The 115343-nt window shown below is 37.2% G+C and carries 95 protein-coding genes; 50 read left to right on the top strand and 45 right to left on the bottom strand.

Features of this window, described 5'->3' with window-relative positions:
• Nucleotides 1-128: 128 nt before the first annotated feature.
• The 3 genes from EV142_RS10275 to EV142_RS10265 are packed head-to-tail and all read right to left on the bottom strand — an operon-like array spanning nucleotide 129 to nucleotide 3618.
• Nucleotides 129-1466 (bottom strand): (Fe-S)-binding protein, encoded by a 1338-nt coding sequence (locus EV142_RS10275; protein ID WP_132035207.1) that lies wholly within the window; start codon nucleotides 1464-1466, stop codon nucleotides 129-131.
• Between the two features lie 5 nt (nucleotides 1467-1471).
• Nucleotides 1472-2440 (bottom strand): MlaD family protein, encoded by a 969-nt coding sequence (locus EV142_RS10270; RefSeq protein ID WP_132035204.1) that lies wholly within the window; start codon nucleotides 2438-2440, stop codon nucleotides 1472-1474.
• Between the two features lie 50 nt (nucleotides 2441-2490).
• Nucleotides 2491-3618 (bottom strand): N-acetylmuramoyl-L-alanine amidase family protein, encoded by a 1128-nt coding sequence (locus tag EV142_RS10265; protein WP_132035201.1) that lies wholly within the window; start codon nucleotides 3616-3618, stop codon nucleotides 2491-2493.
• A gap of 81 nt (nucleotides 3619-3699) precedes the next feature.
• Here EV142_RS10265 and EV142_RS10260 point away from each other — a divergent pair, with 81 nt between their 5' ends.
• Nucleotides 3700-6408, top strand: coding sequence for a putative LPS assembly protein LptD (locus EV142_RS10260; RefSeq protein ID WP_164502526.1), 2709 nt, complete (start codon nucleotides 3700-3702; stop codon nucleotides 6406-6408).
• Nucleotides 6409-6497: 89 nt separating this feature from the next.
• On the top strand, nucleotides 6498-6878 hold the full coding sequence (locus EV142_RS10255; protein ID WP_132035196.1) for a RidA family protein: 381 nt from the start codon (nucleotides 6498-6500) through the stop codon (nucleotides 6876-6878).
• A gap of 78 nt (nucleotides 6879-6956) precedes the next feature.
• On the opposite strand, the gene EV142_RS10250 is transcribed toward EV142_RS10255, so the two are convergent.
• From EV142_RS10250 to EV142_RS10230, 5 genes are all read right to left on the bottom strand, one after another.
• Complete coding sequence (locus EV142_RS10250) at nucleotides 6957-7331, bottom strand: methylglyoxal synthase (protein ID WP_132035193.1); 375 nt, start codon at nucleotides 7329-7331, stop codon at nucleotides 6957-6959.
• 9 nt (nucleotides 7332-7340) lie between these two features.
• Complete coding sequence (locus EV142_RS10245; RefSeq protein WP_132035190.1) at nucleotides 7341-8192, bottom strand: N-acetylglucosamine kinase; 852 nt, start codon at nucleotides 8190-8192, stop codon at nucleotides 7341-7343.
• Nucleotides 8193-8322: 130 nt separating this feature from the next.
• Nucleotides 8323-9327 (bottom strand): type I glyceraldehyde-3-phosphate dehydrogenase, encoded by a 1005-nt coding sequence (gene gap, locus EV142_RS10240; RefSeq protein ID WP_132035187.1) that lies wholly within the window; start codon nucleotides 9325-9327, stop codon nucleotides 8323-8325.
• Between the two features lie 87 nt (nucleotides 9328-9414).
• Entirely contained in the window at nucleotides 9415-10401 is a 987-nt protein-coding gene (gene pfkA, locus EV142_RS10235) for a 6-phosphofructokinase (RefSeq protein WP_132035184.1), read from the bottom strand.
• Between the two features lie 304 nt (nucleotides 10402-10705).
• Nucleotides 10706-15193, bottom strand: a complete 4488-nt coding sequence (locus EV142_RS10230) for a translocation/assembly module TamB domain-containing protein (protein WP_238698689.1) — start codon at nucleotides 15191-15193, stop codon at nucleotides 10706-10708.
• 206 nt (nucleotides 15194-15399) lie between these two features.
• Here EV142_RS10230 and tsaD point away from each other — a divergent pair, with 206 nt between their 5' ends.
• The 8 genes from tsaD to EV142_RS10190 all read left to right on the top strand — a co-directional run bounded on the left by tsaD (nucleotide 15400) and on the right by EV142_RS10190 (nucleotide 22432).
• Complete coding sequence (tsaD, locus tag EV142_RS10225) at nucleotides 15400-16422, top strand: tRNA (adenosine(37)-N6)-threonylcarbamoyltransferase complex transferase subunit TsaD (RefSeq protein ID WP_132035181.1); 1023 nt, start codon at nucleotides 15400-15402, stop codon at nucleotides 16420-16422.
• A 2-nt stretch (nucleotides 16423-16424) separates the two neighbouring features.
• The gene (locus EV142_RS10220) at nucleotides 16425-17141 is read left to right on the top strand and encodes a 16S rRNA (uracil(1498)-N(3))-methyltransferase (protein WP_132035178.1); all 717 of its coding nucleotides are present in this window, start codon (nucleotides 16425-16427) and stop codon (nucleotides 17139-17141) included.
• A 70-nt stretch (nucleotides 17142-17211) separates the two neighbouring features.
• Nucleotides 17212-17850, top strand: coding sequence for a DUF4159 domain-containing protein (locus tag EV142_RS10215; RefSeq protein WP_132035176.1), 639 nt, complete (start codon nucleotides 17212-17214; stop codon nucleotides 17848-17850).
• A 10-nt stretch (nucleotides 17851-17860) separates the two neighbouring features.
• Nucleotides 17861-18355 (top strand): TrmH family RNA methyltransferase, encoded by a 495-nt coding sequence (locus EV142_RS10210; protein WP_132035174.1) that lies wholly within the window; start codon nucleotides 17861-17863, stop codon nucleotides 18353-18355.
• A 160-nt stretch (nucleotides 18356-18515) separates the two neighbouring features.
• A complete protein-coding gene (locus EV142_RS10205; protein ID WP_132035172.1) occupies nucleotides 18516-19475 on the top strand; it encodes a zinc metalloprotease in 960 nt (319 codons plus the stop codon).
• Nucleotides 19476-19587: 112 nt separating this feature from the next.
• Nucleotides 19588-20679 (top strand): AI-2E family transporter, encoded by a 1092-nt coding sequence (locus EV142_RS10200; protein ID WP_132035170.1) that lies wholly within the window; start codon nucleotides 19588-19590, stop codon nucleotides 20677-20679.
• A 2-nt stretch (nucleotides 20680-20681) separates the two neighbouring features.
• A complete protein-coding gene (locus tag EV142_RS10195; protein WP_132035168.1) occupies nucleotides 20682-21863 on the top strand; it encodes a class I SAM-dependent methyltransferase in 1182 nt (393 codons plus the stop codon).
• A gap of 2 nt (nucleotides 21864-21865) precedes the next feature.
• The gene (locus EV142_RS10190; RefSeq protein ID WP_132035166.1) at nucleotides 21866-22432 is read left to right on the top strand and encodes a hypothetical protein; all 567 of its coding nucleotides are present in this window, start codon (nucleotides 21866-21868) and stop codon (nucleotides 22430-22432) included.
• A gap of 6 nt (nucleotides 22433-22438) precedes the next feature.
• Here the strand turns inward: EV142_RS10190 and EV142_RS10185 are convergent, their stop codons facing one another.
• Nucleotides 22439-23086 carry a M15 family metallopeptidase gene (locus EV142_RS10185; protein ID WP_132035164.1) on the bottom strand — a complete coding sequence of 216 codons (648 nt, stop codon included), beginning with the start codon at nucleotides 23084-23086 and terminating at the stop codon, nucleotides 22439-22441.
• A gap of 346 nt (nucleotides 23087-23432) precedes the next feature.
• On the opposite strand from EV142_RS10185, the gene EV142_RS10180 reads away from it, so the two are divergent.
• The gene (locus tag EV142_RS10180; RefSeq protein ID WP_132035162.1) at nucleotides 23433-24119 is read left to right on the top strand and encodes a DUF4386 domain-containing protein; all 687 of its coding nucleotides are present in this window, start codon (nucleotides 23433-23435) and stop codon (nucleotides 24117-24119) included.
• Nucleotides 24120-24301: 182 nt separating this feature from the next.
• Complete coding sequence (locus EV142_RS10175; RefSeq protein WP_132035160.1) at nucleotides 24302-25201, top strand: PhzF family phenazine biosynthesis protein; 900 nt, start codon at nucleotides 24302-24304, stop codon at nucleotides 25199-25201.
• Nucleotides 25202-25244: 43 nt separating this feature from the next.
• On the opposite strand, the gene EV142_RS10170 is transcribed toward EV142_RS10175, so the two are convergent.
• Complete coding sequence (locus EV142_RS10170; protein ID WP_132035157.1) at nucleotides 25245-25565, bottom strand: helix-turn-helix domain-containing protein; 321 nt, start codon at nucleotides 25563-25565, stop codon at nucleotides 25245-25247.
• A 125-nt stretch (nucleotides 25566-25690) separates the two neighbouring features.
• Between EV142_RS10170 and EV142_RS10165 the strand changes: the two genes are divergently transcribed.
• Nucleotides 25691-25972: a hypothetical protein gene (locus EV142_RS10165; protein ID WP_132035154.1), complete on the top strand. Its 282-nt coding sequence runs from the start codon at nucleotides 25691-25693 to the stop codon at nucleotides 25970-25972.
• Between the two features lie 314 nt (nucleotides 25973-26286).
• Here EV142_RS10165 and EV142_RS10160 read toward each other — a convergent pair whose 3' ends face one another.
• From EV142_RS10160 to EV142_RS10110, 11 genes are all read right to left on the bottom strand, one after another.
• Entirely contained in the window at nucleotides 26287-27108 is an 822-nt protein-coding gene (locus EV142_RS10160; protein ID WP_132035151.1) for a phospholipase A, read from the bottom strand.
• A gap of 132 nt (nucleotides 27109-27240) precedes the next feature.
• Complete coding sequence (locus tag EV142_RS10155) at nucleotides 27241-27885, bottom strand: NAD(P)H-binding protein (protein WP_132035148.1); 645 nt, start codon at nucleotides 27883-27885, stop codon at nucleotides 27241-27243.
• 339 nt (nucleotides 27886-28224) lie between these two features.
• Nucleotides 28225-29334, bottom strand: coding sequence for an alkene reductase (locus tag EV142_RS10150; protein WP_132035145.1), 1110 nt, complete (start codon nucleotides 29332-29334; stop codon nucleotides 28225-28227).
• Nucleotides 29335-29424: 90 nt separating this feature from the next.
• Nucleotides 29425-30258, bottom strand: a complete 834-nt coding sequence (locus EV142_RS10145) for a DJ-1/PfpI/YhbO family deglycase/protease (RefSeq protein WP_202978497.1) — start codon at nucleotides 30256-30258, stop codon at nucleotides 29425-29427.
• Between the two features lie 52 nt (nucleotides 30259-30310).
• Complete coding sequence (locus EV142_RS10140; protein WP_132035142.1) at nucleotides 30311-31099, bottom strand: putative quinol monooxygenase; 789 nt, start codon at nucleotides 31097-31099, stop codon at nucleotides 30311-30313.
• 9 nt (nucleotides 31100-31108) lie between these two features.
• Entirely contained in the window at nucleotides 31109-31333 is a 225-nt protein-coding gene (locus tag EV142_RS10135; RefSeq protein WP_132035139.1) for a 2TM domain-containing protein, read from the bottom strand.
• 29 nt (nucleotides 31334-31362) lie between these two features.
• Nucleotides 31363-31950 carry an NAD(P)H-dependent oxidoreductase gene (locus EV142_RS10130; RefSeq protein ID WP_132035136.1) on the bottom strand — a complete coding sequence of 196 codons (588 nt, stop codon included), beginning with the start codon at nucleotides 31948-31950 and terminating at the stop codon, nucleotides 31363-31365.
• A 75-nt stretch (nucleotides 31951-32025) separates the two neighbouring features.
• Nucleotides 32026-32616 carry a Crp/Fnr family transcriptional regulator gene (locus EV142_RS10125; protein ID WP_132035133.1) on the bottom strand — a complete coding sequence of 197 codons (591 nt, stop codon included), beginning with the start codon at nucleotides 32614-32616 and terminating at the stop codon, nucleotides 32026-32028.
• Nucleotides 32617-32878: 262 nt separating this feature from the next.
• Nucleotides 32879-33400: a hypothetical protein gene (locus tag EV142_RS10120; protein WP_132035130.1), complete on the bottom strand. Its 522-nt coding sequence runs from the start codon at nucleotides 33398-33400 to the stop codon at nucleotides 32879-32881.
• A 425-nt stretch (nucleotides 33401-33825) separates the two neighbouring features.
• Nucleotides 33826-35082: a type III secretion system effector protein gene (locus tag EV142_RS10115; RefSeq protein ID WP_158286318.1), complete on the bottom strand. Its 1257-nt coding sequence runs from the start codon at nucleotides 35080-35082 to the stop codon at nucleotides 33826-33828.
• Nucleotides 35083-35531: 449 nt separating this feature from the next.
• Entirely contained in the window at nucleotides 35532-36917 is a 1386-nt protein-coding gene (locus EV142_RS10110) for a hypothetical protein (protein ID WP_132035124.1), read from the bottom strand.
• A gap of 610 nt (nucleotides 36918-37527) precedes the next feature.
• Here EV142_RS10110 and EV142_RS10105 point away from each other — a divergent pair.
• Complete coding sequence (locus EV142_RS10105) at nucleotides 37528-38547, top strand: DUF535 family protein (RefSeq protein WP_132035121.1); 1020 nt, start codon at nucleotides 37528-37530, stop codon at nucleotides 38545-38547.
• Between the two features lie 599 nt (nucleotides 38548-39146).
• On the opposite strand, the gene EV142_RS10100 is transcribed toward EV142_RS10105, so the two are convergent.
• The 6 genes from EV142_RS10100 to EV142_RS10075 form a co-directional block, all read right to left on the bottom strand.
• Entirely contained in the window at nucleotides 39147-41585 is a 2439-nt protein-coding gene (locus tag EV142_RS10100; RefSeq protein ID WP_132035118.1) for a DUF4982 domain-containing protein, read from the bottom strand.
• 114 nt (nucleotides 41586-41699) lie between these two features.
• Complete coding sequence (locus tag EV142_RS10095; RefSeq protein WP_244606814.1) at nucleotides 41700-42731, bottom strand: glycoside hydrolase family 53 protein; 1032 nt, start codon at nucleotides 42729-42731, stop codon at nucleotides 41700-41702.
• A gap of 3 nt (nucleotides 42732-42734) precedes the next feature.
• Nucleotides 42735-43832: a glycoside hydrolase family 53 protein gene (locus EV142_RS10090; RefSeq protein ID WP_132035112.1), complete on the bottom strand. Its 1098-nt coding sequence runs from the start codon at nucleotides 43830-43832 to the stop codon at nucleotides 42735-42737.
• Nucleotides 43833-43932: 100 nt separating this feature from the next.
• Nucleotides 43933-45000, bottom strand: coding sequence for a SusE domain-containing protein (locus EV142_RS10085; RefSeq protein ID WP_132035109.1), 1068 nt, complete (start codon nucleotides 44998-45000; stop codon nucleotides 43933-43935).
• Nucleotides 45001-45031: 31 nt separating this feature from the next.
• Nucleotides 45032-46639: a RagB/SusD family nutrient uptake outer membrane protein gene (locus tag EV142_RS10080; protein WP_194100214.1), complete on the bottom strand. Its 1608-nt coding sequence runs from the start codon at nucleotides 46637-46639 to the stop codon at nucleotides 45032-45034.
• A 5-nt stretch (nucleotides 46640-46644) separates the two neighbouring features.
• The gene (locus tag EV142_RS10075) at nucleotides 46645-49587 is read right to left on the bottom strand and encodes a SusC/RagA family TonB-linked outer membrane protein (RefSeq protein WP_132035105.1); all 2943 of its coding nucleotides are present in this window, start codon (nucleotides 49585-49587) and stop codon (nucleotides 46645-46647) included.
• Nucleotides 49588-50582: 995 nt separating this feature from the next.
• Between EV142_RS10075 and EV142_RS10070 the strand changes: the two genes are divergently transcribed.
• Nucleotides 50583-54653 carry a hybrid sensor histidine kinase/response regulator transcription factor gene (locus EV142_RS10070; protein WP_132035102.1) on the top strand — a complete coding sequence of 1357 codons (4071 nt, stop codon included), beginning with the start codon at nucleotides 50583-50585 and terminating at the stop codon, nucleotides 54651-54653.
• A gap of 237 nt (nucleotides 54654-54890) precedes the next feature.
• Nucleotides 54891-55298 carry a helix-turn-helix domain-containing protein gene (locus EV142_RS10065; RefSeq protein WP_132035099.1) on the top strand — a complete coding sequence of 136 codons (408 nt, stop codon included), beginning with the start codon at nucleotides 54891-54893 and terminating at the stop codon, nucleotides 55296-55298.
• Nucleotides 55299-55942: 644 nt separating this feature from the next.
• Here EV142_RS10065 and EV142_RS10060 read toward each other — a convergent pair.
• Both EV142_RS10060 and EV142_RS10055 read right to left on the bottom strand, forming a co-directional pair.
• Nucleotides 55943-56899: a hypothetical protein gene (locus tag EV142_RS10060; protein ID WP_132035096.1), complete on the bottom strand. Its 957-nt coding sequence runs from the start codon at nucleotides 56897-56899 to the stop codon at nucleotides 55943-55945.
• 205 nt (nucleotides 56900-57104) lie between these two features.
• The gene (locus EV142_RS10055) at nucleotides 57105-57629 is read right to left on the bottom strand and encodes a hypothetical protein (RefSeq protein WP_132035093.1); all 525 of its coding nucleotides are present in this window, start codon (nucleotides 57627-57629) and stop codon (nucleotides 57105-57107) included.
• Nucleotides 57630-57935: 306 nt separating this feature from the next.
• Here EV142_RS10055 and EV142_RS10050 point away from each other — a divergent pair, with 306 nt between their 5' ends.
• Nucleotides 57936-59729, top strand: coding sequence for a glycoside hydrolase family 2 protein (locus EV142_RS10050; protein WP_132035090.1), 1794 nt, complete (start codon nucleotides 57936-57938; stop codon nucleotides 59727-59729).
• A 120-nt stretch (nucleotides 59730-59849) separates the two neighbouring features.
• Here EV142_RS10050 and EV142_RS10045 read toward each other — a convergent pair whose 3' ends face one another.
• The 6 genes from EV142_RS10045 to icd form a co-directional block, all read right to left on the bottom strand.
• Nucleotides 59850-60668, bottom strand: coding sequence for a lysophospholipid acyltransferase family protein (locus tag EV142_RS10045; RefSeq protein WP_132035087.1), 819 nt, complete (start codon nucleotides 60666-60668; stop codon nucleotides 59850-59852).
• A gap of 473 nt (nucleotides 60669-61141) precedes the next feature.
• Nucleotides 61142-61360, bottom strand: a complete 219-nt coding sequence (locus EV142_RS10040; RefSeq protein ID WP_132035084.1) for a hypothetical protein — start codon at nucleotides 61358-61360, stop codon at nucleotides 61142-61144.
• A gap of 78 nt (nucleotides 61361-61438) precedes the next feature.
• Entirely contained in the window at nucleotides 61439-68974 is a 7536-nt protein-coding gene (locus tag EV142_RS10035; RefSeq protein WP_158286317.1) for a T9SS sorting signal type C domain-containing protein, read from the bottom strand.
• Between the two features lie 280 nt (nucleotides 68975-69254).
• Entirely contained in the window at nucleotides 69255-71588 is a 2334-nt protein-coding gene (locus tag EV142_RS10030; RefSeq protein ID WP_132035079.1) for a copper-transporting P-type ATPase, read from the bottom strand.
• Nucleotides 71589-71700: 112 nt separating this feature from the next.
• Entirely contained in the window at nucleotides 71701-72087 is a 387-nt protein-coding gene (locus EV142_RS10025; protein WP_132035076.1) for a DUF983 domain-containing protein, read from the bottom strand.
• A 73-nt stretch (nucleotides 72088-72160) separates the two neighbouring features.
• Nucleotides 72161-73432 (bottom strand): NADP-dependent isocitrate dehydrogenase, encoded by a 1272-nt coding sequence (gene icd, locus EV142_RS10020; RefSeq protein WP_262710762.1) that lies wholly within the window; start codon nucleotides 73430-73432, stop codon nucleotides 72161-72163.
• Between the two features lie 123 nt (nucleotides 73433-73555).
• Here icd and EV142_RS10015 point away from each other — a divergent pair, with 123 nt between their 5' ends.
• The 15 genes from EV142_RS10015 (at nucleotide 73556) to EV142_RS09950 (ending at nucleotide 87747) form a co-directional block, all read left to right on the top strand.
• A complete protein-coding gene (locus EV142_RS10015) occupies nucleotides 73556-74248 on the top strand; it encodes a Crp/Fnr family transcriptional regulator (RefSeq protein WP_132035070.1) in 693 nt (230 codons plus the stop codon).
• A 183-nt stretch (nucleotides 74249-74431) separates the two neighbouring features.
• Complete coding sequence (locus EV142_RS10010) at nucleotides 74432-74989, top strand: PIG-L family deacetylase (protein WP_244606813.1); 558 nt, start codon at nucleotides 74432-74434, stop codon at nucleotides 74987-74989.
• 4 nt (nucleotides 74990-74993) lie between these two features.
• Nucleotides 74994-76136 (top strand): glycosyltransferase family 4 protein, encoded by a 1143-nt coding sequence (locus EV142_RS10005; protein ID WP_132035064.1) that lies wholly within the window; start codon nucleotides 74994-74996, stop codon nucleotides 76134-76136.
• A 12-nt stretch (nucleotides 76137-76148) separates the two neighbouring features.
• Nucleotides 76149-77306 carry a glycoside hydrolase 100 family protein gene (locus EV142_RS10000; RefSeq protein ID WP_202978496.1) on the top strand — a complete coding sequence of 386 codons (1158 nt, stop codon included), beginning with the start codon at nucleotides 76149-76151 and terminating at the stop codon, nucleotides 77304-77306.
• A 730-nt stretch (nucleotides 77307-78036) separates the two neighbouring features.
• The gene (locus EV142_RS09995) at nucleotides 78037-78501 is read left to right on the top strand and encodes a hypothetical protein (protein ID WP_132035058.1); all 465 of its coding nucleotides are present in this window, start codon (nucleotides 78037-78039) and stop codon (nucleotides 78499-78501) included.
• Between the two features lie 15 nt (nucleotides 78502-78516).
• Complete coding sequence (locus tag EV142_RS09990) at nucleotides 78517-79899, top strand: NAD-dependent succinate-semialdehyde dehydrogenase (RefSeq protein WP_132035055.1); 1383 nt, start codon at nucleotides 78517-78519, stop codon at nucleotides 79897-79899.
• A gap of 49 nt (nucleotides 79900-79948) precedes the next feature.
• Complete coding sequence (locus tag EV142_RS09985; protein ID WP_132035052.1) at nucleotides 79949-80620, top strand: BON domain-containing protein; 672 nt, start codon at nucleotides 79949-79951, stop codon at nucleotides 80618-80620.
• A gap of 108 nt (nucleotides 80621-80728) precedes the next feature.
• A complete protein-coding gene (locus EV142_RS24035; protein ID WP_158286316.1) occupies nucleotides 80729-80869 on the top strand; it encodes a hypothetical protein in 141 nt (46 codons plus the stop codon).
• A 117-nt stretch (nucleotides 80870-80986) separates the two neighbouring features.
• Entirely contained in the window at nucleotides 80987-81745 is a 759-nt protein-coding gene (locus EV142_RS09980) for an MlaE family ABC transporter permease (protein WP_132035049.1), read from the top strand.
• Between the two features lie 3 nt (nucleotides 81746-81748).
• Nucleotides 81749-82522 carry an ABC transporter ATP-binding protein gene (locus tag EV142_RS09975; protein ID WP_132035046.1) on the top strand — a complete coding sequence of 258 codons (774 nt, stop codon included), beginning with the start codon at nucleotides 81749-81751 and terminating at the stop codon, nucleotides 82520-82522.
• Nucleotides 82523-82533: 11 nt separating this feature from the next.
• Entirely contained in the window at nucleotides 82534-83499 is a 966-nt protein-coding gene (locus EV142_RS09970; RefSeq protein ID WP_132035043.1) for an MlaD family protein, read from the top strand.
• 204 nt (nucleotides 83500-83703) lie between these two features.
• A complete protein-coding gene (locus tag EV142_RS09965) occupies nucleotides 83704-84174 on the top strand; it encodes a Dps family protein (RefSeq protein WP_158286315.1) in 471 nt (156 codons plus the stop codon).
• Nucleotides 84175-84253: 79 nt separating this feature from the next.
• Entirely contained in the window at nucleotides 84254-84799 is a 546-nt protein-coding gene (locus EV142_RS09960) for a YceI family protein (protein WP_209443527.1), read from the top strand.
• Between the two features lie 16 nt (nucleotides 84800-84815).
• Nucleotides 84816-86126 carry a hypothetical protein gene (locus EV142_RS09955; RefSeq protein WP_132035034.1) on the top strand — a complete coding sequence of 437 codons (1311 nt, stop codon included), beginning with the start codon at nucleotides 84816-84818 and terminating at the stop codon, nucleotides 86124-86126.
• A 67-nt stretch (nucleotides 86127-86193) separates the two neighbouring features.
• Entirely contained in the window at nucleotides 86194-87747 is a 1554-nt protein-coding gene (locus tag EV142_RS09950) for a L,D-transpeptidase family protein (RefSeq protein ID WP_132035031.1), read from the top strand.
• Between the two features lie 62 nt (nucleotides 87748-87809).
• Here the strand turns inward: EV142_RS09950 and EV142_RS09945 are convergent, their stop codons facing one another.
• Together EV142_RS09945 and EV142_RS09940 are read right to left on the bottom strand one after the other, a co-directional pair.
• A complete protein-coding gene (locus EV142_RS09945) occupies nucleotides 87810-88862 on the bottom strand; it encodes a response regulator (protein WP_132035014.1) in 1053 nt (350 codons plus the stop codon).
• On the bottom strand, nucleotides 88859-90046 hold the full coding sequence (locus EV142_RS09940; RefSeq protein ID WP_132035012.1) for a PAS domain-containing sensor histidine kinase: 1188 nt from the start codon (nucleotides 90044-90046) through the stop codon (nucleotides 88859-88861). The genes EV142_RS09945 and EV142_RS09940 overlap by 4 nt, the downstream gene beginning before the upstream one ends.
• Before the next feature lie 218 nt (nucleotides 90047-90264).
• Here EV142_RS09940 and EV142_RS09935 point away from each other — a divergent pair, with 218 nt between their 5' ends.
• From EV142_RS09935 to EV142_RS09895, 9 genes are all read left to right on the top strand, one after another.
• Nucleotides 90265-90801 carry a hypothetical protein gene (locus EV142_RS09935; protein WP_194100212.1) on the top strand — a complete coding sequence of 179 codons (537 nt, stop codon included), beginning with the start codon at nucleotides 90265-90267 and terminating at the stop codon, nucleotides 90799-90801.
• 144 nt (nucleotides 90802-90945) lie between these two features.
• The gene (locus EV142_RS09930; protein ID WP_132035008.1) at nucleotides 90946-91149 is read left to right on the top strand and encodes a BON domain-containing protein; all 204 of its coding nucleotides are present in this window, start codon (nucleotides 90946-90948) and stop codon (nucleotides 91147-91149) included.
• Nucleotides 91128-91409: a BON domain-containing protein gene (locus EV142_RS24665; protein ID WP_132035560.1), complete on the top strand. Its 282-nt coding sequence runs from the start codon at nucleotides 91128-91130 to the stop codon at nucleotides 91407-91409. Before EV142_RS09930 ends, EV142_RS24665 begins: the two co-directional genes overlap by 22 nt.
• Nucleotides 91410-91652, top strand: coding sequence for a BON domain-containing protein (locus tag EV142_RS24660; RefSeq protein WP_132035557.1), 243 nt, complete (start codon nucleotides 91410-91412; stop codon nucleotides 91650-91652). It begins immediately after the preceding gene.
• Between the two features lies 1 nt (nucleotide 91653).
• Nucleotides 91654-92211 (top strand): general stress protein, encoded by a 558-nt coding sequence (locus EV142_RS09915; RefSeq protein WP_132035006.1) that lies wholly within the window; start codon nucleotides 91654-91656, stop codon nucleotides 92209-92211.
• 28 nt (nucleotides 92212-92239) lie between these two features.
• The gene (locus EV142_RS09910) at nucleotides 92240-92638 is read left to right on the top strand and encodes a hypothetical protein (RefSeq protein ID WP_132035004.1); all 399 of its coding nucleotides are present in this window, start codon (nucleotides 92240-92242) and stop codon (nucleotides 92636-92638) included.
• A 197-nt stretch (nucleotides 92639-92835) separates the two neighbouring features.
• A complete protein-coding gene (locus tag EV142_RS09905; protein ID WP_132035002.1) occupies nucleotides 92836-93504 on the top strand; it encodes a BON domain-containing protein in 669 nt (222 codons plus the stop codon).
• A 124-nt stretch (nucleotides 93505-93628) separates the two neighbouring features.
• Complete coding sequence (locus EV142_RS09900; protein ID WP_132035000.1) at nucleotides 93629-94675, top strand: glycoside hydrolase family 130 protein; 1047 nt, start codon at nucleotides 93629-93631, stop codon at nucleotides 94673-94675.
• Nucleotides 94665-97013, top strand: coding sequence for a glycosyltransferase (locus EV142_RS09895; protein ID WP_132034998.1), 2349 nt, complete (start codon nucleotides 94665-94667; stop codon nucleotides 97011-97013). The genes EV142_RS09900 and EV142_RS09895 overlap by 11 nt, the downstream gene beginning before the upstream one ends.
• A 122-nt stretch (nucleotides 97014-97135) precedes the next feature.
• Here EV142_RS09895 and EV142_RS09890 read toward each other — a convergent pair whose 3' ends face one another.
• Complete coding sequence (locus EV142_RS09890) at nucleotides 97136-97738, bottom strand: 2,3-bisphosphoglycerate-dependent phosphoglycerate mutase (RefSeq protein WP_132034996.1); 603 nt, start codon at nucleotides 97736-97738, stop codon at nucleotides 97136-97138.
• 285 nt (nucleotides 97739-98023) lie between these two features.
• On the opposite strand from EV142_RS09890, the gene EV142_RS09885 reads away from it, so the two are divergent.
• The 8 genes from EV142_RS09885 (at nucleotide 98024) to EV142_RS09850 (ending at nucleotide 105220) form a co-directional block, all read left to right on the top strand.
• On the top strand, nucleotides 98024-98707 hold the full coding sequence (locus EV142_RS09885) for a DUF6629 family protein (RefSeq protein ID WP_132034994.1): 684 nt from the start codon (nucleotides 98024-98026) through the stop codon (nucleotides 98705-98707).
• Between the two features lie 170 nt (nucleotides 98708-98877).
• On the top strand, nucleotides 98878-99537 hold the full coding sequence (locus EV142_RS09880) for a BON domain-containing protein (RefSeq protein ID WP_132034992.1): 660 nt from the start codon (nucleotides 98878-98880) through the stop codon (nucleotides 99535-99537).
• A 26-nt stretch (nucleotides 99538-99563) separates the two neighbouring features.
• On the top strand, nucleotides 99564-99875 hold the full coding sequence (locus EV142_RS09875; RefSeq protein WP_132034990.1) for a hypothetical protein: 312 nt from the start codon (nucleotides 99564-99566) through the stop codon (nucleotides 99873-99875).
• 6 nt (nucleotides 99876-99881) lie between these two features.
• A complete protein-coding gene (locus tag EV142_RS09870) occupies nucleotides 99882-100373 on the top strand; it encodes a hypothetical protein (protein WP_132034988.1) in 492 nt (163 codons plus the stop codon).
• A 39-nt stretch (nucleotides 100374-100412) separates the two neighbouring features.
• The gene (locus EV142_RS09865; RefSeq protein WP_132034986.1) at nucleotides 100413-100778 is read left to right on the top strand and encodes a DnaJ C-terminal domain-containing protein; all 366 of its coding nucleotides are present in this window, start codon (nucleotides 100413-100415) and stop codon (nucleotides 100776-100778) included.
• A gap of 38 nt (nucleotides 100779-100816) precedes the next feature.
• Nucleotides 100817-101638, top strand: coding sequence for a universal stress protein (locus EV142_RS09860; protein ID WP_158286314.1), 822 nt, complete (start codon nucleotides 100817-100819; stop codon nucleotides 101636-101638).
• Between the two features lie 34 nt (nucleotides 101639-101672).
• Complete coding sequence (locus EV142_RS09855; RefSeq protein WP_132034982.1) at nucleotides 101673-104183, top strand: cation-translocating P-type ATPase; 2511 nt, start codon at nucleotides 101673-101675, stop codon at nucleotides 104181-104183.
• Entirely contained in the window at nucleotides 104180-105220 is a 1041-nt protein-coding gene (locus EV142_RS09850; protein ID WP_132034980.1) for an AI-2E family transporter, read from the top strand. The genes EV142_RS09855 and EV142_RS09850 overlap by 4 nt, the downstream gene beginning before the upstream one ends.
• On the opposite strand, the gene EV142_RS09845 is transcribed toward EV142_RS09850, so the two are convergent.
• Complete coding sequence (locus tag EV142_RS09845; RefSeq protein WP_132034978.1) at nucleotides 105217-105966, bottom strand: YoaK family protein; 750 nt, start codon at nucleotides 105964-105966, stop codon at nucleotides 105217-105219. The two genes, EV142_RS09850 and EV142_RS09845, sit on opposite strands and share 4 nt — an antisense overlap.
• Before the next feature lie 30 nt (nucleotides 105967-105996).
• A complete protein-coding gene (locus EV142_RS09840; protein WP_132034975.1) occupies nucleotides 105997-106803 on the bottom strand; it encodes a DUF6920 family protein in 807 nt (268 codons plus the stop codon).
• 174 nt (nucleotides 106804-106977) lie between these two features.
• Between EV142_RS09840 and EV142_RS09835 the strand changes: the two genes are divergently transcribed.
• Entirely contained in the window at nucleotides 106978-108918 is a 1941-nt protein-coding gene (locus tag EV142_RS09835; protein WP_132034973.1) for an oleate hydratase, read from the top strand.
• A 247-nt stretch (nucleotides 108919-109165) separates the two neighbouring features.
• On the opposite strand, the gene EV142_RS09830 is transcribed toward EV142_RS09835, so the two are convergent.
• From EV142_RS09830 to EV142_RS09810, 5 genes are all read right to left on the bottom strand, one after another.
• Complete coding sequence (locus tag EV142_RS09830) at nucleotides 109166-109681, bottom strand: hypothetical protein (RefSeq protein WP_132034971.1); 516 nt, start codon at nucleotides 109679-109681, stop codon at nucleotides 109166-109168.
• 51 nt (nucleotides 109682-109732) lie between these two features.
• On the bottom strand, nucleotides 109733-113095 hold the full coding sequence (locus EV142_RS09825) for a CheR family methyltransferase (protein ID WP_132034969.1): 3363 nt from the start codon (nucleotides 113093-113095) through the stop codon (nucleotides 109733-109735).
• A 72-nt stretch (nucleotides 113096-113167) separates the two neighbouring features.
• The gene (locus EV142_RS09820) at nucleotides 113168-113620 is read right to left on the bottom strand and encodes a response regulator (protein WP_238698687.1); all 453 of its coding nucleotides are present in this window, start codon (nucleotides 113618-113620) and stop codon (nucleotides 113168-113170) included.
• A 155-nt stretch (nucleotides 113621-113775) separates the two neighbouring features.
• Entirely contained in the window at nucleotides 113776-114435 is a 660-nt protein-coding gene (locus EV142_RS09815) for a BON domain-containing protein (protein WP_132034967.1), read from the bottom strand.
• Nucleotides 114436-114734: 299 nt separating this feature from the next.
• Nucleotides 114735-115175, bottom strand: coding sequence for a hypothetical protein (locus EV142_RS09810; RefSeq protein ID WP_132034965.1), 441 nt, complete (start codon nucleotides 115173-115175; stop codon nucleotides 114735-114737).
• Nucleotides 115176-115343: the final 168 nt, after the last annotated feature.

Here is a 115343-nt window from a genome sequence, read left to right as displayed (position 1 = left end):
ATTTTGTTAAATCGGTTCATCGTCAATTTGGTTAATCGGTAAAACTCTTTCTTTATGATTACCCAGTAAAAAACCTAAAATATTTTATAATCGGTTAAACGGTTAAACAAATAACCAATTAAACAATTTTAATTTTCATTTTTCCAATTCAGCCTGTCCTGCTGATTGTATTGCCATGGCGCTCCATTATTCTCAATATTGGTCATCATTGCATTTAATGACATTGGGGCAGCACTTTGTTCCATTACTAAATAACGGCGCATATCCATAATAATAGACAACGGACTGATATTTACCGGACATTCTTCTACACAGGCGTTACATGAGGTACAAGCCCACAATTCTTCCGGTGTTATATAATCGTTGAGTAATGTTTTGTTATCGGGAACAAAAACACCTTTATTGGCATCAATATTTTTTCCTACTTCCTGCAGACGATCTCTTGTATCCATCATGATTTTGCGGGGAGACAATTTCTTACCCGTCTGATTCGCAGGACATGACGATGTACAACGTCCACATTCCGTACAAGTATAAGCATTTAACAGCTGAACCCAGTTTAAATCCTGAACATCACTTGCTCCAAATTTCGCCGGTGCTGCATTTTCATCCACCGGAGCGGCGGCAAAAGGATCTGCATTTGGATCCATCATTAACTTAACTTCTTTGGTAACGGACTCTAAATTATCAAATTGACCTTCGGGCTTCAGGTTTGCAAAATAAGTGTTTGGAAATGCTAAAAGGATATGCAGGTGTTTTGAAAAATACAGATAATTCATAAAAATCAAAATACCAGTAATGTGCAGCCACCAGAATATTTCGGATAATAACATCACCAGTTCATTCGACATTCCGTTAAATAGTGGAGCAATGAATTGACTTACCGGAAAACTTCCGGCTTTATGAAAATGCGAAAACCCTCCCGGAACATTTTGCAAGTGCAGGTCAGAAGCATTCATCAATAAAAACAACGTCATCAAAACCATCTCAAAGTACAAGATGTAATTGGCATCACTTTTAGGAAATCCGTTTAAATCCGGATTTATAAAACGTTTCAGTCTGATAATGTTTCTTCTGATCCAGAAAGTAATGACGGCCACTAAAACTAAAAGCGCCAAAATTTCAAACGAAGCAATTAAAACATCATACACGACTCCTAAATAAGGCGCAAAAATTCTATGGGTTCCGAATAAACCATCAATGATGATTTCGAGTAACTCTATATTAATAATTATAAAACCTACATATACAAAAATATGAAGTATACCGGCAACAGGGCGTCTCACCATTTTTGACTGCCCAAGAGCAATCAAAGCCATATTTTTCCAGCGTGCTTTAGAATTATCTTTTCGATTTACATCTACTCCGAGGTTAATGTTTCGGATGATTTTTTTTACGCTCGTTGCAAAAAAACCGAAACCAACTATCAAAAGTATGGCGAACAAAATATTATCTAAATAACTCATATTTATTATTTTTTACTATTTGAATTTGCGTCTTCAGCCGGTGGTGCCACATAAGGTTTGTTTTTCTTTCCAAAAAGAGAAACATTCACATAACGTGTTGGGTAAAGACGGACATCCTGTAGTAATAACTCTAACTCTTTTGAAGTTTTAGCCAGATTATTATACAATGCATCATCATTTAATAATTTTCCTGCTGTACCTTTTCCTGAATTTAGGTTACTCATTATACCATCTACTTTGGCTAAAGTCTGATTTAAATTTCTAACTGTTTTTCCTAAGTCAGCTTTGTTTAAAGAATCTGATATTTTAGAAAAATTATTTGACATTTTATTAAAGTTGGTGACAACTCCGTTAATCTGACCTTTATTGGTATCTAAAATAGAATTAAGAGTTCCTGAAGCCTTGTGGAATTGTTCCATAGTCTGACTCAATTCTGCTAAACTCTTTTTGATATCTTCCTGTCCTTTTTTGTCCAGCACATTATTCAGTCCTGATACCAGAACGTCAATGCTTACCAGCATTTTTTCCAGTTTTTGCTGAATGGGTTCAATCTTGCCTCCTAAAGACTCTGTTAATCCCAGCTCAACAGCGGCAGGCAGTATTTGCCCGTCTTCCGCTAATTCTTTATCTGCGAGATTAGGTACAATTTTAATTTGTTTTCCACCAATTAAACTTGGGGAATATAAAGCCGCCTGACTGGTTTTAGATATAGGAAAATCTGTTTTTATCTGAAGTTCAACCAATAATTTACCCGTTGTTTCATTGATTGTAATTTTAATTACTTTTCCAATTACAAGTCCGTTTAAAGTTACAGGTGCTGAAGCTGATAATTCCTCAACATTATCGTATTCTACATATAATGTCTTGTAATCCGTAAAAAGGTCTTTACCTTTTAAAAAACTATAGCCCCAAATAAATAGTAATATTGACCCGATGACTAAAATAGCCGTTTTAATTTCTCTTGTTAGTTTCAAAATTCTAAGTGTTTCTACAAAATTAATATAAATATCCGAACTTGTGACTATTATTTAATGGCGTCCTGAATACTGATTTTTTCTCCGTCTTTATATGCAATTAAGAAAGCGGCTCCATAGCCTTTACCTTTAGCTTCTTGCAAATATTTTTGTGCCATATCGTAACTTGAAGTTTCCTGATAGAAATACTTATATATATTGTTTTCAAATAACACAGTCACATTCTTCAGTCCTTTGAAGTTTTTCGGCTCCAATGGTGTTTTTTTAATGCTCGCGATAAGCTGTACTTTAAAGAAAGTCCCTTTTGGTGCATTTTTTACGGCAACAGGAGCTTCAACTACTTTTTGTTTTGCGGGTGTTGAAGTATCTCTGGCTGGTCGCTGGTCCGATATTTCCGGTACTCCCGAACCAAAATATTCTCTTTTATAACTAATAATAGCTTCAGCGATTGCTTTTGCAATGTCATTTTGGCCTTCTTCAGAGTTTAAAATATTCCCTTCTGTCGGATTGGAAACAAATCCGGTTTCTACTAAAACCCTTGGCATATATGCTTTATGAAGTACCATAAAAGGAGCCTGTTTTACACCTCCCTGGCGCAGTTTTTTTCCAAGCCTGTCAAAATTTGCCTCAATTTTATCGGCTAATGAAATACTGTTATCCATGTATTCTTCCTGCATCAGTGTCATTCCGATCATTGATTCCGGAGAATTAGGATCGTAACCTTCGTATTTACGCTTATAATCTTTTTCTAAAGTAATAACCGAGTTCTCTTTTTTCGCAGCCTCAAGATTGGATGCTACTTTACTCAAACCCATTACATAGGTTTCGGTTCCATCGGCTGCCGTATTTTTGTTGGCATTGCAATGTATAGAAACAAAAATATTGGAATTGGCTCTGTTTGCAATATTGGCTCTTTCGACAAGATCAATAAAAACATCTGTCTTACGAGTATAGATAACATCAACATTTGGGCTTGCTTCTAATATTTTTCCAATTTTTAACACAATCGCAAGCGCAATATTTTTTTCTATCCTGCCACTGTAAACTGCTCCAAAATCGTGATCTCCATGTCCTGCATCCAATGTCACTTTAAAGACATTCGATTGACTGTAAGAACAAAAAGTCGTTATCATTAGAAGAAAACTAAATATTAGTCTAGTTTTGTTAAGTATATTCATAAATCTAAAAGTTAATTTTAATAAAGGCAACTGCTATAATTTTTATAATTGATTATTTTTGACAAAAAATTATATGTAAGTTTGACGTGTCAAAAAACAAGCCATACTTTTACAAAAATAGCATTTAAACCTTTGCATACAAACTTATTTAATATCGTTTTAATATCATTTTTCCTAACATTAGGATGTGGTAATCTATATTCGCAAGAGATAAAAACAAAAAAAACTACTTTACCAGCTGTAAAACAAACAGATAAGCCAGTAAAACCTGAAATAACTGTCACTGATACTATAAAACTCGATACCGTCAGGCCAAAAAAGACATTTCTGGATGGTAAAGTGAGATATGTGGCTAAAGATTATGCGAAGATAGATCAGAAAAAGAAAACAATCACACTTTATAACGAAGCAGAGCTTTATTATAAAGATGTTGAGCTGAAATCCGGTATTATCGTACTGGATTACGATAAAGATGAAGTTTATGCCGGAAGAATAAGAGATTCAGCGGGAGTTTTAACCCAGTATCCCAACTTTAAGCAGGGAGCGAGTGAAGTTCAGCCGGACTCTATTCGATTTAATTTTAAGACGAAAAAAGCTTTAATCTACAATTCAAGAACAGAACAAGGTGAATTTAAGATCAAAGCCGCCGTTACCAAAAAAGAAAATGATTCGGTTTATTTTTTAAAAGGCGCACGTTTTACCACTTCTAAAGATATTGACAATCCCGAATATTATTTCCAAACCAACAAAGTAAAGTTCATTCCGGGAAAAAAAGTAATCACGGGCTTAACCAATATGGTTATTGCCGATGTCCCTACTCCTATCGCCTTACCGTTTGCATATTTCCCGATGAGCCAGGAAAAAAGTGTTTCAGGAATTATTATACCAAGTTATAACGACTCGAATACCCGTGGATTTTCACTCCAGAATATGGGGTATTATTTTGCGTTAAGCGATAATTATGATTTAACTGTCCTCGGGGATTATTATACCAACGGGAGTTATGCCATGCGTTTTGAATCGGCTTACGCTACCAGATACAAATACAGGGGTAATATAAATGTGCGTTTTGAGAATTTAATCAATAGCGAAAGAGGCTATCCTGACTATTCGAAACAAAACATTTACAACATTCAGTGGTCGCATTCCAAAGACACCAAATCCAATCCAAATTCAACGTTTTCTGCTTCTGTAAATATGGGAAGCAGTAAATACTTCAAGCAATCGATCAATCAGGCCAACGTAGGATCAAATCTTAACAATACCTTAAGCTCTTCGATATCGTACAATAAAACCTTTAATACGATTCCACAGGCGCGTATCTCCTTAACGGCAACACATTCGCAAAACACGCAGACGGAGCAAATCACTATGACATTACCAACCTTACAGGCCAGTATTGATCGTGTTTATCCGTTTGTTGGAAAAGACGGCGTCAAAAAGGGTTTCATTAAAAACATCAATCTGCAATACAACCTGAGTGGTAAAAATAACATCACAACAACAGATTCCTTATTTTTTAAACCACAAATGTTCAGAGATGCCCAGATAGGTATGCAGCACAGTATACCGTTGAGTACGAACTTCAAGATATTTAAATATTTTAGTGCAGGAGCCTCTACAAATTATCAGGAAACCTGGGTAACGAAAACTATTGACAGAAGTTACGATACAAGCCAAAGTAAGGTGGTAGACAGAACGGTTAATGGTTTTGACGCTTTCAGGACTTATAATTTCAGTACGAATTTAGGAACTACCATTTATGGAACTTTTAACTTTGGTGCCGACAAAAGAATCCAGTCGATCCGTCACGTTATGAGACCTTCGATAACATATGCCTATACGCCAAGTTTTGAAAAATATTATAACAATTACACTGTTGATGCTTCCGGTATAATTACGAATTCCTATACCCGTTTTGAAAATGGTGTTTACGGTGCTCCGAGCAAAGACAATTCTAACATAGTAGGATTCTCTTTAAGCAATACTTTTGAAGCTAAAGTAAGAGACAGTGACAGTACAAAGACAGAGCCTAAAAAAATCATGTTGTTAAACAACCTGAATTTGAATACCAGTTATAATTTTGATGCTGACGGAAAACAAGTTTTAGCATGGCAGCCTGTACTTGTAAGCGGAGGAACCCAGTTTTTTGACAATAAAATGAATGTCAATTTCGGAGCCACTCTTGATCCTTATGCTATTGACAATTCCGGAACAAGAATAAACACCTTTAATATTGACAATGGAGGAAGTCTATTCAGACTGACAAGTGCCAATGTTACCATGAATTATTCGTTCTCGAATAAGGGCGGAAAAGAGGAAAACAAGCAAAGTGAACGAAATGGTGGTCGTAAAGATGATTTATTCGGTACCAATACAGACTTAAATGACACCCGGAACAGCCAGTTTGCAAATGAAAAAGATGATGATGAAGAGAATGTAATTACGGAGTTTTTTAATTCAAAAATTCCATGGGACATGACGATGGCCTACTCGCTAACCTACTCGAATGTAAATCGGGAAAGCAAAATAACCGGAAATTCGATTATGATTTCTGCTAATATGGATATTACGCCAAAATGGAAAGGCGGGGTTTCGACTGGTTATGACTTTGTACAAAAAGGAGTTACGTTTACCCAATTTCGTTTTGAAAGAGATTTACTAAGCTGGAGAATGGCTTTTAACTGGAGTCCCCTTGGAACAAACTCCAACTGGAATTTCTTCATCGGAATCAAATCAGGAGTTCTTAGTGACATTAAATGGAACAAACGAAGCACTTCCAACAGATAAAATCATATTTTAGACCTGCTTTACTGAGCTGTAAACTTTTACTTGACAGCTTAGAAAACAGCTATTCTGACATTTAAAATCAATTACTTATGAAAAAAATAATTTTTACTGAAAAAGCACCGGCTCCAATAGGACCCTACAATCAGGCTGTATTATCAGGAAATACGCTGTATGCTTCCGGCCAGATTGCTATCAATCCTGCTTCGGGAGAATTGATTACAGAGAACATCAATGATGAAACACATCAGGTAATGAAAAATATCGCTGCTATTTTAGAAGCGGCTGATATGACTTTTGAGAACGTAGTCAAAGCCACTATTTTTATTATGGATATGAATAATTTTGGCGCCATCAATACGGTTTACGGTTCTTATTTTGACGAAAAAACAGCACCGGCCCGTGAAACTGTTCAGGTGGCTTGTTTACCCAAAAACGTCAATGTAGAAATTTCCATAATCGCTGTACAATAGCGTTTAAAAAATAATTAAACAAAAAAAACCGTTTCATCACTGAAACGGTTTTTTAATATAATGTAAATAGGTAAATTGCTATAATTGCAATGCAATAGCATTTAATAACAATTGGGCAGAAGCTTCATTAGTCGCTAAGGGCACGTTATGGACATCACAAACACGAATCAGCATATTAATATCAACTTCATGGGCATGACTTGCCAGCGGGTCTTTAAAAAAGAATACCATCTGGGTTTTTCCTTCTGCAACCCTTGCAGCAATCTGAGCGTCGCCACCCATCGGACCAGAAAGCATTTTTCTAACTTTAAAGCCTGCATTAACTGCTTTGCTTCCGGTTGTTCCAGTCGCGATCAGCTTGATATTTTCCTGCAGCAGTAGGGTTTTATTTTTATTTAAAAACTGAACCATATCTGCTTTTTTTCCATCATGCGCAATAATAGCTATTTCCATAAAACAATACTATTGGTTAGCCACGTGATAAGCGATCAATCCATCAATAGGCCTTCTTAAAACATTACCCAATTGAAGTTCATACTTATCAAATGTTTCCTGCAATTCTTCTTTTAGATAAAAAGCAATAGAACCTACGAAATGCACCGGAACTTCTTTGCAGTTATCAAATTGTTTGATGTAGTTTTTAACGAAAGATTTCATCCCCTTGAAGATAATTTTTCTACAAAACTCAGTGTCTTTATGTTTGATTAAGAACTTAGCAAAAGTCGCTAAATACGCATTTGGATTTGGTTCTTTGTATAATTTGTTTTTGATAAAATCAGGCTCTAAATTATATTCTTTTTCAAATTCAACTGCCAGTTCTTTAGGCATTTTATTGAAATAATATTTTCTGATCAGTTCTTTTCCGAAAACATTTCCACTACAATCATCCATAGCGATATATCCTAGAGACTGTACTTTCTGATGCAATACTTTACCGTCAAAATAACTGCAGTTAGACCCTGTTCCAAGGATGCTTACAATAGCTTTTTCCCCTTTTGGAGTAGTAGCATAAACTGCTGCATATGTATCTTCATGAACTTCTACAATTGCATTCACAAAAAATTCACGAAATATACGTGTTAATTCGGTCTGCATTCTTTCCGTTCCGCAACCTGCTCCGTAGAAGAACAAATGTGTTGCATTATTTTTATTTTGTAAAATATCAAAACGATCGCTTATTCTTGTAATAACTTCCGGACCGTCCAGAATTTCAGGATTTAATCCTAAAGTTTGTGTGGTGAATAATACTTTTCCATTATCATCAATTGCAATCCAATCGGCTTTAGTAGATCCACTATCAACTATTAATTTCATTTTATTTAGTTTTTGGATTAGGTTTTCTTTAACTAAATAAAAAGGGTATTTTTTACATTAATTAAAGGAGTAACAAAAGGGAAAAATCCCGTTACTTTGAAATAACGGGATTTTGTAAAAATATATAATATTATTTTAAACCTGCAATATGCACAGATAAATCAATCAATTTACTAGAGTATCCGTACTCATTATCGTACCAGGATACAAATTTGAAGAAAGTTGAATTTAAACCAATTCCGGCAGTAGCATCAACGATTGAAGTTCTTTTGTCAGAAATAAAATCCTGAGAAACAACTGCATCTTCAGTATATCCTAAAATACCTTTCATAGTAGTTTCAGAAGCATTTTTCAAAACAGCCAGGATTTCTTCGTAAGTAGTTTCTTTAGCCACTTTTACCGTTAAATCTACTACAGAAACGTCAGCAGTAGGAACACGGAAAGACATTCCTGTTAATTTTCCATTCAAGGCAGGAATTACTTTTCCAACCGCTTTTGCAGCACCTGTTGAAGATGGGATGATGTTTATGGCAGCAGCACGTCCACCTCTCCAGTCTTTTCTTGAAGGACCGTCAGATGTCATTTGAGTTGAAGTTGTTGCGTGAACAGTTGTCATTAAACCTTCAACAATTTCGAAATTATCGTGAATAACTTTAGCTAAAGGAGCTAAACAGTTTGTAGTACAAGAAGCGTTAGAAACAATTGTATCTGTAGCTTTTGCAGTTTCGTGGTTTACACCCATTACAAACATTGGAGCATCTGCAGACGGAGCAGAAATAATTACTTTTTTAGCACCACCTTTAATGTGCTCATTTGCAGTTTCGATAGTGGTAAAAATACCAGTACATTCAGCAACTACATCTACATCAACTTCGTTCCATTTTAAGTCAGCAGGATTTCTTTCTGCAGTGATACGGATATTTCTTCCGTTTACATACAATTTTCCTTCTTTTACTTCTACAGTTCCGTTGAAACGACCGTGAACTGAGTCATATTTTAATAAATAAGCTAAGTGATCTACATCTAATAAGTCATTGATTGCAACAACTTCTACATTATCTCTATTGAAAGATTCTCTGAAAACGATTCTTCCTATACGTCCAAATCCGTTTATTCCTAATTTTACTTTTGACATTTTACTTGATTTTTGCTTTTGTTTTTATTACACTATTTTAAAGTCTAATTTCCTCACAATAAACTTCTTTTCTTTTTAAACTTATATTTATGTCGACATTATATCAGACACTCTTAGTAATTCCCTATCAATTTCAGATTTACCCTTAATTGCCTGCTCTAAAGGAGTCAGCGTAACTTTATCAGATTGTAAACCAACCATGTAGTTTGACTTTCCTTCTATTAGGGATTCTACTGCTTTTACACCTAATCGGCTTGCCAGAACACGGTCAAAACAAGATGGGGAACCACCGCGCTGCATGTGTCCTAAAACAGATACTCTTACATCATACTCCGGTAAATTAGCTTCAACATAATCTTTTAACTCGAATACGTTTTTACCAATTTTATCTCCCTCTGCAATTACCACTATACTTGATGATTTTCCTGAAGCTTTACTTTTTTGAAGAGAATCCAGTAATCGGTCTAAACCTAAATCTTCTTCAGGAATAAGGATTTCCTCGGCACCTGCACCAATACCCGCATTAAGGGCAATATGTCCGGCGTCTCTACCCATAACCTCTACAAAAAACAATCGGTTATGTGAACTTGCGGTATCTCTGATTTTATCAATACAGTCTACAACCGTATTCAGGGCCGTATCATATCCTAAGGTATGACTGGTTCCAAAAATATCATTATCGATTGTACCCGGAATTCCCATTACAGGAAAACCAAATTCTGCATTAAATATTAATCCTCCGGTAAAACTTCCGTCACCTCCAATGACAACCAGAGCATCTATTCCGGCTTTCAAAAGGTTTTCGTGTGCCTTTTTTCTGCCTTCCGGAGTTCTGAACTCAATAGAACGAGCCGATTTTAAGATCGTTCCACCTTTGTTTACAATATTATTTACGCTTCGGGGACCCATTTCTTTGAAATCTCCTTCGATCATTCCCTGATACCCTCTATAAATTCCTATGCATTCTATATTATGATAAGCACATGTTCGAACAACTGATCGTATTGCAGCATTCATTCCTGGTGAGTCACCTCCTGAGGTTAGAACACCAACTTTTTTTATTGTTTTTGGCATTATTTAAGTATTAAAGTGTAAAATTAGCAAACATTCACCACTTTTCGGGTTATGATTATAATAAATTAATAAAATATGTTAAATTCAAACGTTTTCGTTAATAAGTTTTTCGATATGAAAAAATTCATTAAAAATAATAAAAGGCTCTTTTTTTAATTAAATCCTTAAAATTAACAATACATTAATGAAGTGTTATAAAATTTTGTGTTTCCCTGAATTATCAAAAAAGGGATTCAACCTTTAAATTTAAGCATAAAAAAACCATTATGAAGCATAATGGTTTGAATTGTATCTTTTTAACAAATTAAAAATCTTCATTATCTGGAATTACTCCCTGATTGTTATTATTGGTCGATTGTGGTTTTTCTTCCTCCTTTTTTTCCGGTTTCTTTTTATTCTTATCCGCATCTTTCTTATTCGAAAAATTAATATACTCCGGATTTAAATAAGAATCCTGTAAATCATCTGAAGAACTTTTCAGGGACCTCTCTAATTTATGGCTTTTGAATATTTTATTGACCAGTTCACTAAAAGTATCAAAATCGACTTCATATGAAATACCTACACCCTGCGTATAACCAATTCCCTGACCTATATAATTGATATCATTTTCTTTATTAAACAAGCGAAGGTTCATGGATCCGTCTTCGTTAACCCTGTAAAGGACTTCGATATCACCTACAATTGCCGATTCATTCACTCCTCCGACCGGTACACCCACTTTACCATTTATCGTAATTCTTTCGTTTACCTGAGAAGTAATATTAGCCACAAACTGACCATCTGCCTCCTGTCCTATTCGTTTGTCTGCCGATATAAAATTTAAATCAATATTGAATTTATCGTTATCTGATTTTATAATTCCACCCAACAAACTTGCTGCTGTTTCGGCAAACGTACCGGACAAATCACTTTGATTAAATCCATCCGGACTCATAAACGATCCTGTCGATAATAAATACAGTGCCTGAGTCTGGCGTACATCTTTATCGTCCAGCTTATATTGTATCTCTGATTTCAGGACACTGCTTACAGACGGAAACTGAATATCAAAATTAGGCTCCGGGCTTGTTAAATCTCCCCTCAACCCTATGACAACTTCAACCGGCACTTTTTTATTAAAGGACGAATTGTCCAGTAATACAGCAGGATTTGCAGAGGTTCTGTAAACGGCTTCCAGATTCAGCTGGGCTTTCATCGGGTTGCCTTCCCAAATAATAGATCCACCTTTTTTAACTGCGAATTTTTTATCGATTAAACCTCCGTATTTAAAATTGTACGTTCCTTCATAGGCCTGGAAATCCCCCCACATATTAAATTTACCCAATGTATTAATTTTAAACAACAGCGATCCGTATCCTTTTCCTTTCATACCGTGCCCGGAATTCCTGTCGAGAATCACTTCTACCTCGGCATCCGGTGTGATATCAAAATCAAATTCTAATTCAAGACCACCGTAATTTCTTGTTTTTTCGACAATACCGTTGGCTAAATTGTATTTCTCTTTTGGAGTTACAAAATGTATAAAACTGTTTTCTCCAACACTTTGTACATTATTAATAGGGATCTTGACCTCGGTCCCTTTTTCGGATTTTGCATTTACTTTGATAAATAAATTGGCTGTGGGCCCGGTAATACTGGCTGTACCATTGATAAAAGCAGTACCAAAATACGCCGCATCATCGCTGTCTTTTGTATCAAGCGCGAGTAATCGTTTTGATGAAATATTCAGATCCAGCTTCCAGTCGCTAAAATTATGATGTTCAATACTACCGTTCAGCAAACCTTTGGTACCGTATTTCGTATCTGTAAGCTGGTTATTTCTAAACAGAAACTTTTCGTCTGTTAAATCAATAACGGTGCGATCACTTAATTCGTAATCTGTATTAAGATACGGTACGGTCATACCTGCTTTTTCTACATACAATCTACCATTGATTTCCGGTTTCTTAAGATTCCCGACAATCGCCGCATTACCGGAAACCGATCCTCTTATATTCGATAACACGCCGGCTCCGACAGTTCCTAAAGTAGCCAGATTAAATCCTTCCAGTTTTAAATTCAGGTCCAGAAAGGTTTCTTTATTTTCTACAGAAAAAGTTCCGTCGGCCTTAAACGATTCCGTAAAACCATTTTGTATAGAGGAATTTATGGTAAACTTTTTAAAACTCTGATCTCCGGATATATCAAAATTTAAAGTTCCGAGTTCGGTTTTATTTAAATTAAGATGATCAATAACCAGTGATGCTGTGGGCTGAAAAACATCTTTGTTCTGTTTATAATTAATGGTTCCGTTAAGGTTACCATTGAATACGAATTTCGAATTCAATGGCGTAATCTTATTAATATCGACATCTTCAAAATTCAGCACAATATCCTTGTAATCACTGCCTTTTAGAACTCCGTTCAAATCAATTTTCTGATCTTCGTGCGACAGTACAATATTATCAATTGTGAAATTTTTAAAATCTTTATCAAAAATAATCTGATTGTCTCTTTCGGCGTTTTCATTCAGATACCATAAATAGTCTTTAAATTTCATCTCCGACTTATTGATCCCGACAATATTATTTTTGTTTTTATCTATGGTATGATATAGATTCAGATTGTAATAGTCCTCGCCCTTATTCCCACCTTTAAACTCGGAGCGGACAAACAAAGTATCCTTTGAAGTCACATTAATTAAACTAAAATCACGAACCTTGTAATAAGGCGTCTTGATACTGTCTAATTCGATAAATGCATTATACAGCGGATTTTTATTATCGATATTAATCCTGATGTTATCGAAGGTATTTTTCGCAGCGGTAATTTTTTTAGAGTTGAACCTGAATTTGAATTCCTTCAGATCTGAATCAATTTTGCCAAGCAAAACCGTCGATGAATCGATTTCAATTTCAGGATATAACATTTCTACTACTTTGTTGTAGACGTGCAGGTTGAAACGCAAAAATTGGCCCTTTTTAACTTTATAAGGCTTATAATTGGTGTACAGACTTCCAATAGAATTCATCACCAGTTTATTTAATTCCTTAAACTGAAACTTACCAACGATTTTTCCATTCACCACATCCGAGGAATTTATGGTAATGGTACGTAATTTGTCTGCATCAAAATTAGAATTGATCGTTACTTCATCAAAAGCATACGTTGACTTCGGATTTTGATAGGCTGCATCCTTAATATAAATATTCCCCTGAAGGTTTTCAATCGAATTTCCGGTCACTTCAACAATCGCATCTCCGGTAAAGTGCGAAATAGAATCGTTTACGAATTTTAATTTTCGCAAATCTGCATTTTCAACATTGATATGAAAATCGTATTTATTTTCCTTATTGCTTAAATCAACCAGACCATCAAATGTCAGGCTCAGGTTCGGATCGTTTACAGAAACCTCCCCCTTATAATATGGCAATTTAAAATTACCATTTATAACAATATTATTATAAGTGTATTTATTATAATCCAGTTTGGAGATATCCCCTTTTACAATCGTATTCAGGTATTTTTTAGTAAAACCGACTCCATCAACATCCAGATCCAAAGTCGTTCTGCCCACATCTTTGCGCTGCAGTAAAGCCCCAACATTAAAATTATCCAGTATTATATTTCCGGAATAGGACGCCTTATCAATAAAATCCATATTATTCATATGCAGATCCACCTGGCCATTTCCTAAATCAGTTATCATCCTAAAATCGGTTTCCAAAGCAGTTGTCGAAAGTTTTGCTTTACCAACAATATTAAATTTCCCCAGTCTTTGAAGTTCTTTGGGAAGTTTTTTGCCCAGCACTACAGGCATTAAAGTAACCAGATTATCGTAGCTTGAAATCAGTTTATCGAATTTTCCATTCATAGAAAATTTTTGGTCTTTATTCCCCAAAAGATTTCTGAAATTAATAGTTCCGGCAATTCTGGAGCCGTTAGTATCACTAAGCCTGAGTCTTTTTAAATTAAGATTATTCAGGGTACCGGTTATTTTTGTCTTAATTTTAAAATGCTGATTTTTCCCTAATCCGTCATAGAAATAACGAATATCATTTGTAGCAATAGAAGCCGAATCCAGCACCACATTAAACTTAACTTTATCTGTAAAGTTTAAAAAATCTTCTACTTTATAATTCAGTGTTGCTGCACCATAGATAGATGACCTTTTAGTTTTTATCGCCAGGTTCTCTACTTTGATCTGTTTTTTGCTATAACTAAATTTCCCTGCAAAATTAGACACATACAAACCACGATGGTCTAAAAAAGAAAACCGGTGAATGATTGTAGTGACGTCAGGACCGTATAGTTTAAAGTCACTTATGTACGCATTAAGCTTTTTGAAATCGAGGAAATTGGGTGTTTTTTTATTTTCATCAACCACCGAAAAAGTCCCTTTGGTAATATAGGCATTTTTAGCAGTCAGTAAAAAATGTTTATTGGTTTTGGAAGGTTTGTCGGAGTCAAACAGCCGAATAAATTTATTGATATTGTTTTCGGTTTCATTTTTATACGTTCTCAGATTAAAGATTAAACCCGTCAGACGCAGATCTCCAAAAATCAGGTCACCATCAAGCAATCTTTTAACACTTAAAATATCTGTCGAAATAATGTCCGAATAGATTAAAACCTTATTATGATGGTCTAAAATCAAAACCTTCTTTAGTTTGACCCCGCCAAAAATATTTATCGCCACTTTATCGACACTGATTTTAGTTTTAAAATCAGAGTTGAGCGATTCTGTAATATAGGTTGCAATTTTTGTCTGAACCACAGGTAAAGACAAAATGATAGCTATTGCTAACAAAAGTAAGATTAACCCAATTAGGGTTCTGGATATTATTTTCTTTACTTTTTTGATAGCTCTTTTATTTTAGTTTTCTTTTAAATTTATTTTGAACAGACAAAGGACGACTGTTTTGATAAAATTTCTTTAATTTTGGCATTTACTTCAATCAAAGAAAATTTTAGAAATTTGATTTGTCAAATATAATCCAAAATTCGTGCCTTTATATGCAAAATTCAGAGGTTTTTATTCTTGCCATCGAAAGTTCATGCGATGATACTGCTGCTGCAGTTTTACATAACGATAAAGTTCTCTCAAATGTTGTAGCCAATCAGTTAATTCACAATCAGTACGGCGGTGTGGTTCCTGAATTAGCTTCAAGAGCTCATCAGCAGAATATTGTTCCTGTAATCGATGCTGCCCTTCGCAAGGCAAATGTACAAAAAGAACAATTAACTGCCATTGCATTTACGCAGGGACCCGGCTTAATGGGATCACTTCTGGTAGGAAGCTCTTTTAGCAAGTCCTTATCCTTAGCGTTAAAAATTCCGTTAATTGCCGTAAATCATATGCACGCGCATATTTTAGCCCATTTTATAGAGGAAGAAGGTTTTGACAAACCGGAATTTCCTTTTTTAGCCTTAACCATTAGCGGTGGTCATACACAAATTGTAAAAGTGAACGGCTTTTTTGATATGGAAATTATCGGAGAAACCACTGATGACGCTGTCGGCGAAGCTTTTGACAAAAGCGCCAAAATTCTTGGGCTTCCCTATCCGGGTGGGCCCCTAATCGACAAATATGCGCAGTTAGGAAACCCAAAAGCCTTTGCATTTACGAAACCAAAAGTTCCGGGATTGGATTTTAGCTTCTCGGGATTAAAAACGGCTATTCTCTATTTCATCCAGAAGAAAAAATTAGAAAATCCTAATTTTATTGAAGAAAACCTAAATGATATTTGTGCTTCTATTCAATATACAATTATCGAAATTCTGATGGACAAGTTAAAATTAGCCGTCAAGGAAACCGGAATTACTCAAATCGCCATTGGTGGCGGAGTTTCTGCCAATTCAGGTATCAGGACGCGACTGAAAGAAAGTGAAGGCAAATATGGCTGGAAAACTTTTGTCCCAAAATTCGAATACACAACAGATAATGCCGCAATGATTGGAATTGTGGGCTATCAAAAATATTTATCAAATCGTTTTGAAACTTCATCTGTAGTTTCGAAAGCACGAATTCAATTTTAATTATGCAATTATTTTACAACCCGAATATAGACGAAACCACGGAGAGTTTTTCTTTTGACAAAGAAGAAAGCCGACATATCATAAAGGTTTTACGAAAAAAAGATTCGGACATCCTACACGTCACCAATGGTTTGGGATTTCTATTTGAAACGGCAATAACACTGGCTTCCGACAATAAATGTACGGTTCAGGTTCTTTCGGTTACCAAAGCCGATCAGCCGAAATTTCATTTGCATCTGGCCGTTGCGCCAACCAAAATGAATGATCGTTACGAATGGTTTTTAGAAAAAGCTACCGAAATCGGAGTTCAGGAAATTACACCTGTTTTTTGTGATCGTTCGGAGCGAAAAAACATCAATCCGGAACGTTTTGAAAAAATTATTCTGTCGGCAATGAAACAGTCCAATGAGACCTTTTTACCAAAATTAAACCCGGCAATTTCCTTTAAGGAATTCGTTAAACAAAAAAATGAAGGCTTACAATTGATCGCCCATTGCGAGGAAACGGATAAAAAATCGCTGAAAGAAGTTTTAAAACCCAATGAAAATGTAACCATCTTAATTGGTCCGGAAGGCGATTTTTCGGAAAAAGAAATTGCATTGGCTTTAGAAAATAATTTCAAACCTGTTGCTTTAGGCAATACGCGTCTGCGAACAGAAACGGCTGCCCTTGTAGCTTGTCACAGTGTTGTTTTTTTTAATGAAACCTCTAATAATTGATCCCCCTTTTTTTGTCATTTGACACAACATACCGCATATAAAAAGCGAATTACCAGATAATTTATAATACATGAAAAAAATATTTTACTTCTTATTCGTTGTTTCTGTTTCTTCCTTTTCTCAGGAAATTGCTTTATTAAAATACAGCGGTGGCGGTGACTGGTACTCTAATCCTACTTCGCTGCCGAATTTAATTCAATTCTGCAATTCGAATATCAATACCCGAATAAAAGCAAAACCCTCAACTGTGGAACCCGGTAGTCCTGATTTGCTTTCGTATCCTTTCGTACACATGACAGGACATGGAAATGTCGTTTTTAGCGACAGTGATATCAGTAATCTTCAGAATTATTTAACCGGCGGAGGTTTTTTGCATATTGATGATAATTACGGAATGGATCAGTACATTCGAAAAGAAATCAAAAAAATATTTCCCAATACTAATTTAGTCGAGATTCCGGCCAATCATGCTATTTTTCAGAAACCCTATCCCTTTCCGAATGGCTTACCGAAAATTCATGAACATGACGGTACCCGCGCCCAGGCTTTTGGAATTTTCATCGAAAACAAACTCGTACTGCTCTATACATATGAATGTGATTTGGGTGATGGCTGGGAAGATCCTGAAGTACATAACGATCCTGTTGCCGTGAGAGACAAAGCCCTGAAAATGGGTGCTAACATTATCAATTATATTTTTACCAATTAATCTTCAACACGTGCAGCTTACCCACTCCGAAAATCAATTTGAAAGAAAAACGTTTCCCATAACGCTGGTTTGCGATCATATTTATTTCCAGCAAAACATAGGTTCTCTTTTTAGAATTGGTGAAGCTTTTGGTGTCGAAAACATTATCTTTTTAGGAAAAGATATTCCGCTGACACCCAGAAAAATCAACAAAACCTCAAGAAGTACACACCTTCATGTACCGCATACCATTATTGAAGAAACAACGGAACTGACTGCCTATTTAATCGAAAACAACTTCGAAATTATTGCTTTGGAAATTGCCAGCAACAGTAAACCTCTCAAAGACCTTATACTTCCAGAAAATAAAAAATTAGCACTTTTAATCGGAAGTGAGGTTGATGGAGTATCGGACGAACTGTTAAAAATTTCACACCAGATTGTACACATAAATATGTTTGGTAACAACAGTAGTATGAACGTTGTACAAGCTGCAAGTATAGCTTTGTACGAAATTACTTCGTAAAAAAATAACTTGTTTTTTTTGTAAGAACTAGACTATACAAGGGATTGTAAAATTCTCACAAATTATTTGTTGTGAAAATTTTGCCACAAAGTTTTTTTGTTATAAAATTGCGATATTGTTTAACTAATCAACAATATTGTAACAAAAAACCCCTATTATTATGAAAAAAGTTTTTTTATCTGCAATTACAGCACTCTTGCTGTTTTCTTGTCAAAATGATCAATCTGAAGGTATGAATTCAGAAACCAGTGCTATCGCACGTCGCGCTTGTGCCACTCAGGAAGTGTTAGAAGCACAATTGAAAGCTGATCCGACTTTGGCAATCAGAATGAATCAAATTGAAGCCTTTACTTCAGAACAATTGATTAAAGGATTCTCAGGCCGTTTGGTAAATGGCAAAATCGAAATTCCTGTTGTAGTAAATGTTCTTTACAGAACTACATCAGAAAATATTTCAGCTACACAAATTCAATCTCAAATTGATGTGTTAAACAAAGATTTCAATGCTTTAAACTCAGACTACAACAGTGTACCAGCACTATTTGCAGGAGTAAAAGCTAACGTAGGAATCACATTTGTATTAGATCAGATTATCAGAAAATCTACTACAAAAACTTCATGGGGAACTAATGATGCTATGAAAAAAACAGCTCAGGGTGGTTTAGCGCCAACGTCTCCGACAACAAAGCTTAACTTATGGTCTTGTACTATTGGTGGCGGAATTCTTGGGTACGCACAATTTCCAGGAGGAGCTTCTTCAACAGACGGTGTGGTAATCGATCCTAAATATTTCGGTTTATCTGGTTCTGCAAATGCTCCATATAACTTAGGAAGAACTGGTACTCACGAAGTGGGTCACTGGATGAATTTACGTCACATCTGGGGAGATGCAACTTGCGGAAGCGATTTAGTATCTGACACTCCAACGCACAATACTGCTAATTATGGTGTACCAGCTTACCCACATTACAGTACTTGTTCAGGAACTCCTGTAGAAATGACAATGAACTACATGGATTACACTGATGATAATGCTATGTACATGTTCTCTACCGGACAAAAAAACAGAATATCTGCGATCTTCGTTACAGGAGGTCCTAGAGCAGCTTTTGGAATCTAATCCAAAAAAAATAAAAATTATGTTTAAAAGCGGGATGTTCTTCATCCCGCTTTTTTTGTATTCGCCAATATATTCAAAAGCTTTTTCCCTATATTTACTTTAAAAATCAAACATGATCACATCCAAAATTATATCTAACGGAATTTTAAGAGCTTTGGCAACCATCCTGATCATCGGGATTGTTTTGTATTTCTTATATACGATACAAACTGTAATTGTCTATTTATGCATTTCGCTTTTATTGTGTCTTATTGCAAATCCGCTGGTACAATTTTTAAAAAATAAATTAAAATTCGGTAATTCATTAGCGGCAGCAACCACACTCATCTTGTTTATTTTATTGATGGTTGGTTTTATCTTCTTATTTGTTCCGCTGATTATCTCTCAGGCCAATAATTTATCTTTATTAGACACCAATAATTTACAGCAGCAGTTTATGGAAACGGAACGCAGTATTGAAACCTATTTCAATATTCCTCACGTTGACTTAAATAAAGTGCTTAAAAGTTCTAAAGTAACTTCCATGCTTGATTTTACTTATTTTACCTCCTTCATTAATTCTATTTTAGGCTTTGTGGCGGATATGGGAATGGGATTGGTTTCTGTCTTTTTTATCACTTTTTTCTTTGTGAAGGATCAGGATTCCTTTAAAGCCTCCGCAAGACGAATTCTTCCGGACAGTAACGAAGAAAAAATCCTGAACTCAATTACCAAAATAAATCATTTTCTCACCCGCTATTTCCTTGGTTTGTTATTGCAACTGACTGTCGTATTTATTCTATACTTAATCGTTCTGGTGATCTTCGGAAATAAAAATGCTTTTGTGATTGCTTTTTTATGTGCGATCCTAAACATCATTCCATACATTGGGCCTATTATCGGGACTATCCTCGCCGGAATCTTAACGATGATTAGTATGATCGGAAGCGATTTTCAAAGTGAAATCCTGCCCAAAACAATCTATGTAATTATTGGTTTTTTACTGGTTCAGGCGATTGATAATAACATAAGTCAGCCTATAATTTCATCAAAAAGTGTAAATTCGCACCCGTTAGAAATATTTCTTATTACACTAATCAGCGGAATCACTTTTGGAATTGTCGGAATGATCATTGCTATTCCGGTTTTCACGATGATAAAAGTAATTTTAAAAGAATTTTTTCCTGACAACAAAATTGTCTCCGTATTAACCGAAAGAATTTAGCCTTGAACATTTCTATTTTAAGCAAACCTATTCAGGATTTTATAACTCAAAATAGTGGGGCTTCGATTTCAAAATTAGCCCTTCAGAAAAATCCGTTTCCGGAGGTTGACTGGATTTTAATTCTGAATCAGATTGAAGCCAAAACAAAAGCGAAAGACAAATTACCCACTTGGTTTTCAACAGAAAACATCATCTATCCGAGTAAAATATCCGTAGAACAAACTTCTTCCGAGAGAACTGCGGCTTACAAAGCTTCGTTAATTTCCGGAGCCACTTTGATCGATCTGACGGGAGGTTTTGGGGTCGATGACTATTACTTTTCAAAGAACTTCAAAAACATTACGCATTGTGAGATCAATGAAGATTTATCTGCCATCGTACAACATAATTTTGAGCAGCTAAAAGTTAAAAACTGTACTTTTTATGCTGCAGATTCTACAACTGTTTTAAACGAATCCAACCAAAAATGGGATTGGATTTATATTGATCCTTCCCGAAGAAATGACGCAAAAGGAAAAGTTTTTATGCTCAGGGACTGTTTGCCTAATGTGCCGGAATTATTAGATTTTTACTTTGAAAAATCGGATGCTGTTTTAATAAAAACCGCCCCATTACTGGATATTTCAGCCGCACTTTCCGAATTAAAATGCGTGAGAACTATTCATATTATTGCGCTCGAAAACGAGGTTAAAGAGTTACTTTTCGAAATTCATAGTCAATATTCCGGTGACATAACTATCAAAACAGCCAATATCTTAAAAGAAAAAACCGAAACATTTGAATTTATTTTAGGAGATCATTCTGATTTTCCATCGTACCATTTACCGCAAAAATATCTTTACGAGCCCAATTCAGCCATTATGAAATCGGGGGGATTTGATGAAGTTAGTGCTGTTTTCGGGATTAACAAACTTCATAAACATTCCCATTTGTATACCTCGGAAGAATTAATTGATTTCCCAGGAAGAGCTTTTGAAATCGAAAAATCCATTTCATATAACAAAAACGATATGAAAACGGCTCTTTTCAATCAACAGGCAAATGTCACCACGAGAAATTTTCCGGACACGGTAGAGAACATCCGAAAAAAATGGAAAATAAAAAACGGAGGAAATCTTTATTGTTTTTTCACAACTGATAAAAATGATCACAAAATAGTTTTAATTTGCAGAAAAATTACTTAAAAATGAAACAACTAATTACGCTGACTCTTTTTCTTTTAACCCTGACTGCATTTGCTCAAAAACCTTGTGAATATAGTGTAAACGTAAACGACTCTATTGGTACTTATAAAATAACAAATGAATACCTGATGAGCGAAAAATACTTTGGAGGCAGCTTCAGTTATGTTTTCTTTTCGCTGGCACAGACAGACGGATTACCTACCTTAAATTTACAGCTTATCCAGAAAAGCAAAGATTTTATAAAAGCGAATTGTTTTGACAAAAATTCAAAAATATTCCTTCAGCTGGAAAATGGAAAAATAGTAACACTAATGCACATCAACCAGGAAACCTGCGGTACGCTTATTCAGGATGAAAAAGGTTTTAGCAACCGTGTTAATACAGGGATTTTTATGTTTATGAAAGACAATTACGAAGAGCTTAAAAAATCTCCCATCTCAATTATGCGAATTAAGTACTTAACAGATACAGAAGATTATATTGTAAAAAGAGAATTAACCTCTGAGCTAAATGGTAAAGTATCGCATCCGAATACGTATTTTATAGAAAACATAAGATGCGTCGAATAAATTAAATTAGTCACATTCCCATTTTTGGTTGGAAACAGGATCTTTCAAACCTGTTTTTAAATTATAATGCCACCATTCCGAATCAAAGGAATTAAAGCAATTTTGCAGCATTACACTTTTAAGGTATTTTCGGTTGGCCCTTACCGGCACCGGAAGTTTTTTAAAATTATGGCTGGCCTGAATTCCGAAAAAATCGAATGTAGTTCCCATTTCCAGCTCAACTCCATCAGCATTCACCAACGAAATATCTACGGCTCCTCCTCTGTTATGGATGGAGCCTTTTTTTGGATCCGCCACATACTCCGGATTCGGGACAATTTCCCACATTTTCTCCTGAATAGACAAAGGCCTGTAACAATCAAAAAGCTTTATTTTACAGCCATTTTTCATAAATTCCTTGTTGGCGGCTATCAATGCCTTAACTGTTTTGTACCGCAACATACATTCTGCACAATCGTACACTTTAGCTTTCAGAAAATTATCTGCTGTTGCATATTTCATATCGTAAACAAAATCAGTACTGTAGTCTTTTAAGTTCACAAAAGTCGTATCGGCCACCACAGAATCGCGGGTATAAGTTTCATTTTGGGCATTGACCGAAAAAGCCAATAAAAAAATGCCGGCAAAGAATAGTTTTGTGATAGCTGAAGTCATGAAGCTTTTTTTTGTAAAGTAAATAATCTAAAAAGTATTTACGAATTTAATGAAATTAATCTAAAGTGGATTGAAACATAAATCTAAAAAGCAAAACCAATAAAAAAGGACACTATGTATTATTTGTTTTAGGACAGCACAAAATTCATTTTCAGAAGACCTGTAGTCCCGCTATCCGCTGTATCTTTTGCTTTTTAAAGAAAAAAACAAAAGGATGCCGCTCCTATCGGGGCTGGAACAGAGGTTTTATTTTCAGTACAAATTCCGGTAAATCTCCCCAAAATCCAATTTGAACTGTAACAAAGACATCTTATAACCGTCTTACAGTTAATAATTTACAGAAAATATGAGTTCAGAAAAAAAGACAGCAAGATTAGCAGGAATATTGTATTTGATAATTGCAATTACCGGCGCATTTGGAATCATGTATGTTCCAACACAATTATTTGTGGGCGATGACATCCATTTGACCGCAAAAAATATTCTGGACCACGAATTACTGTTCCGATTTGGGATTTTCAGCAGTCTGATCTGCCAGACCGTATTTGTATTTCTGGCATTGACCTTATACAATTTATTTAAAAATGTCAATGCACATTTAGCCCGGACTTTGGTGGCATTAGTTATTGTGGGTGTTCCAATTGCATTTTTCATTATTTTTAATCAATATTATGTCCTGCTCATTCTGAAAGAGGATTTTATGACCCGCTTTTCTTCTATTCAACAAAATGCTTTGGCCATGTTAAGCCTGAAAATGTATGGAAACGGAAATGTCATCATTGGAATTTTCTGGGGACTCTGGCTTATTCCCTTTGGGCAATTAGCGTATCGGTCCAACTTTATTCCAAAAATCCTGGGAGTTCTTTTAATTCTTGGTGGCCTTTGTTATCTGCTAGACACGACAACTTTTATCTTATTTCCCGAATATCATTCCAAAACCGGTATCTTAGTCGGAATAACCTCTGCAACCGCAGAATTTGCAATGGTGGGGTGGCTATTGATCAAGGGAGTAAAAACTAAAAAATTAACTTAAGCGAATAATTTCCTTTTTAATTTTCAGAAAAAAGAAATCTATAAATTCTTAAATTTATTTGTGCCCGTCGGAAGAATTCTATTTACAAATTCTGAAACGCAATTAAAAATAAAGCAATCTTGTCCGGTTTTATCAGGCAATATGTAATAGTAATACACATTTAGTATTTTTAATAACAGATCATGAAAAAAGCATTAGACTATTTCGTTTTAGATGTCTTTACCGATAAAAGCTACAAGGGAAATCCGTTGGCAGTAGTATTTACCAAAGAGGAATTAAAATTATCTGATTACGAAAATATCGCAAGGGAATTTGGTTATTCAGAAACTTCTTTTGTAGAATATTCACAACAAAAACAATTATTACATGTCCGGTCTTTTACCCCAATTGGATTTGAGGTAGACGGAGCGGGACATAATTTATTGGGGGCCGTATGTGCAGCCTTGTTAAAGGATGCAACTTTTTTTACCAACCTAAATTCAGTGCAACAGGTAATGATGAAAGCGGTATCGATCCCTATTTATATAAATTTTAAAGAGGAAAATAACTTAGCTGTTGTCAAAATGCTCCAGAAACCGGCACTAATTGGAGATTCAATTCCGGCAGAAAAAATAGCATTAGCATTAGGGCTTTCGGTAAAAGACCTCAATATTCTCAATTTTGATCCTGTTATCGTAAAAACAGAAGTCGCACATGTAATGGTGCCCATACAGAATATTGAAATTCTAAATACAATCAAACCAGACAACAAATTACTCATAGCACTGTCTAAACAATATAATTTTGAAGGATTTTATTGTTTTGCGCTCACTGGCGAGGAAAATGGCACTATTGTTCAGTCCCGTTTTTTTAATCCGTTAATAGGCATTGATGAAGATGCCGCAACAGGAACAGCAGCCGGTCCTTTGGCAGGTTTATTATGGTATAAAAAAATCATACAAAAAGACAGCCACTATCAAATATTACAAGGTGTAAAATTAAATCAGCCCTCCTTAATAGAAATAGCGGTAACAGACGACGGCATATTAGTAGGCGGTTCCTCAGTAATTACAATGGAAGGAAAAATTTATATCGAAAATTGAATAAAAAAAACCTGCAAACAAAATGTCAGCAGGTTTTCTATTTTCAGTCTTTCTTTTTGGATAATTTTTCTTTTATCATCTTAAGCCTTACTTCAATTTCTCCTATATCTGTAAGAACCGTAGTCTGATATTTTTCCTTAGGTTCATGAATTGCATTTGGATCTTCATTTTCAGAAGCAAAAAGATCGTTCAGATCCACTTCCGGAAAATTCCTGCTTAAACTCATTAAAAATTCAGGGCTCATCTTAGCAGTTCTGTTTAGATATCTTCCAACCATAGCTTCACTAAAACCCATAATCAATCCTACCTCTTTTTGCTTAAGACCCTTCGCTTTAAAGAATCTTGCCAATTTTTCATTATACATCTTTTTTCCTTATTTATTATAAAATAAAACAATTCGTACATTTTTTTAGGCAAAACATATATTTTGTATATTATTTTTCTTACATTTACATTCTAATGCAAGATTAAGTAATAAATATCAAATATATGTCAAAATTAGTAAAAAATAATAAGGATGATGAAATGTATTCGCACAATGAACAAGCCTATAATTTTATAGATGAGCATTTGCCGTATACCTATGTTGAACCAACTATTCAATATTTTAGTCGAAAAGGACAGGAACCACCGAGTAAAACTATTATCAGAAATGTAAGAAATAAAATAATTTTCAGGAACGATATCCTGCTTGCATTAGTCGAGGTAGCCAATGAAAACAAAATAGCTGTTGAAAAAATAAAACTTTTGACCTCACAAAAAGATGCCTGAGCGTTTTACACCAACTAAAGAACAGAATATGCTAACCAAAAATTTAGAAACCTCGAATTCTCCTGTAAAAACAGAATTAATCAATTACAGTCATCTTCAGTAAAAAAAAAGTCCGGAAGATCTTAATACAAAGGAGATTTACAGTGATATTGGAAACCGCTATACGGAATGTCACCGGAACAATACATGGAAGGAATCAGGTTTCATAATGAATATTTTAATAAACTTAATTAGCTGTAAGCTGAGGAGAAATAAAAAACCACTCCTAATTTGGAGTGGTTTTTTATAAATCATGTGCTGAAAATTAAAGTAGATTAAAAAATTCCCATATTTTCAGGTTTAATCGTAAATCCCAGACGTACCATGCTTTTATGTTCCTGATAATCAATCAAACTTTCTGTATATCCTACAAACCACTGCAGTGTGAGATAATAATTTTCACTTTTATAAGGTCTCCAGTTTACCTGTGTCTGCAACGATCCATAATTAATAAGACCACTTCCTTTCCTGAAAAGAATATCTGCGCTCCATCGTCCCGGCTGTATCTGATAAGTGGCGCTCGCTTCGCCGTAGCCCACATATTTGGTAAGCTCCGGATTATCGTCCTTATCAACGAGCGGAATCCATCCTCTCAATCCGACAACCCATCGTGGCGAAATTTGTGATTTTAAAGAGAAGGCAAGCATGTTCCAGGTTCTGGAATAAATAGAATCCCGACCGTTTGATTCGTGTTCGAATGAGACTGATCCATACGTCAGCCTTCCGCCTTTTAAATAAAACGGACGAACAAGGGCCACGCCAGGATTAAAATTAATTTCCGAAAAGGGTTTTGAGCTTGCATAAATATCCCAAAAGGCTTTTTGGGTGTACATTAAATACGGGAAAAAACCGCCCCATAATGGCTTTGAGTTCAATCGCAACTTAAAACTTACCTGGTATTTTACATCGGCATTATCGCGGGTGATATCTGTATTAATGGGTACTCCTGTTAAAAAATAATTGTCTTTGTGAACAGAGAAACTAGGTTCCTTTAGAAGCGAGTCTGCGGCGCGGAAATTTTTTTTAGGCTCTACTAGTTGTGAATTTGCAGTGATTGAAAACAAAGAGAAGCAAATCAATAGGTATTTTAAATACATTCTTTAGGGTGTAAATTGGAGTTATTTAAATTTTTAGCACTAATCTAAGCCATTTCAACGACAACTATTAACTCAATAAATACAAGAGTTAACCCAAAAACCATCTGCCTGCTTTCATGCATCAATTACAAACTAATCCCGTAATCTGAATATTTCATCCAGTTCGATAACGGAGGTTCCTGCAGGGAAGACTGTTGGCGCTTTTACTAATTTTTCTGCCAGAAGAGCCGTTGGCATTGGCCTGAATTTTCGAAACAAGCCTATCGCATTTACACCTTTTAGTATATAACCCATTATCTTTTCGCCAAATCGATCTGAACCTGCTCTCAGTAACAGACCCGGTCTGAATATAATGTACTGCTCAAAATCAAGCCGGGTAATTTTATCCTCGAGTTTCCCCTTTATCTGCGAATAGAAAACCTTGCTTTCCGAAGAAGCTCCGAAAGCAGATAACAGGACAATAGAAGAAACTCCATTTTCTTTAGCGAATGTGGCAAAAGCTGCCGGAATTTCAAAATCTATCTTCCATTGGTTTTCTTTTGTACCAGCGGCCTTTAGCGTTGTTCCCAAACAAGAGAAGAGAACATCTCCAACAATCAGATCCTTATATGTTTCCGGACTGGAAAAGTTAATAACATGTTCTACGAGTTTCGGATTTTGTTTTCCTGTTGGCCTTCTTACAAAAATGGTAACCCTTGTATAATTCTGGTCTGCCAGAAGTTCGTCAACCAGCAATTCTCCGGTTGCGCCTGTTGCTCCAATAACGAGTGCTTTCATAATGGTACTTTATAAATAATAATTTCTACTAAAATATATGGAATTTAAGAATTAAAAATCAACTGTGTATAATTTCACCGGATTGGCTTTGCCTCTTAAAAATATTTCTCCCTGATCCTTATATGTGACCGGTATAGTTTCAGGCAATACCTCTTTCATAGCCTCTGAAATGACAAAATCATGATTCAGCTCATTGCATTTGTATTATTCCCTTTTTTTAATACATCGCTTAAGAAGATAAAAACAGAATGTTAAGTCTAAAAACTTATCATGGCAATATTCAAAGATACCTCTTCATTTAAAATACAATCAGAATTTAAAGCGATAATTTCAAACCAATTAAATTGTTACGGGCTGTCTGTACGTTTCCCAATCTGTATATCCATGATTTCCCAATCCGTAATGTAAGTCGCGATTTGGTTTTGTTAATTCCCAGTTGTTTTGCAAACGTTCCACCAAATCCGGATTTGAAATAAAGGGTTCTCCAAAGCCGGCAATATCAATTATTCCGGCATTGATCAACTGCTCTGATTTTTCCCTGTCCATACTTCCGGCAAGAATAATTATGCCATCATACCAGGAACGGAAATGTTCGGTAAACCCATCCGGCAAAGCATGACTCCCTTTTGATTGCTGGTCCATTAAATGAATATACACTATATTTCTTTTCTTTAATTCCTGCGCCAGATATTTATAAGTTGCTTCTATTTCATCGTAATGTGGCAAGTCTCCCAAACCACCGTAGGGTGTTAGCCTGATACCTACTTTTTTATTTCCAATTGCCGCTATTGCAGCATCAATAATTTCCAATAAGAACCTGGAACGGTTTTCAATACTCCCTCCATATTCGTCGGTACGGTTGTCTACAAAAGGATTTAAAAATTGTTCAATCAGATAACCGTTTGCCCCATGTATCTCTACACCATCAAAACCTGCTGCCACAGCATTTTCAGCGGCTTTGACAAAATCATTGACGACACCTTTCACTTCACCTGAGGAAAGGGCTTTAGGTTTTGATGCCGGTACAAAACCTTCAATGCCATGTTCGTTATACCCCCATGCCGAAGTATTTTGCGCCTGAATAGCTGATGGGCCTACAGGAGCAATTCCGCCTGGCTGATTTGAGGTATGCGACACCCTGCCTACATGCCACAATTGCGAAAATATGGTGCTGCCTTTTTCGTGAACTGCCTGCGTTACGCTCTTCCAGCCTTCAACTTGTGCTGCGGTATATAAGCCGGGAATATAAAGTACTCCTTTTGCTGTTTTGGATATGGCAGTTCCTTCGGTAATAATTAAACCGGCACCTGAACGCTGTGCGTAGTAAAGAGCATTATTTTCGTCCGGAATACCAGCTGCATTTCTTGCTCTCGTCATTGGAGCCATGGCAATGCGATTCTTTACTTGTAAAAAACCAATCTCTGCGGGTTTAAAAATATCTGTTTTCATAATCATTTCGCTTTAAATATATTTTTGTTTTTTGATGATTTTGATAGTGAAGAAGGTCTTCTTTCTCCACTATCCAATCACCTTTAGGCATTACTTTTTAACTAACCAGTTTTCGACCGCTTTTGAAAAATCGGCTACATCAATCGGATGTCTGCTGGTTATGATGTTTGCATCGGTAACAACAGGTTCATCAACTACAGTTGCACCGGCATTTTTCAAATTTACCTGAATGTTCCAGTAGCCTGTTAGCTTTCTTCCTTTCAAAATATCAGCCGATGCCAATACAACCGGAGCGTGACAAATAGCGGCTATTAATTTTCCGGCCTTGTTGAAATCCTGAACAAATTTTATGACATCTTTATCGTATCGAAGATTGTCCGGATTCCAGGCTCCACCCGGAATAAATACAGCGTCATAATCACTTACTTTGATCTGATCAGCCGTATGATCGAATTTTATCCAGCCAACCGGTTGTAAGTATTGAATAGCCATTACATGTGTTTTAGACATCTCCGGATATACCAGTCCGTATCTTTCCGGAGCCGGATTGTATTTAGGCGCAATGATCTCTACTTCTGCTCCCAATTCCTTAAAGTACCAAACGGGTCCTGTCAATTCAATTTCCTCAAAACCGTCTGATACGATAACGGCGATTTTTTTCCCTTTTAGCGCTGATTTATTTTTTACAGGTGTAAAGAAGAAAGCTTTCAAAGCTTCATTTCCCGGCGCATCCAACAATTTTGATACGGGCATGTTGACAACCGCAGACTGAGTAGACAATTTGTTTACTATTTCTAACTCGTTAGCATAATTTACATTCATTTCTTTAGTTTTTATTATGGTTTGACCTTCTGCTTGTACTACAGCAAGCATACTCAATGCCCCTGCTGCGATAATTTGTTTCATTGTTTTCATTGTTTTCATTTTTTCAGATTTAAAGATTATAGTAATTGTGTTTAAAATTTAATTTTTGCTGTTATTCCCGAATGAGTGGTGCAAATTCGACCAGATGATGAATTCCATCCTGAAACGGCTGTTTTTTTATACTCGTATTCAGGTAATCCAGCACTGGCTGAATGGGCGGAAAGTTCAGATGATACTGGAACGCGTCATTACTTCTGAATTTTTCAAAGGTTATAAACTGCGTGGCATCTTTTTCTGATTGTGATAATTGATAGGTGACAACACCGGGTTCACTTCGAAACTGAGGCATGGCTACGTGATAAAGCTTTCTGAAATTTTCTTCTGTACCAGCCTTTGCCTCTACAAAAAGCATGATGGTAAGCTGTTCGTCTTCTGCCTTGCTTGTTCTGCGCCATTCCTTTTTGGAAATGGGCTCTAAATCTTTTACACAGATTATTTTTTCAGGCTTTGCTAAAGCTGTTTTCGCTACTATTGTTACCGCGTTTCCTTTTGAATTCTTCCTGAATTGCTCCAGTTCTTTTTGATTGTTCCAGCGTTCAAACAGCCAAATCACCGCTTGATTTTCTTTTTCGAAATACGCTTCTGCCATTATATTTCCCTCATTTGAAAGAGCAGCTGCGACATACTCTTTCAGGGCTTTTTGAAATTTTTCCTGATCGCCTTTTTTGACTTCGTAACGGGTAATTCGGGCCGCCATTTCTTGATTTTTAAGCACTTCAGGAATAGCTTTTGCTGGAGCATTACCTGAATTCTGTGCTGCTGCAAAGGGGTTGCTCCCTAAAAATAAGGATGTTACAATCAGTACAATCCGTAAAATCGAAAGTGATGTTTTTATGGTCATGGCTTTTGCTTATTGGTGAAAATTCTTTTTAAAAATGAAGACTCCCATATAATGAAATAATAAACCGGTTCCCCAGGCTGCAGTCTGCCAGACCGGCCATAGGTACGTTCTGTCTGTAAAAAACCACAGCAGCCAAAGGGCAGGAATAGTTAATACAAATACCAATAAGTGAATTTTAAAACCTTTTTTAGGTTCGATGTGAGCATTCGTATGCTCTTTTGCTAAATGTTTCATGATGTTTGATTTTTAATAATTGCATTATTTTATTTAAGCTGTTTTCCTAATTGTTCTGTTTTTTTCAGCCATTTATTGCGCAGGCTTTCTGTTGATTTCCTCATAAAACCAAAAGTGGAAAACCGGATAGGATCAAATCCCACGTAGCCGAACACGATATCTTTGAGTATTTGGTATTGTGAGGCACGGTAGATCAGATAGAACCACCATTTTGGAGTGTCCATAGTAACAAGGAGTCTTAAGCTTTTTCCTTTTAAAAGTTTTTCCGGGAAGATTTTTCCGGAATGATGTCTGAATGCGAAATCCGGCAGAAAAATCCTGTCTATAAATCCTTTAGTAACGGCAGGCATAAATCCCCACCAATTCGGATAAGAGAAGACCACATGATCGGCCCACAAAATCAGCTCCTGTGCCTGAATCAGATCTTTTTCAAGTGATACTGTTTCTCCCGTTTTATATCCGTCAGACAGATTTACATTAAAATCGAGTCTGGATATATAAATGGTTTTGCAGTTGGCTCCTGTAGTTTCTACTCCTTTTCTGTAAGAATCAAGCAATGCATTGCAAAAAGAATTTTCAGAAGGGTGTCCGAGTATAAGTAAGATATTCGTTTTCATAGCAGTTCATTTAATTTGACACTGCAAAGATTTTAAATAATCAAAAGCTACTCCTGACACAAATGTGTCAAAAAACTATTGGTGTGCTAGTTTTTGACGAATTCGGGTAAGTGTTTGTCTTTCGATTCCAAGAAAGCTGCAAAGATGGGAGATCGATATTCTGTTAAACAAAGCAGAATGGTGCTTCGTAAAATCAATATAGCGTTCTTCTGCCGTTTGAAATATAAAGCTTTCAATACGGGTCTGCTGGCGTTTTAGAATTTCTTCGGCAATTAATCGGCCGTATCTTTCAAAACCGGGCAACTGCCCGTAAATCCATTGCAAATTTTCATAAGAAATACAAACCATAGTGGTGGGCTCCAAACACTGAATCGAATATTTGCTGGGCTGTTGGGTTATAAAAGAAGGATAGTGTGTCGCATAATAGCCTTCAGAATAGAAGCCGACCGTAATTTCATTTCCATCGTTATCTATAAAAGAAGAACGCACAAGTCCGCTTACGACAAAACCAATTGCTGTCTGCACCTTTCCGGACTGAAGAAAAAAATCTTTCTTATTTAATGTTTCAAAAGTATATTTTGATTCAAACTGAGAAAGCTCATAATCGGGTATATCAGGACAAATTTTCCTGACTGACTGCAAAAATAGGACTGCACCTGATTCCATTTTATTCTAGTTTGAGAAATATATTTTTAATTAGATTTAGTATTGAGTTGATTTTTAGAATACAATCAGAACAAAATAATGTATCCCGAAATTTTATAAATCTGATTTAACGATTGTTTTAAAATTAAAAAACTGACAAGATGCTATTATTAGATAAAAATAATTCAAATAATTGTAATTCAATACTATATAAAGAAAAAAAACAGTCAGTTGAGTTATTTCAGTTGCATCCCGATTGAACAAAATTCAGCTGTAAACTATTTTACCTGCCTGATAGTTCCTTTTTCAACGATACTTCCTGTTCTTTCAGAAGTCTTAGTTTACATTCATATTCTGCCTGCAGTTCCAGGTTATTTCTTTCTATAACAGCTTCTGTTCGTTTTTTGATGATCAGCAATTGCTCCTCTTGCCATTTTTCCTGCATTTTCCCCGTCAGAAAACCGGCAAGCTTTAAACCATTGCGAGCCGATGTATATTTTGCCTTACACTTTTCGAGTTGCGTGGCTATAGTATTTTGCTTCTTTTGGTTCCTCATCAGCTCATCCTCACAGAACTTCATTGCTTTAGATCCCGGACCTTTTGCAGCAGTAATATTATCCGCAGCGTCTTCATCCTGTTGTTGTAAAAAAGCGAGCATTTCGGCCAGTTTTTGATGAGCCTCTTTTGGCAGACCACGCTCTCCCACTGCATACATCGCCCATTGACTTAGCGGCACGATCAAAAGCACCGCCATTTCTTCTTGCTGTATCCCTAATACTTCGCCAATCTTTTTATCTTTTTCCATCACCCACATTAATTTGATTTTCTATTTTATCCCTGTGATAAACTTCTTGTCTATTTATGTCATATTACAACAATTGTGATAACCTTATTTTAATTTTTTAGCATATCACGAAAGTTGTTATAAAGTCATTTTTTGTTTTTTCAATATCACAAAGATTTTATAAGACTTTATTTTGATTTGATTTTGAATCAGTGACAAATGTAGTACATTTATTACATAAAAGTAAGGGGTACCCAAAAAAGTGGCAAGAACAACTAATGCGGAAAAAGTCTAAGTAGTTGCAGAAAAAAAATATTACAAGTGGTAAGAAGTCTGGAAACTTCATATACTAGGGTCGCTTTTTTAGGTGCAGTTAGGAGCGTTTCGTGTATTATTATCAGAAAACTATTGCCATTGCCATAATAAATCGTTTTACAATTTCCTGTCTATCCATGTCCTATTCTTTTGGAAAGTCCATGTTCAGCTCGCAGACTATTTTCAGTTATATTAGTTCCCGGAACGCCAAGATCAATCGTGGCATGTTCTTCTGCATTGCTCCACATTTCGTGGGGCATTCCTGAAACGTAATTAGCACCATCAAGCTTACGATGGTTCATGCCTAATTGATTGTGCCTTGTATGAATCAACTCATGAGCAAACAATAACCATGCAGGGGATAGTATAGCTCGTCCATGCTCATCTTTACTAGGATACTGAGTGTCAGTCATACCAGGTTCTACTCTTAGTATTGAATCCTGTTTAGGGCCTGCAACAGGAGCAGCTAAAGTACCAGTTGCTAATGCCTGCGTTTCTCCAACTGTCCCTCCACCTCCCATCATCGCAATGGATAATGGATGCTTTGGATAAACTTTGACTGCCTTGTCGTCACTGTTAATAGAATGAACCAGTTCACGTCCTCCTGCACTTCCCATCGTACGGTGCAACATACTAAAAATCTCGTTAGAAAAACCTTTAGGCTTCTCATTCTTATCTTCAGCAGTAGCACTATTGATATCAAGAGAACCTGTCCCGGCTGCGATACTACGCCAGTCCTGATGTGTTTGTGCCAACTGTTGTTTAGAAAGAGCTTCCTCACCACGGAAGTAAGGAACCCTGCCTTTACTTATTTCTGTAGAAATAATTTTCTGATGTTCTTGCTGAACTTCATCCAACAAATTTTCAATCAAGAGCCTTAATTGAGTAGATACAGGAGTATTTCTTCCCACATTTATGTTCAAAAACCTATAAGCGGAATGTTCTATAGTATCTAATGCTTTTAATTTATCAGTAGAACTTGATTGAGTAGGTCCTGTAATACTTTCATATATATTATGAAGCATTCTTCCTTTAATAGATTTGGGTTGTCCGGCCTTTTTAAATTTTAGTAAGCCGTTCGTAATTGCTTTAAAAAAAATATTGCTTGTAACACCGCCAGCTCCTTCAATTTCTTTATTAAAACTAGTAGCAGTTCGTAAAAGTTGAATGGGTTCATTTTGAGAAGATTTAAATTGGGCAACCTGATCAGCAGGATTTTTTCTTTTGACCCTTTGATCAAAAGCCATCAATTTCTTCACTTGAGAACTACTATTAATTGCTTCCTGCAATTTTCTTTGCACAATAGTCTCAGGTCTGTTATCCACCAATTGAAAAGCAGACTTGCCGCCAATCCCCTTTTGAGCAACTGAATTTGCTACCGATTGCATTTGATTCTCTCGCGTTTGGTCGGACTGAATATTCATATTTTTCCTTTTCAGTTTTGTTCAGTTGACTAACATGTACCTCTACAAACAAAGCTTTGCACATACAATTAGTAACTATTCGGATTGGTGAAAGCATTTATTCATGATGATTAATAATAAACGAAGACAGCCTGTTTCATCTTACTACATTTTTCTAATCTTTGAATTTTCAACGTAAAAATAATTATTTAGTCAATAGCTATTTCTAGTATAAATACCTGTTTTTTAGTTTTCAGGCAATATAAAAAAGTGATCATCTCGATAAATTTATCTCATCGTTTTCAATACAACAAAAATCATTTTAAGGCTTTTAAAATAAAAGAGACGACCGGTTGGTCGTCTCTTAACTATTCAAACTTATAAATTTATATTCTTTTTTTCAGTTCGTTACATCGCTATTTTGTAACAACACCTCATCCAAACCTATTTATTTTTTTTACCGGCATCATATTAACCCTAAGCTTATTAGACTCAGAACCTTCTGAAAGAAAAACCAAATACTTCCCGTCACTTGTTCTTCTCATAGTCTGTGCCGGCTGAATCATTTTTATTCCTTCTTTTTTTGAAGTATTCACCAGGGTATCTTTTGTTTTTAGCAGATTTCCTTCATTGTCTATCAAAGCAAAAGTGGTCTTTTGAATTTTATTACTTTGCTGAGTTTTAAAAACATTCCATGCTAAAAAGATTTTATCGTCAGAATAACGTCCAATCTGCATGCCCCAACCTGCTGTTTCATCAATTTCGGTATCGGCAGCGTAACTGGTTAACCAATTTTCTTTAATTACTTTCTGTGCACTTGTTCCAATACCCGAAACAATAGCAACGCGAACATCTCTCACTATTTTCTCTGTACTATGGTCCCTTTGCGTAGCATACACAATAGCCAGATTGCCATTGGGTAAATTAATAACCTCTCCCGTGGATGATTTTCTATTATTTTCACCACTGGCACCGGGAATATCATAGTAGTTCAGCCAGTTCAATCTGCCTTTATTAACATCCCAGCCCTCTACGAACAAAGATCGTTTAGGAAGTGCATCACCATGAGCAAGTGCCACATAACGACCATCCGGAAGTGGCAGAAGCCTTTGATCGAAGTTGTGAGAAATATACCAATCCCGCAGGAAAGTTCTTTCGCCAGTCTCGGCTTTATAGAAGCCCAACCAGCCGGCCTGATGCCCTCCGGCCCTGTGTGCCATGTAAACACCAAAAGTATCTCCGGCTTTATTGTAAGTCATTATGGCCTGTCCGGCCTGACCTGTCGCTATATTTGCCGGATCGCAGTCTTTCCATAAATCTATAGTATACTTTACAGTCCCATTACTATCAAAACAGTAAAGCTTTGGATTTTTTCGCAACTGATTATCCGGATTTACATCAGATGTTCCCATGATATAGCGTCCGCCACTGATTTTATCATAACCCAAAAAGCGGGTGTTCCCAAGATTTAAAGCTGCCGGCAGCGGATTCTCTGCCACTATTTGCTTACTCTGCAATGAAATTTTTGTAAAATGCCTGTGCCCATTCAGTGCCGTGTTGCTTCCCTCCCAGTACACATCGATCGTATTATCGTCATTTGCAGAAAAGAAAATACTGGGCCATACAGCGAATGTTGCATTGGCCGCTGAAGTCAGTTCCCTCAAATTCTCGGGTAATGTTACTTCAAAAGAAGAATAGCCACTTAATAAATCAGTCTCTTCAGCCAAACCTGGTTTCGTATGCTCTGTAACAGCTTCATTGTCATCTTTAGAACAAGACATAAAAGCTAAAACGAAGCTTAAAAATAGTATCTTTTTCATTTTCATTATTTTATTTAAAATGTTTAAAAATTTTAATTTAACTCAGCTTAAATTTTCATGCTTTTTTTAAATCGAGCGCAAAGTTATCCTATAATAGCTGTAAAGTTTTTTACTTATAAGAAATGGCAGTTTGTTGTAATAAATGGCCCTTGGCAGTTCATTATTGGAAATAAAAGTTACAATTATAAATGTCAAAATTCCAAAATAGTGTAGCGTAATTGTTGTTTGTTAAATCAGTATCAGTCACAGGAACTCTCCTGTTCCTTCAAATAAATTTTAATGCTATTTCGCTACTGAACCGCTATTCGGATTTGCTGCAGAAATTGAAAATCTACCATCTATTTCATAATTAAAACCAGTTATTACAACCTGATGTAATCAAAATAAGACTTGATTTAATTTTAACTCCAAATTGGAGAGGTACTATAGAAATTATTCCCGATGGGATTAAAATAAGCAGTGATTCATACTACTATTTTTCAGTAATAAGTTCAATCTTATTTTACTGATTTACATACTCTTAACCTTCAACTGATAAAATGATTATTTACTAAAAAACTTAAGACTTACAGCTTTGTCAGGTCACTCAAATAAAAAGCAATTAATAATAATGTTAGAAAAAAAACAAAATCAATTTAATAAACATTTAATAGGATCGGAGGCCACTTTTATGAGTATTGTGACGACTCTTCCAATTATTTCTGCTGCAATAGAGGGATGGTTGTATGCAGCTGTTGCATTTGCAGATGAAAAAAAAAGCTATCGAAGAAAACAACAATTAAAAAGCTTCTTTGGTGCCCTTACCAATCCCTGCTTTACATCTAAATGGTATCAAATTCTAAAGTCACCTGATTTCTTTTTTATAACTGAACATCGCAGGAGAATTTACCTAAAGCCCTATAGAGTCTATATGTCGACCAACTGGACGAAAAAACAAAAAGTAAAAGTAATCTGCGATACCTATCGGTTTATTATGGGTAAAGGCGAAACACTTAAACAGGTAATTAACGGTAATAAAACGCTGGAAATAGCTCATTTCAAACTCACTGATACAATTGAAGCATCTTTAATACTGGGCTATGATGAAAGATTCCGTAAAGAAGGTGAATTGGTTTTTTCTTTTGAATGCAGTCAGCTTGGAGGAAGAATTGTAGCTGCTGCTTTATCCTTTGAAGAAGTAGCATTTGAACAATGGGTTTGCAGAATTGGCTGTATTCAGGGCATTAAACAAAATAGGGAGAATTCATCAAAAACAGCTCAAAAACTGTTAAATGGACTGCGTCCAAAATCGCTCATCATTTTTGCAATCCAAGAATTTTCCAGACAACTGGGGTGCATGAATGTTTATGGTGCAGGAGATTCCATTCACGCTTATCGTCGCAAGCATGCTATTCATCTTCCCTCGCTGCATACCATAAGATTTGATTATGATTCCATCTGGAATGAATCAGGGGGACAGCAAAACAGTGAAGGCTGGTTCAAACTGCCTTTGTCACCGTCACGCAAATCAATTGAAGAGCTCAAATCACATAAACGTGCGTTATACCGCAGGAGATATGCTCAAATGGATGAAATAGCCTTGAAAATCGCAACTTCAGTTAAAAATATAGCACTAAAAAAAGTCTTATAGTTTGATACTTCCTTTATGTAACCCTAAAGCTTTCTTACCAGTACAGTTTACAGGATGCTAACAGAGAAGCAAGTACTATAGATATAAACGTCTTAAATTTTAATTCCATTGTTTCCTGTAGTTCTACTCATCACTTTATACAGAACGATACAAAACTACTTCTTCAAAGGCAGAAAAAAACACTATCAATTGAGTTACTTTTGATGTGAACGCACAGGGATTCGGACCTTCGACCGTCTGCCTGGAATACAGGTGCTCTATCGAGCTGAGCTACGTTGCTAAAATAAAAAACCAATCACAACAAAAAAGCCACTCAGTTGAGTAGCTTTTCGTGATCTTAACAGTAGCAAATTCGAATCTCTTATTAGAAGATTTAAAACTTTTAGCCGACGTTTTTGATTGTGCCTTTTGATTTACAGCTATTTATACACATGAAGAAACTGCATAATACCTTTTTTCTCATCTGCTCGTTTCGCATAAACAGTAAGGTATACGGACTTAGCTTCTGGTTCTTTTAATTTCATTTGAGCAAAAAAACTGTATATTAAAAAGTAATTTTGAAAAGAAAAATCTTTTTTTTATGATTGCAATTCTAATCGTTAACGTTCTGCCTTTAAATTTATCTTTCCTTTCTCAAGACCGTTACCTGTTACTTCCAATTGGATTGCCCCTGCACTTTTGACTGCTTGAACCAAAACCACCAGTTTACCGCTGAAAAGCTTCATTTTGTCCTGGTGAAATATTTCCAATGAGGTAGCATCGCCATTACATGCAGCTCTGTAAGTTGCAGCACCAGTTACTTTAAATTGTAATTCATTGACCGCCGTTGGGCATGGAATTCCGTTTTTATCTACTACTGAAACCGTTACAAAAGAAATATCTTCGCCATCGGCTTTAATGATTTTTCGATCTGCTTCGAGAACAATTTTATACGGATCTCCGGCTGTTTTAACCTCACTTTCGGCAGCTATTTTTCCATTGGAATCAAATGCTACAACTTTTACCGTTCCCGGTTCATATTTCACATCATTCCACATTAAACGATAGCGATTTTGCGGAGTTGAATTGTTTTTTTTCTGCACTCCCCTGCTTTTTCCGTTTATAAAAAGCTCAGCGCTATCGTAATTGGTGTAAACGAAAACCGGAGTAATTTCTCCCTCTCTTCCTTTCCAGTTCCAATGTGGTAATATATGAAGCGTTTTATCCTTTGTATTCCATCTGCTTCTGTACAGATAAAAACGGTCTTTAGGAAGTCCCGCCAAATCTGAAATTCCGAAATAAGAACTTCTCGATGGCCATTTTTCGTCATAAGGTGTTGGCTCTCCCAAATAATCAAAACCAGTCCAGACAAATTCGCCAATCACCCACGGTTTGTCATCCTGAAGCACAAAATCTTCATCAGGAACATTTGACCAGCTGCAGGCTTCAAGATCATAAGAAGAACATTGAAGATCATCGTATTGTTTTTCTTTTTGCTGTACCACAGGAAATTTATAAATTCCTCTTGAACTCACTGTTGAAGCTGTTTCTGAACCTAATATAAATCCTTGTGGAAATGATTTGTAAGCTTCTTCATAAAGATGAACCCTGTAATTCAGTCCCGGCACATCCAATAAAGAGCCAAAACCGGAGGCCATAGTCTGTTTTACCTGATCCATTCCCACCGTTACCGGGCGCGTAGGGTCTTCCCTGTGAAAAACATCCTGCAAAAATTTAGCTCTGGTCAAACCTTCGGCTCCATATTGATCCGGAACTTCATTTCCGGAGCTCCACATGACAATACACGGATGATTGCGTGTGGCTCTTACTAAATTGACAATGTCTTTTTCTGCATATTCTTCAAAAAAGCGATGATAGCCGTTTTGTACTTTTGGCTTCGCCCATTCATCAAAACTTTCGGCCAGAAACATAAATCCCATTTCGTCAGCCAGTTCAAGCTGTTCAAAAGAGGGCATATTATGAGAACTTCTGATCGCATTACATCCCATATCTTTTAGAATCGTAAGCTGCCTGCGAAGCGCCGCTTTGTTTACCGCAGCACCAAGAGGTCCCAGGTCATGATGCAGACAAACTCCTTTAAATTTCATCACTTTTCCGTTAAGGCTAAATCCTTTATTGGCTTCGTATTTAATCGATCTGATCCCGAATTTTATACTTTGTTCGTCTTTTAAAGTTCCGTCAGCTGCGTATAATTTGGTTACCGCTGTATACAAATAAGGCGTTTCAGGACTCCACAGATGAGGTTGGGCAACAGTGACAGTCTGATGAAATTTTCCGTCTTTCATTTCTGTCTCTTTCTGTGTTGCTACTATAGTATTAGCGGCGTCTTTTATTTGCGTTACCATCGACAAATTACTGCCATTGACTTCGGCTTTAAGATCAACAACAGCGCTATTTTCTTTGATGTCCGGAGTGGTAATAAAAGTTCCCCATTGCGTAAAGCTTTCCTGCTCTTTTACCACAATACTCACTTTCCTGTATAAACCGGCTCCGGGATACCATCTTGACGAAAATGGTTCGTTGGTCAATTTTACAGCCAGCACATTTTCTGATCCCGCAATAAGATCTTTGCTGATATCAATATAAAAATAGCTGTACCCGTAACCCCAGTTTCCTATCTTTTTTCCATTTAAAAAAACCTGAGGTTCACTCATGGCACCTTCAAAAATAAGAAGGGCTTTTTTTCCTTTTTTAAATTCCGGAATAGAAAATGTATTACGATACCATCCAGTACCAATATGTGGCAATGCTCCGGTACGACCTGTTTTCTCCGTCGGAATTTTTTCCCCGTTTTGTTCAATGGCCGAAACCTGTTTGTCCCATTCCTTATCAAAAGGACCGTAAATGGCCCAATCGTGGGGAACACTGACTTTTTCCCAGTTCGAAGCATCAAAAGCTACCGCAAAAGCATCTCCTGTTACTTCTTTGGAAAAACGCCAATTCTCTTTTAAAAGGACTGTACTGGATTGTGACATCATTTTTCCGGACGACAAAATCAGCAGCACTACCGATAATATTGATTTAAAAATTAATTTCATTTTCTGTTTTATTTCTTCACTATTAAGATAGTAAGCCCATTTAGTTTTATGAAACTTACTATCGTAATGGTAAAATTTAATTTTTAATTTTTAATTTTTAATTAAAAGAAATATTTATTCTTTAAAAGCATCCAGTGCCGGCGAAGGTTTTCCGTCAGGAAGCCAGGCGTTAAGCTGATAACCGCTCCAGCTTTTTTCGCCTTGTGGTTCCCAGTAAATAACGCCTAAACCTTTATTACCGGGTACGCTTTTTACCGCCTTTATAGTCGCTTCCAGCATTTCTTTGGTGTTTTGTACTAATGTATAATCACCACCCACTTCAACCACCATCACTTCTTTATTGTAGCGGGAAGCCATGTCTTTCAGGTTATTTTCTAAATCTAAAATGGTACTTTGATAATCGGTTTTGATCCAATACGGATAATACGATAAACCAATCACATCGTATTTTACCTTATTTTCTGTCGCTTTGTCAAAAAACCATCTGAATTTTTCGCTTTTATTCCCTTCGTCCAGATGCACAATGACTTTAATTTTTGGGTCGATCGCTTTGGTGGCTTCGTATCCTTTGTTTAGCAATTGCGCCAGCTGATTAAAATGGTCTGTATGTCCTTCGGGCCAAAGCATACCACCCGGGATTTCATTCCCAACCTGAACCCATTCCGGCGTAACACCGGCTTTTTTCAGCATTTCCAAAACATCATAGGTATGCTGGTATACATCGGTTAACAATTCCGGAAAAGAATGTTTGGCCCATGCGGCAGGTTTATTTTGTTTGGCTGGATCTGCCCACGAATCGCTGTAATGAAAATCGATCATGATACGCATTCCCATTTTTTGGGCGCGAACCGCCATGACAACCGTTTCTTCAGGACTGCAGTGCCCGCTGGCTTTATCATTATTCGGGTTTACCCAAACGCGCAGACGAATGGTGTTTATGCCACGGTCCTTTAGTAATTGCAGACAGTCTTTTTCAGAACCGTCTGCATCATAAAATTTATAGCCTGTAGCTTCCATTTGTGGCAGCCAGCCCACATCTGCCCCGTTTGAAAAGGAGTATTTTTCGCTAATCATTTTTGATTTACAAGAAGTAAATGCAAGTACAACTAGCATCAAAAAAGATATAATTTTAAGTGATTTTTTCATGTTTTAGTCTTTACTGAAAGCCTGCATTACGGATAAGGCGTTGTTATCAAAACTGTATAAAGCCTGATTTTCGAATGTAGAACCACTTGTTGATTGCGGACCTTTAAAAGCCACCCATTCGCCACCCCAATACGCAAATCCTTGTCCGAATTGGGATGTTTTTACGATGTTTTTAATATCCGTAACAAAAGTTCTTTGTCCCGCCGGAGTTGCCGGATATCCCGATACCAACTGATCGTTTGTTCCTACAATGTTATTCGTCTGGTCATTGTGTAATAAGGTAAAAGGATAAGCGGTTTCTGCAATCAGGACTTTTTTGCTGAATTTTTGTCCTAACGCATCAATGGTATTTTTCACTTCCGTTAAATCTTTACCATGCCAGACCGGGTAATACGATAGCCCGATATAATCGTAATCAATACTTTTCATTTTATTAAAAAACCAATCGGTAGCTCCACCATTTACACCTGCATAATGAATCATTATTTTGGTGTTGGGCGCTTTACTGCGAACAGTTGCGCTGGCAGCAGTTAATAAAGCGATACATTGTTGTTCGTTACTGATCAGGTTTCCTTGCGGCCACAATAATCCGCTATTGATTTCATTACCAATCTGGATAATATCCGGATTGATTTCTGTAATTATGGTTGAGGTGTAATTGGTAACGGCTGTTTTTAAATCGGCGAAAGACAAATTTTTCCATTCTTCAGGAACGGTTTGTGTTCCCGGATCAGCCCAATTGTCAGAATAGTGAACGGTAAGCCAGACTCTAAGTCCTGCCTGTCTTGCTTTTTGAGCCAGTTGTTTTACTTCGCTTAAACCGGAACGTCCATTTACGGGATTTTTCCATAAACGAATCCGGACGGTATTACAGCCTGCGTTCTTTAGTGTGGTCAGCATTCCTTCGGCTCTGCCGTTGCTGTAAAATTTAGTTCCCAAAGATTCCATTTGAGGAAGAAAAGAAACATCTGATGCCCTGATAAAAGTATCCGTTGCATCCGGTGGGTTCACCGCTTCTGTGTCTGCAGCATCATTACCGGAGCACGAAAACTGAATGGCAGTGATAGCCAATACCCCAAGAATTTTTATATATTTTTTCATGATAATTAGTAAAGTTTTGAATTTAAAAATAAGTCTCTTTTTATGTAAAGAAGAAGCCTCAAAATAAGCGTATTGAGGCTTCTCTTATTTTTTAATTCAATTATGGCGTTGAGATGAACATATAACGGCCATCTAAGTCATTGAACCAGATTTCATATTTTCCAGCCTCAACAATAATATCTCCGCCATTATCTCCCCAACTTACATCCCAGCTGTTGTTTGCTTTGAATTTCATTTTTCCGGCTTTTAAGGTTTGCGTCACTTTCCAGATATGGGCATCAAAGGCAGATTGTACTAAAGGAACTTCAGTATTCCAGCCCGTATCATCGCCTGTTAAAACAGATCCGGTCAAAGTAATGGTTGCATACGTGGTCATTGGTCCTGTATACGGAGTGATTTTATAGGTTAATTCTTCAAGATTCACTTCAAAACTATAATACCCTGAAGCTGTCGTTGGGAATACTCCCGGATCCGTATCACCTTCTGTTGCTCTGTATTGTACTTTCGCCCCATTTGTTCCGTAAGCCGGAGCCCAGAAACCAATTTGTTCTATTAATTTAAAACCATCTTTATTAAAATATCCGGTGTAATAGAACTTGGCATTTTCTTTTGTATCTCTGTAAATTGGCATATTGTTGCTCGTTACACTCCATCCTGCAGCCGTACCGGGACCTACCAAAAACAAATCAATTCTCGGAAATACGCCTCGGTAAGGAGTTAGTGCAATTGTAATGGGCGTAGAAAGTTTTGGTTCTGAAAGCGTTGTTCCAACTGTTGCTTTAATTCTAACATCGATTGTTCCTTCTACATCAGCCGTAAGCCCCAATTCAAGTGCTTTTGCATTCAGTTCTGCTACTGTAATAGTGGCATGAGTATTTGTAGAAGTTGTAACATCCAGCGGTGCTGCAAACTCCGTATTGCTGGCTGCAAACTGTACGGTATAAGTAACAATCGTTGGTGTTCCGTAGTTCACTTTTTCCCAGGTTAAAGTCAGGGCCGTATTGTTCGGGGTGTCTTTATTTAAGATAGTCGAAGAACCATTCTCAGGTGTAATGACAGAGAAAGCAGCTTCCTGAGGGGCTAAGATCATCAAATCCTCTTCGTTTTCACAAGACCAAAGTCCTGTAAGTAAGGCAATAACTGTAAATATTTTATATAGATGTTTCATTTTTCGTATCGTTTATGTTTAAAAAAAAGTTTTAATAACCCGTGTTTTGAGTCAAATTTCTATTGGCTCCCAATGATCCTTCCGGAATCGGAAAAACACTTCTGTATGCCGGAATTGAAATTCCTTTTGAAGAATTTCCTTTCCAAGCCCAATTGTAAGAACCTCCGGTATATTTTCCAAAACGGATTAAATCTTGTCTTCGGTGTGCTTCCCAGTGTAATTCACGTGCTCTTTCATCAATAAGAAAATCAAGGGTTAAGTCGCTTAAAGCAATGTTTCCAACAGTCGAATTACTATTCGCTCTTTGTCTTAAAGCATTTACATAATTTAATGCCTGGGGAAGTGTCCCGTTTCCGCCTCTTAAAGTGGCTTCTGCATACATTAAATAGACATCGGCTAACCGGAACAATGGAAAATCAGTATCCGCAAACGACGAACTGCTTCCGTTTACGCCTGTTGACGTTTTATTGGAAAATTTAGATAAAATATAACCTTGTGTTTTTACACCAATATCTTCAATATCAATCGATCTTTGTTTTCCCGGATCGCCCTGAACCCCTTTTCCTATGGTATTTCTGGTGTCCTGACTAAATTTTGTACCGTCAAATTTCTGAGCAAATTCTTTTCTGATTCGAAGCGCTCCTGTCCAGCCGCCAATTCCAAAATCAGCCCCATTGTTTTCCCAGGCACCAATTTGGCCATTGGTTAAAACAGTGGTTGCGCCCCAGTTTTGAGAAACCCCTCCATCTGACTGGATTCCGAAAATGATTTCCTGAGAAGTATTGTTATCTGCTTTAAAATTGTCCAGGTATTTTGGTTTTAAAGTATAACCACCGGCAATAATTTCATTACACATGGTAATACAATCATCAAAACGATTGGCCTGAATGTAGACCTGCGCATTCAGATATATTTTTGCCAGGATCATACGGGCCATAGATTGGTCTAATCTTCCGTATTCATTTGTTCTGGCTGCTTTTAAATCCGGTAACACCGCTTTTAATTCACTTTCAATAAAATCAAATAACTGCTTTCTGTTGTACTCCGGTCCGGTAAAATTTACAGGGTCATTTTCGGTATACATGGGTGCTTTTCCAAATAAATCCATCATGTTGTAATACGCATAGGCTCTTAAAACACGGACTTCTTTACGGTAAAGCGCTATATCAGCCAAAGTTGCCCCATTGGTAATGCCTCTTGCACTTAGTTTTTCGGGTGTGCTCTGACGTAAAAATTCGTTTGCATAGGAAACAGAAACCATCGTTCTGCTGAACATTCCTAAAATAACCGGATTTGCAGCGGTCCAGATATTACGCTGCAATTCTGCCGTACCTCCGTCATTTTCATAACTCCAGACCAATTCGTCCGTAGTTAATTCCTGCAGGTACAATAAACATCTTGTAAACTGGCTCGTTCCTGCATCTACGCCTTCAAGCGAAGAATTATCAGGCCCAAGAACTCCGGTTAAAGTTAAATTTCCGTATACGCCTGCGAAAGCTTTTTTATATCCGTCCGGAGTCGAAAATAAAACATCAGACGAAAGCACGTCATCATCTTTAGAAACTACGTTTAAGTCATCCGTACAGGACTGAAAAACGGTAGTCAACGCTAAAATTGTTATTAAAATATATTTTTTCATCGTTATTAAAATTTAAGATTAAGACCAAACAAGATGGATCGCTGTCTTGGGTAAATCGTTTTGTCTACACCATTATTGGTAATTTCAGGATCTAAACCGCTGTATTTGGTAAGGACAAAAACGTTCTGAACTCCTGTTGATACTCTTAAGGAGGCTTTGCTGTTCAGCCAGTTGTTTAAGGTATAACCTAACGTCACGTTGTCTAATTTTAAGAAAGAAGCATTCTCAATATAAAGATCTGATAATACCACATTTGAAGTCGTCTGAAAATTAGTTTCTGTTACCGATGAAGGAATGTTGCTTAAAACCCCGCCGTTTTCCATCGCGTCATATTGTGCTCTACTGGCGTCTACGGCATTAAAAATCCGGTTACCGATACTGGCTCTTAAATTAAACGAAAAATCGAATTTTTTATAATTCATATTGGAGGCAAATCCCAATGTAAAATCAGGATCCGGATTGTTGTAGATGTATTTATCGGAATCATTTTTAATATTATCGCCATTTAAATCTGCAAAAGCACCATCAATTGGTTTTCCTTCGTTGTTGTATAATTGTTTGAACACATAGAAAGAATACGGTGTATATCCTTCTCTGAAAATTTGTCCCGGAGTTCCTGTTCCTGCAATGTTGTCTCCTAAAAAGATATCGGTTCCGTTAATCAGATTTTTGATTCTTCTTTCGAATTTGGCAATATTAAAGTTCATATTCCAGTTGAAATTTTCTGTTTTAACCGCATTCGCATTAATTGTAAACTCAACCCCTTTTGTGGTAAAGCTACCTACGTTTTGATACACGCGGTTAGAGAAATTACTACCATCATATATGGCTGCATTTACCAGTAAATCTTTAGATTCCTTATAATAAACATCAAGTCCGGCAGACAAGCGATTGTCTAAAAAACCAAAATCAAGACCTGCATTATAGGAAGTAGTTTCCTCCCATTTCAAATTGTTTGTTCTTTTGGATGGAAGTGCCACCGGAATTGGACTGTCTCCAAAATAATACTCCGAATTTCCGCCGCCCAACTGGTATTTTTGCAGGTATCCGTTTGGTTCCGGAATATCCTGCTGACCTGTAATTCCATAACTTAATCTTAATTTCAAGTCCGATACTACCGTACTTTCTTTAAAGAAATCTTCTTTGATTTTCCAGGCAAAAGCTACAGAAGGGAAATTCCCCCAACGATTCGCTTCTTCAAATCTGGATGAACCATCTCTTCTGTACGATAACGTTAATAAATATTTGTCTCTGAAATTTAAATTTGTTCTCGCAAAGAACCCTAATAAAACAACATCTGTATCCAGCGTAGTTTCAGGAAATGTTGATGGTAAGTCAGGGTTTAAAATATTACCCGTTTCAAATTTGGAGCTTTGAAATTTTTGATACGAATAACCACCTGTCATTTCAAAATTCAATGCGTTAAAAGTTTTGTTATACACTAAATACGTATCTAATAATTTATTTCTTCTGGTGGCTTCCGTATATTCATTTGTCCCGTACGGAATGTTGTTGTTTGAAGGAGCAGAACCGGCATCAGCACCAACCACTCTTCTTCTTTCTCCATTCGATTCATCAAAACCAACATTTACAACAGCTCTTAAAGCGGGTAAAAAATGAAATTTATAATCGATTTCAAAATTTCCAAAAATTCTGTCATTCGTTCCTCTGTCATTGGTATTCAGCAATTGCGAAACCGGATTTCGTGCCGCAGTCGAAACTAACGGATAATTTCCGTTGGCATCTGCACCAGTGGTATATTCAAAATAACCGCCATAAGGCGCACCTTCCACTTTTATAGGCTGAGTGGGGTCAAAACCAATCGCAGCGCCTTCAACAGCATCTGTAAATCGGTTGATTTCGTTGGTATAATTGGCCGAAAGCCTCAATTTTAAATGATTGTCCAGGAAAGTTGGATTCATTACCAAACCAACCGTATTTCTTTTAAAATTATTGGTTAAACGCAATCCCTGCTGATCTGTATTTCCCAGTGTTAAACTTGTTGGAATGATATTGAATAAACTTCCTCTAACCGCTAAACTCTGATCTACCGTTCCGGTGTTTCTGTAAATGGCTTTTTGCCAATCGGTATTGGCAGTCCCCAGTTTACTCAGGTCATCGCTTCTTCGGTCTGCAATAACACTTCTAAATTCATCTGCACTAAAAACATCAACCGTTTTAGTCAGTGTACCCGCAGCATATTGTACATTATAATCTACAGATAATGTTTTGCTTCCTTTTTTAGTCGTGATGATAATAACCCCATTGGAGGCACGGGAACCGTAAATGGCAGAAGCCGATGCGTCTTTCAAAACTGTTATCGATTCAACAGTTGCCGGATTTAAGGAGGCCAAAAACGAAGAAGAACCTGTATTGGTCGCATTATCAAGAGGCAATCCGTCGATCACAATAAGAGGGTCATTACTGGCAAAAAGCGAACTTCCTCCTCGAATCCTGATTTGAGAACTGGAACCCGGAGCACCCGTTGAATTTACGGTTAAACCGGCTACTCTTCCGTTAAGCAGGTTTTCTGTGGTAATATTATTTCCTTTGTTAAAGTCTTTGGTTGTAAGTGCGGTAACAGATCCCGTAGCGTCTTTCTTTTTAACGCTTCCGTACCCTACCTGAACCACTACTTCTTTCAGTTGATTATTATCTTCTTCAAGAGATACCGTTATGTTTTTCTGTCCGGCAACCGCTATCGTCTGATTGGTATAACCGGTATAGGAAAAGGTAATTTTACTATCTGCTTTTACTCCGGATAATTGAAATTTTCCATCAAAGTCTGTAGAGGTACTACTGTTTGCCCCTACTACTTTTATGTTTACTCCCGGTATGGGCTGTCTGGTAGATTTTTCCAGAACAACTCCGCTAATGGTGTTCTGAGCAAAAACACAAAAAGGAAGTAAGAGTAATAAAAGTAAAAATTTGGTTTTAATTCTTTTCATACTTTTTTTAATTGGGTTGGTTTAAGTTAGTTTTTGTGAATTAGAGTTGGTGACAAAAATGATTGCAGGGATACCTAATTTTAAGATTACAATTCTGCTTCTCAAAATAAGCTTACTCTCTTTTTTTTACAATAAGGAAAGGTTTCCGGCTGTAAATTTTAATTGAAATGCTGGTCATGTTTAAATTGTTTTTGGTTACAATAATGGGTTAGTTTGTTTTCGTTGACTTACGCTGAACAAAAAAAGAAAGCATTAGCACTCAAACGTTATAGTTTATCAACTTATAATGCAAATTAAGTACAGAGCGCGGTATTACGACAGGGAAAAATTCATTTATAAAAGGGGACAATTTCGTAAAAGTGTGCACGCGACACTTAATAAAAACATATTCTTCAATTTTTTCTTTCAAAAAAAATGATATTGGAAATAATTAACCTTTATAATAATCGATTTAACAATCGAATGGTTTGCGGTTTTTAATCGGTATATTCTCAAAAAAAATAATTTAAAAGGTCTCAAATTTTAAATTTACCACAGAGAACGCAAAAAAAATTTACTATCCGTTTCTATAAAAGGCATCTCTAAGCTAATGTCATTAAGTTAAAAAATCTATAAGGTTACGGCGAATAAATCTCTGGCAAAGACATAAAACCGAAGGTTTTGTCATTTCGACGAAGGAGAAATCTCCGCAAGAAACTCCACAATCAAAATCGCCATCTTTGTCGAGTCACGAGTGCAATTTCTCCTTCGTCGAAATGACAATATTGTGTTAAGCTTTGCGAACTTTGCGCTTTCTAAGGCATTCTTGAATAAAAATCTTTGCGTCTTTGCGGTAAAAAACAAATGTTCTTTTTACACATTCAATAATAATTGTGTTAATTTCGCAAAGTATCCAGATTTCAAATATATTCGCCTAAAAAATTGATCCCGCTTTCCGATCACATCCCTTTTATTTTCGTATATCAAAGAGCAGCATGCTTTTTAAAAAATTTTCTATGAATAAGGTATTGTCCTTTCTTGTTATTAGTCTTCTGCACCTACAGGCAGCCGGACAGAATTACCCGATAAGGCATCTTGATATTTCATCGGGACTTTCCAACAATTCTGTAGCGTCTATTTATCAGGATCAGAATGGCTATATGTGGTTTGGAACTTTTGACGGACTGAACCGCTATGATGGAAATGATTTTAAAATTTACCGCCATATTCACAGGGATCCCACTTCGATTCAGGGAAATGCCATTAGCTGTATAGAAGGTGACTTCGAAAATAATTTATGGGTAGGGACAACTGCCGGCCCGGTGGTTTTTAATGCCGAACGATCTGCTTTTAGTCCGTTGTACTATTATGACACGAACCGAAAAGTCAAACCCTTAAACGTTACCGCCTACGAAATAATTGCGGTACATTCGCTGCATATCATTCTCGTCGCCACCAAAGAGGCCATCGTCCTATTTAAAGAAGGGGAGAAAATTGGAACAGCGATCCCTTTCAACGGAAAATTACATTATATCGCAAGATCCATAGCGTATCATGCGAAAAAACAAATCTTCTATGTTTTTATAACCGGAACCGGTCTTTGCCAGTACGATATTCAATCCAAAAAACTAACGCTTCTCAACCCTGTCCTTACAGGTGCCAATTGCATTAAACTGACCCATGAAGGCCTCTGGATCGGATCAGACGAAGGGGCGTACTTATACAATCATAATCTGAATACGTATTCTGAAAATTACTTTCCGGAAAAAACCGTCGTGCGCGATTTCTTTCAGCAGGAAAACAGACTTTGGATTGCTACTGACGGAGCGGGTCTTTATACGCTTACCAAAAATCAGACTGCTCCTGTTTTGTATCGTGCCAGCGGTCCTGTTGCATTGCTGAACAGTAAATCGCTGTATGATATCTTCGAAAGCAAAACCGGAGAAATGTGGTTCGGAACCCTGCGCGGCGGCGTCAGTATGATGGGAAAAAAACCGCTCTATTTTAATCATTTTAAAAGCAAGGATCCACTGACCCATAAAGAAGACGAAGATCCTGCCGCCAACTTCATGCTTTCTTTCTGCGAAGATGCAAAGAAAAATATCTGGATAGGCACTGATGGCGCCGGAATGCGCTACTGGAACAGAAAACAAAATACCTACGACGTTTACTCGACAACAGCACCAGCCGGCAGAAAAATTCAGAGTAATTTTGTCACCAGCATCGTCAGGGATGCTGATAATGCCATCTGGGTGGCGATGTGGAAAGGCGGCGTATGCCGTATTGATCCCCAATCAAAAGCCATTCAGAATTTCTCTATTTACAATCAAATTACCAAAAAAGCAGAACAGGAATCCTGGCTGTTGTTTATAGATTCAAAAAAAACGCTGTGGCTTGCCGTTACTAACGGAGGGGCACTCTATCAATTTGATAAAAGACAAAACAAATTCATCTGCTATAGTACAGCTTTGCGCAATGTTACCTGTCTCTACGAAACCAAAGACGGAAAAATCTGGGGCGGAACCTTTAATTCTTTTTTTGAAATAGAACCCAAAACAAAAAAAGTAAAAAACTATCATTCCGATTATACGATCAGATGCATCACTGAAGATCAAAACAACAATCTTTGGATTGGTACCGTTGAAGGCGGTTTGCTTTTATTCAACCGAAAAGCGGGCACTTTCAAAAAGTATACGACTCAAAACGGTCTTTCGAGCAATACCATACTTCGCCTTCTGGAAGACAAAAAAGGCGATTTATGGATGAGTACGTATCACGGGATTTCAAGATTGAATCCCAAGAATAACACTTTCAGGAATTTCGGGGTTTCTGATGGACTTCAGGGCCATCAGTTTAGCTGGAATGCGGGAACGGAACTTTCGACAGGAGAATTTATTTTTGGCGGTATCAACGGGTTCAATGTTTTTGATCCGGATCATATCAAAGACAAAAAAAATACCGGCAAATTTTTATTAAATGATTTGCTGGTCAACAATCAGTCCTTAAACCCGGACAGCCCTTACATCACCCAAAAAAAACTCGAAATGATCAGCGCTGCCGAACTTCCTTATGAAAAATCGGCATTGAGTTTTGATTTTGTGTACCTGGATTATGTCAATTCCGAAAAAATCAATACCGCTTATTTTCTCGAAGGATGGGACAAAGACTGGAATTATACCTCAAAGAACAACAGGGCCAATTATTCCCGACTGACCGAAGGAACCTATGTTTTTAAAGTAAAAACAACCGATGTTTTTGGAAACTGGACCAAAGAAGTAACGCTGGCAAAGGTAAAAATCCTTCCACCCTGGTACAGAACCTGGTGGGCCTATACTTTTTATCTACTCGCTGCTGCCGGGGCCATTTATGCCTACGTGGGGTATCATAAAAACAAGGAAAGACTGCGCTACGAAATAAAACTGGCGCGTATGGAGCATACAAAAGACAAAGAACATGCCGAAAAGCAGTTTTCGATGTTTACCTATATGGCGCATGAATTGCGCACTCCCCTGTCTTTAATTATAAATCCGCTCAAAAGCGCCATTGACAGAAAAAACCGTTCGGAAGATGATCTCGACCTGAATCTTGCCTATAAAAATGCCAAAAGGTTACTGAGCCTCACCGATCAGTTACTGTTGTTCAGAAAAGCCGAAACCGATCTGGATGAACTCAAAATTTCCAGGATTAATTTAAACAGCCTGTGCCGGGAAATCTACGACAGCTTTACGCAAATGGCAGCGGTTAAAAGTTTAAATTATCAGTTTATTGAAGAAAAAACACCTGTTGAAATATATGGCGATTATGAAAAAATAGAGATTACGCTTTTCAATCTAATCTCCAATGCGTTCAAATTTACCCCTAATAAAGGAACTATAAGTATCGAGATCATCGAGAAAACGGCTGATGTTTCGATTATTATATCCGATACCGGCAGCGGAATTCAGGAAAATGATCTTGCTGCTATTTTTGAAAAATTCAAACAAATTCAGTCTAAATCCAGCAATGGGTTCGGAATAGGTCTTTATGTTGCCCAATATTTTGTGCATAAACATCATGGTGAGATAACGTGCAAAAGTGAAGTCGGAAAAGGCACTTCGTTCACGATTGTACTTCCAAAAGGAAAAAGTCATTTTGCAGCAATGAATATCACTGAGATTCATCCGCAAATGTCGCCTCTTGTAGGCGAACTTCTGGAAGGAATGCCGGCAGCGAATCAAAATACACCTAAAAGCATAAACGAACTCTCCAATCCTGAAAAGATACAGGAAGCCTTAATCAGTACCAAAAAAGTATTGCTGATTGTAGAAGACAATCCCGAAATGAACCATTATCTGGTACAGCTTTTCTCCAAAAACTACATTGTGTATTCGGCAGCAAACGGACTCGAAGGACTGAAACTGGTTGAAAAACACCTGCCGGATATTGTACTAAGCGATATTTCTATGGAAGGCATGAACGGTTTGGATTTATGCAAAAAAATCAAACAAAATGATGACTTAAGCCATATTCCGGTAATATTGCTCACCGCTACCACCAGCAATGACATTCATTTGCAGAGCATAACGGAAGGTGCAGACGATTATGTGACCAAACCTTTTGACAGCGATATCCTTCTGGCACGTGTAGACACGGTGCTTAGAAACAGGGGGCAATTGCGCAAGTATTTCCTGGACAGCATTACCCTTCGGGAAAACGTCAATAAAGTGCCTCTTGAATACAAAGAATTTCTGGATAAATGCATTGAAATCGTCGAAGCCAATCTTGAAAACAGCGAATTTAACCTGAAGAGTTTCTCTGCTGCCATGGGGATGAGCCATTCCAGTCTTTACAAAAAGATTAAAGCAATTTCAGGACAAACCGTAAATGTTTTTATCCGGTCAATCCGAATCCGCAGAGCCGCCGTAATTATGCTGACCGAAAATATCAATATCGCGCAGGTGGGCCCTCAGGTGGGTATAGAAGACCAGCGCTATTTCCGTCAGCAGTTCGTAAAATTGTTTGGGATGAAACCTTCTGAGTATATCAAAAAATACAGAAATTCTTTTAATAAGGAATTGAATATCATTCAGAAAGGGGATAGTATATAATTAGATTTTTTGCAGATTAAACATTCGTACATTCCCGGATGGATTTCCTGTCTCACAAGCTGACCAAAAATTAGCCCCGAAGTAAATTTTATTCTTTCTAAGGATAAAATATCTCGAAATACAGCTATAATATTCCTACAAAAACAATATTTTACAGGATATTTTTTTATCTTTGAAACTCACAATTTTTAACCCAAATGGCTTTATCTTTGAGCCTTTAGAAAATAGATACCGACTATGGAACAGAAAATACATCAGGGAAGAAACATAAAACGTTTCAGAGAAATGCTTGGCATCAAACAGGAAGCACTGGCTTATGATTTGGGAGAGGAATGGAATCAGAAGAAAATTTCCATGCTGGAGCAGAAAGATGTAATTGAACATGGCCTGCTTAAACAGATCTCAAACTCATTACGAATTCCGGTTGAAGCTTTTCAGAATTTTGATGAGGAACAGGCGGTAAATATTATTTCGAATACTTTTGATAACGGAGCTTTCTTAAATACAGGTCATAGTGCAACATTTAATACTAATCCGATCGACAAGTTAATCCAACTTCATGAAGAAAAAATTGCTTTGTATGAAAGGATGTTGAAAGAGAAGGATGAAATGATGGGAAGACTTGAAAAATTAATCAATAAATAATCATTTATAAAGATATATTAATTCCATAAAGAGACTTTCGAGTCTCTTTCTTTGTTTATTCACATCTACTGGCGTGAGCGTTCAGCTGTTGAAGACAAGTAAATCTATTTTAGGATTAAGTCTAAAATGTAAACTTTTTTCAGGACGAGACATAATTATAATTCTGCTATATATAAACTTTGGGTTCACAAGCGGGACGCTCGCTTTAGTAGGAGAAAAAATGCCACTGCCCGTTACATATAAAAACACAAGTAATGCCAGTAATTCACCTTACATACATATTAAAAAGGATTATATTAAAAACTGTTTTCAGATACAGTAATGAATGCTTGTTTTTTTTTCCATAGTATTACAAACTGAACAAAAATGTTTTAAAGATAAGTTAGTCGTTCTGAAAAGATTACAGTAACAAAGCACCTATTATACAACTAAAAACATAAAAAAGTTAATTGGGTTAGAGTTTATATAATCAAAAAATACAATTTTAGTAATCAGTGTAAAAGCAAAAAACATACCCCATGAGTATGTTTTTTTTATTTAAAGTTTAATAATTTTAACCAAACACGGTGTCATTTTTGAAGCTTCTCATAATAGTTGTTTTTTGTGATTTAATTCAAATATAGAAATTAAAATGCAAATGTAGGTTAAATTTTTCTGAAAAAAATAAAAAAACCTTGATTCTTGTAAATCAGACCTTTGTATTCAGCCTTTAATCGATTATGAGTATTAGTATTCTTGTGGTCAATTTTAAAATCATTTAAAGTTCCCAATCCACTAAAATCTATAAATAATCCTTTAGGATAAGTAATATCAACTCTACAATTATTATAAATCCACGCTGCTAGCTGTTTTTTAATTGGATTGTACTGTAAACTATATTTTTTCTCATCTTTTCTTACTATGGAATAGCTTTTTTTACCATTTAGATCTTTTTGATATGCCCCAACCAAAAAGTTTTTTTCATGTGTCAATTTAAATTCTAAATCTTTCTGTATAACATCATCAAGAATTAGATTTATTTTACATTTGGTTAATTCTCTATGTGAGGGATCAGTTTTTAAACTTACTTTATGTGTTGTATTAATCTCTAAATTTTCATCATCACAAATAATCTTAAATTTTGTTTCTTCAGTGACAATAATGTAATCATCATTTTCTTCGCAGAATTCAATATTAATATCAACACTAAAGTCATTATAATAATAATCATGTTCTAAGGGTAAAAAGTACTTTTTTATATTACTATTCATCAAGGTACTTATCCTTTGAAATTTCTTATGACTTAAAGTTTTAGTTACGTTATCCCAAATTTTTTCTAAATCATTTCTATTTTCTAGATGCTCAGTTCCATATATAATTTCTCTAAAAATCTTTTTATATATTTCAGTAAACTGATTGCTTTTTGCTATTCCTGCAAATATGCCACTAGTTAATGATATAGAACCTATTGTATACAGCAACTTATATAACCAATCTTTTTCATTTCCAAAATAAATACCAGAAATGAGACACGTAATCCCTATAAGTACGGTTAAAGCAATAAAGTACTTATCAAAAAATTCTGTTAGGTTTTTATATATTCCAAAAAAAAATTTCTTCATTCTTTTAACATTTTTAGTAAGCAAATATAACTATTTATAGATATTAAAACTTTAAATGTTAACAATTAGTGAATTATTTGTTAATTAACAAATCCCTATGCTTGCGCTAGCGTCCCGCTCATGAAGACAAGTAGATCTATTTTAAGATCTAGTGTAAATATGTAAACTTTTTTCAGGATGAGATAGAGAGAAAACCTTAAACTGTCTACTTCCTCAACAACCGTTCTGTCAACACCACTTCTTCCTGCTGCAGTACCAGTAGTTTTAGGGTATATTGCTCTTGTACCAGTAGGCTGTTTTTCTTCAGGACATCTTGTGCATTGCTTTTTATAAGCGGCAAAAGTTCCTCCTGCCAGGTATGGGTTTGCTGTTTTTTGGCGATCAGGGCATCCGCAATTTTCACCGCATTTTGGGCCGACTGGTATCTTTTTTTGCATCTCTCGAGTTGGTCCGCAGCAAGGCGTTGTTTGTGTTGGTTAATGATGATCTCCTCTTCTAAGTATTTTTTTATTCGTGCCTCCTCTTCCTTTAGGGCAGCAGCATGCGGTTCTTGGGTCTCAGCTTCTTTTACAATAGTAAGCATTTCGGTCAGTTTGAGCACCGCGGCTGTGGGCAGACTTCGCTTTCCTGATAAAAACATCGACCATTGACCGCGCGTCACCTGCAGCAGTATCGCCATTTCTTCTTGCGGTATTCCTAATAACGTTCCAACATTTTCCTCTTTTTTCATCACTCCTGCTTTTTAGGTTTATATTTTAGTTCTGTTTCGAATTTATTTATTTTTTTATTTGAAACAAAAACTGTTTCAAATTTTTATTTTATTTTTTTTGAAACGAAAACTGTTGCAAATTTTTATTTTTAAATTTTCGAAACATTATTTATGGTAACACATTTTTTATTTTATTAAATTAAAAATAGATTGTGAAATACTCTAATAGTAGGATAAATCTAAAATAGTATAAAAATTTGACGATTTTTGATTAGTCAGAAAGTAAAAAAAAATTTAATTTTAGGATTCATATTATATTAATAAACTATGCCAGAGCCAAAAAAAATATCCTGCTTTATATTACACTTCTGCTTTTTATTGACCTTCTGGATTTGTGAAGGTCAGACACTACAGAATATTGCATCCAGAAAAACCGAATCCTTAAATGGCAAATGGCAGTGCATTATTGATCCTACCAATATTGGAGACTGGCGGGAGATATGGCTGGAAAAAAAACCGCAAAATAAAACGGATTTTGTCGAATATTCATTTGAAGGCAGCCCATTACTAAACGTGCCCGGAGATTTTAATACCCAAATAAACGAAATCACCTATTTGGAGGGTGTCGTTTGGTACAAAAAAGCATTTACCTACCAGAAAACAGCAGACAAGCGTTATTTTATTCATTTTGGCGCCGTTAATTATAGAGCTACGGTATATTTAAATGGTAAACTTCTGGGTACTCATGAAGGTGGCTTTACGCCTTTTCAGTTCGAGATAAGCGATCTGGCCGTTAACGGCAGCAACAGTCTTATTGTGAAGGTCAATAATCAACGATTGAAAGATGGACTGCCGGGTCTTGGTTACGACTGGTTTAATTACGGAGGAATTACACGCGATGTACATCTGGTCTCTACTCCCACTTGTTACATTGAAGATTATTTGATTCAGTTAAAAAAATCGTCCTCTAAAGAAGTAAGTGGCTGGATACAACTTAAAGGAGCTGGTGTTTCACAATCTGTAAAAGTAAAAATACCGGAACTAGGCATCATCTATACGACTAAAACCAATAGCAGCGGTAAGGCCCCTGTAGAGTTTTCTTCAAAATTTAAATTATGGTCGCCGGACCATCCAAAATTATACAAGGTTATTATTGAAAGTGAAACTGATTCTATTACAGACGAGATTGGCTTTCGAACCATTGAAACCAAAGGGGCAGAAATCTTGCTGAATGGTAAACCAATATTCTTAAAAGGAACCAATATTCATGAAGAAAATCCGCTAACGGCAGCTAAAGCATTTTCACAATCTGATGCGCTTATTTTACTCACCTGGGCAAAAGAGCTGGGTTGCAACTTTGTTCGTCTTGCCCATTATCCACACAACGAGAATATGGTTAAAATGGCTGAAAAAATGGGCTTATTGGTTTGGGATGAGCTGCCCGTTTACCAGCATATTGAATTTGCTGCTCCGGGAGTAACCGATAAAATGGAAACCATGCTTAAAGAAATGATTGCCAGAGATAAAAATCGTTGCAGCGTTTTTATTTGGAGCATTTCCAACGAAACATATACCTCAACTCCCAATCGTAATGAAGCATTGATTGAACTCTCTAAAAAATGCAGGGCAATAGATGACACGAGATTAATAACATCGGTAATTAATAATCAGGGATACAGTAATAATACCTTAGATGTAAATGATCCTCTTTACAATTATTTCGATATTATATCTTTAAACGAATATATTGGCTGGTACATACCCTGGCAGGGTAAACCGCAGGATACCAAATGGAAACTGGTAGCCAACAAACCGGTAATAATAGCTGAATTTGGAGGCGAAGCACTTTATGGAAGCCATTACGGCCCAACCGATGAAGCAGCATACTGGACCGAAGAATACCAGGAGCAAATCTACAAAGACCAAATTGCCATGTTTAAAACAGCACCCAATTTAGCAGGTGTTTGTCCGTGGATTTTAGTAGATTACCGTTCACTCGGAAGAATGCACCCTGTCTATCAAAATGGATGGAATCGCAAGGGTCTGCTCTCGGATAGAGGAGACAGAAAAAAGGCATGGTACATTTTACAGGACTATTATACCTCTCTGGATACAAAATAGTAAAGGATAGTTAAAGAAAGCCTCTTACAAGTAAGACTTCCTTTATTACTGTAGTGTAATTTAAAACAAAAAAGAGGATAAGCAAAAATGATTATCCTCTTAACTTAGAAGTATAAGCACTTAATTATATGATTGATTTTTAAGAGCATATAGCTTGCTTCTCAGATTTTTTAATAGTAGGGAATCGGAAACTTTTCCTTTTTCCGCATGTAAAAAAATGGCTTTTCCGATAGTCATCTTTAGAGCATATCCTTTTTTGTTAAAGAGTTCTGATATCAGTTTCGAAGTTTGCAGCATCGGATGAATTGATTTTAACATACTGAAGAATAAACCATTATTTCCATGAAAATATATCGGCAAAACAGGCACATTAGCTTTGCAGATAATCTTTCCTACTACAGGATGCCATTCGGGGTCTGTTATTTCACTGGTTTTAAAATTATAAGATGAAACCTCCCCGGCAGGAAATATGGCAACGGGAGTGCCTTCTCCCAGAGCTTTAAGCGTCATTTTTAATCCCGTAATACTCGCAGAATTCTGCACGTTTTCAAATGGATTTACAGCAATAATACATTTTTCAAGATTTGGAATTTCCTTTAATAAAAAATTCCCCATATACATGGTATCAGGACGTACTTTTGCAATTGTACTTAATAAAGCTAACGATTCGATGCCTCCATAGGGATGATTTGCCACCACTATAAAAGCTCCTTCGCGAGGAATATTTAGTAATTCGGAATCATCAAATTGTACTTTCACTCCAATTTTCATTAGGACATAATTAGCAAAATCCGCTCCCTCGAGATTACCTGCCTCTTTGACAATACTATTTAAATCATTAATTTTCAGTACTTTCATTAAATACGCGGGCAATCCGGGAATAGGAATTTTAGAAAGACCCGCAGCTTCTGAAAATTTTTCTTTGGATATCAATGTCATGTTATAGCGGTTAAGATTAGATGTAAAAAAGAAATTAGGACTGGCAATCGTTATTGTTATTGGTAAAATTGGTGTTAGTATCCTGACTCGAAACAAGAATAAGGGTGCTGAAAAAACAGAACTGATAATCAGCTGCCTGTTTTTACGCAGTCAAAGATACTCTGATTTTATATTGGAACACTCCATATGCAGATAAACAAATTAGGAAAGCAGGAATATTTCTTAGTTCCGTCAGTAGCTGTAATTTGCAGATTCATCTGTTGTTCATTTATAGATTGGCTCTTTTGTTTTATACTCTTTATAAATCTCAATCTTACCAATACTATTAAAATTTAAAGTATAATCAATGTTGAATTTATAATCCTTATCCTTTAGACGGATCATCATATTATCGTTATTATTATTATTTAAATTTAAGTCTGGATTTGTGGATGGAATAAGGTATAATGGCAAAACCTTTTCAGCTCATTCCTTTACGAATGGCTGTATTTTTTTCTCCAGATCATATATAGACCCAGAAATACGGCACCAATAGCCAGCCCAATCACATGGCTGTCAATAGGAACTACAACAGGCTGATCTGTTGGATTAGGATCGTTAGGATCTTCAAAATCCGGCGGCGGAGGACCATCTTGGGCAAATGCAATGGTGCATAAAAAGAACAGTAAAAAGGCGTGGATTATCTTTTTCATATAGCAAGCGTTTTTGGTGCCAAAATATTTTGGCACCAGAGATTTTATCCGGATCTTTTCTGTAAGACCTTGGGGTATTTAGAAGATTATTTTTTTGACAACTTTGTGGTTTTCGCTGTCAGTGACCTGAACAAGAACAACCTGACCGGTTAATCCTGACTTATCATGCTGGAAGTGGGTATCATTTATTTTTTTATTTTCATAAAGCATTCTGCCAAGCATATCAAAAATGCGGACGGTCGTTATTACCTGGCTACTCTGAACAAATAATGTATTGCTTTTGACATACAGTATTACGCTCTCTTCAACTGCAGTCTGCGGATCAAGACCTAAGGTGCCTTTTGTATAGACCATTTCAAAACGCGTGTCGAAGGTTCCAATTTCACTTGTAAAAGTATAGGGTGTAGTCTTAATACTGCTTGTAGTACCGGTGAGATTATCCTTGATCAGTATATCCTGATCTCCCGTAAACAACCCATCTGTTTTATAAACAGCTATTGTGAAGCTTCCCGATTCTGCTGCTTTGAAACCCAATGGAACAGTATCATCAATTAGGAAAGGGAGTGCCTTACCCTGAATAGTGTAAGCATCAGCGCCTATGACAGAATACAGCTCGCTGCCGGTAACGCCAAACCTTAATCCGTCATATCCATAATCAATTCCGCTGGTAGCCCCCGCAGCGTACCCTACCAATATGGTATTTAGGCCGGTACTGCCCCTTGTGAGGCTGAGCCAGATTCGGTGTCTTTCAATATCAGGTTCAGCTGAATTCGTCTTTACTGCGGTGCCCTTGAAAAACTGATTGGCATTATCTATTTTCCTCATGCTGTTGGTAAAAACCATATTGCCCTGGGCAACAGCCTTTACCAGAAATCCCTGACCCGTCTGTATGATCCCGTTTGGAGTAACCGGACTGCTGCCGGTTCCCCCGCCGCCCACTGTTGAAGGTGTCCCTCCCATACCAGGATTCCAAACTGCATAATTGGTTCCCGGAGGAAAAAGACCTGTTGTTGCATTTATGGCCAGCGTGTGCGCATAAAAGTACAGCGTACCTGTAATCCTGCTACTGTTGGCATTTACCAGTTCAGTTCCGCTTATGGCAGAGGGATAGGGATTGCCGATCCCGTTGTAGGCTGCTCCGGTCATTTCCAATGGCGTTGCAATATCCCCGTTGTTGGGAACACCCGTAAAACTGCCCGGCCACACTGTCTGTACAGTCGACCAATTATTGGGTGCTCTTACAGCAATAGCCTTTGCCAGTGGAAAATAGCCTGTTGCCGGCGTTGAAGTATACGTATTATTTAAAATGTTATAGACATAAAAACGGTTAGCGAGTGTAGTGGGCGAAAACTGCTGCAGGGTCTGCGTACCGGTTACCGGAGAACTCCACAAAGTATGGTCTAAACGTACAATTGGAGCTGAATTACGAATTACCGTAATAGTACCGGAATTAGCATTATTGGTATTCTGTATCAAATTGGCATTGTTCTGCAACGTAAAGCTGCTGCCTGCTGCCACGGTCAGGATTCCGTTTAAAGTTACATTCATACCGGATGGAATTGATACCACTGCATTATTATTGACCGTTAACGAGCAGCACTCAAATGAAGCTGCCGGTGCATAATTAGCGGCAATAATAACAGAGGCAGTACTATTGGGCAGCCCGTTGCTCCACGTTCCGTTATAAGTCGTCGTAGCCCCTACATTTATGGTGCCTGCAGCACTGGCAATAATACCGTTGCCGTCTTTAACAGTAACAGTGTAGGTAGTAGATGTTGTAATGTTTACAACGGTTGGATTGGCAGTGCTGGTACTGCTTAAAAAAGCAGCGGGTGTCCAATTATAGATAAAACCGGAATCACCCGTAACCACTGTACTTAAAGGAATAGTAGAACCTATACAGGCATCTGTTATTCCAACTATACTTACTGTGGGGCTGGCAGCTGTAATTCCTGTAACGGTGGTGATCTGTCCCGAAATCAATGCCGTATTGTTTACAGTAATGGTACCAGCCGACAAGACATCGTACTTTACCCATGGATTATTATCCTGGTTAAAAGCACCCGTTAATACGGCTTCTGATATAGCGGATTCAATTCCTGTAATATCAGCGTTTGTATAGGCAGCATTCAGCGTTACTAAGTGCTGGCCGCCTCCGGATTGGCTTACATTCCAATAACGGGTTAAGTAATTGGAAGTACTGGCATTATCAGGGTATTTGCTATTGGCCAATTTGACCCCAAAATAATGACTGGCACTATTATCATCATTGAGTGTTATTGTTATCGGACTGTACTCAGCTGTACCGCTTGCATCTCCAACAGGATAAGTAAAGGGAACATACTGGCTCAAAATTTTTCTAATCTCTCCTCCGCCGTCAGCTATTATCATTGTGGCTGAGCCCGGCGCAGTCACTGATACTGTATTGATGGTTAGATTTAGCGCTGCAATGTTTAGCGTGCCTGATAAAAGATTCAATACGCCGCCCACTGCTGTTTCCTGCCCCAGCACAACACCACCCGGCCTGTTAATCGTTAAATTGTATAAAGACGGATTGGTATTGAATAAATCGGGAGCTAAGGTAATGGCGCCTGTTCCGCCAAAACTCAAGGAAGAAAGCGAACCTACTTCTAGATTTCCGGAGTTTTTGCTTATGGTCCCTAAAATGCCAAGAGTACTTTCTCCTACACTTAAGGTTCCGGAGTCGAGTGTAAGTAAATTGGCGGCATTTACTGCGTTGTACATCAAAACGCCGTTACCATTTGAAATAGTCAGCTGATCAAATGTCGTTGCTGCTGTACCCAAAATGGACTGGGGAGAACTTCCATTGAAAATGATGCTGTGCCCCGTTGCTGCGTTGAACGTACCATTGTTGTCAAAATCACCGCCAAGGCTGTGGTTAAAATTACCGCTGTTTAAAGTAGTACCATTGCCAATTGTCAGGTTGCCGCCTATGGTCAAAGCCGATAAAGCTGTAACCGAGGCAGTTCCGGCCAGACTGAAATCACCTAAAATCGTTTGTAATCCAGCAGGCATTGTTTTGATCCCGCTCCCGCTGAGAATCAGATTCGAATACCCTGCCGTGCTTCCATTTGGATTTAAGACTGTTTGTGAGGCACCATTGTATTCTACTGTGGTAGTACCCAGAACAATCGCACTAAAACTTCCGTTATTGGTTATGGCACCGGCGATTCTTACAGTACAGCCATCTGTCATTGACAAGAGTTTACCACTGTTTATCGTTAGGTTATAGAAATCAGTTATTCCGGAAATAGTAGCAGAAGCGTTTGTAAAAATAATAGTACTTGTATTGGGGTTGAATGTTCCTCCCTGATTACTCCAGGCAGATGTTCCTTCTATTGTAGTCTGAGCTGCTGCAACCGCATTCAATATTGCGCCACTCTGAAGTGTTACTGATTTAATTCCGGTTACTAAGGGCAAAACCGGATCAAAAGGCGTAGTAAGAGCATCGGGAATAATGATATTCTTGGTTATTGATGGCCCTATATTTGGGGTCCAGTTCGCAACAGTAGTCCACGAAGTCGATACAGATCCGTTCCAGGTCAGTGTATTATTCGTACTGTACTCGTCCAGCGTAATATTTTTAGTGCTATCAAATGTTCCTGAAAAAAAAGCGATGTTTACATTGGATAAGGAAACCCAGTTATCATTGACATCAGAGGCTGAGGCTCCATATTCAATATTACCTATTTTAACCCACAGCACAAGATGCTGCTCATCATTACCATTAAGTTCACTGTCCAGATAATGGTAAGACACTGTGGCACTAGTTCCCACTGCTCCGGTTTGTATCACTTCCATTTCCCGGTTTATAGCTCCTGTCTGCCACGAAGGAGCAACGCCAATATTGACCTTAACACTCAGCTCTGTAGGCATCGTTCCCACGTTGGCAAAATAGACCTTGGTAAACTGGCTTCCAAAGGAATAACTTACCCCCGAAGAGATTGAAACACGTTTTATGATACCCGTTGTATCTCCTATTCCGTCATTTATCGAACTCGCCCCCATGTTGAGTGTCAGAGCAGTCGACCCATTCCACATGTCAAGAAGCCCTTTGGTTGCTGATGGATTATTACTTTGCAGGTTCAGTATTCCGTTGATCGAAAAATTTCCGGCGGATGTAATCCCGCCTGCGCCATTTATGGTCAGATTATTTACAGCGTTTATAAAAAATCCCGACGGCAGTGTAATGGCCGCTGCATTGGTAAAGATTAATGTGGCATCGGCAGCAGAAACATCGATACTTCCTGTTGTTCGTGTTGGTGAACTGCCCGAAAGTGTCATCGTGTTGGAGCCAACCGATAGAATTCCTGATTGCAGGGCCAAAGTTCCCGCCACTGAAACCGCACCTGAAAGATTAATGCCTGCTGCACGGTTAAGGGTAAGATTATTTAAAATAACAGAGGATAAACTGGCAGTCCCGCTGCCTCCAATAGTAATATTACTGGTAAGACCTCCTGTTAAGGAACCGGATACAACCGAAATTGGTCCATTAAGTGTTAGTGTATGTGCTCCTATGATTAGTTCCCCACTGCTGAGCGTCGTCGGATTGTTAACCGTAATATTATCATTTAGCGTAAGTCCTTCCGGATTGTTTGCGTTCAAACCGTCCATAGTGTTGGACAACAATGCTCCGGCAGGAATATTTTGCGCAGCAGTTCCGGCAAATGTCAGTATGGAACCTGCGGCAGTTGCATCTATTTTGGCATTATTGGAAAAAACAAGATTGCCCAAAATTGTCAGTTCATGGCCATTTAGAAGTAATTTGTAGGTGGGTTGCGCATTGGTAATATTTCTTACTGTTCTGTTCTGATCCAAAACGCAGTTGTTAAAAGGCGAAACAGCAAAAGAGATATCGGATCCGTTTGGTGGAACCAGTCCTCCCTGCCAGTTGGTAGTTGTAGCAAAATCAGTACTGGTTGCTCCTGACCAGACATATGCGGTTATTTCCAAAGCACCCATTTTAGGCACTGTACTTCTGGCAAGGCCTGTGTAGTCTGCCGTGATGCCCGTTCCTGTTACTGCCGGCAGTGCTGCTGAAGTATAATAATTAAGGGCAAGGTTACTTCCCGGTACAGCGAAGAGAGGATTAATGTTCAAACTGGAGGCATCCTGAAGCGTAGCAGCTTTCCACAGAGCCAAAGTCGTTTTATCTGTGCTGTTAAAAGAGGCTAAAAAGGCATTTCCGGCCACAACATAATCATTATAATCAATGGTAAGTCCACTGATTCCGGCAACCCGGATGGCATAATGTTTACCAGCCGCCCCGCCAGTTCTTATATTCATCAGGATATTGTTTCTGTAATTACGTGTGGATGTATTATTCACATTCCATAACGCTGCAGTTGAAGAAGTAGTCCCTGAGCTTACCGAACCAGCTACATAGACCGTGTTAAAGTAAATATTATTATTGTATAACGCATTATTAGTGCTGTTGTCATTGATTCCGTAGATTTTGTACCCTGCAGTAACGCCGGTTCCGATATTGATAATATTATTATCTGCCGTGGTTACTCCATTACCCAAAAGTATTCCATCTATTTCGGAAAGAATATTATTTGATGCCAGTGACAAGTCATGAATAAAATTTCCGGAAACCGTATTGGTACCTGAATTAGGACCTGAATAATCAATACCGATAACACCCACTGCAGCGCTGGCATGATTATTTCGAAGGTTATAAACGGTATTGCCTGTCAATGATTGGCTGGTACCTGCCAGGACTACGGTTTGCTGTATGCCTCTGAGGGTAGAATTGGAAGAACTGGTAAGATCCCTTACCGTATTATTGCGAATAATATTGGAGGCGCCACTAGTGCAGATTCCGTCAATTTTGGTAACGGAGGTACCATTGTAAGCACTGGTCATATTGGCGATCGTATTTCCTGTGATGGAGACCAGATTTACGGCAGAATTAACGTAAATCCCCCTTAAATCCTGTTTGTAAAGGGATGCCGTCGCTGGCGAGCTTGTTTGAATACTGCCGGCAGTGGAAAGACTCCCAATAAGATTATTACTGATCGTGATAACAGAAGATGCAACACCGCTGATTACAATTCCTTCAAAGCAATGCGAGTATCCCGAATTTCCATAAGTGGTAATTGAGCCAATACTGTTGTTTTCGATAGAAACTTCGCCGCTGTTGAGATAACGTATTCCATGTGAGGTAGAATAACCCGAGCCGTTAACGTTCACACTGGGCACACTGGTATAACCCGATCCTCCATTGGTAATGGTAAATCCCGTAACCACTCCTCCGGAAATAGCAGCTGTTGCCGTTGCGGCAGTGGTGCTTCCTGACAGTGTAAAAGTTATTTGCGGAGGTGCTGTAAAACCACTTCCTCCGCCCACAAGTGTTAGGCCCGTTACAATACCTCCCGAAATCGTAGCCGAAGCTGCAGCATTTGGAGTGGTAATCACAATAGAATTTGTACCCGATGCCGCACCTATGGTATTGCCTTGAATTACAGCATTACCCATGGATAAATAGATTCCGTCCCATGGATTGGCACTGGTACTGCTGTATACAAAATTTTGAATTGTGTTGTTCTCCAGCAAACTCGGCACTGAAGTATTCCCTGTGAAAAAGATTCCACTGAAAGTCGTGGCAAAACTTGAATTCATAGTCCAGGGAGCTCCGGCACATAACGGACCGCTTCCTCCAATAAAATTACCGCTGACGGTATGCATACTGGCAGTAGAAATGCGGATAACACTATAAACATTATTTCCCGTGCAGACCAGAGAAGCTGTATCGTAAAAACTGTTGCTGTTAATCTTCCAATCCGAACTATTACCGGCAATATTAATACCATTGGAACTGTTGCTGTCATTAAAAAAGTTGTAAATGGCATTAGAACGAATGATATTTCCGCTGTTCTCGCGGCCAGCCGTTCCGTAACTAAGGATCGCATTTAAGGGGCGGTTTAGTCCCGCGCTGGTCAAATTGCAATATTCAATAATGTTATTGTCATTTCCATTTCCTGATGCTGAAGACACAAAATAAACGATACCCGTCGAAGCGCTTATTCCCGATGCTTTGAGCGTGACATATCTAACGCTATTATTTTCTGCAGAATTGATCAGCCGCAATGAAGCGGCAGCTGCACCTGTATTCGTGTTTGTAAAAATAAGATCTGCTGCCGTACCCGTGGCATTAACCCTTCCGTCAATAGTTACGTTATCTGCTCCATTAAGGCTGACTAAAGGATTGGCAATATTACCACTGATGGAGTAGCCGCTGCCAGTAGCATAGATCAAGACCGAGCTATAGCTTGCCAGTCCTGTAGCGCTGGCATTTAAGGAAGCCATAGCAGTCTCAGTCGTACTGCTTATGATTTGAATAGTAACTACACCACTGACAACACCCGAATTTATAGCATCAAAGGCCGCCTTTAAAGTGGTATAATTTCCTCCGGTACCAACGGTTACCGTTGATAAAATCAGACCACTGCTTTTAGAATCTGTCCTTTCCCGCATCGCATGTACGTTGGAAAAACTCAATAAAAAAACACCTAAAAAAATGGAGATCGAAAATGGTAGCTTATCTTTCAAAAAGGTACTAATCGCTTTTCCTTTACTTAAAAGAAGCATTAGATTTTGCATGATAATCAGAGGGAAATTTAAGCCTGGGTGCAAGTCTTATCTTTTAGATACTTTATCTTACAAGAAAATACACAATACACTTTTAATCAGTCAAATGTATCCTTTTATCGATAAGTATGGCTGTAATGTTTATAAGTTTATTCTCAATTAACATATTAATCAAATTTATTTCTGGTAATCAGCGTCTTAGCTATTTCACAGAATACAAAAAAATAACATAATTACCTCGTTTTATGCAAATTGCATTAGTTTTAAATTTATTTTAGTCTTATAATTTTAATTTTCTTAATCGTAATGCATTTCCGATTACCGATACCGAACTGAAGCTCATGGCAACTGCGGCAATCATTGGTGATAATAATATTCCAAAAAATGGATATAACAAACCTGCTGCTATCGGAATTCCTAACACATTATAAATGGAGGCAAAAAATAGATTTTGCCTGATGTTTTTCATAACGGCATGACTTAGATTTTTTGCTTTCACAATACCCTTCAAATCCCCTTTTACCAAAGTAATTTCAGCGCTTTGAATGGCAACATCAGTTCCCGTTCCCATTGCAATTCCAACATTGGCTTGTGCCAGAGCCGGTGCATCATTTATCCCGTCTCCTGCCATTGCTACAATCTTTCCTTCTCCCTGAAGCCTTTTTATTTCATTTAACTTATCCTCAGGCAGGCATCCAGCCTTAAAAGAAGTCAGGTCTAAAACATCAGCAACAGCTTTGGCCGTATTGATATTATCACCGGTCATCATAATGACCTGAATACCCTGACGGTTCAGTTCTTTAATAGCCTCTATACTGGTGGATTTTATCGCATCGGTAATGGAGACAAAACCAACTGCCGTACCATTAATGGAAATATAAGAAACCGTCTGTCCTAATTTCTGCTTTGCAAAAATTTTATTTTCAATATCCTCTGAAATAGAAGCGCCTATTTCTTCCATTAGTTTTTTATTGCCCAATGCTATTTTTTCAGTACCAACGGTACCAATAACTCCTTGACCGGCTACGGTTTCAAAATCCCTGACCTCTGTTAAAGGAATATTTTTAGATTTGGCAAGGTTAACCACAGCCTGTGCCAATGGATGTTCACTGTATTTATCTAAGGACGCTATGCTTTGCAGGAGCTTATCCTCTTGACTACTGGATGAATATATCTTCTCAACAGAAGGTTTACCTTCGGTTATGGTTCCTGTTTTGTCTATTATCAAAACATTTACTTTGCTCATATTCTCTAAAGCTTCAGCATTTTTTATAAGCAGTCCCCATTGTGCCCCTTTCCCGACTCCAACCATTACAGACATAGGCGTTGCTAAACCCAATGCGCAGGGGCAGGCAATTATAAGAACTGCAATAGCATTTATAAAACCATAAACCATTGATGGCTCCGGTCCGAATTTAGCCCAGAGCAGAAAAGTAATTAAAGCTGTAATAATTACAGCTGGGACAAAATATTTAGCCATTCTGTCGGCTAGCTTTTGAATAGGTGCCTGAGACCGGCTGGCATCATTAACCATTTGTACAATTTGTGACAGGACTGTTTCTGAGCCTATTTTCTCAGCGATCATTACAAAAGATTTATTTCCGTTTATTGTTCCGGATATTACAGCATCTCCGATTTTCCTGTCAACAGGTATTGGCTCCCCGGTAAGCATTGACTCATCGACAGTGCTTTGCCCATCGGTAATTTTTCCATCAACCGGAATTTTATCTCCCGGTTTGACCCTAAGCAAGTCCCCTTTTTTTATAGCAGCAATAGCTATAATGCTGTCAGCACCATCTTTAACCAATGTAGCTTCTGTAGGGGCCAATTGCAATAATGCCTTAATTGCTCCGCTGATCTGGCTGTGTGCCCTGGCTTCGAGTAATTGCCCTAGTAATACTAAGGTTAAAATTACAGTGGCAGCTTCAAAATAAAGCAGTACAGATCCGCTTTCATTTTTAAATTCAGCGGGAAAGACAGAAGGAAAAAGCAGTCCTGCTACGCTGAATAAAAAAGCTACTCCCGTCCCAATACCCACCAGGGTAAACATATTCAGGTTCCATGTAACAATGGATTTCCAGGCGCGTACAAAAAATACACTACAGGCATAAAAAACCACTGGAAGCGATAATAAAAATTGAACCCAATTCCATTTTACTGCATCCATCAGATTCAGTAATGGATTATGGTGAACCATTTCCATCATCGCTATTATAAATACAGGAACAGTAAAAAGTGTTGCTATTTTTATTTTATCCAGTAGATCTCTGTATACTTTTTTGTCTTCATTATCGCTTGGCACCACAGCTACTAAATCCATTCCGCAGATTGGACATGACCCTGCAGTATCGGTAATAATTTCAGGGTGCATCGGGCAGGTGTACCTTATTTTTACGTCCCTTAGCTGCCTCATCTTTTCTAATTGCATTCCACAAACCGGGCAGTCCCCTGCCTTATCATATATTTTATCTCCCTGACAGTGCATCGGGCAATAATACTTACCATTTTCATTTGCAGCCACCGGCACTTCTGCCTTAGCCCCTGCAGGATTTCCGCAGCAGGATTTCTCTTCTGGATCATGTAGGGGCCAATGGTTATTTAGGTTATGTTTCATATATTGCTTGAATAAAATATTGCGACAGGAACCAATTCATAGCTATGCTTTTTTTACAGTCAGCCTTAACAGCAGCAGTTTTTTGAGTTCTAATTTTTCTCTAATTCAAAATTTATTTATTGCCGCTTCCTACATAGTGAATTGTAAAATGAAGCAAAAGTGCTCTGGATATGCGCATTATGGGAATCTGCAAGGCAAAACAAATAATGATAAAGACTGCAAGCAGACTTTCAATAGAAATTGAATAAGCCTCTTTTATAACAAATCCTGCAAAAATCATCGGTACGAAGAGAATCAATATTATCGGGTAACTAATCCATAAGGAAGCCGAATAAAAACCAGGTTCAATCCTGAAGTCCTGATTACAGTGCGGGCATCTCTCGGGCATTTTAAGAATCGATTTAAACACAAAAAGACCCGGATTGGTAAATAAATTTCCTTGATAACATCTCGGACATTTTAATGCAAAAATGTTGTACAATTTTGTTGTTTCTTTCATCGATCAGATAATTTTATAATATAATCCAAACAATCCTTTAATGAATTGCCTGGATTAAGTAACTAAGGAAATACTACATATTATCGACCACAGCCTGACCAAATTCCGAACATTTGACCATTGTGGCTCCTTCCATCAAACGCTCAAAGTCATAGGTTACAGTTTTATTACCGATAGCTCCTTTCAGGCCTTTTATTATAAGATCAGCAGCATCCTGCCATCCCATATACTCCAGCATCATTACCCCTGAAAGAATTTCAGAAGAAGGATTTACCTTATCAAGATCTTTATATTTAGGAGCCGTACCGTGTGTCGCTTCAAAAATAGAAACCCCCGTGGTATAATTGATGTTGGCTCCAGGTGCGATGCCAATTCCGCCCACTATCGCGGCCAGGGCATCGGAAATGTAATCCCCGTTAAGATTTAGTGTAGCAATGACATGATATTGTTCGGGCCTTAAAATAATCTGCTGTAAAAACGCATCTGCTATTACATCTTTTATAATGACCTTATGTCCGTATTTTTCCATAATCAGCCAGGGACCTCCCTCATACTCTTTGGCGCCAAATTCCTCTCTTGCCAGCTGAAAACCCCATTCTTTGAACTGCCCTTCAGTGAATTTCATAATATTCCCCTTATGGACAATGGTCACGGAATCTTTCCTGAAATCAATAGCGTGTTTGAAAGCCGCTCTTATAAGCCGTTGGCTTCCTTCTTTGGAGACCGGTTTTATGCCAATGGATACCGTGTTTGGAAATCGAATGTTTTTAACCCCCATATCACCAATAAGAAAGTTCTTCACTTTTTCCAGTTCCGGTGTTCCTGCCATCCATTCAATACCTGCATAGATGTCTTCGGTATTTTCCCTGTATATGATCATATCTACTTTTTCGGGTGCTTTTACCGGGGAAGGCACTCCTTTAAACCATTTTACAGGTCTTACACAGGCATATAAATCCAATTTTTGCCTTAGGGCAACATTCAGTGATCTCATACCGCCTCCAACTGGTGTAGTTAGCGGTCCTTTAATGGCAACCAAATATTCTTCAATATCCTGAATTGTCTGTTCCGGAAGCCAGTTTCCGGTCTTTTCAAAAGCTTTTTCACCGGCATATATTTCCTTCCATTGTATCTTTCTGCTGCTTCCATATGCCTTTTTAACCGCTGCATCAAAAACTAACCTGGAGGCTTTCCAAATGTCCGGCCCTATCCCATCACCTTCAATAAAAGGAATTATGGGATGAGAAGGGACAACCAGTCTTCCGTTCTGAATACTTATTTTATTTTCATTCATCATTTTTGTAAATTTTTTAAAAAAGTACTGCGCAGACTTTCTTGGATTCAAGTTTATTTTCGTTATTTAAGCTTTCCTGTTTTATTCTTTTTTATAAAATCAGAACACAAATAACTTTTACAAATATATAACAAATGTTATATATTTAAATAATAAATATTATATATTTACTTTATGAAAGACCTTCTTACCCAATTTGATTTCCAAAGTAACCTGCTTTTTGAAAACCTGAGCGAATCAGAAAATCAGGCAGTTCAAAATGTTATGGAACCCCTTACCATAAAAAAAGGCACTATGCTTTTCTTTGAGGGCGGCATCCCTACTGGCATTTTTCAAATCAAACAGGGCAAGGCCAAAAAATTTAAACGCAGTTTTAGCGGTGATGAACAAATATTTTATATCTATACACAAGAGGATGTACTGGGTTATCATGCCCTGCTTGGACAGGAAAGATATCAGGACTCTTGTGAAGCTCTCGAAGATTTAAAAGTAAATTTTATTGCAAAGGATGATTTTTTGAAACTACTCAAAGAAATTCCTGCTTTGCAGCAAACACTTATTAAAAACATCGGTCACGAATTTGGTGTCCTGGCCAATATCATTGCTGTATTGGCACAAAAGAATCAAAATGCGCGCCTGGCTTTATTTTTACTTCTTTTAGAGTATAGATTCAATCGAAATTCCCAAACTGTAAAAGGTATCGACTTAACACGTGATGATCTGGCCAACCTTATTGGAACATCACAGGAAAGTCTTGGCAGAAGCCTTAAGCAATTTAAAGAACTGGGCTGTATCGAAACAGATAAAAGAAATATTTATATAAAAGACCCCAAACAATTGGAGCAGTTACTTCAGACAAAAATATAACAAGTGCTTACTGAGTAAAATGACGAACATCACCCTTGAAGGTAATGTTCGTCATTTTTGTTTTTAACACCAGTTCTTACCTTGCTGAATGATATCTAATATTTCCTATCAATGCAGGCAAAAAAGAAGAAAGTAGCAGTAATTATAGCACATCCTGACGATGAGACCCTATGGGCCGCAGGCATGCTGTTACATAATCCGGACTGGGACTGTTTTATTGTATGTCTCTGCCGAAAACATGACCCGGACAGGGCTCCCAAATTTGATAAAGCCCTTGACATACTAAAATGCAGAGGTATCATGGGCGATCTCGATGATGGCCCTGATCAGGCTCCACTGGACAAACGCGAAATTAACCGACTGGTTCTTCAGCTTCTTCCCGCAGTTGACTATGATCTTATTATCACACATAATCCACTGGGGGAATATACCCGCCACCTGCGGCACGAGGAAATCGGCATATCAGTAATTGATCTTTGGTATGAAAATAAAATTTCATGCAGGGAGCTTATGATATTTGCCTACGAAGACAACAATAAGCAATATTATCCTAAAGCCTCAAAATCAGCAGACTTTTATTTTGAACTGTCCACTACCCTGTGGCAAAAGAAATATGCCATTATTACCCAAATATATGGCTTTGATCCTGAAAGCTGGGAAGCAAAAACAACACCCCAGCTGGAAGCATACTGGAAATTTACAACCAAAAAAGACGCATGGGAGTGGCTGAAAAAAAAATAAAACTATGAAAGTACTTGTCTTATATGATTATCCGCCTACACCCGGTGGTCTTGCGACCCAGGGAGATCTTCTTTACAGGGGGCTATTGGCCAATGGTGTAGAGGCGCATGCCGTGCATCTTGAATCGGCACTTGAAAAGCAATGGTACTATAACTGGTTTAAACCTGATGTTGTAGTAGGCACCGGTTACTGGGGACATACCCCCCAGCTGGTGCTGCATCCTCAAAAACATGGCATGACTGCTGTACCCTGGCTGGTTGCCGACGGCTATATTGCCAATTATCAAAATGTACTCAACGAGCTGCCCCTGATACTGGTCACTTCCCATTGGGTAAAAGAAATGTATGTAAGGGACGGCATTAGTGGTAATAGTATTGAAGTACTTCCTGTTGGCTGTGATACCGATACCTTCAGGCCCTATCCTAAAGATGATCCAAAAGTACTGGCTGCCCGCAAAGCATTGGCAATACAGCCTGAAGAACAGCTGTTGCTTACCATTGGCGGAGATGCGGCCTCTAAAGGGGCGCGGGAGGTCATGGAGGCCCTTGCCATAGCAGGAAAAGATCTGCCTCCGTGGAAATATGTCTGCAAAGTCTGGCCACAGCCGCGGACTGCCCTTCAAAGCAATTTGGATCAAAAACTGGCCGAACAGCTCGGTATCAGCAACAATGTAATATTCCAAACCAGCATTATCTCAAGGGATTTTATTCCCTACATGCTAAATGCATGCGATATCTATGCAGCCCCTTCCCGTCTTGAAGGATTTGGAATGCCCCAGGTGGAGGCAGGTTCCTGCGGTAAACCCGTTATTGGGATCAAGGCAATGGGAATGCTCGATACACTTGTAGACAATGAGACCGCCTTACTGGCTGGCGTAGGTCAAAAGATAGTGGTCAATGAAGTAACCCTTGGTTCTGAATCAGGTTATGAGGAAAACAGGCGTATTGTATTTGAAGAGCCGCGCACGGTGGATTATCGCGCTGATGTAACAGATATTAAAGATGCCCTTATAAAACTGATGAATTCCACAGAGTTGCAGGAGCAATTGGGAAGTGCGGCCAGAAAACGGGTAGCTGAAAATTTCGACTACAGGATTGTGGCTGCCAAATTTGTAAAAATTATTAATGAAAGACTTCAAATATACTAAATCGCATGTATCATGGATAGAGACTGGAAAGAAATAGAACAAGCTAAAAGTGCCGCCTTGGATGTGCTGCTGTACAACGTGGAAGGCCCCTTTGACGGGCTTCCAAGAACCGCCGCGTGGGGTTATCCCGAGCCTTACACACGTGATTTGATGATCTCTATCCTAGGGGTTGCAGTATCAGAAAATGAACAATTAGTAACTGCAATGGAGAAAACGCTTAATACCCTGTCTAAAAATCAGTCCCTCAGGGGGAACATACCTTCTTTAGTCCATGATCCTGATAACCGCGGGGCAAGTGACACAACACCTTTGTTTCTATTGGCGGTGGGGATTTTTAGAGAACTAACCGGTAAAAAAGATTTTCTGGACGATGCGGTCCAAAAAGCTTTAACCTGGATGGAGTACCAAAGCCCTTCCGACGATTTTCTTGTTGCTCAACAGCCTACCAGTGACTGGCGCGATGAGCAGTGGGTACTGGGATACGGTCTTTATGTTAATACAGTAACATACAGCTATCTTAAAATAATGGGCTTCACGGAAAGAGCGGCAGGATTACAAAATGCAATGGAGCATTTTACCATTACTACCCCGACCAATCCTTCCCATCTCCATGAGGGAATGCAGCTAAAACATAAACCCTACTATGCCTTATGGTCGTACAAAATATACAATAGTGAACGATTTGATCTGCTGGGCAACAGTCTGGCTGTGCTCTCAGGACTTGCCTCAGAAAAAAGAGCGGAAGAAATTGTTAAATGGATAGAAAATTACTGCGATATTATGATACATAATAATGATCTTGCCTTAAAGCTGGCACCCAATTTTTTTCCCTTTATTTTACCTGAAGATAAGGACTGGATACCAAGATATGAGCAGTATAATCTGCCGGGTGATTATCACAATGGAGGGATATGGCCTTTTATCACTGCCCTGCACATAGCAGCCCTTGTTCGGGCAGGCAAAACTGAACTGGCAAAAGAAAAATTATTTCTGCTTACTGACCTGATTAAAAAATCAAGAAACAAGGATCTTGAATATGGCTTTAATGAATGGTATAAGGCTCAGGATGGTGAGCCCATGGGGCAGGACTGGCAGACTTGGTCTGCTTCACTATACTTGTATGCTGTGGCTTGCGTAGAGACCAATACCACTCCATTTTTCATATTCTAACTTAGCTGAAATAAAACTTATGCGCCTCTAAATTGAGGCGTTTACATTTCCATTGACATTAGAGAGCTTCCCTGGCCTCTACAATAATATTGGGTTCAAGGGAAATTAGTGTGCTGACAGCTTTGGCTGCTCTGCAATTTTCCTTACTCATGTCAATTACTTTTATGGCCCTTTCAACATGTTTAGGTTCTGCAATTTTAAGGATTGGTTTAAGTATGAATTTCTTAAACAGAAACCTGCTTTCCACTTCTTATACTATCCCCTACAGCATTACTTTGAAAGCTGATATGCTCTAATTTAGAGTTTCTGGAAATAGCTAAAAATACAGCTCCGGGGGCAGTCACTGATCAAAGCTACATATAAATGCTCTGGAAGTTAAAAACCAACAATCTCATTTGGTGAGCACTTTTTTAGTAGAAAGCTCTATACTACTGGATAATAGTGGTGAAACTAAACTCCTGTCTTCATCGTGCTTCAAGTCCCATTAGCTTGAAATTGTTTCATTACTGCCATTTTTTAATAGTTGGATTATTTTTCGCGCTTTTACCAGTGCTGTAAAAAGCATTTTGTCAGTAAGAATGTAAAAAAAGTGTTCCATATCACTTACCAATGTGCCCCACGTCATTTGTTAGCTCACTGCCTAAATACATCTTTGCATTAGAAATCTTCATAATAAATAGTGCAAAATTTAATTCCAACAAAAGTGAAAACAGCTATAACAATCCTCTCTATGAGTTTCTCAATACTACTGTTGAGCTGCAATACGGGCACAAAAAAAGAGCTTACTGATGCGGAACATAATCTTAAGAAAGTAAACAGAGATCTTCAGCATGCAGCAAAAGATTCCACCAATGCAGCCAAAGAGAAAACAATAACAGAATGGAAGGCTTTTAATGAAAAATCCGAAAAAATGGTTTCGGTTTTGAATGCCGAGCTAAAACAGTTTCAAAAAAAAATTAATACGTCGGATCAAAAAGAGACTATCTGGTTAAAAAAGGAACTGATCCGCAATCGTGAGAAACTTAAAATCATGAGATCAAAACTGCGTGATCGTAATATGGAATTCGAAAATGGCCTGCTGAAATTTGATGATTCCATCGCCTCCAAAAATGAATCTTTCCAAAGAGAATTCAACTACGATATGGACGAACTGAGCAAAGCAGTCAAGGACCTTTTTATTAATAACGTAAAATAATCTAAAACAAATATCATGTCAATACAAACAACAGATCCCAACACCAATACCCTTATCAAAACCTTTGAGCAAATGACTGACAACGCTCTTGAAGAAGCGGTCGCAGCTGCCGCAGATACTTTTGGTCATTGGAGAAAAACATCTTTTACCCAGCGAAAATATTTAATGCATAAGGTCGCTTCGCTTATGCGTGAAAAAAAAGATATGCTTGCCAGGCTCATTACACTGGAAATGGGAAAATTAATCTCTCAGGCTGAAGCCGAAATAGACCTTAGTGCCAATATTATAGATTACTACGCCGAGAATGGAGAAAAATTCCTTTCTGACAAACACCTGGCGCCTGAATATGGAAAGGCCTTTATACGATATATGCCTCTGGGTGTCGTATTTGCGGTAGAACCATGGAACTTTCCTTTTTATCAGGTAGCCCGTTTTGCCGGTCCTAATATCATTGCAGGTAATACGATCCTGATTAAACACGCATCGATTGTTCCCCAATGCGCCATTGCAATAGAAGAACTATTTACTGAGGCCGGAGCCCCTAAGGGTCTTTACACTAATCTTCTTATATCTGGAAAAAGGGCATCTGCTCTGGTTGGAGACCAGAGAATAAAAGGGGTTTCCTTAACAGGAAGCGAAGCCGCCGGTGCAAGTCTGGCCGGGGAAGCGGGACGAAACCTTAAAAAATCAGTTTTAGAACTTGGAGGAAACGATGCTTTTATCGTCCTAGAAGACGCCAATATTGAAAAAGCAGTTGAGTGGGCCATGGTAGGACGAATCAACAATAATGGACAATGCTGTGTTGCCTCGAAAAGGTTTATAGTCGTAGAGGCTGTGGCCGACGAGTTTCTTGTAAAGTTTACCCAAAAGATGGCCAGCCTCAAAGTGGGAGATCCTATGGACAAAACAACAGAATTAGGCCCTTTGTGCAATGAAGAGGCTGCCGTGTTGTTGGCTGATCAGGTGACGAGATCCGTAGCTGCAGGAGCAAAAATCATACTGGGAGGCAGCCGTCTGAAACGTCCAGGAGCCTTTATGGAACCCACCATACTGACCAATTTAAAACCGGGAATGGCCGCTTATCATGAAGAACTTTTTGGTCCGGTCGCCTCCTTTTACAGGGTAAAAGATGAACAGGCCGCTATTGATCTTGCCAATGACAGTCCTTTTGGACTTGGAGGTTCTGTATTCACCAGTGATATTGAACGCGGCAAAAACGTAGCAGACCAGATTGACACCGGTATGGTATTTATTAATCATCCCACATGGACACAGGCGGATCTGCCTTTCGGAGGTACCAAAAGATCAGGCTATGGAAGGGAACTGTCAGAGCTTGGAATCCATGAATTCGTCAATAAAAAACTCATACGTGTGAGTGAACTTTCTGATCCTTTTTAAATCAGACAATCTTTCAAAAAATATATTTAAAATTTTAAACATACCTATTATGAAAACCAATGAAGAATTACAAAAAGACGTGCAGGATGCAATTAAATGGGAGCCTCTTTTACATGCAGCAGAAATCGGAGTTATCGTTAAGGACGGGGTAGTAATTCTTACCGGAACTGTAGACAATTATTATAAAAAGACTGAAGCCGAAAATGCAGCCAAAAAAGTTGAAGGTGTCAAGGCGGTCGTTGAAAAAATTGACATACAGGACGCACGCCACTTCATTAAAAATGATGTTGATATTGCAGCAGATCTCTTAAGATCCTTTTCAGACAACATCTTGCTTCCAAATAATAACATTACCCTTAAAGTTGAAGACGGATGGGTTACACTGGAAGGCCAGTTGGGTTGGAATTACCAGAAAGAAATGGCCAGAAAAGCCGCTAACCAGCTTCTGGGAGTTAAAGGCGTAATCAATAATATTAATATTCAGTCAGAATCCAACGCTGCCATCGAGAAAAAACATGTGGAGAATGCATTAGCACGCCACTGGGCCATTAATGCCAAGGACATTAAAGTATCGGTCTCAGGAAGTACAGTAACCCTTTCGGGAAATGTTACATCACTTTACCAAAAAGAAGAAGCGGCAAGAATTACCTGGAATACTCCCGGAGTCGCCTTTGTAAAAAATGAATTGGAAGTAGATTATGAATATTCTTTTTCTGAGTAATAAAATGTAATGACGGTCACTTCTGCTAATGACTGACGTCATTTTTAAACACAGCAGCACAACGCATCTTTGTCTGAGAAATAATAAAAATATTTAAAATTACACCTAATGAAAAATTATGAAATTTTACTAACCGTTGCTGCTTTTGCAGTAGGATTAAATGCCAGTACACAGATTCAGGAAGGGAGCATTTTAAATCTATCTACGGGAAAAGGCACCGCCAGAAAAATTCAAAATGACATGCATTAAATAATAAAAGATATTCAATTTTATAGCGGTCAAGAGAAGAAAATTCACCTGTAATAGGAAGATCCAGGTCCTAACCCAGTAAAATTGTTTTTTACATTAAAATTAAATCTCAGCATAATGATACCCATCGTAAAAGAGCAGCTCACCCAGGCAGGAAATTTTTCATTATTCATCGGACGTTTTTTTAAAGAAATATTCGTTCCTCCTTTTCAAATTAATGAGTTCCTGCGTCAATGTTACACCATCGGATGTAAATCACTTCCCCTTGTAAGCATTACGGGGTTTATCATGGGTTTGGTACTGACGATTCAGTCCAGGCCTACCATGACAAAATTTGGTGCGGAGTCCTGGCTCCCTAGTATGGTTTCACTTTCTCTGATCAGAGAAATTGCCCCTGTGGTTACCGCTTTAATATGTGCCGGAAAAATTGCCTCTGGAATTGGTGCTGAACTGGGATCGATGAAAGTTTCCTCCCAGATCGATGCTATGGAAGTATCTGCCGTTAACCCTTATAAATATCTTGTGGTTACCCGAATATTAGCCACAACGCTAATGGTACCGATGCTGGTTATTTTTGCAGATTTTGTCGGCATTTTTGGAGGTTACATCGGTTACAACGTACATAATACCATTACGCTGCAACGTTACTTTTCTGAAGTAATTGAACATCTGGATTTTTTAGATGTAATGCCCGCTGTGATAAAAACATTCTTCTTTGGATTTTTTATCGGTGTTATTGGCTGCTATAAAGGTTTTAACGCCTCCAGCGGTACCGCTAGTGTAGGGCTTGCTGCGAATTCCGCAGTGGTAACGGCCTCACTATCTATTTTTATCATCGATATGCTGGCGGTTCAAATCACCGATTTATTTTTCTAAACCATGAAAGAACAACCCATCATAGAGATCAAAAACCTGCACAAGGCTTTTGGAAAAAACAAAGTACTAAAAGGGATAAGCCTTAGGGTAAACAAAGGCGAAGATCTGGTTATCCTCGGGCGTTCAGGCTCCGGAAAATCAGTAGCAATTAAGTGCCTTGTCGGTCTGCTGGAGGCAGACAGAGGGAAATTGGAAATCTTTGGAACTGATATAACCAAACTTAATTACGAGGGACTTAATAAAATAAGGCTTAAAATAGGATTTATGTTCCAAAATGGCGCTTTATATGATTCCATGTCAGTTCGTGAAAACCTGACTTTTACCTTAAAACATCATACCAGGCATTTAACAGAAGAAAATATTGAACAGCAGATTCTCGAAGCACTAGAGAGTGTGGGGCTCCAGGATGCAATTGATAAAATGCCCTCGGAATTGTCAGGAGGGATGATCAAACGCATCAGTCTGGCAAGAACTATAATAATCAAACCGGAAATTATATTTTATGATGAACCGACTGCAGGACTTGATACCATTACCGCCCAGGAAATCAGTGAATTAATATTATCTGTTCAGAAAAAATACAAGACGTCATCGATTATCATTACCCACGATATGATCTGTGCCAAGATGACCGGCAATAGGATAATTATTATAAAAGAGGGTCTGGTGCATGCAGAGGGAACCTACGAGGAACTTGAAAACAGTACCGATCCATGGGTAAAATCCTTCTTTTTTGCAACCAATCAATACGCAATGGGCCCTGGTCCTACTGTTTAAATAAAAACATCATGAAGAAAAAATCAGATTATATCTGGAAATTGGGCTTATTTGTCATTGCTGCACTGACGATTTTTCTTGTTGCTGTTTATTTCATCGGCAAAAGCCAAAACCTTTTTGGCGATACCTTCAGTTTAAAAGCAAAATTTAAAAACGTCAGCGGATTAAAAAAAGGCAATAATGTGTTATTGTCGGGAATAACTATTGGTACCATAAAAGACATATCGTTTATTTCAGACTCTACAGTAGTAGTGAATATGGTAATCAGGGAAGAAGTGCACCAATACATCAAAACCGATGCACTGGCAAGTATCGGCTCCGATGGACTAATGGGAGATAAAGTACTGACAATATCTCCCAGAAATGGCCTTGCCCTGATGGTAAAGGATGGTGACATGATTGTCTCTAATGAAGCAGCCGCACTGGAAGATTTAATTTCCGGACTTAAAAAAAGTATCGATAATGCTGAGATAATTACCAAAGAGCTATCTGAATTCAGCTATAAAATCAATAATGGAAAAGGGGCACTGTCTAAAGTACTGACCGATGAAAATTTTGCAAAAAGCATTGATGTCACAATGAATAACCTAAAGGCAAGCTCTAACGAATTTGCCGTTTTTACAAAAAAGATCAACGACAAAGACGGGACACTATCAAAACTCATGACTGATCCTTATTATGCCAATAGTATCAAAAGATCGTTGTCCGGTTTTGAGAGCAGTGTTTCTGATTTAAATGTTTTTACTGCAAAGTTAAATACTGGTAAAGGCATCCTGCCAAAACTAATCAATAATGAAAGATTAGCCAATTCGCTGGACTCGACGTTAACTAATTTACAGACAGGTTCTGAAAATTTAATTGAAATAGAACAGGCTGCCAAGCAGAATTTTCTCCTTAGAGGTTATTTCAAGAAAAAGAAAAAACAAGATGCAAAAAAAGCATTAGAACTACAGAAAACAGTAAGTGCAAATAAATAATCTAAAAGTTAATAGACCAGAATCCAAAATAAGGTGTTCTTTCGCCGCGAAGTACGTCAGTAAAAAGAAATGGCTCCGCTAAGCATCACCTATCCAATTATCAATAAGTAACAACCATCACCTATTGACATGCTGGCTGTCATTTATCACTGCCTGTAATTGATACAACTTTGCTAAGAATTCCAATACTCTAAAATGAATCAAATGACAGCCACTACATCAAACAGAGCCCGTATAAAAAAAATTTCCAATAAACTCTCGAGTATCCTTTGCGATGAGTACATTCTCTTAACCAAAACCAAAAATGCAAAATGGAACCTTCAGGGTATTGATTTTCAAGACGAATATCTTTTTTTTAACGCTCAGTCCAGTGAAATAGACCTCATAATTGAACATATCGAAAAACGTGTTCATGCTTCAGGGCATTATGCAGATGTCATGTTAAAGGCTTTTCTAAAAGTTAACCGATTCAATAAAAGAAAGAAAAAAATAAATGATCGAGAAGGCTGTCTCATAGAATTGCTGGGGGACCATGAAAATCTTATTACAGTTCTCAAAACCAATACGCCGCTGCTGGAAACCGCATCTAAAAACAGCCGGACAGACGATTTTGTAGTAACCATAACCGAAAGTCACGAGAAAATGGCCTGGTTTCTTCGCTCATACCTCAAATAAAAAATTTAATGTATAAAACGACGCAATGAAAACTAAAGTAATACTCAGGCTGCTGCTTGCAATGATAATACTCTTAGGCATGAATCAGACAATTCTTGCACAATCTAATTTCAAGATTGGAAAATCCACAGCCAATGAAATGAAGATATCGGGAACTTCTTCCTTCCACGACTGGAAGATGAGGACCTCGACTTTTTCAGGAAAAGCTTCCTGTACTATCGGTGCTGATGATCAAGTCTCAAAATTAAGCTCTTTGGAATTCAATTTACCGGTTCTTACCCTTAAAAGCGGCCAAAAAAAATTAGATAAAAATGCCTATAAAGCACTCAAAACTGACGAGTTTAAGGAAATCCTCTACAAACAGACCCAGGCTAAAATTATGAGCTTCACTAATTCTAAATCACATATAAAAACAGAAGGAAAACTCACCGTGGCTGGTGTTAGCAAAGATGTAATTATTGATTTATACTGTTTTAAAAATAAGAATGGAAGCATGAGCTGTGATGGAAACTATCAGATCAACATGAAGGATTACAACGTTACTCCGCCTGTTTTTATGGGGGGAATCATGAAGACCGGAGAAGCAATTACCCTTGCGTTTTCGCTGCAATTTGAAAAATATTAATTCCTAAACATTACAAATGAAAAATATATTATTGCTACTGTGTCTTTGCACAGCATTCGCAAACGCACAAAAGAAACCTATGCAGTACTTTAGGTACAATGACCAAAGGGGAATCAATGTTTTTGAAACCACCAAGCAGGACAGTTCCTCTTTTGAAGGCTTCACCGTAAAAATGGGAGGGAATTTAACCTTGGATTTCCAGGGGTTAAACCATCAAAATACAGCAGCTCCTGTACTGGTTGATAATGTAAACAGCAATGAGCTTATTGATATTACCAATGGATTCAACCTGGCTATGGCCAATCTGAATCTCGATACCCAGCTCGATGACGGAATCCGAATGAACCTTACTATTTATTTATCATCCAGACACCATGAGGAAACCTGGGTAAAGGGCGGTTATATTCAGTTTGATAAACTTTCTTTTCTAAAAAGCAGTTTTATAGATCAGGCAATGAAATATGTAACTCTTAAAGTAGGCGCCTATGACGTGGATTACGGGGATCAGCACTTTAGGAGAAGTGACGGAGGCAATGCGATCTATAACCCTTTCATTGAAAATTACATCATGGATGAATTTGCTACTGAAATTGGAGGTGAAGTATATTACCATGACAGCTCAGGAATGATGATAATGCTGGGACTCACAAATGGCGCCCTGAACCCAACTGTGGTGGTTTCTACCAAGATAGATGCGGCAACAGGAGAATTAAACAAACCCACTCCTGCATTACATGGCAAAATAGGTTATGACAAACAATTCGACAAGGATTTACGACTAAGGCTTACCGGTTCCTTTTACCACGTAAAAAGAGCTTTGAACAATACCCTTTTTGCAGGTGACCGAACAGGTTCCCATTATTTTTATGTAATGGAAAATACCCAGGCAACAGCAGTCGATAATTTCAGATCCGGCCGGTACAATCCTGAATTCAGCCAGCAGGTGACAGCCTTCATGTTTAATCCTTTTTTGAAGTTTAAAGGTTTAGAAATTTTTGGAACTTATGAAGTTGCCAAAGGAAGAAAAATTACCCAGGCAGATCCCCATCAGGTGGTGCAGTCTGCCGTTGATTTGATCTACAGATTTCCTGCCGGAAAAGAGAATTTCTGGATTGCAGGGAGGTACAATACGCTTACTGATTCCCCGCTAAATCAAGATGACCAGAAAATCACTCGTGTGACAGCCTCTGCAGGGTGGTTTTTAACTAAAAATATCCTGATGAAAGCCGAATATGTGAATCAGAAATATGAAAATTTCCAGGATACGGATATCAGACATGGCGGACAATTCGACGGCTTTATGCTGGAGGCTACCGTAGGATTTTAAACAGGTTGGCCGTTTATTTTATAAAAAAAGAAAAACATGCTTAGCATTTTAAATTAATATCCTAAAAATGAAATATAGCTATTTATTGTCTCTGATAATGTACAGCTCTTGGCTTATGGCCTCTGTAAGTCCTGTCGCTTCTGGTTCAAAACATTTTCAGACAGATTACGCAGCTCAGATAGATACAACAAAAATCCCTGTTTTTTTTGAAACATTTCCTAAATTCAAGCCCTATGAAGCTCAGGTAAAACTGCTCTATAGAAAATACTCTAATCATACTTGGTACGATCAGAAAGGACTTATTGAATTTACATTCGTACTGTACAAACAAGTGCAACAGATGAGAGAAGAAGGTGTACCTGTAACGATACCCTATGAGATGGAATTTACAAGAATCTTTGAAAAACAGACTAGTAAAATTCCAAACCAGGAAACAGAGCTGCTGATTAGCTGCATGTATTTTTTCTACACCTCTAAAGTTTTCAATGGCTTTACCGTAGGAAAAAGCGAGGAAACGGGCTGGTTTCTCCCCAGAGAATCAGCCAACACAGCTGATGTGGATTCACTGATGCAGGAAATTGCATTCAAAAAAGAAATTAAACATGGATATTTCAGTCAATATTATCCGCTCAGACAGGCATTAAAAAAATATTTGGAAATTGAAAAAAACGGAGGATGGAAATTGGTGCAGCTCGAAAAAGGAATTAAATCACTGCAGCCCAGTGATTCTTCTCTTACCGTTCAGCAGATCAGAACCCGGTTATTTGTTGAAGGTTATATAAATCAGGATAGCGGATCTTTTCTTTTCGATCAGACAGTCTCTGATGGAATCACTGCATACGGAACAGCTCAAAATCATGATTTTAATGCCAAAATCACAGGAAGGTTAATTGAAATGCTGAATGTTCCGGTGGAGAGCAGAATTAAGACCATTTCTGTTAATATGGAAAGATGCCGCTGGATCAATCCTAAAATTAATAACACACAAGAATATATTGCAGTGAATATACCATCTTTCAGGCTTCTTTATTTCCGTGAAGGAAAACCTTATCTTACCTCCAAAGTAGTGGTGGGAAAGGAATTTCATAAAACTATTGTTTTCAGCGGCAGCCTTAGTTATATCTCCTTCAGCCCATACTGGAATGTACCGTCCAGTATCCTTAGAAAAGAAATTCTGCCTAAAGTAAAGAAAAACCCAAATTACCTAAAAAACCAGAATATGGAATGGCATAACGGGCAGGTCAGACAAAAACCCGGAGGCAGCAACGCCCTAGGGCTTGTCAAATTCATGTTTCCAAACTCCCATAACATTTATCTTCATGATTCCCCTTCCAAATCTTTCTTCAGCAAAGATAAAAGAGCCTTCAGCCATGGCTGTGTGCGGGTAGAAAAAGCACGTGATCTGGCAGTGGCCATTATGGAAAAAGAAGCCAACTGGAACAGCTCAAAAGTAGATGCTGCAATGCATTTGGGAAAAGAAAATACCTATGTACTTGAGAATAAAATTCCTGTTTATATTGCTTACTTTACTGCATGGGCTGACGGCAGCGGTAATATTGCATTTTATGATGATCTCTATAATCGTGACAATGCTCTTGCAAAGGTTCTCTTCGAGAACTGATACTTATAACGTATTGTTTTAAAAAATCTGGGCAGAGCCTGTTAATATTCTTTACTGTTATATTAATTCTTCATCTTGCTTATTTTCATATAATCTAGAATTTTTAACTGGCTCCCCTTTTTTTCTATTAATCCCTCATTCCTGAATTCAGTCAGTGTCCTGCTAACGGTTTCCGAAGCAGTTCCTGACATGGCAGCCAAATCATCCCTGGTGACATTAATGCTGTCACCATTGGCCGTTTCTCCCTGACGGAAAAGTCTAAGTAAGGATTCCGCTATGCGCTTTCTGACCGATTGATAAGCCAGCTGCAGTAAATGAGTGTCTTTGGAACGGATTTCATTCGACAGGATTTTAATGAATTTTTCAGCTACATCGGGGTATAATTTTAATAATTCTTCGAGCTGCTCTTTAGGGAAAAAGCAGACCTGACTATCCTCCAAAGCAGTTGCAGTATCCGTATATGTTTCATCAGACAAAATAGTGTTTACTCCTATAAAATCATTAGCATGATACATTCCGGTCATAAGTTCACGCCCGTCTTCAGACATCTTGACTGTTTTTATTTTACCTGAGATCACAAGGTAAATCCCGATAGCCCGATCGCCATCATAATGAATAATCTGGTTTTTCTTAAAAGGTCTGTGAATATGATCTTCTATCATTTTTTTAAGTTCCGTAAGTCCTTCCTTGTCCCCCACTAAATTCTCCAGACGCCCAAGGGACTGGCTGTAGAAATCTTTTTGGGAATTCTTTTTATTTAACCTGCTTTCTATGGCCTGCAAAAGCTCCATATCATCAAAAGGTTTAGTCAGGTAGTCATCTGCTCCCATTTCCATTGCCTTTCGCAAATCTGGCCTTTCGGATTTTGCCGTTATAAAAATAAAGGGAATGTTGCTTGTTTTGTGATTTTTATTAAGCATATACAATACACCATAACCATCAAGTTCCGGCATCATGATATCACACAGAATAATATCGGGCAGGTTCGCAATAGCAGATTCTACACCTACTTTGCCATTATTGGCCTGATAAACGGTGTATTCTGCTAAATTAAGGATCTCTACAATATTTTCCCTAATGTCAATATTGTCTTCGATAATTAGTACTTTACTCATGAGATGGGAAATGTTAATGTGAATAATGTTCCTTCTATTTCATTACTGTTAAATTCTGCAGTCCCTTTCATCAGAGATACATATCTGCCCACTATATTTAAACCCAGTCCGGTCCCGGGAATAGTGCCGGTATTATGTGCCCTGAAAAAAGCCTGAAATAAATGTTTTTGCTCCTCCAGAGGAATTCCTATGCCATCGTCATGAACCGAAATAATACAGCTTACATCATTAATTTCTGTTGTAAAATCGATACAGCAGTTATCACCGGAATACTTTATTGCGTTTCCAATTAAATTAATGGCACAATTCTTTAATAAATTGGCATCCAGATATATCATCGTTTGAATCCCAAAATGTCTGCACACAATATTTTGGCTTGGCTTGGCCAGAAGCTGCATCTCTTCACTTATTTCCTCACCAAATTTAGCGAGGTCAAAGCAGGTATAGCTGGCTTTTAATTTCCCTGTTTCCAATTTTTCAACATACAAAAAATCGTTAAGGATAGCCGTTAAACTCATCACTGAACTTTTAATTTTGCCAACATGCTTATTAATGGGCTCACTGGTAAAGGGTATAGCATATTTTTCAATTAGCGAGGCTGATAACTGTACGGTGCTCAGCGGTGTGCGAAATTCATGCGAGGCCATCGATAAAAAACGGTTTTTTAATTTGCTGAGCTCTTTCTCCTTCTCCAGGGAAATACTCACTTTCTCTTTCGCTTTCTCCAACGCAAAAATCGTATCATTTAGTGATTTAGTCCTCTCCTCTACAAGTTCTTCCAAATGTGCTGCATAATCTTTAAAGCGCTCCTCATCCACCTTCTGCTGGGATAAATCATGAATAAATCCGGCATAAATGGTCCTGCCTGAATATTGAACCTCACTAACCCCAAGTTTCATCGGAAACAGCTGACCGCCTTTACGCATTCCTATCAGTTCACGGCCGACACCAATTATGCTGGCTTTTCTCGTTGTTTTGTACTTACTCAAATAATTATCATGTTTCTCACGGTCAGGCGAAGGCATTAACATTGAAATATTATGGCCTATAACTTCTTGTTGCTGGTAATCAAAAAGTACACAGGCAGCTGGATTAATAGTTTCTATTGTCCCTGCGTCATCAATGGTAATGATACCATCCAAAGCATTTTGTACAAGAGCATATAATAGGGCTGCATTATCCATCACCACAGTGATCAAATTATGATGATCTTTATAAAGGTCGGCTATTTTAAACCGGTAAATAGCTTTTTATGTGAATATTGCAACACAATTAACACATTGTCAATGAATTAACAATATATGGTATTATCACAACATTTTCTTTACTCAATACATCATTTGCACTGCATATATGCTATTACAAAACTTTGGTTCATTTCAATTAATTCCTAGCCAGCAAAGTGATACAAATCATTTTTTGTTCTGCTTTAACTCATTTCCAATTAGTGACATATGTTGCTTCTTTGACATCGAAACCAAAAAAGTATTCTTATGTACAACAATACCAAAAAAAGGAGCATACTACTTATAAAGATGATTATAAAATAGCAGATGTTTTTCACATTGTCCTTAGCAATTTAGATTTTAAGTATCCCATTACCGTATTTAAAAATGTAAAATTATGCTTGAAATTTTTGAAAGAGGAGCCTATAACTAGTCCAATGCTGTTTTTTAATTTAAATGAAAAAAGCTTCAAATGCCTGGATGAAATTGTTTCTGTAAGAAATGACAGGAAAAACAAAGATCTTCCCATTATAGTTTATGATCCATTGGCAAAGCTTAGTAATGAAGCTATTTTCATTGCAGGGGCAAACATTTACATTAAGAAATCAAACGATGCGGTAGAACTGAAAAAAGTGATCAAAAAAGTAATTAATCTGGATTGGCATTTTGAGTCGGGAAAATTTAATAGGGAAACCTTTTTTGTCTCGGTTTAGTTTAATATCCACATGATATAATGAAAAGTGCCTTACATCATTTTTATTTTGGATGTCTGTCATTTCAAATCCTATACCGTTACTCCAACTTTGCAATGCAAATAAATAAGAGAAATCTCTGGCTTATTAAATTTTAAATGAACGATGATGAAAAAAAATGAGATTTTACAAAGAGATGTTCAGGATGCTATCAACCGGGAACCTCAGTTAAATGCAACATGCATTGAAGTTAATGCAAATGGTGGTATTATCACCTTAAGCGGCTTTGTCATTTACCCGAAAAAAGAACAAAAGCAAAAAATACGGCAAAACAGGTTCCCGGAGTCCTGGAAGTCCTGGAAAATATAAAAATAAAAACAAATAGCTGGGAACAAAAAAACGATTATGATATTTCCCAGACAATACTAAATGCTTTCAAATGGAACTGGAACACGATAAACGACAGCATTCAGGTTCAGGTAAAAAATGGATACGTAACTCTTACCGAACAGCTGGAATGGCATAAGAAACAGGCCGCAACAAAAGCGGTAAATAATGTGATTGGCGTAAAGGGTGTGCTCAATAATATTTCTATAGAATCAGGCCTTACTGCCCCGATTAATAAATAGATTATCAAACGTGCTCTTCAAAACCATACCGCAATTGATCTTGCAGGCATTTCAGTAGAAGTTTTCGAAAATGAAGTAACTCTGGAAGGTACTGTGGATTCGAGATATCAGAAAGAGCTGGCTGCAAAAATTGCGTGGAAAACGCCCGGAGTACGAAATGTGGTAAACAATCTCAAAGTAATCCATGAAAATACAAGAATAACACTGAATCTTTTTTATAAACAGCTCGCTAAATTTTATTAATATGAAAAACACAAATACATTGGTTGCCTTTTACACTACTCATCTTAAAGCTGAAACGGCGATTAAGAAACTTGAAAAAAGCGGGTTTGATATGACTCAACTATCAATCATAGGATCGGATTATCATTCTCAGGAGACCGTAACAGGTTATTATAATATTGGAGACCGCATGAAAAAATGGGGCAGTTTTGGTGCTTTCTGGGGAGGATTCTGGGGGCTTTTATTTGGATCTGCTTTCTTTTTTATTCCCGGACTTGGCCCACTGCTTGTAGCAGGGCCTCTTGTTTCAGCCATTATTGGAGCGCTTGAAGGTGCAGCATTACTGGGAGGCACCAGTGTTATTGCAGCGGCACTCGTAAGCTTGGGAATTTCAAATCATGAGGTACTGAAATATGAAACTGAAATCAAGGCAGGTAAATTTATGTTATTGGTACATGGGAGCAAAGCTAACAACGAAAAAGCCAGGAAAGTACTCGGCATCCATATCCCTAAAGAAAACGGTATAAAAGAAGAAAACGATATTTCTCCTGAGGAAATTGAAGCAGCAATAACGCAATAAAAAGCAATAAAACTTTACCTTAAAAAAAATGAAAACTATAAAACAATTAGGCATTTATTTAGATCATGCCGCCGCAAATTTAATCGATTTTTCAGGCAGTGATAAAGAGCCAAAGTCTATAATCTCTGAATTTGATATTCAGGACAAACATGAAACGCTGCAAAGAAGCGAAAATGAAATGCATCATAAAGAGCAGGACAAACAAAGGGCTTATTTTAAAAAAATTGCAGCCATAGCCGCTGACTTTAATCAACTGCTATTATTTGGACCTACTACAGCAAAAACTGAATTACTGCACTTTTTGCAAAAAGACAATAGTTTTGGCAAAATTAAAATCGATGCCGAAAACACCGATAAATTGACATGTGATCAGCAACAAATATTTGTTGGGGAACATTTTAAAAAGTTTGACTTTAAGAATAGTTAAAATGGAAAATATTCTTTTTAAAATAAACTGCTATACCCTGCAAAAAGGAATTGCAATCAAAGCTATTGCTTGTTATCAGAGCATTCAGTATTATCTGGGGATTGTATTTCCGTTATGAGAAATAAACCTTAGTATTCGCAGGAAAATTTTCCTTTCAGGAGTTACTAAAATGAATTATAATTTTTAAATACACAATTATGAGAACCAACGAAGAATTACAGAAGGATGTTCAGAATGCTATTAAATGGGAACCGCTTTTGCATGCTGCAGAAATTGGAGTAACCGTAAAAGACGGAGTGGTTACCCTAACGGGGACCGTAGACGGTTATTACAAAAAAAAGGAGGCTGAAACTGCCGCTAAAAATGTGGCTGGCGTAAAAGCGGTTGTGGAGCAAATAGAGATTAAATACTCTAATAACCTTACCAAAACAGATAATGATATTGCCAACGAAGTCTTAAAAGCCTTAAAAGATAATTGGGCTGTTTCGGAAGACCATGTAAAAGTAAAGGTAGAAGATGGCTGGGTAAATTTAGAAGGCGAACTGACCTGGAATTTTCAAAAACAGGATGCAAAAAATTGTATCAGTTACCTTCCGGGAGTTAGAGGTGTTACTAATGATATTAAAATCAAATCGGACATTGCAAATGCAATCGAAAAAAAGGACATTGAAAAAGCACTCAAAAGAGCCTGGGGAGTAAATGAGAAAGAGATTACAGTCATAGTAGATGGCACCCATGTAAAGCTTACAGGTTTTGTCGATTCTATTTTCCAAAAAGATCAGGTGGAACAAATCGTCTGGAAAACTCCGGGTATATGGTCTATTGATAATGATCTTGTTATAGAATATGATTATGCCTCGTTGTAAACTGAAATAATAAAAATAGAGGGGACTGACTGCTCTCGATTTTTATTACAGCTGTGGATAATTACAGAATTGTACTAAAATAAAGCGTGCCGGAAGGCTGCCTTAATTATTTAAAATCAGCATAATGATATCGATAAAAAGAGAAGGAATTGTACTTGAGAAAACGGAACTTGTCTTTGAGAATGAAGGTGTAATGAATCCGGCTGTTGTCAAAAGCGGAGATTTGCTTCATCTTTTTTACCGCGCTGTGAGCCAGGGTAACCATTCAACAATCGGCTATTGTAAACTAGACGGTCCTTTGAGTGTTATACAGCGTGACAGCATACCTATTCTTTCTGCTGAATTTAATTATGAAAGTCATGGATTGGAAGATCCAAGAATTGTAAAAATAGAAGGGTTGTATTATATGACCTATACCGCTTTTGATGGGGTAAATGCCTTGGGCTGCCTGGCAGTTTCAAAAGATTTGATTCATTTTGAAAAAAAAGGGATAATAGTACCCACTATAACCTATAAAGAATTTAGTGAGCTGACCAGTTCTAAAAGAAACATCAGCAGCAAATATTTCAGATACAACCAGCAAAATGGAATTACTGAAAAAGAAGGTAAAAAAATACTCTTATCGGATAAAAATGTAATTTTCTTTCCAAGAAAAATTAATGGCAAGTTCTGTTTTATGCATCGCATCAAACCAGAAATACAGATTATTGTTGCAGTCAAATCACTAAAAGATTTAACACCTGCATTCTACAAAAATTATTTCCTGAATTTTAATGACCATATCTTACTAACATCAAGGTACGATCATGAATCCAGCTATGTTGGCGGGGGATGTCCGCCAATAGAAACACCACACGGATGGCTTATTATTTACCATGGCGTCAAAGATAGTATCAAGGGACGCATATATTCAGCCTGTGCAGCTTTATTGGATCTAGATAATCCACAGATCGAAATAGCCCGCCTTCCCTATCCTCTCTTTAGTCCAAAAAGGGATTGGGAACTGGAAGGAGAAGTAAACAATGTGTGTTTCCCAACAGGAACAGCTATTTTTAAGGACACTTTATATATTTATTATGGCGCTGCAGATGAACACATAGCCTGCGTATCGGTTAGCTTATCTGGTTTAATCAATGAATTAATGCTTAATACTACAAAAAATGATAATTAATACTCCGCTTCGCAGCCATAGCAGCCTATGGGCAAAGAAAGACAATCGAGCTATTTCACATAAAAATAAGGAAGATAAAACTCCTGAAATTATATTTATTACCTCCTATCCTGCCCGGGAATGTGGCATTGCAACCTATTCTGAGGACTTAATCGCTGCTTTAAATAATAAATTTGAACGCTCTTTTACCATAAAGGTTGCAGCATTGGAACCAACCAACGAAAACTACACTTATGGCGCTATTGTTGATCAAATTCTTAAAACAGATCTTCCGGGTTCCTATCATAAACTTTCCGACTACTGTAATAATGATAAAGCAGTCGAACTACTTTTAATACAACACGAATTCGGGCTGTTTAAAAACAATGAAGTCGATTTAATCCAATTTTTAAAGTCATCCATAAAACCCGTTTTAATCGTCCTTCATACTGTTTTGCCAAATCCGGATAAAGGGATGAAACAAAACATTATGGCAATGGATGCACTTATCGACGGATTTATAGTCATGACCCAAAGATCGGCTAAAATACTGGAGAGCGTCTATGGCATTGCTACGGACAAAATTACGGTTATCGCCCACGGCACCCATTTGGTCAAACATATGGAAAAAGAAACTTTAAAAGAAAAGTATGGTCTTTCAGGCAGAAAGGTAATATCTACTTTTGGACTCCTTAGTTGCGGAAAATCAATTGAAACCACATTAGATGCATTACCAGTTATTGCCAGTCAGAATCCAGATATCTTATTTCTGATTATTGGAAAAACGCACCCTTCAGTAGTTAAAAATGAAGGGGAGAAATACCGTGATTTTCTTAAAAAGAGAATCGAAATCTTAGGGCTGCAAGCGCACGTTAAATTCATTAATTCATATTTGCCATTAGAGGAGTTACTGGAATATCTACAGCTTACAGATATATATTTATTTACCTCCAATGACCCGCATCAGGCAGTAAGCGGTACGTTTTCCTATGCTATAAGCTGTGGCTGTCCCATTATATCTACACCTATTCCGCACGCCCTTGAAGTACTTGAGGATGGAACAGGGATTATTATTGAATTTGGAAATACGGTGCAATTGGCTGAGCAGGTCATGATGCTTTTGAAAAATTCACAGTTGCGCAAAAATATTTCTGCTAACGGCATACATAAAATGGCCCCTACAGCATGGGAAAACTCTGCAATTAAACATGCGGGATTATTTAAAAAAACGATCGGAAAAAAAATAGCATTACATTACAAAATTCCGAAAATTAATTTGGAGCATCTCAAAAAAATGACCACTTCATTTGCTATGATACAATTTTCGGTCATTAATCATCCTGATCTGAATACAGGCTATACTTTGGATGACAACGCGCGTGCATTAGTGGCTGTCTGCCAGCATTATGAATTAAAAAGAAATCCGGAAGATTTAGAGCTAATAATAAAATATTACAGCTTTATCAAATTTTGCCTGCAGCAAAATGGGAGTTTTTTGAACTATGTCAGTAAAGAAGAAAAATTTACCATGCAAAACAATGAAAATCTGGAAGATTCCAATGGAAGGGCAATTTGGTCCCTGGGTTTCATGCTGTCTCTTTCCAATATTTTTCCCATCGGATTTACTTTAGATGCAGCAATAACTATGAATAAGGCGTTGACAAGAGTCAATACTATCCATTCAACAAGAGCGATGGCATTTATCATTAAAGGTATTTATTATCGTAACAAAAATAGTGTCAATTTTGAAAATACTGCACTGATTAAATTGCTGTCAAATCGATTGGTGGAAATGTACCGACATGAATGTAAATCACATTGGAAATGGTTTGAAAGTTACCTGACTTATGGGAACAGCATCATACCTGAAGCACTTCTTTGTGCCTACCTGGCTACAGGTGAATATCAATATAAAGAAGTTGCCAAAGAATCCTTCGATTTTCTTTTATCTCATATTTTTACCGAGGATAAAATCAAAGTAATATCAAACAAAGGGTGGCTTGACTCTAAAATGCAAAAAAAAGAAACTCTAGGCGGAGAACAGCCCATTGATGTTGCTTATACTATTCTTGCTCTTGACAGATTTAGTACTGTTTTTACAAATTCATCCTATTTGGAAAAAATGGAAATCGCCTTTAGCTGGTTCTTAGGGAACAATCATTTGAATCAGATCATATATAATCCATGCACTGGCGGATGTTATGATGGTTTGGAAGAAAATTATATTAATCTGAACCAGGGTGCAGAATCAACCGTAAGTTATTTGATGGCTCGTCTAACAATGGAAAAATATTTTTCTGAAAAAGAGCATCATAAAAATACAAACAAAATCAATCTCCTTGAAGCCATTGGAGTGTAATATATATCATTATCAAAAATGCTTCTTAAAATAAAATGAAATTGCAGCTACAACCAGGAACTGTAGTAATCAGATTTATACACCATACTTAAACTGCAAGAAAATTTCATTATTGCTTTAATTTAAAGGTACTTTACCCCCGAGAGCTGTAACTGATTGTTGAAATCATATACTCGGGGCAGGCCTGTGGGAATATTTACTTTGACAATATCAACCGGGCTGATGTTTTCAAGATACATCATCAGGGATCTTAAGCTATTGCCATGAGCTACTATTAACACATTCTGCCCCATTTTTAATTTAGGTTCGATTTGGGTTTTATAGTAAGGAATGACGCGGTTGTAGGTCTGCAGTAGACTTTCTCCTCCGGGTGGGCAGACATCATAACTTCTTCTCCATATTTCTACCTGAGCAAGTCCGTACTTTTTTGCAGTTTCCTCTTTATTGAGCCCTTGCAGTGAACCATACATCCGTTCGTTAAAAGCGCTGTTTTTTACAGTTGGAATCTTGACATGCATTTCCTTTAGAATAATCTCCAGACTTTCCTGTGCCCTTATGAGCATTGAAGTATATGCCATGCAAAAAACATATCCTTTGAGTTTTCCCCCCGCAGATTTTGCCTGTTCTTTTCCAAGCAGAGTTAGGGAAATATCCAGCGTTCCTGTAAAACGGTTCTCCAGATTGTAAAGGGATTGTCCATGTCTGACAAAAATTAATAACGCCATTTTTTTTCTTTAAAAACATAGTAAAAATACAGTAAAAAAAACAGGCTAAAAGTGTCGTAAATCACTTATTTCCATGTTTCTAATCATTGATGCACTGGCCTGCTTACACCAAATTTGCAGGAATCTACAAAGAATTTAATCCTAAATCCTTAAAAAAAAAATCATGAGAACAATATTCGCGCTTATCGCATTAGCCGCTTTAACAGCAACCATACTTATGGATACTGTAGGCAGAAAAGTCAAAACAAATTCAGCCAATTCCAAACCTTAAAAATCTATCTCAATATGTGTTTTTCTGCTACAGCAAGCTTTAGTGCCGGTATTATCCTGACAGTCATTAGTATTGTCTCGATAAAAAAAGTACAGCATCCCTCACAGACCATGTTTGCCATGATCCCTTTAATATTTGCTATACAGCAGTTTGCCGAAGGTTTTTTATGGCTGTCCATTCCCGATGCGAAATGGTCGTACCTGCAAACCGACATCACTTATTTTTACCTGATTATCGCGCAGATTCTCTGGCCTGTCTGGGTTCCGCTTTCCATACTTATGCTGGAGAAAGAACAAACCCGAAAACAGATACAAAAAATACTGGTAGGAATTGGAGTACTTGTGTCGGTGTACCTCTCCTACTGCCTCTTTAATTTCAATATCAGATCAGAAATTGACTGTTATCACATAGCCTATATCCAGACCTATCCGGAAACTTTCAGAATACTGGGTGGATTTCTTTATATTGTTGCGACAATTCTTCCGCCCTTCTTTTCCCATATAAGACGCATGTGGTGGCTAGGGGTTTTAGTGCTGATATCTTATGTAGTTACCACTATTTTTTATGAAAGTTATATGGTATCGGTATGGTGCTTTTTTGCTTCTGTGATCAGTCTGTCAGTATACTTAATCATGTCCGAAATAAGAATAAGCCATCGCGAAGATATATATGCGCAGAGAGCCCTGGAGCAGCACTAAAAAATCATCTGCAAGCAGGATTTGTTTTGCCCTATTTTGCTGTATTTGAAAAGTGAATTTACATACTGCGTATGCATCAGGAAGTAATCACCATCAGCTTTGAGAATGATGGGAGTCATTTTCAAATACTCAAATTAAACACACCTTTGCCTTAATAAATTGACATGCAAATGAAAACCAATGAAGAATTACAAAAAAAAGTCATCGAAGCTATTAATTGGGAGCCTTTATTATCGGGGATAGAAATTGGGGTGGTGGTTATTGATGGCATAGTTACCCTTACAGGTTCGGTAAACAGTTATGTCAAAAAAGAAGAGGCAGAAAAAGCTGCTAAAAATGTACTGGGTGTAAAGGCAGTTGTAGAAAAAATTGAAGTACTGCTAAACGACTGGCCACATAAATCAGATAACGAGATTGCACAAGAAATTATAAACATCTTTAAATGGCATTGGGACATTCCAAATGAAAGAGTTCAGGTTAGGGTAGAAAATGGCTGGGTATACCTGTCAGGTTCGCTGGAATGGAACTATCAGAAAGAAGCGGCAAAAAAAGCGGTCAAAATTCTCATTGGTGTCAAAGGTATTGTTAATAATATCATGATTATCTCTTTATCCAAAGACCGAATCAACAAAAAAGACATTGAAGATGCAATTGAGCGCAACAGGATTATTGGAAATACGGAAATTACTGTGGAAGTTTTAGACAATGCGGTTACCTTAAAAGGAAATGTGGAATCCTGGTTTGAAAAAAATGAAGCAAGCCGTATAGCATGGAAAGCCCCAGGTGTACTGGAAGTCAAAAATAACCTGCAGGTGTCTCTTGATCAGTAATCATAAAGAATCAATTCAAACAAATTATGGAAAAAGTAAATATGGATAGCCTTGTGGTTGTCCTGGCTGAACTGGAAAAACAAGGATTTACATCCCAATTTGAGGTTCATGGAAATAGCATGCTGTCTCTTAAATCAGCTAATCATTATAACGCTGATCAATTAGAAGTAACACATTTTTATCGTTTTGAAGGTGAATCAAATCCTGAAGACAGCGCTATTATGTACGCAATTGAAACCTATGATAAAGAAAAAGGAACCCTTGTAGATGGATACGGAACTGCTGCCGATACTGCCACTTCAGATTTCATGAGAAATGTCAATAACATTCATAAATAAGAAACCATGTTAGTACAAATAAGAAAACCTTCCTTATCGCTTCATATCATTTTTGTAGTATGCGTAACTATCATATTACTTAACAGATATACTCAGTTTCATATTAATGATTACAGGGTGCATTTTTTCTTTCTCTTCTTTGCGGTATCCTCACTTGTAATCATTATTGGCCAGTATTTAAAAAAAATACAGAGCAACTGGTCTATGATTTTAGTTTTTATGGGCATTGGAATCTTATGCGCACTAAAGGCCTTCTTTACATGGGGCGGAGACTGGAAAACACAAACTGTACTTTACAGGAACATTGAAAATAAAAACCAGACAGTCAATTATCAGCTACGAGGCGACCGGTTTGCATTTGGATATAAAAAACGGATTGTTGGCATCTATTATTTAGCACCATTTATGGAGTGGACCACCGATATCGACACACTTCATTTAGACAAAGCAAAGTGGGAAAAGTTAAATCTGCAGGTCAATGAAATGAAACTGAAATAGAAAAATCTTAATCTAAAACTATTGCTATGGAATTTATAGATTATTATAAAACTCTCGACCTGCCCAAAACGGCGAGTCAGGGCGACATCAGGAATAGCTGATGATCCTGATTTTAAACGGGAAGGAAATAATTTGTATGCCAATACCCCCCTTGATCTTTTCACAGCAGTACTGGGCGGCGAAATTTCGATAAATGCCTTTGATACAAAAGTAAAACTCAAGGTACCTGCAGGAACGCAAACCGGAACGAAAATAAAATTAAAAGGCAAAGGCTTTCCTGTTTATAAAAATGAAAATCGTTTTGGCGATTTGTATATCACCTATATTCTTAGAATACCTCAAAACCTGACAGATCACGAAAAAGAAATGTTTTTTGAACTTTCCCAATTATTAAAATCTGCATAAGATAAACCATCTCTATGCCAACTGTAAAAGTAAATGCCATGAAAAAAATACTTGTTACCACCGATTTTTCCGATACCTCAAAATCAGCAATACGTTTTGCTATCCAGCTTGCTGATCAAACGCCTTGTGAACTCCTATTCTACAATGTACATACCCCAACTGTTTTAGAAACACTGGCCCATCATGCACATGACGATCATAAAACTGAGACAATGCAAAACAAGCTTAAAAAATTTGTATTATCAGTTTACAAAGCAACTGAAAAACAGTCAGGTAATATAGAATTCATTATTGATAATCAATGTCACGTGGAGAGTGCTATTATTAATTATGCAAAAAAATGTAATGCTGATTTTATTTGTATCAATACATCAGGTCCAGGGATATTTAATCAGCTGATAGGAACCACCGCTTCAAAACTGATAACAACATCTCCCACTACTCTGCTGGTAGTACCCTATTCATATCGAAGGAAACCAATAGACCTGTTACTATATGCATCAGATATGAAAAAAATTGGTGCTGAACTCCAATCAGTTAAAAAATTTGCCTCTCTGTTTGATGCGGAAATTGCAATCTATCATTACAATGAACTGTTAGACAAGGGTAATTTTAAGGCTGATTTGGAAAAAACAGCCAAAAGCTATCAATCTGATAAATTGCGATTTAATTTTAAGAAATTAAACATCGGATTTTCTTTACTGAATCATTTACAAATCGATATCCGTGAGCTCAGACCATCACTGCTTGTGATGTTTACCAAGCAGAACCGTGACTGGTTTGAACGCCACTTTCTTTCGAGTAAAACCAAAGAATTCGGCTTTGACACCAATACTCCTATACTAGTTTTCAGGAAGTAAACACAGCAATGAAAATTACAGCAAAAAAACAAAAATGACTGAAAATAAATTCCATACCGATGGTTTGAGCACTGCACAAGTTCTTGCGGCAAGAAAGAAACATGGGCAAAATGTATCCTCTTACAAAAAAACGAACCGTTATACCGCTGCGATGCTGCGCATGATAAAAGAACCGATGATGATTTTACTGTTCACAGCATCCATCATTTATTTCATTAGCGGCAAAACTGCTGATGGTATTTTTCTGGCATCTGCAATTGTTTTGATTGCAGCTATTTCTTCTTATCAAAATGCAAGGAGCCGAAATGCACTGGAGCAATTAAAAGATTTTACCAAACCTAAATGCAAAGTAGTCAGAAATGGAAGCGTTCACGAAATTAAAACAGAAGAAATTGTTATTGGCGATAGTCTTCTGGTCGAAGAAGGCGCTCTGGTTTCCGCAGATGCAATCATTAGTCACTCCAATGATTTTTCTGTAAATGAATCCATTCTCACTGGGGAATCTATGGCTGTCAGCAAAGATAAAGCAACAAAAGACAATACTATTTATCAAGGTACCACGGTTGCAGCAGGATTAGCCATTGCAACGGTAAGCGCCATTGGAAGTGAAACCAGCCTTGGAAAAATAGGCAAAAGCCTGGAGGGAATAAAAGAGGAAAAAACACCTTTAGAGCTTCAAATTGGAAGTTTTGTAAAAAAAATGGCTATTGTTGGTGTACTGGTTTTTTTGGTTGTATGGGGTATCAACTATTTCCATTCCTTTAATGTATTTGACAGCTTACTTAAAGCCCTTACACTGGCAATGAGCATTCTGCCTGAAGAAATCCCCATTGCTTTTACAACATTCATGGCTATTGGCGCCTGGCGCATGATGAAAGAAGGAATTATTGTCAAACAAATGAAAACAGTCGAAACACTAGGGAGCGCTACTGTAATCTGTATTGATAAAACAGGTACCATTACTGAAAACAAGATGAGCCTGGCCAAGATTTTTTCTTTAAAATCGGCTAAAATCACCGATATAGATGGGACGCTATCCCAAGATGAAAAAAAGTTAATCTCGTTATCGATGTGGGCAAGCGAACCCATTGCGTTTGATGCTATGGAAATAGCCCTGCATGAGGTCTATACAAAAGTAATCGAAAAAGACGAGCGTGCTGATTTCAAATTGGTACATGAATATCCTCTCTCAGGAGTACCTCCTATGATGACGCATATTTTTGAAAATAAATCAGGTACCAGAATCATTGCTGCCAAAGGAGGCAGTGAAGCGCTGATGCAGACCGCAGTACTAAGCAATGGGGAGAAAAAAATGATCTTAAAAGCAATAGAGGAACTATCCGTTGAAGGTTACCGCATACTGGCCGTAGGCGGAACCCATTTTACTTCAGAGAATTATCCTAAAACCCAGCAGGAGTTTAAATTTGAATTTGTTGGCCTGCTCGCTTTTTATGATCCTCCAAAAAAGAACAGCAGATTGGTTTTACAACATTTTTATGATGCCGGCATACAGGTTAAAATCATCACTGGTGATAATGCCCAGACGACCTCATCCATCGCACAGCAGATAGGTTTCAGGGGATATGATAAAAGTATTTCGGGTGATGAATTGATGAAACTTACCAAGAAGGAGCTCAAAAAAAGGGTCATGGATACCAATTTATTTACCCGAATGTTTCCCGAGGCTAAACTCAAAATCATAAATGCACTGAAATCGAATAAGGAAATTGTCGCCATGACCGGCGACGGTGTAAATGATGGCCCGGCATTAAAGGCAGCGCATATAGGAATCGCAATGGGAAAAAAGGGAACGGAAATTGCCAAGCAGGCCGCATCTCTTATTCTAATAAATGATGATCTGTCCAGAATGGTGCATGCTATTGCGATGGGAAGAAAAATTTATGCCAATATTAAAAAATCAATTCAGTTTATCATTTCAATCCATATTCCTATCATATTTACTGTTTTTATTCCCCTGGCATTGGGCTGGATATATCCTAATATATTCTCGCCCATCCATATTATTTTTCTGGAACTAATTATGGGACCTACCTGCTCTATCGTTTATGAGAATGAGCCCATGGAAAAAAATACCATGGCGCAGAAGCCCAGAACTTTCACATCAACATTTTTCAACTGGAAGGAACTCTCCACCAGTATTGTTCAGGGAATCGTAATTACCATCGGAACTTTATTTATCTACCAATACTCGATTTATCAAGGTTACAATGAACAGCATACCCGAACAATGGTTTTCATAGTACTGGTAACGGCCAATATCTTTTTAACCTTAATGAACCGTTCTTTTTACTACTCCATTTTTACAACACTGCGCTATAAAAATAATTTAGTTCCGATTATTATAGGGATTACCGTTTTCATTACTGGTTTATTGCTTTATATAAAGCCGTTTGCAGCATTCTTTACTTTTGAACCTCTGCAAGCTCTTCCTTTGTGCATGGCAGTCGGAATTGGTTTTATATCTGTAATCTGGTACGAATTAGTAAAACTATGGAAGCGAAATTTTAAAGAATTTAAACCATGAGAATTTCCCTTACCCAAATGATAAAAAAACTATTTCTATTGTTTTTAATTTTAACAGCATTGTATTTCGCCAAAGATCTTCTGATACCCCTTAGTATCGGAGGAATTCTGGCTGCGTTGTTTTTACCTCTCTGCAATTGGATTGAAAGTAAAAAAATATCCCGAATTATCGCTAGCTTATTTTGTCTGTTAACTTTCCTTGCATTAATTTTTATGGTGATAACGGTATTAGGCTTCAAAATTTCTGAGCTTTTAATGGATTTAGCCTTTATCAAGCAAAGGGCAATTGAATCCGGAAATAACATACAGAAATATATTTTTGATCATTTGAATATCTCAGTAGATGAGCAGCTTGTAATCCTAAAAAATGAACAACCTTCCTATTCTAATATACTACAGACAGTCTTAGGATCTGCTGCGTATTTTTTCACGAGTTTTATTCTGGTGCTGGCCTATTTTGTTTTTTTACTGCTTTACCGAAATCACATCAAGAATTTCCTTTTTAAAATTACACCAACTGCACAACACTCAGAAATGGAAAATATCCTGCAGAGTGCAGCACATATTTCTTATCAATATTTGACAGGTCTCTCCAAAATGATTTTTCTGCTCTGGATTATGTATGGAATTGCCTTTAGTATAATAGGAATTGAAAATGCTATTTTCTTTGCCATCCTTTGCGGTCTTCTTGAAATCATTCCTTATATAGGCAATATTACAGGTACGGTTTTAACCCTTCTTTTTGCTGCCATAAATGGTGCCGCGCCCATAATGCTTGCTGGAATTATAATAAGCTATGCCATAATACAAATTATACAGACCTGGTTTTTTGAGCCTTTGATAATAGGCCCACAAGTAAAAATAAATCCCCTTTTTACTATTATCGCATTGGTGCTGGGAGAATTGCTCTGGGGAATACCCGGTCTTATTTTGGCAATACCCTTAACTGCACTGCTAAAGATTGTGTGTGATCATGTAACCTCATTAAAACCATACGCCTTTTTGATCGGTACTATTGAAACTGATGTTCGATCCTAAAACTGTCTGTTTTTAGAATATATTTTATATACATATTTTCTTTCCAATAAAACAATGTTAAACCTGATCCTGTCATACAAAAGACCTAAAAGCAGGGCTGCTACCCCAATGAGCAAAACTTGCAATCCCATATTGGAATAAAAAATTCCGCCTGTAATTCCTCCTATAAAAAAAAAGCTGATAATGGTCATTCGTAATTTTATCGATACAAACAACTTTTTTCTAAAAAGCGGCTCACTATAAAAAAACAATTGGGATAATTCAATTCCCAAATCCGTAAAAAGACCCGTCAGATGCGTTGTTCTTACAGTGGCATTAGAGATTTTTGTCACCAGTGAATTCTGCAGCCCCATAGCAAACAATAAAGTATAGGCTATAGCGTCCGGGCTATGGATAATCAAATTTTCTCCAAATACAGCAATACCAAACAAAATTGCACTTTCAATACCTGTTGGAATGACGTAGCTGTATTTTTCATTTCTTCTAAGGAGAAATTCTACGAGCAGACTGGAGAAAAAAGACCCAAGGAAAAAAAAGAAAATATATAAGAAATAAATAAATCCCTGTCTGAAATTAAGTTTAAAAATTTCATCTACGAAAAAGGCAAAATGTCCTGTTACATTTGTTGTCAATTTTTGAACAGCCAGAAAACCTGCTACATTTACGAGTCCGGCAACAAACGATAATAGTGAGGCAATTTTAAGATTATGTCTTAGGTTCCTTTTGTTTCCGTGATGTTTGAACATTGTTACTATTTTTGAATTATAATACCCTTTTCAAATATTAGGGTTGTATTGTATTTCTATGATTTCAAACTTTGCATAACTGTAATCGCCTGCTTTCAATTTCCAGACCGCTTCAGCTGAAACAGGGATTTTCACTCCGTTAATTTCTTTATAATTCGCCATTCTGCAAAGCCAGCGTTCCCTTTTCTTATCTGTCATGAACCGCAATGTTTCCATGGCAGCAATCTCCCCTATCCTATTAAATGTTATGATAAAATCAAATGAAATTTCTTTATATCGAAACGATAATTTTGCAGAATTTTCATCAATTGCGATCCAGGTAATGTTTTCTGAAGGAAGCAAATTTGTTGGAAACCAAACGCTTTCGGCCAGCCATCGCTGCATTTCGCCTTCATTAATTTCTGTGCCTTTGCCATCAACTACCGTAAAAATATTGAATAGTGAAACTTTTAAATTGCCTTGGTCGGCAATAAAACTGTCTCTCGCTGTAAAAAGCAGAGTTGTGCCTTTCCATACAAATTGTGGTTTTTGAACCGAAAAATATTGCTCGCCTGTAATATTGATGAACCTGCCTTTTAGGTTGGTTTTAAATACACCTTTATGTTTTAATCTAACTAAGCTTATGTAAGGCATTCCGTCTTTCAGTACATACTTAAAATACCGTTGTACAGGTTCAGGCAAGCCATTTAACTGCACGGCAGTATAGGTTTTATCAGAGACATTTATTGTATTTGCATATAATATCTTGACCTGATTCCTGAATTTTAAAGAAATCATTATTTTTCCCACAAGTACTACGAGCAGTACTACTCCGATAATAATAAGTAAAAGTGCCATTATTTGCTATTTTTTTTAGGTTGGAGTCAAAAGTTTTTGCATGGTAATCAATAAACAAAATTGGAAAAAGAAGATGGGAAAAAAAATGATTTCTCTCAATCCATAACATGATAAAAGACATTTTAATACTCAGGCAATCACTCTAACTTTATTTGATTATTAAATGATAATCAAATGAAAGAAATTACCTTAAAATTCGATAAAGTTTTAAATGCCTCTGGTGAAATTAGAACAGTAGACCATGAACCCGATTCCAGCAAAGAACATCAACGCAATACACCGGAAAAATCGATGCCATTTTCGGACCAGATTGGAAACTACCAGCGTAATATAGGAATTCCATTAAAATCCTATGAGAATAGTAAGGTATACATCATAGGCAGTGGTATAGCTGGTATGGCCGCAGCATACTATTTTATTCGTGACGGTCAGATTCCGGCTAAAAATATTATTTTTTTAGAGCAGCTGCATATCGATGGAGGATCTTTGGATGGTGCCGGTAATGCCAATGATGGTTATATCATCAGAGGCGGCAGGGAAATGGATATGACTTATGAGAACCTGTGGGATATTTTCCAGGACATTCCAGCCTTTGAAATGCCCGCTCCCTACAGCGTTTTGGATGAATACCGCTTAATCAATGACAATGACTCTAATTACTCCAAAGCGCGTCTTATCCATAACAAAGGAGAAATAAAAGACTTCAGTAAATTTGGGCTTCACAAAAAGGACCAGCTGGCCATCATCAAGCTTTTACTAAAGAAAAAAGAGGACCTGGATGATCTAACCATTGAGGACTATTTCAGTGAATCCTTCTTAAGCAGCAACTTCTGGACGCTTTGGCGTACTATGTTTGCGTTCGAGAACTGGCATAGTTTACTTGAATTAAAACTTTACATGCATCGATTTCTCCATGCTATCGATGGATTGAATGATTTTTCGTCCCTGGTATTTCCGAAATACAACCAATATGACACTTTTATAACACCCTTGCGTAATTTTTTAAAAGAGAAAGGTGTCACCATTGAATTTAATACACTGGTAAACGATCTGGATATTCACATCAATACCGATGGAAAATTAGTACAGGAAATTATAACGGATAAAGATGGGAAAGAAGTAAAAATTCCTGTTGGAAAAGAAGATTATGTGATTGTAACTACTGGATCAATGACCGAAGATACTTTCTATGGTGATAACAAAAATGCACCAATTATAATGATCGACAACCAGACTAGCGGAAAAAGCGGAGGATGGAAATTATGGAAAAATCTTGCTGCAAAATCACATGTTTTCGGTAGACCGGAAAAATTCTGCAGCAACATCGAAAAATCTTCATGGGAATCAGTGACCTTAACCTGCCAACCTTCTGCACTGGTTGAAAAACTTAAGGAATACTGTGTAAATGATCCTTATTCGGGAAAAACAGCAACCGGCGGAATTGTTACCATTACAGATTCTAATTGGATGATGAGTTTTACCTGTAACCGACAGCCCCATTTCCCGGAACAACCAGATGATATTTTGGTGCTTTGGGTTTATGCATTATTTATGGACAAAGAAGGAAATCATATAAAAAAAACAATGCCTGAGTGCACCGGAGATGAGATTCTTGCCGAATTGTGTTACCATATTGGAATCATAGATCAATTGGACAATGTTGTCAGAAATACCATTGTCCGTACAGCTTTTATGCCTTATATCACTTCGATGTTTATGCCAAGAGCTAATGGTGATCGCCCAAGGGTTGTACCTGAAGGATGCATAAATCTGGGACTGATAGGACAATTTGTAGAAACAAACAATGATGTTGTTTTTACGATGGAAAGCTCTGTGAGAACTGCAAGAATTGCTGTATACAAGTTATTAAATTTAAATAAGCAGGTACCTGACATCAATCCTTTACAATACGACATTCGTCAATTGCTCAAAGCTGTAAAAGCACTCAATGACAATAGGCCCTTTTTAGGCGAAGGAATATTACGCACAGTGCTGAAAGGAACTTATTTTGATCATATCCTGCCCTTAAATGCCGAGGGAGAAGAAGAACATGAGTCCTTTATAACTGAACAAGTAGGTAAATTCAAAGATTGGATAACAGGTGTAAAAAACTAATAACTTAAATTATTAGTTTTTGACCTACACTTCTGAAGGGTATACCAAAGTGAGTTTTAAACAAGTGTGCAGACTTTACTTCATTTCATATATCTACTCAAAAAGCTTAATAACTTTGCAGGTTATTAAGCTTTTTTTTTCATTACAAATCATGGCAATCAAAACAAGATTTAAAAATACATTGCTTACAAAGTATTAATTTAATGTTCGTAAAATGCGATTGATAACAATTTGGGAGTCAGTTTCCTTATTTGGTTGTATTTACTACCTGAATCTTTGTTGGGATTTTTTCTATCGTAATAAATGAATTTACTAAGAGAAGAATAATTGCTATAGAAATGGCAATTGTTGTTAAGCCAATTCCCTGATTATACCTCTTGTTTGCTTTTAGAGTTGCTCTGTTATTTTTGATATAACAAACTTTATTTGCTTCAATTTCATAGTGTAAAATCTCCTTATAGGACTTATTTATTAACGCTTCATACTTTGTAACAGATAAGGCTTGGTCGAGTGGCTTATTTCTAAAAATACTTAGCATTAAAAGTATAGAAGATATAAATAATACAATCGGAAGAATCGTAATTAATTGAATAGTTTGATTGCCGCCTTCTAGACTATTTAAAAAAAAGGGAATAAATAATACCGTAAAACCAATAATAGTTGCGGCATATGAATGCTGTTGACGGTTGGAAGCCACTTGCTTTTCGATAATTTCTTTAGAATTCAGGGTAAGAAATTCTAAATATCTAAGGTCTTCTTCCATTATAAAAAATTTTAGGTATTAAAAATACTTACTTAAAAGTATCAGTCAGTTTTAAGTTGGCAGTATAAAATGAAATTCAGCCCCTATATTCTCTTGAGCTTTTACAAAAATAATTCCCTTATGATTTTCGACGATTTTTTTTCCTATCGAAAGTCCAATGCCTGTCCCTTTATACACTTCATTGTTATGCAGCCTTTGAAAAACAGTGAAAATCTTATTATCATATTCCTGATTAAAACCTATACCATTATCTTTAACTATAATCTCAAAATATTCCAAGTCTGAATCTAAATCCGGATGACTTTTAATTTGTTTTAAAGTAAGTTTTTTGGAACTTATTTCTATTTTAGAAACTGATCTGTCATTTTTATAAAATTTAATAGCATTGCTGATTAAATTATAAAAAAGCTGATTCATCTGCAGAGGAATTGCATTGATCACCGGTAAGTTGCCCACTTTAATTTTAATGTTTCGCTCATGTATCAGCAGTTCAAAATCAATTAGAATATTTGCCATTATTGCATTTAAGTCAGTAGAAATAAATTGCCTGTCAGGATTACCAAGATAAGAATAGGCCAGTAAATCTTTAATAAGCGTATTCATTCTGATAGCTGATTGGCTGATTTTTTCAAGCAATAAAAGCGCTGAACCGGAAATATTTTCCTCCATGCCTAAAAGTCTGCTGATAAACATCAATATTTTGCGAAGCGGTTCCTGCAGGTCATGACTGGCAACGTATGCATATTCCTGTAATTGATCATTCGCGGTGTGCAAATTTTTGACCGAGTGTTCCAATTCTTTATTGGCTGTGACCAGGTCGGTGGTACGCTCCTGAACTTTATGCTCTAAAACGTCCGATAATATCTGTAATCTCTTTTCAATGTTCCTGCGCTCGGTAATATCTTCAATCGCCAGCAAAATTAATTGTTTTTCACTAGTTTCATAAGTGACTTGTCTGGCATTTAGCAGCATGATACTTTCCCCATAAGGCAGAAGATTTACCGACATCTCATAATCATCAAGCTGTGTTTTTTCCTGAAGTACCTTTTCAAGCATATCCCGCATCTTAATATTATCGAAAAGATGATTCTGGATTTCATATATCGGCCTGCCTGCCGCTTCCTCTTTGGTTATGTTATATTTTTTAGAAAAAGCCCTGTTAATGTTTTTTATAATAAGCTTGTTATCCAAAACTACAATAGGTTCACGAAGGGTTGCAACGATAGCTTCCGTATAGTTTTTAGAAGTATTAATTTCCTGTTGCTTATTTAATAGTTCCTGATTAATCTGCACCAATTCTTCATTGCTGGACTGGAGTTCTTCCTTAGAACTTTCAAGTTCTTCATTAAGACTTTGTAATTCCTCACTTCCACTTAATAATTCCTCATTGGCGTTCTGCAGTTCTTCATTGGAAGCCTCCTGTTCTTCACTGATCGCATTCACATCATCGTGTATTTTTTCCAATTCCTTTTCAAGCTGTGCAATCCTTTTTAAATTTACATCGTCACGCATTTCTTCAGCCGTAAATTCATTTGAAGATACCGCTGGCTTGATAATGCCAGACTTATAAAATAATATTAAGAAGTACGACTCTAAAGGATCGTGGACCGGCTGTATTTCAATTGTAATTTCGCTTACCACTTCTTTCTTTTTGATCTGAATTTCTTCTTTTTTAATTGGCAGACCTGTTTCTTTTGCTTTGTAAAGGGCATTTCGAAGCTCAAAAGCCAATCCTTGGCGAACAACTTTGAGAATATTAAATGTGGGTTTTCCCTGCGAAAATTTAATAAATTCTGCAATATCTCCATTGATATGTACAATATCCATGTGTTCATTTACAATGACACTTGCTGGTGTATAACCGGAAAGCAGTATTGATTCTGCCCTTTTTATAAAACCCTCTTTTTCAATTTCCTTCTTTGGAACATCCGATTTAAAACTTTTCAATTTTTCATTGCTTATCCAGCGTGAATTAGATAATCTTCCCGAAACCTCTTTTCGGGTATATATTTTTCCTGCTTTATCAAATGGCTGAAAAAGTTCCAGAGCAGGAACGGCAGTCTCTGATTTTCCTAAAAGTAAAAAACCGTTTTCTTTTAAGGCATAATGGAATGTAGTTAATGATTTTTTTTGCAAATATGTATCCATATATATAAATACATTACGGCAGGTAATCAAATCCATTCTGGCAAATGGAGGATCTGTAAGAAAATTATGAACAGCAAAAACGCATATATCCCTTATTTGCCTTTTAATGGTATAACCGGCGTTATTGGATGTAAAATATTTGGAAAGGATAGCTTCAGATACATTTCTCATTTGAGATTTTCTATAAAAGCCTATTCTCGCTTTAGTAATGGCTACTTCTGAAATATCCGAAGCGAAAATCTGAATTTCCTTTCCCTGGAGGTTATCCCCTAAAAATTCATGAAGAGCAATGGCTATAGTATAAGCCTCCTCACCAGTAGAGCATCCAGCAATCCATATTCTGATTGCATTTCCTTCAGTAACCCTTCCAGCCAATAAAGGAAAAACCTTATTGTTCATTATCTGGAAAATTTTAATATCCCTGAAAAATTCGGTAACCGGTATGAGCAAGTCGTTAAACAAATCTTCAACAGCCAATTTATCACCGCGTAAAACTTTAAGATAATCCCTAAGGTTAACGGTTTTGTTTACTATCATCCTTTTGGCAATACGTCTTCGTATAGTAGTTTGTTTGTAAAATCCAAAATCTACTCCGCTTTGATGGTGCAGAATTTTATTAATTTCCTGAAATACAGCCTCATCGTTAAGCTCGTTAAGGTTTACCTCAATAAATTTTTTGTTTGAAATTTCAATTAATTTAAGCACTATATCAGCGGGTGATAAAATGTAATCAGCAACTCCCGCATTTATTGCATTTTGTGGCATTTCATTATATGCAGCACTGCTATTCTGGGCAAAGGTAATACCTCCATGTTTTTTAATAGCTTCAAGTCCAATTGTTCCATCTGATCCATTTCCTGAAAGCAATACACCTCGGGCCAAGTTAAGATGAACTTCCGCCAGTGAAGTAAAAAAAATATCTATTGTATTATTTTTTGTGTCCTTAACGCGAGGGCTCAGCTTCAGCACTCCATCAAAGGAGGTCAGAATTTTGTTCTCAGGAATAACATATATAGTATTAGGAGCCAGGTGAATATCATCGGTAATTTCATTAATAGGTATTTTAGCCACACGGGAAAGCAATTCTGTCAGTATACTGTCATGCAATGGATGTAAATGCTGCACAATTACATAGGCCATTTGTGAATCACCAGGGATAGCATCAATAAATTCTGTAAAAACTTCAAGCCCCCCTGCCGAAGCTCCAATACCGACAATAGGAAAGTCTTGGCGTGTAGCCTTGGGCAGGATGTTTTTTTTATGCATGACTTTAAATTTTAATTTTGTTGTAAGGAGTTTTTATAAAGACTTAGGAATATAATTAAGAATACTTTTAACCTAAACCGTAATGATAAAAGAATCCAATTTAAAATGATTGAACTCCTCTTTCCAATTCATTTCAATAACTTTTTTAAGTAATTTCTTCAAATCATTAAAATCAGTTGGTTTCACGATATAGGCATTGGCTCCTAATCCAAAAGTGCTTCTTATACCTTCTTCAGCAGCCGAAGTAGAATAAATAGCTATTACAGGAATATCTTTAAATAATACATGTTCCCTAATTTGCTGAAGAGTTTCAAAACCAGACATTATGGGCATATTGAGATCTAAAAATATAATATCCGGGATAATAAGGTTCTTATCAAAAAGTCGATTTAAGAGTTCCAATCCATTTTTACAAAATTCAACGGGAAATTTAAGATGGAGATCCGCTGCTGCATCAGCAAAAAAATCCCTGTCATCCTGATCGTCATCAGCGAGTATAATCCTTATATTCTCTTTATTTTTCATTATTTATCTCTCATTTACTTCAAATGTACACTTTAATAAACCTGAAGTAATTTATTATTTTTAAACAGTTACTTAACTCCAATAGTTATATGCATTGGGCAACAAAAAAATTAGGGATTGTGTATCAATCCTTAAAAATCTAATTAAATTTAATATCAATCAAATTCGACTATAAGTTCGTTGTCGACGTACCACACTCCCGTGGTATCCCAAGCAATTCTTTCTGCCTCTTCCTTCTGAAAAAGAGAACTGACAAAACCGCTGAGAAATATAGTTTTGCCATCTACCCTGACTTTAATATTATTAATATCCAAAATCCAGCTGCGCGTAAGAGCTTTTTCTACAATCTCTTTCTCAATTTCATTTCTTATTTCAGCTTGTATCTTTATCTCGTCGATAACTCCCCTTACACCATCCAGATATCGTATAGCATTATCAGCCGCCTTCCTTTGGAAATTCCAATGAAGTATTCCTCCTAAAGTTACCCATCCATCCTTCACTGTAACTGTTACTCTGTGATTAGGAATAGCCCATTTTTCCTTCAATGCCTTAATAACAGAAGAGGTAATATCTGTATCATTTCTAATTGATGAAGCAGAAAGTTTAACTTCTACATTATCTATTACAGACTTTACCCCTGAAATGTGCTTAACGGTCTGCTCAGCCTGCTTTTTATTATTATAATTATCAACAGCTCCTGAAAGAGTGACTGTACCATCGTGGACACTAACTTCTATGTTATTAGAATTTAGAAGAGGTTCCCATTTAAGGCCTTCGATAACTTCTTTACTTAAAACATCATTACTTTTTTTCATTTTATTTTTTTTTTTTTTGAGGTATTAGTTTTTGAAATGAACTTTCGAATCTTTAGAAGTTTCTTAATCAATAGGCAAAATTGTAACAAGCAGAGATAAAAAAAAATGACTATAGTCAATCTGATAAGTGATAAGAAACATTTTAATTTGGAAAGAGAGAAATGACGCTATATCCAAACTCTAACCCTTGTTGGACTTTCTGCGTTTGTCTTAAGTATCAATAGAGTCACTTTCTCTGTTCTGGATAAGGTTTTGTTAATATAAATAGATTTAAGAGACCATGTTTAAAGGATTTTATATTATCTTAAATGTTTTAATGCATCATCCATCTTAAATTTCTCCTTAACATAGTCTTCTTTTAATGAGTCAATTGTATGCTGTAAAGCCGGATCATATTTTTCAATATGAGTGGCAAACTCTCTAATATATTTTACTTTTTTCTTCAATTGATCAAGATGCTGCTGAGCCTCACTAATACATGTATTTATGTACTCGCGCTCATCTGGCGGATGAGATTCCACTTCCCCTCTCTGTTGTTGAATAGTCTGTTGTGCCGAAGCCATTATACTGTCTGATTCCCTGTTCATTAAAAACCACTTTCTAACCATCCTGTCACTGATACCGGAGATTTCAGATGAATCTGTCTCGATACCATTTTCATTTGAACCTGTCCAATCCTTTTGTTGGCAGGAATATAAAACTATCGCCGTAACAACCAGTATACTTAACTTTGTTTTCATCTTTTTATTTGTTTAATTTTCCCTGTGATTAAATTTTTCAAAAATGCTACAGCTGAAAAATTTCTATTACAGCTAAAATTAATTAGAGCTCCGAAACGCTGGAATTATGATCGCAAAAAAGGCTTTTGAAAATGGTGTATAGGGAATTATTTCAGGAATAAAAGTAGA

Origin of the sequence: Flavobacterium circumlabens (genome assembly GCF_004345565.1) — a bacterium.
GTDB lineage: Bacteria > Bacteroidota > Bacteroidia > Flavobacteriales > Flavobacteriaceae > Flavobacterium > Flavobacterium circumlabens.
The sequence above is the reverse complement of the archived record's forward strand: the minus strand, read 5'-3'. Positions and strand labels throughout refer to the sequence as shown.

Bases quoted from the DNA above. Each gene is read 5' to 3' on its own strand.
- EV142_RS10275 (WP_132035207.1), bottom strand. From the start codon at position 1,466: ATGAGTTATTTAGATAATATTTTGTTCGCCATACTTTTGATAGTTGGT.
- EV142_RS10265 (WP_132035201.1), bottom strand. From the start codon at position 3,618: ATGAATATACTTAACAAAACTAGACTAATATTTAGTTTTCTTCTAATG.
- EV142_RS10255 (WP_132035196.1), top strand. From the start codon at position 6,498: ATGAAAAAAATAATTTTTACTGAAAAAGCACCGGCTCCAATAGGACCC.
- EV142_RS10250 (WP_132035193.1), bottom strand. From the start codon at position 7,331: ATGGAAATAGCTATTATTGCGCATGATGGAAAAAAAGCAGATATGGTT.
- EV142_RS10245 (WP_132035190.1), bottom strand. From the start codon at position 8,192: ATGAAATTAATAGTTGATAGTGGATCTACTAAAGCCGATTGGATTGCA.
- gap (WP_132035187.1), bottom strand. From the start codon at position 9,327: ATGTCAAAAGTAAAATTAGGAATAAACGGATTTGGACGTATAGGAAGA.
- pfkA (WP_132035184.1), bottom strand. From the start codon at position 10,401: ATGCCAAAAACAATAAAAAAAGTTGGTGTTCTAACCTCAGGAGGTGAC.
- tsaD (WP_132035181.1), top strand. From the start codon at position 15,400: ATGCAAAATTCAGAGGTTTTTATTCTTGCCATCGAAAGTTCATGCGAT.
- EV142_RS10220 (WP_132035178.1), top strand. From the start codon at position 16,425: ATGCAATTATTTTACAACCCGAATATAGACGAAACCACGGAGAGTTTT.
- EV142_RS10215 (WP_132035176.1), top strand. From the start codon at position 17,212: ATGAAAAAAATATTTTACTTCTTATTCGTTGTTTCTGTTTCTTCCTTT.
- EV142_RS10205 (WP_132035172.1), top strand. From the start codon at position 18,516: ATGAAAAAAGTTTTTTTATCTGCAATTACAGCACTCTTGCTGTTTTCT.
- EV142_RS10200 (WP_132035170.1), top strand. From the start codon at position 19,588: ATGATCACATCCAAAATTATATCTAACGGAATTTTAAGAGCTTTGGCA.
- EV142_RS10190 (WP_132035166.1), top strand. From the start codon at position 21,866: ATGAAACAACTAATTACGCTGACTCTTTTTCTTTTAACCCTGACTGCA.
- EV142_RS10185 (WP_132035164.1), bottom strand. From the start codon at position 23,086: ATGACTTCAGCTATCACAAAACTATTCTTTGCCGGCATTTTTTTATTG.
- EV142_RS10180 (WP_132035162.1), top strand. From the start codon at position 23,433: ATGAGTTCAGAAAAAAAGACAGCAAGATTAGCAGGAATATTGTATTTG.
- EV142_RS10175 (WP_132035160.1), top strand. From the start codon at position 24,302: ATGAAAAAAGCATTAGACTATTTCGTTTTAGATGTCTTTACCGATAAA.
- EV142_RS10170 (WP_132035157.1), bottom strand. From the start codon at position 25,565: ATGTATAATGAAAAATTGGCAAGATTCTTTAAAGCGAAGGGTCTTAAG.
- EV142_RS10165 (WP_132035154.1), top strand. From the start codon at position 25,691: ATGTCAAAATTAGTAAAAAATAATAAGGATGATGAAATGTATTCGCAC.
- EV142_RS10160 (WP_132035151.1), bottom strand. From the start codon at position 27,108: ATGTATTTAAAATACCTATTGATTTGCTTCTCTTTGTTTTCAATCACT.
- EV142_RS10155 (WP_132035148.1), bottom strand. From the start codon at position 27,885: ATGAAAGCACTCGTTATTGGAGCAACAGGCGCAACCGGAGAATTGCTG.
- EV142_RS10150 (WP_132035145.1), bottom strand. From the start codon at position 29,334: ATGAAAACAGATATTTTTAAACCCGCAGAGATTGGTTTTTTACAAGTA.
- EV142_RS10145 (WP_202978497.1), bottom strand. From the start codon at position 30,258: ATGAAAACAATGAAAACAATGAAACAAATTATCGCAGCAGGGGCATTG.
- EV142_RS10140 (WP_132035142.1), bottom strand. From the start codon at position 31,099: ATGACCATAAAAACATCACTTTCGATTTTACGGATTGTACTGATTGTA.
- EV142_RS10135 (WP_132035139.1), bottom strand. From the start codon at position 31,333: ATGAAACATTTAGCAAAAGAGCATACGAATGCTCACATCGAACCTAAA.
- EV142_RS10130 (WP_132035136.1), bottom strand. From the start codon at position 31,950: ATGAAAACGAATATCTTACTTATACTCGGACACCCTTCTGAAAATTCT.
- EV142_RS10125 (WP_132035133.1), bottom strand. From the start codon at position 32,616: ATGGAATCAGGTGCAGTCCTATTTTTGCAGTCAGTCAGGAAAATTTGT.
- EV142_RS10120 (WP_132035130.1), bottom strand. From the start codon at position 33,400: ATGGAAAAAGATAAAAAGATTGGCGAAGTATTAGGGATACAGCAAGAA.
- EV142_RS10115 (WP_158286318.1), bottom strand. From the start codon at position 35,082: ATGCAATCGGTAGCAAATTCAGTTGCTCAAAAGGGGATTGGCGGCAAG.
- EV142_RS10110 (WP_132035124.1), bottom strand. From the start codon at position 36,917: ATGAAAAAGATACTATTTTTAAGCTTCGTTTTAGCTTTTATGTCTTGT.
- EV142_RS10105 (WP_132035121.1), top strand. From the start codon at position 37,528: ATGTTAGAAAAAAAACAAAATCAATTTAATAAACATTTAATAGGATCG.
- EV142_RS10100 (WP_132035118.1), bottom strand. From the start codon at position 41,585: ATGAAATTAATTTTTAAATCAATATTATCGGTAGTGCTGCTGATTTTG.
- EV142_RS10095 (WP_244606814.1), bottom strand. From the start codon at position 42,731: ATGAAAAAATCACTTAAAATTATATCTTTTTTGATGCTAGTTGTACTT.
- EV142_RS10090 (WP_132035112.1), bottom strand. From the start codon at position 43,832: ATGAAAAAATATATAAAAATTCTTGGGGTATTGGCTATCACTGCCATT.
- EV142_RS10085 (WP_132035109.1), bottom strand. From the start codon at position 45,000: ATGAAACATCTATATAAAATATTTACAGTTATTGCCTTACTTACAGGA.
- EV142_RS10080 (WP_194100214.1), bottom strand. From the start codon at position 46,639: ATGAAAAAATATATTTTAATAACAATTTTAGCGTTGACTACCGTTTTT.
- EV142_RS10075 (WP_132035105.1), bottom strand. From the start codon at position 49,587: ATGAAAAGAATTAAAACCAAATTTTTACTTTTATTACTCTTACTTCCT.
- EV142_RS10070 (WP_132035102.1), top strand. From the start codon at position 50,583: ATGAATAAGGTATTGTCCTTTCTTGTTATTAGTCTTCTGCACCTACAG.
- EV142_RS10065 (WP_132035099.1), top strand. From the start codon at position 54,891: ATGGAACAGAAAATACATCAGGGAAGAAACATAAAACGTTTCAGAGAA.
- EV142_RS10060 (WP_132035096.1), bottom strand. From the start codon at position 56,899: ATGAAGAAATTTTTTTTTGGAATATATAAAAACCTAACAGAATTTTTT.
- EV142_RS10055 (WP_132035093.1), bottom strand. From the start codon at position 57,629: ATGAAAAAAGAGGAAAATGTTGGAACGTTATTAGGAATACCGCAAGAA.
- EV142_RS10050 (WP_132035090.1), top strand. From the start codon at position 57,936: ATGCCAGAGCCAAAAAAAATATCCTGCTTTATATTACACTTCTGCTTT.
- EV142_RS10045 (WP_132035087.1), bottom strand. From the start codon at position 60,668: ATGACATTGATATCCAAAGAAAAATTTTCAGAAGCTGCGGGTCTTTCT.
- EV142_RS10040 (WP_132035084.1), bottom strand. From the start codon at position 61,360: ATGAAAAAGATAATCCACGCCTTTTTACTGTTCTTTTTATGCACCATT.
- EV142_RS10035 (WP_158286317.1), bottom strand. From the start codon at position 68,974: ATGCTTCTTTTAAGTAAAGGAAAAGCGATTAGTACCTTTTTGAAAGAT.
- EV142_RS10030 (WP_132035079.1), bottom strand. From the start codon at position 71,588: ATGAAACATAACCTAAATAACCATTGGCCCCTACATGATCCAGAAGAG.
- EV142_RS10025 (WP_132035076.1), bottom strand. From the start codon at position 72,087: ATGAAAGAAACAACAAAATTGTACAACATTTTTGCATTAAAATGTCCG.
- EV142_RS10015 (WP_132035070.1), top strand. From the start codon at position 73,556: ATGAAAGACCTTCTTACCCAATTTGATTTCCAAAGTAACCTGCTTTTT.
- EV142_RS10010 (WP_244606813.1), top strand. From the start codon at position 74,432: ATGCTGTTACATAATCCGGACTGGGACTGTTTTATTGTATGTCTCTGC.
- EV142_RS10005 (WP_132035064.1), top strand. From the start codon at position 74,994: ATGAAAGTACTTGTCTTATATGATTATCCGCCTACACCCGGTGGTCTT.
- EV142_RS10000 (WP_202978496.1), top strand. From the start codon at position 76,149: ATGGATAGAGACTGGAAAGAAATAGAACAAGCTAAAAGTGCCGCCTTG.
- EV142_RS09995 (WP_132035058.1), top strand. From the start codon at position 78,037: ATGAGTTTCTCAATACTACTGTTGAGCTGCAATACGGGCACAAAAAAA.
- EV142_RS09990 (WP_132035055.1), top strand. From the start codon at position 78,517: ATGTCAATACAAACAACAGATCCCAACACCAATACCCTTATCAAAACC.
- EV142_RS09985 (WP_132035052.1), top strand. From the start codon at position 79,949: ATGAAAACCAATGAAGAATTACAAAAAGACGTGCAGGATGCAATTAAA.
- EV142_RS24035 (WP_158286316.1), top strand. From the start codon at position 80,729: ATGAAAAATTATGAAATTTTACTAACCGTTGCTGCTTTTGCAGTAGGA.
- EV142_RS09980 (WP_132035049.1), top strand. From the start codon at position 80,987: ATGATACCCATCGTAAAAGAGCAGCTCACCCAGGCAGGAAATTTTTCA.
- EV142_RS09975 (WP_132035046.1), top strand. From the start codon at position 81,749: ATGAAAGAACAACCCATCATAGAGATCAAAAACCTGCACAAGGCTTTT.
- EV142_RS09970 (WP_132035043.1), top strand. From the start codon at position 82,534: ATGAAGAAAAAATCAGATTATATCTGGAAATTGGGCTTATTTGTCATT.
- EV142_RS09965 (WP_158286315.1), top strand. From the start codon at position 83,704: ATGACAGCCACTACATCAAACAGAGCCCGTATAAAAAAAATTTCCAAT.
- EV142_RS09960 (WP_209443527.1), top strand. From the start codon at position 84,254: ATGAATCAGACAATTCTTGCACAATCTAATTTCAAGATTGGAAAATCC.
- EV142_RS09955 (WP_132035034.1), top strand. From the start codon at position 84,816: ATGAAAAATATATTATTGCTACTGTGTCTTTGCACAGCATTCGCAAAC.
- EV142_RS09950 (WP_132035031.1), top strand. From the start codon at position 86,194: ATGAAATATAGCTATTTATTGTCTCTGATAATGTACAGCTCTTGGCTT.
- EV142_RS09945 (WP_132035014.1), bottom strand. From the start codon at position 88,862: ATGAGTAAAGTACTAATTATCGAAGACAATATTGACATTAGGGAAAAT.
- EV142_RS09940 (WP_132035012.1), bottom strand. From the start codon at position 90,046: ATGGATAATGCAGCCCTATTATATGCTCTTGTACAAAATGCTTTGGAT.
- EV142_RS09930 (WP_132035008.1), top strand. From the start codon at position 90,946: ATGATGAAAAAAAATGAGATTTTACAAAGAGATGTTCAGGATGCTATC.
- EV142_RS09915 (WP_132035006.1), top strand. From the start codon at position 91,654: ATGAAAAACACAAATACATTGGTTGCCTTTTACACTACTCATCTTAAA.
- EV142_RS09910 (WP_132035004.1), top strand. From the start codon at position 92,240: ATGAAAACTATAAAACAATTAGGCATTTATTTAGATCATGCCGCCGCA.
- EV142_RS09905 (WP_132035002.1), top strand. From the start codon at position 92,836: ATGAGAACCAACGAAGAATTACAGAAGGATGTTCAGAATGCTATTAAA.
- EV142_RS09900 (WP_132035000.1), top strand. From the start codon at position 93,629: ATGATATCGATAAAAAGAGAAGGAATTGTACTTGAGAAAACGGAACTT.
- EV142_RS09895 (WP_132034998.1), top strand. From the start codon at position 94,665: ATGATAATTAATACTCCGCTTCGCAGCCATAGCAGCCTATGGGCAAAG.
- EV142_RS09890 (WP_132034996.1), bottom strand. From the start codon at position 97,738: ATGGCGTTATTAATTTTTGTCAGACATGGACAATCCCTTTACAATCTG.
- EV142_RS09885 (WP_132034994.1), top strand. From the start codon at position 98,024: ATGTGTTTTTCTGCTACAGCAAGCTTTAGTGCCGGTATTATCCTGACA.
- EV142_RS09880 (WP_132034992.1), top strand. From the start codon at position 98,878: ATGAAAACCAATGAAGAATTACAAAAAAAAGTCATCGAAGCTATTAAT.
- EV142_RS09875 (WP_132034990.1), top strand. From the start codon at position 99,564: ATGGAAAAAGTAAATATGGATAGCCTTGTGGTTGTCCTGGCTGAACTG.
- EV142_RS09870 (WP_132034988.1), top strand. From the start codon at position 99,882: ATGTTAGTACAAATAAGAAAACCTTCCTTATCGCTTCATATCATTTTT.
- EV142_RS09860 (WP_158286314.1), top strand. From the start codon at position 100,817: ATGAAAAAAATACTTGTTACCACCGATTTTTCCGATACCTCAAAATCA.
- EV142_RS09855 (WP_132034982.1), top strand. From the start codon at position 101,673: ATGACTGAAAATAAATTCCATACCGATGGTTTGAGCACTGCACAAGTT.
- EV142_RS09850 (WP_132034980.1), top strand. From the start codon at position 104,180: ATGAGAATTTCCCTTACCCAAATGATAAAAAAACTATTTCTATTGTTT.
- EV142_RS09845 (WP_132034978.1), bottom strand. From the start codon at position 105,966: ATGTTCAAACATCACGGAAACAAAAGGAACCTAAGACATAATCTTAAA.
- EV142_RS09840 (WP_132034975.1), bottom strand. From the start codon at position 106,803: ATGGCACTTTTACTTATTATTATCGGAGTAGTACTGCTCGTAGTACTT.
- EV142_RS09835 (WP_132034973.1), top strand. From the start codon at position 106,978: ATGAAAGAAATTACCTTAAAATTCGATAAAGTTTTAAATGCCTCTGGT.
- EV142_RS09830 (WP_132034971.1), bottom strand. From the start codon at position 109,681: ATGGAAGAAGACCTTAGATATTTAGAATTTCTTACCCTGAATTCTAAA.
- EV142_RS09825 (WP_132034969.1), bottom strand. From the start codon at position 113,095: ATGCATAAAAAAAACATCCTGCCCAAGGCTACACGCCAAGACTTTCCT.
- EV142_RS09820 (WP_238698687.1), bottom strand. From the start codon at position 113,620: ATGAAAAATAAAGAGAATATAAGGATTATACTCGCTGATGACGATCAG.
- EV142_RS09815 (WP_132034967.1), bottom strand. From the start codon at position 114,435: ATGAAAAAAAGTAATGATGTTTTAAGTAAAGAAGTTATCGAAGGCCTT.
- EV142_RS09810 (WP_132034965.1), bottom strand. From the start codon at position 115,175: ATGAAAACAAAGTTAAGTATACTGGTTGTTACGGCGATAGTTTTATAT.